88 protein-coding genes (2 of these 88 cut by a window edge) are annotated in these 115,343 nt (G+C 64.1%); 54 read left to right on the forward strand and 34 right to left on the reverse strand.

All coding sequences use genetic code 11. From position 1 onward, the window contains the following. From EA187_RS13790 to proB, 3 genes are all read left to right on the forward strand, one after another. Nucleotides 1–948: the end of a vitamin B12-dependent ribonucleotide reductase gene (locus tag EA187_RS13790; RefSeq protein WP_127780644.1), read on the forward strand. Its footprint begins 2,007 nt before the window's first position; the window shows 948 of its 2,955 coding nt (coding positions 2,008–2,955); the start codon falls outside the window, past its left edge; its stop codon occupies nt 946–948. Nucleotides 949–1,093: 145 nt separating this feature from the next. Further along, complete coding sequence (locus EA187_RS13795) at nt 1,094–2,029, forward strand: hypothetical protein (RefSeq protein ID WP_127780645.1); 936 nt, start codon at nt 1,094–1,096, stop codon at nt 2,027–2,029. A gap of 4 nt (nt 2,030–2,033) precedes the next feature. Next, nucleotides 2,034–3,173, forward strand: a complete 1,140-nt coding sequence (proB, locus tag EA187_RS13800; protein ID WP_164856275.1) for a glutamate 5-kinase — start codon at nt 2,034–2,036, stop codon at nt 3,171–3,173. A 13-nt stretch (nt 3,174–3,186) separates the two neighbouring features. Here the strand turns inward: proB and EA187_RS13805 are convergent, their stop codons facing one another. From EA187_RS13805 to EA187_RS13815, 3 genes are all read right to left on the reverse strand, one after another. Continuing rightward, nucleotides 3,187–3,564 (reverse strand): hypothetical protein, encoded by a 378-nt coding sequence (locus EA187_RS13805; RefSeq protein WP_115606988.1) that lies wholly within the window; start codon nt 3,562–3,564, stop codon nt 3,187–3,189. Between the two features lie 104 nt (nt 3,565–3,668). After that, nucleotides 3,669–3,914 (reverse strand): hypothetical protein, encoded by a 246-nt coding sequence (locus EA187_RS13810; RefSeq protein WP_115606986.1) that lies wholly within the window; start codon nt 3,912–3,914, stop codon nt 3,669–3,671. A gap of 124 nt (nt 3,915–4,038) precedes the next feature. Beyond that, complete coding sequence (locus EA187_RS13815) at nt 4,039–4,404, reverse strand: TraR/DksA family transcriptional regulator (protein WP_115607201.1); 366 nt, start codon at nt 4,402–4,404, stop codon at nt 4,039–4,041. A gap of 485 nt (nt 4,405–4,889) precedes the next feature. Between EA187_RS13815 and pilM the strand changes: the two genes are divergently transcribed. The 6 genes from pilM to EA187_RS13845 all read left to right on the forward strand — a co-directional run bounded on the left by pilM (nt 4,890) and on the right by EA187_RS13845 (nt 12,429). Next, nucleotides 4,890–5,957, forward strand: a complete 1,068-nt coding sequence (gene pilM, locus EA187_RS13820; protein WP_206524362.1) for a type IV pilus assembly protein PilM — start codon at nt 4,890–4,892, stop codon at nt 5,955–5,957. Continuing rightward, entirely contained in the window at nt 5,954–6,622 is a 669-nt protein-coding gene (locus EA187_RS13825; RefSeq protein WP_115606985.1) for a PilN domain-containing protein, read from the forward strand. Before pilM ends, EA187_RS13825 begins: the two co-directional genes overlap by 4 nt. Nucleotides 6,623–6,656: 34 nt before the next feature. Next, nucleotides 6,657–7,235, forward strand: coding sequence for a type IV pilus inner membrane component PilO (locus tag EA187_RS13830; RefSeq protein ID WP_115606983.1), 579 nt, complete (start codon nt 6,657–6,659; stop codon nt 7,233–7,235). Nucleotides 7,236–7,298: 63 nt separating this feature from the next. Beyond that, nucleotides 7,299–8,093: a pilus assembly protein PilP gene (locus EA187_RS13835; protein WP_241250203.1), complete on the forward strand. Its 795-nt coding sequence runs from the start codon at nt 7,299–7,301 to the stop codon at nt 8,091–8,093. 101 nt (nt 8,094–8,194) lie between these two features. Next, a complete protein-coding gene (pilQ, locus tag EA187_RS13840) occupies nt 8,195–11,593 on the forward strand; it encodes a type IV pilus secretin PilQ (protein ID WP_164856276.1) in 3,399 nt (1,132 codons plus the stop codon). A gap of 113 nt (nt 11,594–11,706) precedes the next feature. Continuing rightward, nucleotides 11,707–12,429: a hypothetical protein gene (locus tag EA187_RS13845; protein WP_115606978.1), complete on the forward strand. Its 723-nt coding sequence runs from the start codon at nt 11,707–11,709 to the stop codon at nt 12,427–12,429. 609 nt (nt 12,430–13,038) lie between these two features. On the opposite strand, the gene EA187_RS13850 is transcribed toward EA187_RS13845, so the two are convergent. After that, nucleotides 13,039–14,832 (reverse strand): AMP-dependent synthetase/ligase, encoded by a 1,794-nt coding sequence (locus tag EA187_RS13850; protein ID WP_127780648.1) that lies wholly within the window; start codon nt 14,830–14,832, stop codon nt 13,039–13,041. Nucleotides 14,833–15,057: 225 nt separating this feature from the next. Here EA187_RS13850 and epmA point away from each other — a divergent pair, with 225 nt between their 5' ends. From epmA to EA187_RS13870, 4 genes are all read left to right on the forward strand, one after another. Continuing rightward, nucleotides 15,058–16,335, forward strand: coding sequence for an EF-P lysine aminoacylase EpmA (epmA, locus tag EA187_RS13855; RefSeq protein ID WP_127780649.1), 1,278 nt, complete (start codon nt 15,058–15,060; stop codon nt 16,333–16,335). 255 nt (nt 16,336–16,590) lie between these two features. Further along, entirely contained in the window at nt 16,591–18,234 is a 1,644-nt protein-coding gene (locus EA187_RS13860; RefSeq protein ID WP_127780650.1) for a lysine--tRNA ligase, read from the forward strand. Next, nucleotides 18,203–20,005, forward strand: a complete 1,803-nt coding sequence (locus EA187_RS13865) for a DUF6178 family protein (protein WP_115606971.1) — start codon at nt 18,203–18,205, stop codon at nt 20,003–20,005. The genes EA187_RS13860 and EA187_RS13865 overlap by 32 nt, the downstream gene beginning before the upstream one ends. Nucleotides 20,006–20,284: 279 nt before the next feature. Beyond that, complete coding sequence (locus tag EA187_RS13870) at nt 20,285–22,015, forward strand: carboxypeptidase regulatory-like domain-containing protein (RefSeq protein WP_127780651.1); 1,731 nt, start codon at nt 20,285–20,287, stop codon at nt 22,013–22,015. Nucleotides 22,016–22,104: 89 nt separating this feature from the next. On the opposite strand, the gene EA187_RS13875 is transcribed toward EA187_RS13870, so the two are convergent. Genes EA187_RS13875 through EA187_RS13885 form a run of 3 tightly spaced genes read right to left on the reverse strand, consistent with a single transcriptional unit; the run spans nt 22,105 to nt 24,682 of the window. Next, entirely contained in the window at nt 22,105–23,253 is a 1,149-nt protein-coding gene (locus EA187_RS13875; protein ID WP_127780652.1) for a hypothetical protein, read from the reverse strand. Continuing rightward, complete coding sequence (locus EA187_RS13880) at nt 23,243–23,524, reverse strand: hypothetical protein (protein WP_127780653.1); 282 nt, start codon at nt 23,522–23,524, stop codon at nt 23,243–23,245. The genes EA187_RS13875 and EA187_RS13880 overlap by 11 nt, the downstream gene beginning before the upstream one ends. Before the next feature lie 48 nt (nt 23,525–23,572). Further along, a complete protein-coding gene (locus tag EA187_RS13885; RefSeq protein ID WP_115606965.1) occupies nt 23,573–24,682 on the reverse strand; it encodes a hypothetical protein in 1,110 nt (369 codons plus the stop codon). A gap of 308 nt (nt 24,683–24,990) precedes the next feature. Between EA187_RS13885 and EA187_RS13890 the strand changes: the two genes are divergently transcribed. The 3 genes from EA187_RS13890 (at nt 24,991) to EA187_RS13900 (ending at nt 31,767) form a co-directional block, all read left to right on the forward strand. Continuing rightward, on the forward strand, nt 24,991–25,695 hold the full coding sequence (locus EA187_RS13890; RefSeq protein WP_115606963.1) for a hypothetical protein: 705 nt from the start codon (nt 24,991–24,993) through the stop codon (nt 25,693–25,695). A 110-nt stretch (nt 25,696–25,805) separates the two neighbouring features. Next, nucleotides 25,806–27,860, forward strand: coding sequence for an IgGFc-binding protein (locus tag EA187_RS13895; protein WP_127780654.1), 2,055 nt, complete (start codon nt 25,806–25,808; stop codon nt 27,858–27,860). Between the two features lie 160 nt (nt 27,861–28,020). Next, nucleotides 28,021–31,767, forward strand: a complete 3,747-nt coding sequence (locus tag EA187_RS13900) for a protein kinase domain-containing protein (protein ID WP_115606960.1) — start codon at nt 28,021–28,023, stop codon at nt 31,765–31,767. A gap of 49 nt (nt 31,768–31,816) precedes the next feature. Here the strand turns inward: EA187_RS13900 and EA187_RS13905 are convergent, their stop codons facing one another. Continuing rightward, nucleotides 31,817–32,239: a hypothetical protein gene (locus EA187_RS13905; RefSeq protein ID WP_115606958.1), complete on the reverse strand. Its 423-nt coding sequence runs from the start codon at nt 32,237–32,239 to the stop codon at nt 31,817–31,819. Nucleotides 32,240–32,643: 404 nt separating this feature from the next. Between EA187_RS13905 and EA187_RS13910 the strand changes: the two genes are divergently transcribed. Continuing rightward, complete coding sequence (locus EA187_RS13910) at nt 32,644–33,780, forward strand: hypothetical protein (protein ID WP_127780655.1); 1,137 nt, start codon at nt 32,644–32,646, stop codon at nt 33,778–33,780. A gap of 107 nt (nt 33,781–33,887) precedes the next feature. Here the strand turns inward: EA187_RS13910 and EA187_RS13915 are convergent, their stop codons facing one another. Continuing rightward, on the reverse strand, nt 33,888–34,703 hold the full coding sequence (locus tag EA187_RS13915) for a DUF547 domain-containing protein (protein WP_127780656.1): 816 nt from the start codon (nt 34,701–34,703) through the stop codon (nt 33,888–33,890). Between the two features lie 64 nt (nt 34,704–34,767). Beyond that, on the reverse strand, nt 34,768–35,979 hold the full coding sequence (locus EA187_RS13920) for a D-alanyl-D-alanine carboxypeptidase family protein (protein WP_164856277.1): 1,212 nt from the start codon (nt 35,977–35,979) through the stop codon (nt 34,768–34,770). Nucleotides 35,980–36,056: 77 nt separating this feature from the next. Between EA187_RS13920 and EA187_RS13925 the strand changes: the two genes are divergently transcribed. Continuing rightward, the gene (locus EA187_RS13925) at nt 36,057–37,094 is read left to right on the forward strand and encodes a retropepsin-like aspartic protease family protein (protein ID WP_127780658.1); all 1,038 of its coding nucleotides are present in this window, start codon (nt 36,057–36,059) and stop codon (nt 37,092–37,094) included. A gap of 15 nt (nt 37,095–37,109) precedes the next feature. Here EA187_RS13925 and EA187_RS13930 read toward each other — a convergent pair whose 3' ends face one another. Further along, nucleotides 37,110–37,850 carry a cold-shock protein gene (locus EA187_RS13930; protein ID WP_115606949.1) on the reverse strand — a complete coding sequence of 247 codons (741 nt, stop codon included), beginning with the start codon at nt 37,848–37,850 and terminating at the stop codon, nt 37,110–37,112. Between the two features lie 375 nt (nt 37,851–38,225). On the opposite strand from EA187_RS13930, the gene EA187_RS13935 reads away from it, so the two are divergent. From EA187_RS13935 to EA187_RS13960, 6 genes are all read left to right on the forward strand, one after another. Continuing rightward, nucleotides 38,226–38,669 (forward strand): hypothetical protein, encoded by a 444-nt coding sequence (locus EA187_RS13935; protein ID WP_127780659.1) that lies wholly within the window; start codon nt 38,226–38,228, stop codon nt 38,667–38,669. Beyond that, a complete protein-coding gene (locus EA187_RS13940; RefSeq protein WP_115606945.1) occupies nt 38,666–39,418 on the forward strand; it encodes a MotA/TolQ/ExbB proton channel family protein in 753 nt (250 codons plus the stop codon). The genes EA187_RS13935 and EA187_RS13940 overlap by 4 nt, the downstream gene beginning before the upstream one ends. 121 nt (nt 39,419–39,539) lie before the next feature. After that, entirely contained in the window at nt 39,540–39,977 is a 438-nt protein-coding gene (locus tag EA187_RS13945) for an ExbD/TolR family protein (protein WP_164856278.1), read from the forward strand. 241 nt (nt 39,978–40,218) lie between these two features. Further along, on the forward strand, nt 40,219–40,725 hold the full coding sequence (locus EA187_RS13950; protein ID WP_127780661.1) for a septum formation initiator family protein: 507 nt from the start codon (nt 40,219–40,221) through the stop codon (nt 40,723–40,725). A gap of 50 nt (nt 40,726–40,775) precedes the next feature. Further along, on the forward strand, nt 40,776–42,944 hold the full coding sequence (locus EA187_RS13955; protein ID WP_164856279.1) for a diguanylate cyclase: 2,169 nt from the start codon (nt 40,776–40,778) through the stop codon (nt 42,942–42,944). Nucleotides 42,945–43,056: 112 nt separating this feature from the next. Further along, nucleotides 43,057–44,427 carry a PhoH family protein gene (locus tag EA187_RS13960; RefSeq protein ID WP_127780663.1) on the forward strand — a complete coding sequence of 457 codons (1,371 nt, stop codon included), beginning with the start codon at nt 43,057–43,059 and terminating at the stop codon, nt 44,425–44,427. Nucleotides 44,428–44,759: 332 nt separating this feature from the next. Here EA187_RS13960 and EA187_RS13965 read toward each other — a convergent pair whose 3' ends face one another. Further along, a complete protein-coding gene (locus tag EA187_RS13965; protein ID WP_127780664.1) occupies nt 44,760–47,969 on the reverse strand; it encodes a dickkopf-related protein in 3,210 nt (1,069 codons plus the stop codon). Between the two features lie 463 nt (nt 47,970–48,432). Further along, the gene (locus EA187_RS13970; RefSeq protein WP_127780665.1) at nt 48,433–49,488 is read right to left on the reverse strand and encodes a Leu/Phe/Val dehydrogenase; all 1,056 of its coding nucleotides are present in this window, start codon (nt 49,486–49,488) and stop codon (nt 48,433–48,435) included. 402 nt (nt 49,489–49,890) lie between these two features. Here EA187_RS13970 and EA187_RS13975 point away from each other — a divergent pair, with 402 nt between their 5' ends. Together EA187_RS13975 and EA187_RS13980 are read left to right on the forward strand one after the other, a co-directional pair. Beyond that, nucleotides 49,891–51,507, forward strand: a complete 1,617-nt coding sequence (locus EA187_RS13975; protein ID WP_127780666.1) for an SUMF1/EgtB/PvdO family nonheme iron enzyme — start codon at nt 49,891–49,893, stop codon at nt 51,505–51,507. Nucleotides 51,508–51,858: 351 nt separating this feature from the next. Then, nucleotides 51,859–54,468, forward strand: coding sequence for a bifunctional aspartate kinase/diaminopimelate decarboxylase (locus tag EA187_RS13980; protein WP_127780667.1), 2,610 nt, complete (start codon nt 51,859–51,861; stop codon nt 54,466–54,468). Nucleotides 54,469–54,489: 21 nt separating this feature from the next. Here EA187_RS13980 and EA187_RS13985 read toward each other — a convergent pair whose 3' ends face one another. Further along, nucleotides 54,490–55,974: a cation:proton antiporter gene (locus tag EA187_RS13985; protein ID WP_127780668.1), complete on the reverse strand. Its 1,485-nt coding sequence runs from the start codon at nt 55,972–55,974 to the stop codon at nt 54,490–54,492. A gap of 247 nt (nt 55,975–56,221) precedes the next feature. Here EA187_RS13985 and EA187_RS13990 point away from each other — a divergent pair, with 247 nt between their 5' ends. The 3 genes from EA187_RS13990 (at nt 56,222) to EA187_RS14000 (ending at nt 59,702) form a co-directional block, all read left to right on the forward strand. Continuing rightward, nucleotides 56,222–56,917 carry a succinate dehydrogenase cytochrome b subunit gene (locus tag EA187_RS13990; RefSeq protein ID WP_127780669.1) on the forward strand — a complete coding sequence of 232 codons (696 nt, stop codon included), beginning with the start codon at nt 56,222–56,224 and terminating at the stop codon, nt 56,915–56,917. Between the two features lies 1 nt (nt 56,918). After that, nucleotides 56,919–58,841, forward strand: a complete 1,923-nt coding sequence (locus EA187_RS13995) for a fumarate reductase/succinate dehydrogenase flavoprotein subunit (protein WP_127780670.1) — start codon at nt 56,919–56,921, stop codon at nt 58,839–58,841. A gap of 102 nt (nt 58,842–58,943) precedes the next feature. Further along, entirely contained in the window at nt 58,944–59,702 is a 759-nt protein-coding gene (locus EA187_RS14000; protein ID WP_241250201.1) for a succinate dehydrogenase/fumarate reductase iron-sulfur subunit, read from the forward strand. Between the two features lie 173 nt (nt 59,703–59,875). On the opposite strand, the gene EA187_RS14005 is transcribed toward EA187_RS14000, so the two are convergent. The 3 genes from EA187_RS14005 to EA187_RS14015 form a co-directional block, all read right to left on the reverse strand. Further along, nucleotides 59,876–60,853, reverse strand: a complete 978-nt coding sequence (locus EA187_RS14005; protein ID WP_127780671.1) for a mevalonate kinase family protein — start codon at nt 60,851–60,853, stop codon at nt 59,876–59,878. 136 nt (nt 60,854–60,989) lie between these two features. Beyond that, nucleotides 60,990–63,305, reverse strand: coding sequence for an ATP-dependent Clp protease ATP-binding subunit ClpA (clpA, locus tag EA187_RS14010; protein ID WP_115606923.1), 2,316 nt, complete (start codon nt 63,303–63,305; stop codon nt 60,990–60,992). A gap of 122 nt (nt 63,306–63,427) precedes the next feature. After that, a complete protein-coding gene (locus EA187_RS14015; RefSeq protein WP_115606921.1) occupies nt 63,428–63,754 on the reverse strand; it encodes an ATP-dependent Clp protease adaptor ClpS in 327 nt (108 codons plus the stop codon). A gap of 296 nt (nt 63,755–64,050) precedes the next feature. Here EA187_RS14015 and pdxH point away from each other — a divergent pair, with 296 nt between their 5' ends. From pdxH to EA187_RS14030, 3 genes are all read left to right on the forward strand, one after another. Then, nucleotides 64,051–64,656, forward strand: coding sequence for a pyridoxamine 5'-phosphate oxidase (gene pdxH / locus EA187_RS14020; protein WP_127780672.1), 606 nt, complete (start codon nt 64,051–64,053; stop codon nt 64,654–64,656). A gap of 160 nt (nt 64,657–64,816) precedes the next feature. Next, the gene (locus EA187_RS14025) at nt 64,817–65,890 is read left to right on the forward strand and encodes a hypothetical protein (RefSeq protein ID WP_127780673.1); all 1,074 of its coding nucleotides are present in this window, start codon (nt 64,817–64,819) and stop codon (nt 65,888–65,890) included. Nucleotides 65,891–66,162: 272 nt separating this feature from the next. Continuing rightward, nucleotides 66,163–67,425: a thiolase C-terminal domain-containing protein gene (locus EA187_RS14030; RefSeq protein WP_115606916.1), complete on the forward strand. Its 1,263-nt coding sequence runs from the start codon at nt 66,163–66,165 to the stop codon at nt 67,423–67,425. 114 nt (nt 67,426–67,539) lie between these two features. On the opposite strand, the gene EA187_RS14035 is transcribed toward EA187_RS14030, so the two are convergent. Beyond that, complete coding sequence (locus EA187_RS14035) at nt 67,540–68,301, reverse strand: phosphocholine cytidylyltransferase family protein (protein ID WP_127780674.1); 762 nt, start codon at nt 68,299–68,301, stop codon at nt 67,540–67,542. A 118-nt stretch (nt 68,302–68,419) separates the two neighbouring features. On the opposite strand from EA187_RS14035, the gene EA187_RS14040 reads away from it, so the two are divergent. The 6 genes from EA187_RS14040 to EA187_RS14065 all read left to right on the forward strand — a co-directional run bounded on the left by EA187_RS14040 (nt 68,420) and on the right by EA187_RS14065 (nt 74,446). Continuing rightward, entirely contained in the window at nt 68,420–69,094 is a 675-nt protein-coding gene (locus EA187_RS14040; protein WP_115606912.1) for a hypothetical protein, read from the forward strand. Nucleotides 69,095–69,311: 217 nt separating this feature from the next. Then, on the forward strand, nt 69,312–70,700 hold the full coding sequence (locus tag EA187_RS14045; protein ID WP_164856280.1) for a response regulator: 1,389 nt from the start codon (nt 69,312–69,314) through the stop codon (nt 70,698–70,700). 123 nt (nt 70,701–70,823) lie between these two features. Next, nucleotides 70,824–71,243, forward strand: a complete 420-nt coding sequence (locus tag EA187_RS14050; protein WP_115606909.1) for a hypothetical protein — start codon at nt 70,824–70,826, stop codon at nt 71,241–71,243. Between the two features lie 4 nt (nt 71,244–71,247). Continuing rightward, nucleotides 71,248–71,709 (forward strand): hypothetical protein, encoded by a 462-nt coding sequence (locus tag EA187_RS14055; protein WP_127780676.1) that lies wholly within the window; start codon nt 71,248–71,250, stop codon nt 71,707–71,709. A 120-nt stretch (nt 71,710–71,829) separates the two neighbouring features. After that, the gene (locus tag EA187_RS14060; RefSeq protein ID WP_115606905.1) at nt 71,830–73,581 is read left to right on the forward strand and encodes a TldD/PmbA family protein; all 1,752 of its coding nucleotides are present in this window, start codon (nt 71,830–71,832) and stop codon (nt 73,579–73,581) included. Between the two features lie 88 nt (nt 73,582–73,669). Further along, nucleotides 73,670–74,446, forward strand: a complete 777-nt coding sequence (locus EA187_RS14065; RefSeq protein ID WP_115606904.1) for a phenylalanine 4-monooxygenase — start codon at nt 73,670–73,672, stop codon at nt 74,444–74,446. A 91-nt stretch (nt 74,447–74,537) separates the two neighbouring features. Here the strand turns inward: EA187_RS14065 and EA187_RS14070 are convergent, their stop codons facing one another. Both EA187_RS14070 and EA187_RS14075 read right to left on the reverse strand, forming a co-directional pair. Continuing rightward, a complete protein-coding gene (locus tag EA187_RS14070; RefSeq protein WP_127780677.1) occupies nt 74,538–75,272 on the reverse strand; it encodes a DUF2270 domain-containing protein in 735 nt (244 codons plus the stop codon). 133 nt (nt 75,273–75,405) lie between these two features. Further along, nucleotides 75,406–75,780 carry a cupredoxin domain-containing protein gene (locus EA187_RS14075; RefSeq protein ID WP_164856281.1) on the reverse strand — a complete coding sequence of 125 codons (375 nt, stop codon included), beginning with the start codon at nt 75,778–75,780 and terminating at the stop codon, nt 75,406–75,408. Between the two features lie 246 nt (nt 75,781–76,026). On the opposite strand from EA187_RS14075, the gene EA187_RS14080 reads away from it, so the two are divergent. Continuing rightward, nucleotides 76,027–78,882, forward strand: coding sequence for a bifunctional serine/threonine-protein kinase/formylglycine-generating enzyme family protein (locus EA187_RS14080; RefSeq protein WP_127780678.1), 2,856 nt, complete (start codon nt 76,027–76,029; stop codon nt 78,880–78,882). On the opposite strand, the gene EA187_RS14085 is transcribed toward EA187_RS14080, so the two are convergent. After that, a complete protein-coding gene (locus EA187_RS14085; protein ID WP_127780679.1) occupies nt 78,867–80,429 on the reverse strand; it encodes a YifB family Mg chelatase-like AAA ATPase in 1,563 nt (520 codons plus the stop codon). The genes EA187_RS14080 and EA187_RS14085 overlap by 16 nt on opposite strands. A gap of 380 nt (nt 80,430–80,809) precedes the next feature. Here EA187_RS14085 and EA187_RS14090 point away from each other — a divergent pair, with 380 nt between their 5' ends. The 4 genes from EA187_RS14090 to EA187_RS14105 are packed head-to-tail and all read left to right on the forward strand — an operon-like array spanning nt 80,810 to nt 85,645. After that, entirely contained in the window at nt 80,810–81,772 is a 963-nt protein-coding gene (locus tag EA187_RS14090; RefSeq protein WP_127780680.1) for a TadE/TadG family type IV pilus assembly protein, read from the forward strand. Between the two features lie 8 nt (nt 81,773–81,780). Further along, entirely contained in the window at nt 81,781–83,628 is a 1,848-nt protein-coding gene (locus EA187_RS14095; RefSeq protein ID WP_206524363.1) for a pilus assembly protein TadG-related protein, read from the forward strand. Beyond that, nucleotides 83,625–84,569, forward strand: a complete 945-nt coding sequence (locus EA187_RS14100) for a TadE/TadG family type IV pilus assembly protein (protein WP_127780682.1) — start codon at nt 83,625–83,627, stop codon at nt 84,567–84,569. The genes EA187_RS14095 and EA187_RS14100 overlap by 4 nt, the downstream gene beginning before the upstream one ends. 35 nt (nt 84,570–84,604) lie before the next feature. Next, on the forward strand, nt 84,605–85,645 hold the full coding sequence (locus tag EA187_RS14105; protein WP_127780683.1) for a hypothetical protein: 1,041 nt from the start codon (nt 84,605–84,607) through the stop codon (nt 85,643–85,645). A gap of 18 nt (nt 85,646–85,663) precedes the next feature. Here the strand turns inward: EA187_RS14105 and EA187_RS14110 are convergent, their stop codons facing one another. Next, nucleotides 85,664–86,647, reverse strand: a complete 984-nt coding sequence (locus tag EA187_RS14110; protein ID WP_127780684.1) for a glutathione S-transferase family protein — start codon at nt 86,645–86,647, stop codon at nt 85,664–85,666. 327 nt (nt 86,648–86,974) lie between these two features. Here EA187_RS14110 and EA187_RS14115 point away from each other — a divergent pair, with 327 nt between their 5' ends. From EA187_RS14115 to EA187_RS14125, 3 genes are all read left to right on the forward strand, one after another. Next, entirely contained in the window at nt 86,975–87,928 is a 954-nt protein-coding gene (locus tag EA187_RS14115) for a MerR family transcriptional regulator (RefSeq protein WP_127780685.1), read from the forward strand. 43 nt (nt 87,929–87,971) lie between these two features. Continuing rightward, on the forward strand, nt 87,972–89,474 hold the full coding sequence (locus tag EA187_RS14120; RefSeq protein ID WP_127780686.1) for a hypothetical protein: 1,503 nt from the start codon (nt 87,972–87,974) through the stop codon (nt 89,472–89,474). 220 nt (nt 89,475–89,694) lie between these two features. Beyond that, nucleotides 89,695–90,609 carry a hypothetical protein gene (locus EA187_RS14125; RefSeq protein WP_127780687.1) on the forward strand — a complete coding sequence of 305 codons (915 nt, stop codon included), beginning with the start codon at nt 89,695–89,697 and terminating at the stop codon, nt 90,607–90,609. A gap of 42 nt (nt 90,610–90,651) precedes the next feature. Here the strand turns inward: EA187_RS14125 and EA187_RS14130 are convergent, their stop codons facing one another. The 4 genes from EA187_RS14130 to EA187_RS14145 form a co-directional block, all read right to left on the reverse strand. After that, on the reverse strand, nt 90,652–91,677 hold the full coding sequence (locus EA187_RS14130) for an XdhC family protein (RefSeq protein WP_127780688.1): 1,026 nt from the start codon (nt 91,675–91,677) through the stop codon (nt 90,652–90,654). 50 nt (nt 91,678–91,727) lie between these two features. Beyond that, nucleotides 91,728–94,046 (reverse strand): xanthine dehydrogenase molybdopterin binding subunit, encoded by a 2,319-nt coding sequence (locus EA187_RS14135; protein WP_127780689.1) that lies wholly within the window; start codon nt 94,044–94,046, stop codon nt 91,728–91,730. Between the two features lie 85 nt (nt 94,047–94,131). Continuing rightward, nucleotides 94,132–95,589 (reverse strand): FAD binding domain-containing protein, encoded by a 1,458-nt coding sequence (locus EA187_RS14140; protein WP_164856282.1) that lies wholly within the window; start codon nt 95,587–95,589, stop codon nt 94,132–94,134. Nucleotides 95,590–95,763: 174 nt separating this feature from the next. Then, nucleotides 95,764–96,678, reverse strand: coding sequence for a hypothetical protein (locus EA187_RS14145; protein WP_127780691.1), 915 nt, complete (start codon nt 96,676–96,678; stop codon nt 95,764–95,766). A 506-nt stretch (nt 96,679–97,184) separates the two neighbouring features. On the opposite strand from EA187_RS14145, the gene EA187_RS14150 reads away from it, so the two are divergent. From EA187_RS14150 to murA, 3 genes are all read left to right on the forward strand, one after another. Then, a complete protein-coding gene (locus EA187_RS14150; protein WP_127780692.1) occupies nt 97,185–97,868 on the forward strand; it encodes a hypothetical protein in 684 nt (227 codons plus the stop codon). 116 nt (nt 97,869–97,984) lie between these two features. Next, complete coding sequence (locus EA187_RS14155) at nt 97,985–99,322, forward strand: HD domain-containing protein (RefSeq protein WP_164856283.1); 1,338 nt, start codon at nt 97,985–97,987, stop codon at nt 99,320–99,322. A 194-nt stretch (nt 99,323–99,516) separates the two neighbouring features. Then, nucleotides 99,517–100,809, forward strand: coding sequence for a UDP-N-acetylglucosamine 1-carboxyvinyltransferase (murA, locus tag EA187_RS14160; protein WP_164856286.1), 1,293 nt, complete (start codon nt 99,517–99,519; stop codon nt 100,807–100,809). A 398-nt stretch (nt 100,810–101,207) separates the two neighbouring features. Here murA and lipB read toward each other — a convergent pair whose 3' ends face one another. The 3 genes from lipB to EA187_RS14175 form a co-directional block, all read right to left on the reverse strand. Further along, nucleotides 101,208–101,918 (reverse strand): lipoyl(octanoyl) transferase LipB, encoded by a 711-nt coding sequence (gene lipB / locus EA187_RS14165; protein ID WP_127780695.1) that lies wholly within the window; start codon nt 101,916–101,918, stop codon nt 101,208–101,210. Then, nucleotides 101,915–103,396: an HTH domain-containing protein gene (locus EA187_RS14170; RefSeq protein ID WP_127780696.1), complete on the reverse strand. Its 1,482-nt coding sequence runs from the start codon at nt 103,394–103,396 to the stop codon at nt 101,915–101,917. Before EA187_RS14170 ends, lipB begins: the two co-directional genes overlap by 4 nt. Before the next feature lie 561 nt (nt 103,397–103,957). Then, on the reverse strand, nt 103,958–104,260 hold the full coding sequence (locus EA187_RS14175; protein ID WP_115606864.1) for a type B 50S ribosomal protein L31: 303 nt from the start codon (nt 104,258–104,260) through the stop codon (nt 103,958–103,960). A 786-nt stretch (nt 104,261–105,046) separates the two neighbouring features. Between EA187_RS14175 and EA187_RS14180 the strand changes: the two genes are divergently transcribed. Together EA187_RS14180 and EA187_RS14185 are read left to right on the forward strand one after the other, a co-directional pair. After that, nucleotides 105,047–106,051, forward strand: coding sequence for an HAD family hydrolase (locus EA187_RS14180; RefSeq protein ID WP_127780697.1), 1,005 nt, complete (start codon nt 105,047–105,049; stop codon nt 106,049–106,051). After that, nucleotides 106,048–107,067, forward strand: coding sequence for an L-threonylcarbamoyladenylate synthase (locus EA187_RS14185; RefSeq protein WP_206524370.1), 1,020 nt, complete (start codon nt 106,048–106,050; stop codon nt 107,065–107,067). Before EA187_RS14180 ends, EA187_RS14185 begins: the two co-directional genes overlap by 4 nt. Nucleotides 107,068–107,089: 22 nt before the next feature. Here the strand turns inward: EA187_RS14185 and EA187_RS14190 are convergent, their stop codons facing one another. The 5 genes from EA187_RS14190 to EA187_RS14210 form a co-directional block, all read right to left on the reverse strand. Further along, a complete protein-coding gene (locus EA187_RS14190) occupies nt 107,090–107,386 on the reverse strand; it encodes a hypothetical protein (protein ID WP_115606861.1) in 297 nt (98 codons plus the stop codon). Nucleotides 107,387–107,545: 159 nt separating this feature from the next. Then, nucleotides 107,546–108,391, reverse strand: coding sequence for a S1C family serine protease (locus EA187_RS14195; RefSeq protein WP_127780698.1), 846 nt, complete (start codon nt 108,389–108,391; stop codon nt 107,546–107,548). Between the two features lie 267 nt (nt 108,392–108,658). Continuing rightward, complete coding sequence (locus EA187_RS14200; protein WP_115606858.1) at nt 108,659–109,018, reverse strand: DUF1844 domain-containing protein; 360 nt, start codon at nt 109,016–109,018, stop codon at nt 108,659–108,661. 78 nt (nt 109,019–109,096) lie between these two features. Continuing rightward, complete coding sequence (locus tag EA187_RS14205; RefSeq protein WP_115606856.1) at nt 109,097–109,279, reverse strand: hypothetical protein; 183 nt, start codon at nt 109,277–109,279, stop codon at nt 109,097–109,099. Nucleotides 109,280–109,472: 193 nt separating this feature from the next. Then, on the reverse strand, nt 109,473–110,108 hold the full coding sequence (locus EA187_RS14210; protein ID WP_115606855.1) for a tetratricopeptide repeat protein: 636 nt from the start codon (nt 110,106–110,108) through the stop codon (nt 109,473–109,475). Nucleotides 110,109–110,260: 152 nt separating this feature from the next. Here EA187_RS14210 and EA187_RS14215 point away from each other — a divergent pair, with 152 nt between their 5' ends. From EA187_RS14215 to EA187_RS14225, 3 genes are all read left to right on the forward strand, one after another. Continuing rightward, nucleotides 110,261–111,640 (forward strand): MBL fold metallo-hydrolase, encoded by a 1,380-nt coding sequence (locus EA187_RS14215; protein ID WP_127780699.1) that lies wholly within the window; start codon nt 110,261–110,263, stop codon nt 111,638–111,640. A 243-nt stretch (nt 111,641–111,883) separates the two neighbouring features. Next, the gene (pruA, locus tag EA187_RS14220; protein WP_127780700.1) at nt 111,884–114,859 is read left to right on the forward strand and encodes an L-glutamate gamma-semialdehyde dehydrogenase; all 2,976 of its coding nucleotides are present in this window, start codon (nt 111,884–111,886) and stop codon (nt 114,857–114,859) included. Nucleotides 114,860–115,010: 151 nt separating this feature from the next. Beyond that, nucleotides 115,011–115,343 carry the 5' portion of a hypothetical protein gene (locus tag EA187_RS14225; RefSeq protein WP_127780701.1) on the forward strand. It continues 297 nt past the right edge of the window, so the window shows 333 of its 630 coding nt (coding positions 1–333); the start codon lies at nt 115,011–115,013; the stop codon falls past the right edge of the window.

The raw sequence follows: 115,343 nt of genomic DNA on the forward strand, positions 1-115,343 counted from the left end.
CAACCCTTCCTCTCCGGCGCGATCTCCAAGACGGTGAACCTGCCCCACGAGGCTTCTGTCGAAGACATCGCCGACTGCTACCTGGAGTCCTGGAAGTTGGGGCTTAAGGCGGTCGCCATCTACCGCGACGGCTGCAAGCGCACCCAGCCCCTCTCCACGAAGCTCGACGATTCGGCGAAGACGTCCGAGACGAGCTCGCCGGTGGCTCAGCCCGTCCCCGCGGCTGCTGCGCAGCCGGTCTGGGGGTCCACGGAGAGCCGTCGCCGACTTCCCGACGAGCGCCCCTCGATCACCCACAAGTTCTCGATCGCCGGTCACGAGGGCTACATCACCGTCGGCATGTACGAAGATGGTCAGCCCGGCGAGCTCTTCATTGTGATGAGCAAAGAAGGCTCGGTGGTCAGCGGTCTGATGGACAGTTTTGCCACCTCCATCTCGCTGGGCCTGCAGTACGGGGTGCCCTTGCAGGTGATGGTCGATAAGTTCAGCCACACCCGCTTTGAGCCCAGCGGCATCACCGCCAATCCGAAGATTCGTTTTGCGAAGTCGGTCACCGACTACATCTTCCGCTGGCTGGCCGATAAGTTTCTGGGTGACGCCGAGCGCGACCTCTACCTGACCAAGAACGCTACCGAGGCCTGGCGCCCCGGCGAGCCTCAGGTCAGCGAAGAGAGCACGAAGATCGTCTTCGATGGTGGCCAGACTGAGAGCGAGGACGAGAGCGCCAGCGTTGAAAGTGCCGAAAGCGCTTCCGATGAGAAGGGCGAAGATTTTGCCTCGGCCCGCGATGGCGAGGTGCTCTTTGATGCGATCACCGGCAAGAAGACCTCCAGCGTGTACACGCTGCAGGCCGACGCGCCGCCATGCTCGGAGTGCGGCAGCATCATGGTTCGCTCCGGTGCCTGCTATAAGTGTCAGAACTGCGGCTCGACCAGTGGTTGCAGCTAAGGTCTGACGAGCAAGGGGTCGGGGGGAGTCCCCCGGCCGCTTAAGCCGCCCCGCGTCAGCGCGGGGCGGCTTTTTTTGTGGGCGTGACGTTGTTAGGCTGCGCATAATGAGCGCGCGATCGGTACGTACAAGGGCGGCGGGGTGTGTGGCAGGGATGCTGCTGGTAGGCACGCTCGGAGCGTGGGGCTGGCACCTGTGGGGAGGTGTGCGGGGCGGGCTCCCCGAGGTGCTCACCGCTCAGCCCGGGCGCGCCGGTAAAATCGGCACGCTGCGCGCGCTGGAGGTCGGAGCGCAGGCGCGCCGGGTGGCCCGGGAGGTCGCCGCGCCGCGTCTGGCCGCCTGCGATCCGGGGTGGATGCCCGGCGAGCCGGTGGCGTTGGCGTCTACGCTGACGTTGCGCGCGAGCCAGGGAAAACTGGAGCGGCGATGGGAGGAGACGTTGAGCTATCGGGAAGACGCTGCCGGTCGTGGCGAGCTTACGATCGATGCGACCTCCGCCGACGTGCTCGATGTGCCGCTGACCCACTCCCGGCGCTGGACATGGACGCCCGGGGAGGCTCTGGAATGGGTGGGGCCGTCGAGTGCAGTGGAGCATCCCGTGACAAGTCCCGCGCTGGCCCGCGCGCGTCAGGACGCTCACGGGAAGCTGGAGTCGTTGATGCGCACACTGGCGGAGGGCTGGGCACCGACCTCCGAGTCGACGCTCACGCCGCAGCAAGGCGCCGGGTATCGGTGCGGGCAGCGCGCGGCCTTGCCCGGGGAGGACTGGGCCTCACTGCTACGGGCGCGCGCTGACTTGCGTACGGCCTCGGTCGATGTGGAGCGCCGCGGCGAGGCGCGCTGCCAGATCTTGCGCGCGAGCTTGAGCCTTGCTCAAGGCGGCGAGCTTGAGCTCGGGCTTGAAACATGCACCCGGGCGGGACCTGAGCAGGTGAGCATTGAGGCTCCTGAGCGACGAACTTCGCTTGACGTTCTCAACGGTCAGCGCGAGCTTCGCCGTGTTGAAACGTGGTTTCGAGAGCGCATCGCCGCCGGCGAGCTGGAGGCTGGCCCCGGGCTGGCCGTTGAGAATGAGGAGTAAGAGGATGTCGAAACGCTCAAGGATCGCTCGGGCGGGCCATGTGGTTGTCAAGATCGGCAGCGCGATCTTTATGCGCGAGGGCGGCCGTGTCGACCGACGCACCTTCGCGGCGCTGGTCGACGACCTCGATCGTCTGATGAGCGCCGGGGTGCGTGTCACCGTCGTGACCTCAGGGGCGGTCGCGCTGGGGCGACAGGCCCTGGGCGTGACTCCGGGGCCCTGTGCGGTGGCCGAACTCCAGGCATTTGCTGCGCTGGGGCAGTCGCGCCTGATGCAGATGTGGGAGGCGGAGTTTGGCCACTACGACCGCCACGTGGCCCAGGTGCTGCTCGGGCGTCAGGATATGGCCGATCGCGGGCGCTACCTCAACGCTCGCAGCGCGCTGGAGACGCTGCATGCCTTCGGCGCGGTGCCGATCATCAACGAGAATGACACGGTTGCCACCGAGGAGCTCACCTTCGGCGACAACGACCAGCTCGCCGCCATGTGCGCCGCGCTGCTGGGGGCGGATCTCCTGGTGCTGCTCTCCGATGTGGCGGGGCTCCTGGAGGTTGTGGAGGGTGACGATGGCACACGCAGCTTCGGCGAGCGGGTCGAGGAGATCGCGCTTGATGATCCGCGCGTAGACCAGTGGGCCGGACCGCCGGCCTCGGGGGTGGGGCGGGGCGGGATGGTCTCCAAGATCATGGCCGCACGTATCGCCGCGCGCGCCGATACCCCGACGGTGATCGCGCCGGGCAAGCGCCCCGGTGTGCTGGCGGCTCTGTGGGCGGAAGAGCCGGTGGGAACCTTCTTTGATCCGGGGCAGGGCGGGGCGGTGCGTGCTCGCAAACGCTGGATTGACCACGGTGCGCGAGCCGAAGGTCGGATTTTCTGCGACGCGGGCGCCATGCGTGCAGTGCGCGAGCGTGGCGCAAGTCTGCTGCCCATCGGTGTGACGAAGGTGGAGGGGAACTTCGAGTCGGGGAGCCTGGTGGAGCTCATCGGCCCCGAAGACGAGGAGAGCTTTGCCCGCGGGCTTGTCTCCTACAGCGCCGCTCAGATCCGCGCGATCGCCGGGCTGCGCTCCGAAGCGATTGAGGAGGCGATTGGTTCCACGGCGATCGACGCGATCGTGCATCGCGACAATCTGGTGCTGACCTGAGCGGCCCGCTTGCTCAGAGGCCGAGCAGTGAGCGGATCATATCCGGGCCGAGGTAGAGCATCACCACGGTGGAGGCCATGATGATCAACATCAAAAAGGGATTGATGAAGTTCTCCACCCGCACCTTATCGGCGGCGACGACCTCCCCCTCGACTTTGATCTCGCAATAGGGGCGAAACCCGATCACCGACACCAGCTCGGCCTCGATATGGTGAAGATCGCCGTCTTCGTCCTCATAGATCGCTTCGAGCAGCGGGCGAAGCCGGGGGCCACCGCGACCGTCGAGCTTCTGGTCATCAAGCCAGAGCTCGTACTGAGGCGCCAGGTAGAGCCAGCGAAGCGTCCAGTCGCCGGTAACTTTAAGGGTGTGGTCGCGCCATTGAACTTCCATCGGGGGCTCCGTCAGAGGAGGGCAATCGTAGCGAGCATGCAGCGATGCCACCCAGTGTAGCGAGCTGGACGCGGCGGGAAAAGCAGGACGGCTCCGGCCAGAGCTTAGATGGCGGGCGATTCCTGAGCGATCTGTGAGGCGCCGACCAGGATGAACTTTTTGTGCACGCGCAGGGCGTAGGCGCAATTCTCGGCGATGGACTGCTCGGTGTAAGGCTCTTCGCGGCAGTCGAGCACATCGGTCCAGCCGGCGACGTGGTCGGGGAAGTACACATCCAGGCCGGTGCTCTCCACCGGGCCAACCTGGACGGCGGATTTGGCGTCGTAAAGATAAAGGGGCTGCTTTTCCATCGGTGACATCCAGTGTGGAACAAAGCCGGCCTCCGGACCGCAGGTCGGGAGGCCGGCTCTCGTAATCAAGGGAATCGATCGCGTATCAGAACCCCCACGCAAGCTGCGCGGAGCCTGGCGTGTCTTATTCGGAGTAGAGCTTCTCGCGGCGCTCCTGCTCTTCTTTGCAGGCAATGCACATGGTGGTGACCGGGCGAGCGCGCAGACGCTGAATGGAGATATCGTCGCCGCAGACCACGCATTCGCCAAACTCGCCCTGATTGATGCGCTCAATGGCCAGGTCGATCTTGTCGATGAGGTAGCGCTCGCGACCCCGCAGGCGAAGACTCAGGCTCTGATCGGTCAGCGCGCTGGCCAGATCGGCCTCATCGGCCATATCGTCTTTGGAGAGCTCGATCTCGTGTTTGATGGTATTGGCGGCTTTATGAAGGAGGCGCTTTTTCTCATCGTTGAGAAGCTGCCGGAATTCCTCGATATGTTCAGGACTCATGGCAAAACCCACACGCTGTCTCGGCCTACAGGCCGAAGGATTAGAGATGGTTGCGGCGGCATAAGCCTCTGGATGAGCGCCAAACGTAAGCACCGTAAAGCGATCTACCCAGCGACCCTCGAGCGTGGTGCCGGCTCCCCAGGGAATGGCGACCCGATTCGACGCCACCCAAAAGAGCCTGCGAAGTGTATTCAAAACCCCGCAGAGTTCAAGGGGGCTATCGCCCGCGCCGGAGCCCCCCAACAACGCGACCCCGCTAAGTTCATCCCGGGTAAGAAAAAAACTTTCCAGCATGCCAACCCGGGGTACAATCGCCGCAGCACGAACGCCTCATAGTTCTGGGCACCTCTCGCCACCGCCGTGCGTTGTCGGGAGAAGGGGATCGCCCGTACAGACCTCGGGGCCTGAAGTTGACACTGTTTTTGCGAGCGTGGCACGATGCGAGCGAATTTCTTCGAGTACAGCTTTAAGTAAGGAGCAGTCACATGGCGATGGCCAATGGACGGAACTGCATCGGTCTCGACATCGGTTCGAGCTCGGTCAAGCTGTGCGTCCTTAAAAGCACAAAACGCGGTCTGAGCTTGCAGGCTTTTGATTACGCGCAGCTCCCGCCGGAGACGATCGTCGACGGCGCGCTGATGAACTCGACGGTCGTCGCCGACGCCATCGTGGAGCTTCTGAGGCGCAACAAGATTCGGCATAAAGAGTGCGCGTTGAGCGTCTCGGGCAACACGGTCATCGTCAAAAAGATCCGTCTGCCGCTGATGACCCAGGAGGAGCTCGAAGAGTCGATTCAGTGGGAGGCCGAGCAGCATATCGCCTTCAATATCCAGGACGTCTTCATCGGCTTTGAGGTCGTCGCGCCCAAGACCGATCAGGGGCAGATGGATGTGGTGCTGGTCGCGGCCAAGAAAGACATGATCAACGACTATGTGGCCGTCTGCCACGACGGGGGCGTGGAGCCGCTGGTGGTCGATGTCGATGCGTTTGCGCTGCAGAATATGTACGAGGTCAACTACGGCTTCCACCGCGGTGAGACGGTGGTGCTGCTCGATATCGGAAACTCGGTGGTGACGATGAACGTGGTCACCGACGGGATCACGATGTTCACCCGCGATCTCTCGATCGGCGGCAGCGACATCACCGAGGAGATCCAGCGCCAGCTCAACATCACCTACCAGGAAGCCGAACTCTATAAGATGGGTGGAAGCCCCGGGATGAGCTCGGATGCGGTTCTGCCTCAGGAGGTCGAGAGCATCATCCAGGAGAAGGCCGAAGATATGGCGCATGAGATTCAGCGCTCGCTGGACTTCTATGCGGCCACCGCCGCCGACTCCAGGATCGACAAGATTGTGGTCAGTGGAGGCACCGCCGCGATCCCCTCGCTGGTACGAACCATCGGGCGGATCAGCGGCGTGCCCACCGAGCTGGCCAACCCCTTTCGCAACGTCTCCTACGACGAGCGGCAGTTTACCCCGGACCAGATCCAGCGTTGGGCACCGATTGCGGCGGTCAGCGTGGGTCTGGCACTGCGGAGGATTAACGAGAGATGATTCGCGTAAACCTCTTACCGATAAAGCAAGCTCGTCGCCGTTCTGCCGGTCGCACCCAGCTCTTGCTCTTCGCCGGGCTGCTGATCGCCGAGTTGGCCATCCTCTTTGTGTTCTACCTGGTGGAATCCGAGAAGTTGAGCACCCGCGAGAGCGAGGTGACCGGATTGCAGCGGGAGGTCACCGCTCTGGAGAGTGAAGTTGCGGACGCCCGCACCCTGGAGAAGGAGGCCGAGGCGCTCAACGCCCAGCTCGCCGTACTCAACAACCTGGAAGCCCAGCGTATCGGCCCGGTGCGCATGCTCGATGAGATCCAGGCGATGCTCAGCCCTCCGCGCAACGAAGAGGAGCGCGTGGCTCAGCTTCGCAAGGACTGGAACGTAGAGTGGGATACCCGCCGGCTCTGGGTTGAGAGTTTCTCGGAGGGCGAGGGTGCCTTTGAACTCGAAGGGATGGCTGGCTCGGCCGATGACGTCGCGGAATTTTTGCAGCGCATGACCACCGCGCGCCACTTCGCCAATGTGCAGCTTGAGTACGTGGAGACGGCCTCAGGCGGCGGGCGCAGCGCCAGCGGTCAGGTTCGCATGGTGAACTTCCGCATCTTCGGCGAGCTGAGTTATCTCGGTTATGCCTCCGCCTCGGAAGCTGACGCCGAGCAGGGTAGCTGAGCACCCTACCCGTTGAATTCGCCACTGGAGGGCGATGACGATGAATGACGTGATCGACAGATTTAACGCCTACCCGCTGGGCCAGAAGGTGTTGGCGGTCTTTATCCTGATGATCGGGATCTTTGTGGGCTTCCTCACGCTGATCTACCGGCCGATGCAGGATGAGATCGCCGCGGCTGAGACGCAGCGCAGTGAGTTGCAGCGGGAGCTGGGCCGCCTCAAAGAGATCAGCGAGAGCCGCGCCGAGGTGGTCGCCCGCCTCAACGATCTGGAGCGCCAGCTGCACATCGCCCGCGAGAAGCTTCCGGTCTCCGCAGAGATCCCCAGCCTGCTGCAGCGCATCCATAACCAGGCCAAGACCGCAGGCCTGGAGATCAACCGCTTCCGACGAAACGAAGACGTCGCCAGCGAGGACTTCATCGAGATTCCGGTGGAGATGGAGCTGGTCGGATCCTTCGATGAGGTCGCCAACTTCTTTTACTTCGTGGGTCGGATGACGCGAATCGTCAACGTCAAGGACATCAACGTCAGCCGGCAAGCCAGCGGACTGGTCGCCGATGGTCAGCTTGAGGTGAGCGCCAAAGCAACGACCTACCGCTGGAAAGCCAACTAAGCGCCGAGCGTCCGAGACGAGCCCACCTCCATGAGGGTGGGACGCTGAGATAAGGTGAGCAGGATGATTGAGCTTTTGAACAGATCGCGCCGCAGAGCGGCCAGGCCCTCCGGCCGGCGCCTGTGGATCATCGCGGCGCTGATCGCGATCAGCGCCCCCTCGATGGTCGCCTGCGGCGGAGATGATACCGCCACCGGGGTTCCGCCGGAGCTTCTGGAGCGGCGCAAAAAGCGCGCCGAGCGCCAGAAGCAGGCCGAGGAGAGCCCGGCGGCAGAGGCCGATCTTCAGGTCGCCGCCTTTGACCCGGCAGAAGAGTATCAGCGGCCTGATTATCCGGTGCGCCGCAACCCCTTCCAGCCCGATCTGGACGTGATGCAGCCGGAGCCAGCCGCGATTGATGACTCGGTGCGTCCGCTGGAGCCGCTCGAAGAGTTCCCGCTGAGCTCGCTCAATCTGGTGGCGGTCATCAGCGAGACGGCCGTGCCCCGGGCGATGTTCGTCGATCCCAACGGGCTTGGTCATTTTGTGAAAGAAGGCGATCGCATCGGCCGCAACAGCGGCGTGGTGCGCGTGATTCGAGATAATGAGGTGGAGATCCGCGAGGGCGGCGCCGACGAGAGCGGCGCGGTGGTCACGGTGCGACTGCGCGATCAGCAACTGCGCGTGACCGAGAGCGGACTGACACCCGAGGAGCGTGAGGCGCTGCAGCGTCTGCTTGAGTCTGAAGAGGGTCGTGAAGCGATTGAGCGCTCCTATCGCGACATGGCCCCGGGTGCCTCGGCCACTGATTCGGCCAACGAGAGCGCATCTGACACGCGATTTCCGGGGCTCGCCCCGCCCTCACGGCGGCAACAATGAAGAGAAAAAACGTCGATGAACGACGGGGTGTGTTCGGTTGGAGCGCCCGCGCTTTTTGCCAGGAAGGCATCACCCACGCTGCAAGACGCAGGAGTCATGCTATGAGATGGAAGATACCGGTAGTGATGCTGTGCGCGACCCTGGGAATGGGCGCACCGGCAATGGCGCAAACCCCCGCGGCTACCGAGCAGTCCAGCGCACTTAACCAGGTCAGCGCGTTTACGGTGGAAGAGGGCGCCGACGGCACCTACATCCGTATCGCAGGCACCGAGGTGGCGACCTTCTCGGTCTTCAAGCTCGACGACCCGCCGCGCCTTTTTGTGGATCTCTCCAACAGTCGGCTCGCCGGTGAGGCATCGAGTGAGCGCGTCGACAACGGGGTGATCTCGCGGGTGGGGCTGATCGAATTTGAAGACAGCTTCCAGACTGTGGCTCGCCTTGTGATCGGCTTTGAGGAGAGCGCTCATTACGATGTGCGCACCGAGGGCAGCGATGTACTCGTCTTTGTCGACGGTGCCGGTCGCCGCGGGCAGAGCGGGGCGGCGGGGGTCGCCAATGCCGGCGCTTCGAAAGAGGAGCTGGAGCGCAGCCGTCAGGCCTACGAGCGTGCCAACGCCGAGCTCAGCCGCACCCAGACGCAGCTCAGCCTCGCTCAGCAGGAGCTGGCTCAGGCCCGCGCCCAGCGTGAGCAGGCCCGCGGCGAAGAGCGTGAGCGCCTGGAGCGCGAAGTCGCCAGCCGCACGCAGGCCCTGCAGCGCGCCCAGCAAGAGGCCAACGCCCGGCAGGCTGAAGCTCAGGCGCTGCGCGCTCAGCTCGCAGGCCTGGAAGCCGAGCGCGACCAGAGCCGCGAGCGCCTGGTCGCCGCCCAGCGTCGCGCCGAGCAGGCCGAGCAGGAGCGCCAGCAGGCCCTGAGCCTTGCCCGCGCCAAAGAAGAAGAGGGCGAGCGTGCCCGTCAGCGCGCCCGCGAGCTTGAGTCGCGCTTGACTCAGGCGGAGCAGACGCTGGCCAGCGTCAACGCCCAGCGTCAGGGAGCCCAGGGCCAGATCGGCACGCTGAGCGAGCGCGTCGATGAGGCCGAGCGTCGCCTGGCCGCCGAGCGCCATCAGCTTGAAGAAGCCCGTCGCCGCGAAGCGCAGCTGCAAGCGCAGATTGAGCAGCTGGGCAAATCGAGTTCGCAGGCCGACCGCGACGCCATCGCGCAGGTCGAGGCGGAGCGGGCGCGTCAGCGTGAGCTGCAGGCCCGCGCCCAGGCTGAAGTCGAGCGCGTGCAGCGCGAAGCGGCCGCCGCCGAGCGAGAACTTCGTGAACTTAATAGCGCCCTGACCCAGCGCGACGCCGAGATCGAGCGTCTGCGCCGCGACGTCGAGCAGGCCCAGCAGGCCCAGGCTCGCGAGGTTGCCAGCGCTCATGAAGCCGAACGTGCCCGTCTGCGGGCGCTCAACGAGGCTATTGCCCGTGAAGAGCAGCGCGTCGAGGCGATCGAGCAGGCCCGCCGCGCCGAGGAAGGTCGTCTGGAGAATCTTCAGGCGCGCCGCACTCAGGAAGAAGACGGCGTTGAAGCGATGCGCCAGGAGCGCGAGCGCATGGAGGCCGAGCTGGCCCAGGCCCGCCAGGCGCTCGCGAGCACCCGCGACGAACTCGCGCGTGCCGAGCAGGCCCGCCAGGCCTCGGAGCGAGAGCTTGAGCAGGTTGCGCGCGTCATTCCCGTCGATCCGAAGAACTCCAACGCGGTGCGCTCGGTGCGCCTTGAAACCGATGATGACGGTCACTCGCGTATCGTAGTTCAACTTGACCGGCCCGGTCAGGTGGAGACGACCCGCAGCCGTGATGGTCGCGCGGTGATGATCCTCAACGATGTGGCGCTTCCCGAGCATCTTGAGCGCACGCTGGCAGCCGACTCCCAGGGAGGCGCGGTGCGCTTTGTCTCCAGCTTTGTCGACGCTCGCACCAACACCGTGCGCATGGAGGCTGAACTCAACTCGGAGGCCCGCGCCCGCCTGAGCCAGAGCGGCAATGAGCTTGTCTGGGAGTTCGCTCCCGAGCAGGCTCAGCCCGCCCAACAGCTCGCCGCTGACACCGCTCCGCGCCGCGTGCAGGATGGTCAGAGCGTGACCTCGGCGCCTCCGCGTTACCCGCGCGTGGTCACCGACCCCTCGCAGGTGAGCTCGGTGCCCGGCATGAGCCGCAAGCGCATCACCATCGATCTTCGTAACGCCGATGTTCAGAACGTGCTGCGCCTGGTGGCCACCGAAGGCGGCGTCAACATCATCGCCGGCGACGGCGTGGAGGGCGTGGTCACGATGCGTCTTCGTAACGTTCCGCTCGACCAGGTCTTCTTGAATATCCTACAGGCCTTGCAGCTGGGCTTTGAGGTGCGCGGCAACGTCATTCGTGTTGCGCCTGCCTCGGTGCTCGCCGAAGAAGAAGCGGCGCGTGCAGAAGCCCGTACCCGTGCGCAGCGCGTGCAGCCGCTGGAGGTCTTCCTGCTGCCGGTGAACTACGCCACGGCCGACGAGCTCGTCAGCCAGGTGCAGGGCTTGCTCAGCCCGCGCGGCAGCGTCTCGGTTGATGCGCGCACCAACACGCTGATCATCAAAGATCTGCGCGAGAACCTCACCTCGATCCGCATGCTGGTCGAGACGCTCGACTCCCAGGTGCCGCAGGTTCTCATTGAGGCCCGCATCGTGGAGACCAGCGACACCTTCAGCCGCCAGATCGGTGTGCAGTGGGGCGGTGATATCGGTTTCTCCCAGGGCACCGGTAACCCCACCGGCTTGATCTTCCCCAACGTTCTCGGCCTGGCCGGTGGCGCGACCGACGGTCAGACCCCTGTGGCCGGGACCTCGTCCAACCCCAACTTCGCGGTGAACCTGCCCGCGCCGGTCGGTACCGGTGCCGGTGGTGCCATCGGCCTGACGATGGGCAGCGTGGGCGGTGCGGTGAACCTGAACCTGCGTCTCTCCGCGCTTGAGGAGGCCGGGCATGCCAAGATTGTCAGCGCCCCGCGCATCCTGACGATGGACAACAAGGAAGCGTCCATCTCCCAGGGCACCAGCATCCCGATCAGCGTGGTCGGTGCGGCCGGTGTGCAGACGGTCTTCGTCGACGCGACGCTCGAGTTGACGGTCACCCCGCACGTCACCCCCGACGGCAACATCCGCCTCTCCATTGATGCGACCAAGAACGAGCCCGACTTCCAGAACACCGGCGCCCGCGGTGACCCCACGATCATTCAGCGCCAGGCGACCACCGAGCTTCTGATTCCCGACGGCGACACCACTGTGATCGGCGGCATCTACACCCGCAACGCCGGCCATAGCGTCTCGGCGGTGCCCTTCCTGCATCGCATCCCGATTCTGGGCTTCTTCTTCAAGACCCAGTCCGAGAGCGAGCGCCGCTCGGAGCTCTTGATCTTCATCACCCCGCGCATCGTCAATCGCGCTGAGTCGCTGGGCGGCATGTCCGCCGGAAGCGTCTCCGGCGATGGATGGGAGGAATGATGATGGGGGATTGGTCCAACGCGACAGATTCTGCGAGAATGGGGCGAGGCCCCACTCAAGACACGCCACAGGTCGACCGCGCCAGATGCGCGACATCGACGAGGAGATGGATGATGAAGACTCCGATCAAGGTATTGAGCGCGAGCGCCCTGCTGGCCATGAGCCTGAGCGGGTGCGTGGAACAAGATGCCACGCTGCAACTCAAAGGCGGCGTGTTGGCGACCACCGGCGAGGGCGAGAACGCGTGCGTGATGCCTTCGGATTACGACTCGGTGGTTGTTTTCTCCTCCAGCGGGTTCATCGCCGGGCAGGAGCTTCGGGACTTCGGCCAGCCCCTGGTCGGCGACGAGTATGTGCCGGGCACGCGCAACGCGTTTCAACTCGGCGTGGCGTTTCTTAACCGCCTCCCTGACTCCCGCAACGTCGGGGCGACTGGTGGCGGCGGTTCCGGTGGCTTTGAGGGGCTTTACCTCGATCAAAACGCGATCACGGTTACCGGGGCTCGGGTCAACGTGCCGGCCGACCTCAATAAGTTCGCTGGCTTCGGCAGCGTTGATTTCCCGGAAGCACGGCGTGACTTCAGCGCCCTGGTGGAGAGCGGCGGCGGCTCGGTGGTCATGCGCGTCCCGCTGATTGAGGGAAGCACCGAGCTCGATGTGCTTAACGACTTTGTACTGTCGACAGCAGCAAATCAGATCACCTTCGTGTTTACGGTGCAGCTGGTTGGCGAGACCCTCTCGGGCAATGAGGTTACCTCCAATATCTACCAGTACCCGGTCACGATCTGTCCGAGCTGTAATGTAGGTACCTCCGGTGTGTGTGCGGTCGCCGAATAAAGCGAGGGCATGGGCTTCGCATCGATGATGCGTAGCACTCGACATCCTCAACCGAGGCTCCTGCGGGAGTCCTGGTCCACAAAAAAGCCCCCGGACGCGCAGCGTCCGGGGGCTTTTTTTTGTGCGGCGCCTTCCTCGCGTTCTGTGCTCGCCTCAACATCTTCTGTGTACGCCTTCCGGTACTCCTGGCTCGCCCACGTTGCCTGAGTGCGACAGATGTTGAAACACGTTGCTGGAGCGTTCCGGAAGTTGAAAAGGGATGCGCGTGAGCAGGCAGCGTCGAAGTTGAAAAGGGATGCGCGTGAGCAGGCCGCTTCGTTTGCAGGCCCTGCCTATAGCAGCGTTTCGGTAAGAGCAGGCCTTCGACACAAAGCCACCTTCTACCTGCGGTACGCATTGCCTGAACGTTTTATGGCTCTCCATCCCTGGGAGAGCCGCGGATGACGGGTGGGGAGCACAACGCGTCGACCATCAAAAAGCCCCCGCTGACCCTGGGTCAGCGGGGGCTTTTTGATGCAGGCATGAACCCGACCTCGGGAGTCGGCTCATGCCTGAGATAGCTCGCCGCGCGGCATCTTCGCCCCGCACAACGCTCACTCCGGGTACATGTTACGCCGCAGCGGTCTTATCGTCGTTGTAGAGGTTGTTGATCATGTCGCCGTAGCGCGCCATGACCACCCGACGCTTCACGCTGAGCTTGGGCGTGAGCATGTCGTTATCCGCACTGAACTCCTCTTCGATCAGAGCAAAGCGCTTGGGACGCTCATAACCCTTGAGCGAGGCGCTGACCCGATCGATCTCTTTCTGGTAGAGCTCCTTGACCTTCGGATGGGTCAGAAGCTCATCGCGGGGCACACCGTTTTTGTCGGCCCAGTTGCTAAGGTTCTCCAGGTCCACCACGATCAACGCCACGTTGTAGGCCTTGTTGGTGCCTTCGACCATGACCTGGTTGACGTAGGGCGAGAGCTTGAGCTGCTCCTCGATGGGGCCGGGCACCACGTACTTGCCGTTCTCCAGCTTGTACTGCTCTTTGACGCGGCCCAGAATCCAGACGAAGCCATCTTCGTCCACGCGGCCGAGGTCGCCGGTGTGGAAGGTGCCGTCCTCGTCGAGCACCTTGGCAGTCTGCTCGGGGAGGTTGTGGTAGCCCTGCATCACGTTGGGCCCCTTCACGCAGATCTCACCGGTGCCGGAGGGGTAACCCTCAACATCGGCGATGGTGATCGCCACGCCCGGGATGGGCCGGCCGACGCTGCCGATCTTGCGATTGGCAGGGGAGTTGCAGGTGGCAATCGGTGAGGTCTCGGTCAGGCCGTAGCCCTCGTAGACGGTGATGTTGAGGTTGTCGATGAAGCGGGCCACCTCGGGGCTGAGCGCCGCACCGCCGCTGAACGCGTACTTAAGACGGCCGCCGAAGCGCGCGCGCACCTTCGAGAAGACCAGCTTGTCGTAGAACTTGTTCATCATCGCGGTCAGACCGCCCGACTCACCCCGTTCGCGCATCCCCCGCAGCGCCTCGGAGTTGGCCATGCCCTGGGTGAAAAGCATCTGCTTGATGCCACCCTCGGCCTCCATCTTCTGCTGCACGCCGTTGTAGATGCGGTTGAAGATCCGCGGCACGGCAAAGAGAAGGGTGGGGCGAACCTCCGAGAGGTTCTCGATGATGGTGTTGACGTTCTCGGCGATGCCCAGCGCCGCGCCCATCGAGAGCAGGCAGTGCAGCTCCACGACCTGGCCAAAACTATGGGCCCAGGGAAGGAAGGAGAGGCTGACATCGTCGGGGCCAATCTCCAGAAGCTGATGCACGCCGTTGACGTTGCTCATGATGTTCTTGTGGCTGAGCAGCACGCCTTTGGGGTCACCGGTGGTCCCGGAGGTGTAGATGAACCCGCAGACATCGTCTTCGTCGGGGTGAACGACCGCCGCCGGGGTCTTCGCGCCGTGGTCGAGAAGTGTCTGGTAGCTGTCTTCGGAGTCGCGGGGGCCGTCGAAGTAGATCACGCGTTCCAGCGAGTCGAGCTCATCGATCAGCGGCTTGACCTGATCGTAGATCACCTGGTTGGCCACCAGCGCGACCTTCGCGCCGCTGTCGCGCAGGATGTAGGTCCAGTCCTTGACCAGCTGGGCCTCGTACATCGGGCAGTAGCGCGCGCCCAGGCTGTAGGTGGCGTAAGCACCGACGGCCCATTCCACGCGGTTGTTGGCGATGACCGCAACGGTGTCGCCTTTCTGCACGCCCATATCCGCCAGCGCACCGCGGAACTGCTCGACCTGCACGCCGAACTCACCGTAGCTCGTCCATTTGTAGCTTCCGCCGGTCTTGGTACCGAAGAGCGGAGACGACTTATACGTCGCGACGCTATGCTCCAAAATCTCGACGAGGTTCTTAAACTCTTTGGCCATCGATCACTCCAATTTCGCAATACGCGTTAGCACTCGACGCTCATCCTGCCGTAGACATCTGAGCGTGCGTGGCCAATCTGGACCACGGCTTCCTTGACCATCACCATTCGACAAGCTGTTCTTAGCCCGCCAATCTAGCCGTCAATGCGGAGGTGCGCAAGGTGCCCTGAACCGGCTTTGGGCGTGGCTACATCGTGTCGATAACTCCAGCTGTGTGCGAGACTTATGTCCGATACCCAACGACTTGACCGACTCCCCGATCATGCCAGTGTTCAGACGCGAGGCAGGCTGGTGCAAACGGATCAGGGCTGGGAGCTGCGAAATCTTCACCGCCGCTACAGTCTTGTGTTTTTCAACGCTGCGGAGCCCGCTGCTTCGGAGCATCTGGCCCTGGTGGAGCTCGCCGGCCAGCGCGATGGCGAGCAGATCACGGTAGCATCATGGAGGGTCATCGCCCACGCCCAGACCGGCCCCACTCGCCTCACCGCTGACCGCACCACCGAGTTGGGCCGGGCCCTTGAGGCTCGCGCCAGGTTTAACCGGCAGGCTCGCCACTTCTTTGAGTTCCGCGACTTTCTGGAAGTCGAGACGCCGGCCTGGGTGCGCGCCCCGGGCACCGATGTGCATCTATCCCCGGTGGCGGCCACCGTGCATCTCGACGGCCCGCACCTTCCCCGAACGGGCTACCTGCATACCTCGCCAGAGTTCAGCATGAAGCGCCTTCTCTGCGAAGGCGCCGAGCGGATCTACCAACGTGCCAGAGTGTGGCGAGATGGCGAGGTGACCGCGCGACATAATCCCGAATTCAGTCTTCTGGAGTGGTACCGCGCCTGGGAGCCCCTGGATGCCATCATGGACGACGTCGAGCAGCTCGTCGCTCAGACGCTTCACGCCGGGAGTGCGCGTCCGCTCTTACGCCCGATTCCGCGCGTGACCATGCAGGAGGTTGTCAGGGAGGCCTGCGGCTTCGACATCCTGGACACCCTCACCCTGGAGCCGCTGCGCGAGACGGTTCATCGTCTCGATCTTCTCCCCCCGCATCTATGTGAGACGACGCATTGGGATGACCTTTTCTTTGCGCTGGTCGTTGAACATATCGATCCCTTTATCGCCACGATGGGGGCGGTCTTCGTCACCGAGTGGCCCGCACCGCTGGCGGTGCTGGCTCGCAAAAGTCCGCACGATGCGCGCACAGCCGAGCGCTTTGAGCTCTACGTCGACGGCGTGGAGCTGGCCAACGGCTTTGGCGAGCTAACCGACGCGCAGGAGCAACGCGCGCGTTTTGAGGAGGACAGCCGCGCGCGCAAGGCCCGCGGGTTGCCCTGCCTGCCGATGCCGGAGGCCTTTCTGGAGGCGTTGCGCTTTGGCATGCCTCCCTCCTCGGGGGTGGCGCTGGGAGTGGACCGGCTGCTGATGCTGCAGCTGGGCACCGCGTCGATCCGTGACGTGGCCCCCTTTGCGCTGTGGCGGACGGAGGCCGGCGAGCTTGTGGACTGGCCCTGACCCGTTCACCGGGGGGCAAAACGCATTGCCGTGGAATGCGCGGGGTGGGTGAAGCGCTCCCTGAAAGGTCGGTTCGTACCGGGAGTTTCGGGAGGCCGTTGATACCGCCATCACAGGCGCGTCAGGTGGCCTTACAGACCCGGTTGCATTGTCGAAATGGCCCCACTACAGTGCCGCCGCCGACGCCCCGGCGCGCGGCCTCCGTATCCTTATTTCCAGCACAATCTGGCTAACCCGTACCACCGAGAGCGCACCATGAGTGAGTTGCCCGAACACCTCAAAGCCTGGCCCTACCGCGAAGCCCACAAAATCGTGGAGCGCGTCGAGAAGACCAAATCCGGCGACGAGAAGGGCGATAAACCCACGCTCTTTGAGACGGGCTTTGGCCCCAGCGGCCTGCCACATATCGGCACCTTCGCCGAGGTCGCCCGCACCACCTGGGTACGCAAAGCCTACGAGCATCTCACCGGTCGCCCCACTCGCCTGGTGGCGTTTAGCGACGACCTCGACGGCCTACGAAAAGTTCCGCAGAACATGCCCAACCAGGAGCTCATCGCCGAGCACCTGGGCAAGCCGCTTTGTGATATCCCCGATCCTTTTGGCGAGGAAGATAGCTTCTCGGGCTACATGAACGCGCAGCTGCGCCGTTTTCTGGATTCGTTCGGCTTTGAGTACGACTTCGTCTCGTCCAACGAACAGTACCGCAGCGGCGCGTTTAACCCCGGCCTCACGCGCATCCTGGAGAAGTATGAGGAGGTGCGCGGTGTGATTACGCCCACGCTCAGCCAGGAGAAGCGCGCGGACTGGAGCCCCTTCTTTCCCATCTGTCGCAAGTGCGGCAAGGTCTACACCACCCGCATCACCGGCGTAAATCCTGACGCCGGCACCGTGTCCTACACCTGCGATAAGTCCTTCCGCGGCATTGAGTCCTGCGGCAATCAGGACACCGTCCCGGTCACCGATGGCAATGTCAAAGTCGGCTGGAAGGTCGACTGGGCGATGCGCTGGTATGTGCTCGGCGTCGACTACGAGATGTACGGCAAGGACCTCATTGAGTCTGCCGAACTCTCCGCGAAGATCGTGCGAGTGCTCGGCGGCGAGCCGCCGGCGGGCATGTTTTATGAGCTCTTTCTGGATGAGAACGGGGCGAAGATCTCCAAGAGCGTCGGCAGCGGTCTGACCATCGACGAGTGGCTGCAGTACGGCACGCTCGAGAGCCTGAGCTGGTTCATTTTTCAGAACCCCACCAAGGCCAAAAAGCTGCACTTCGACGTGATCCCCCGCTCCACCGACGACCACCTGCAGGCCCGCGCCGAGTTCGGTCGCGCCGATGAGGACGAGCGCATCAACAACCCGATCACCTTCATTGAGTACGATAAGATCGACGCCGGCCAGGATCTCGGCTTTGAGAGCGATCTGACCTACTCGATGATCCTCAACCTGGTGAGCGTGCTCAATACCGGCGACAAAGCGATCATCCGCGAGTACCTGCAGCGCTACGATGCCCACTCCGAGGCCGATGATGCTGTGATCGACGACATGATCGACCGCGCGGCCCGCTACTATCGGGACTTCATCGTTCCCACCAAAAAGTATGAGCTTCCGCCGGACGAGATGATGCCGAGTGTGCATCAGCTGCGCGAGTTTCTGGCCGGCTACGAGGGCAACGACGCTGAAGAGTTGCAGTCAGCCACCTACTCCGCCGGCAAAGATCAGGGGGTGGCACTGGGCAAGTGGTTTAAGACGATGTACCGCATGCTGCTCGGCCAGGATCGCGGCCCGCGCCTGGGCACCTTTATTCACCTCTACGGGGTCAAGGAGACCCTGGCGTTGATCGATGAGCGCATCGCGCAGAAAGAGGCCGAAGATGTCAGCGCTGACGGCGGCGATGACGCCTGAGCACGTCTCCACGCATCTCAAAGGGCGAATCATGAGCAACGATAAGATCGTCGAGTTGAACCCGCATCGTACAAGCCCGGGCATCGCCCGGGCGTTGATCGCCGGTCAGGACACTTCGCTTGGGCCGGGCAATCCCGTTGAGCAGATCCAGGCCATCCTCGATCGTCCCGATGCGGAAGCCTTCATTCCGAGCGTCAATCCGCACAGCCTCTTTCGGCTTATTAAAGAGGCGGGGTTTGATCAGGGCGTCGATCTGGTGCCTTACGCCAGCCCCGAGCAGATTCAGGTCATCATTGACCTGGACTGCTGGGAGGGCGACCACTTGAGCGGCCGCCGCATGGCCACCTGGATGGCGGTACTGGTGGCCGAGGCCGACGACGGGCGCTTAAAAAAGGTGATCCGCGAGCTCGATCCGGAGGTTATCGCGCTTTATTTCAAGGCGCATATCGAGGCCGTCGAGGTGCTCGATCCGGAGGAGGGCATCCCCGATCATCTCCCGGACCGGGTGGAGCTGAGCCCGGACAACGCCTACGCGCTCGTCTACACCGACGATGAAGACATCGCCGCGTTGATGCGCGCGCTGGTCAAACGTCTCTACGAGGTGGACCCGGCGATGGCCTGGACGCTTTTTGAGGCGGTGCGCTGGGAGCTGACCTCGCAGATGGAGGAGATGGCGCTGCAGTGGCGCACGAGCCGTCTGGAGGAGTTCGGTTATGTGGCGCGCACCGAGGCGCTGGCCGTCTACGGCTACCTGAACCCGGTGCGTTTTCGCGAGCGCTGGGAGAAGGGCGACATCGAGGCCAAGGTCCAGCTTGCTGCCCCCGAAACCTTTGATGTGCCGCGGGTGCTGGTGGAGAACCTCGATGAGCGCCTCTTCTTCTTCACGGTCGTCGATGCGCTTGAGGATGAGGCGCTCATCGAGCGCATCGCCGCCGAGCTGACCGCGCTCAACAACCGCACGATGATCGCCGACGGCATTGAGCCCGGCGAGATCGAGACGGGCAGGGAGGTGGTGCGTCGCACCGGAGGCTACCTGAGTCTGGGGCTGGAGTTTGTCTCCCGCACCGAGCTTGCGCGGGCGGAGCGGGTGATCCGCACGGTGCCGCTGCGACAGCTCTTTCAGGTGGGCTACTCGCTGGCACACAACCTCAAACTCAAAGCTGCGCAGCTTGAGCAGCGTCCCACGCTCACGCTCGTTGAAGATCTGCCCTACTCGCTGCTCAACCCCGATGAGGCCGCGCTCTTTGAGGGCCTGAGTGCGGTGCGGCCGACGTATGCCGCCGATCGTGCGACCTTTGATATCTTCCATACGCAGTCGCAGGTCGATCAGGCTGCGCTTCGCATCGGGATGCTGGCCTTTAAGCAGCTCTGGCTCTTCGGGGTGACGCGTCATCGGGTCGAAGATCTGGCCGCGCTCCTCTACAACGACAAGCTGGTCAATGAGGCCGACCAGGCCAGCTTCGATGTCTTCTTTGCGACCTCGCTGGCCACCCACCTGATCGCCGGGAAGCCCTGGGTGCGCGGGCTGACGGAAGCGGAGCTTCGCGAGCTTCCACAGAAACTCCGGCAGGCCCCCTGGGGTGACGATCCGATCGGATTTTTTGAGCCGGTGATCGGACCGATTCTGGTGGAGCTTCCGCCGGCGACCAGTGGATTGGCCACGCGCTGGCTGCGCGAGACACTGGCGCAGCTGGTCGATGAACTCGCTGAGGTCAGCGAGTTCATCGGCGCGGAGCCCTACACCGAGGTGTTGCTCGTGGCGGCCGAATAGTACGCCTGAGCTGGTGGTGTTGCGGCGTCGGTCTGCGGCGTTGAGAGTGTCTCGGGCTGCGAAGGCTTCGTCTGCGGTGTGCGCCTTGCTCTCAACGTTGCCGCCATTACCATCGGCTCGCGGTGTGGTAGGGCGGCCGAATCCGTGGTCCACAGGGGGGGGGACCGAGGCCGTCGTGCGAAAGTGGCACCGGCGGCCACAGGTGTGGTATGATGTGGGTGCAACCGCGACGTTCAGCCGGTCCACCCCGATCTTCGACCCCGCCTCAGGGAGAGGTTCATGCGCCAGATCCTCGTCGCCCTCATCGCTCTTTTTGTGCTGCTACCGACCTCGCAGGCCTTTGCCGATGAGCTCAGCGGACGGCTGGCCGACGGCTGGACGGACACCCCCATTGAGGGAGCCACAGTCGAAGTGCTGGGTTTGAACGTCCGGGTCACCACCGACTCCGAAGGACGCTGGGAGTTTGATCTTCCAGAAGGGGAGTACGAGCTTTCGATTGAGGCGCCGGTCTTCGGTGAGGTTCACGAGAGCCGCCTGGTCCACCAGCGCGTGCCGCAGGTGCGTCCGGCGCGCGCCTACGTCTACACCTCGGACTTCTATGATCGGGGCGTGCCGGCGGCGTCCTATCCGGTGGGGCTCCCCTCAACCTCGGGGCGCATCGACGACCCGGCCGGTCCGCTGGAGCTGTGGCGTCTCTGGGGAAGCGCTCCGGAGCTGGCCAGCGCGCTCTATGAGATCCCGGCTTCCCAGCCGCCGATCATTCGCGTGGGGCGGCGCGCCGACCACACCGGTGGTGATGGCTGCACGGACAGCTCCAACCCGATCGTGGCCATCGATGAGATGACGCTCGATGAGTACGTCAAAGGGGTGCTTCCCCCGGAGATTGGCGTCTTCCGTAGCCTGGCCGGTGCCAGCGAGGTGTATAAAGCCTTCGCCATCGCCGCGCGCAGCTACGGGCTCTACTTTGTGCTGCGCTACGGCCCGGGCAACCGCCGTGAGTTGGGGCGCTCGGTGCCGCCGCATAATTACTCCTGGTTTCATATCGACGATACGGCCTGCAACCAGCGCTACGACGATCAACGCCTCACGATTACCACCGACGCTGCCGAGGCGGTCTCCGAGCTGATCATGGTCAAGCGCGGCTCACCCACCACCCTCGACAAGTACGAATACGCGGCGAGTTGCGGCAAGCACGGCACTCGCCCGATGTATCAGAGCGCGCTTGTGGACGATAACGCCCCTACGAGTGCATGTGCGGGGAGCTGGTGCGGGCACAACAGCTGCGCGGCGCACGAAGACAATCCCAACGTCGCCGGCAGCGACCGCTGCCTGGTGCGAGGCATCTGCCAGTGGGGCGCGATCTCGTGGGCGGCCAGCGGCAAGACCTACACCTGGATGCTCGACCATTATCAGCCCAACACCGAGCTCCGAACGCTGGCCTCCGCTGGCAGTGACCCGGCCGTGCGACTGACCGGCTACGTGTATGAAGATCCTGAAGATAAAGTCGGCAGCGCCATCGCCGGTGCCACCGTGCGCTTGAGCGACGGCCAGCAGGATACCGCCGGGTCCAACGGTGCCTACAACTTTGATCGCGTGCTCCTCTCGGAGGGCGAGGTCACCATTGAGGCCAGCGCACCGGGGTATCATAGCGCCACGCTGGAGAAGACGCTGGAGGCCGGTGTCACCAACTGGGGAAGCATCCGCCTGGAGGTCGATCCGACCTGGGCGCCGGAGCCCAATCCTGAGCCCGAGCCCGAGCCCGAAGATCCGGTGGACGCCGGCGGTGACGCTCCCGACGTTGATGGGGCCGATGTCGGCGTGGATGACTCCGGGTTTGGCGACGGGGGCACCTCGGGGGATTCCTGGGCCGGCGGTGAGTCGCAGATGAGTGTGTTGAGCGCGTCCTCCGGCGTGGGCGGAGGCTGCCAGGCGGCGCCGGGCCTTCCGGCACCTCTTTTGCTCACGCTGATGCTCTTTTTGCTGGGCGTGCCGGGAGGTCGCCGGCGTTGAGTTTCGGCGCTACGACGCGAACTCGGTACCCGAAAGAAAAAGCCCCGGCCTGGTAGGCCGGGGCTTTTTTCATGAGGTCATGATGAGGTTCAATCTTCCGCGGTGAGCGCTTCGCTCAGGTTCACACGCAGCGCGCGGGCGCGGCGGATGCTCTCGAGCTCCTCATCGTCGAGCTCCTCATCACCGAAGATCGCCGCCCGTTCAGCAGCGCGCGCGCCCTGTGCCAGTGCAGAGAGGGCGGCCTGGCGGCGGCGCTCATCATCTTCTCCGAGCTCCACCCGGGAGTGCGAGCGCCCCGGCTCAAAGGTGCCATCGGGGCCGATGATGATCTGGGCATCGACCGCTCCCAGATCCAGAGTCTCAATGATGTCGCCCAGCCCGCCCAATTCGGGAGAGACGCGCAGGTAGAGCAGGGTGGTGTGGCTGGCGTCGTGGAGCGAGACGAGTTGCTCGCTGATCATGTCCACAAGTTCGGCCATCCCGACACCTCGGGCCACCGCCTCGGGGGCGTGGGTGTGGGTGAAGGGCTGAAGGTCGGGGAGCGTGAGCAGGTTGAGGGTGGAGGTGCGATGACGCAAGGAGGCGGCCAGCGCCACAGCAAGGCGCAGCGCGCTGGCCTGCTCCCCTGGCGAGGTGCCGGTCACCACCCGGGTGTCGGGAGCCTGGAGATGTCCCGTCATATCGAGGGTATGCAGGGGGCCGTACGCGCTGACGAGTTGCTCTCTTACACGTTGCCCCAGCGCACAGAAGAGCTTTGAGGGCGATGTTGCTTTCTCGCGGGTGTCGATGATGAGGTTGATGCCGCCGCGAGCCAGCGGCGCGATCAGGTCGAGCACGTCGACCCCCACGTCGATGCCTTCCCTTTTGCCTTCCAGCTCACTCATCGCCACGCGCTCCGGCCACAGGGGAGTGGTACCTTCGGCGCGAGGCAGAATATGCGTGGACGAAAGCTCCACGACGCCACCCGGACTCAGGCCCAGTGCGGCCTTTTGCCCGGTGGCTTCAAGGTTGATGCCGGGCGCGCACCACTCGGGCCACTGCGGCATCCATAACCGGGCGCGACGTCCTCCCGGATGGGCCACCACCACCGCATAAGCGGTGGGGTGGTCGGGGGTAATCAGCGCGACAGCTTCCCCGGGCGCGGCCAGAGCGTCGCCCATAAAGGCGAGCCAGGTTTCGCCATCGCGTTGTTGAAGTTGGGGTGTGGGGGGCTGGTAGTTCTCGATATCAGCTCGCATCGTCCACCTCTCGCGCAAAATCGATGGTCCAGCCAAACGTGGCGATGAGCTCTTCGGCCACAATCTCGAGCGCACCGAGGGTATCGTGGGTCATGGCGCCTACCTCCACAAAGTCGCGAAACGCCCCCTTATCGGGGGCGTCCCAGAAATGCGGACGAGCAAGCAGCACGACCTCAAGCCCGCGCACACTCGCACCCAGGGCTTCAAGCTCATCGCACAGGTGCTCAAGCTCCACTTTGCGCCGGTCGGCGCGCACCTTCCAGGTTGGCATCACGCTCCCGACGCTCAGAGAAAGTCAGGAAGATGAGGAGTGACGGACTTATTCGTCGTCTTCCTCAAGCTCTTCCATCAGCTCAGCGGCCAGATCTTCTTCGGTTGCCAGCTCGCCGCGTTCACGGCGCTCCAGGCGATCTTCGGCCCACTCACGCAGGCTCTTGGCCTTGTCGTCGAGTGCCTGACGCAAGAAGTCCAGGCCGAGGTATTTCTCACCGAGAATATAAGCGCGCTTGCGCACGGCAGTGTCGGGAAGATCGGCGGCCTTGCGAAGCAGCCCCAGTCGCGTCTCTTCGGGGATGTCCTGCCACTGCTCGTCGAGCAGGTCGAGCGCACCGCTGGCAACCTGGTCGCCGCCGTGGCCGCGCACGGTGTTGGGCTTGAGCAGGCGCTTGAGCAACTCCATGGAGTCTTTGCCCAGACGCGCCAGCCAGACCACCGAGAGGCGACGCACGCCACCGGGCAAAAAGCGAATGCTCAGGCGATCTTGCTCCGCGGCGCTCGTCTCAATGGGGTGCTGGTACTCGCCACGAGGGAAGGGAATGGCGTGCTCGACCACGATCTGGCAGACCTCGCGCTTGAGGCTCTTGTTGAGCGCGGTGAGCTGCATGAGATGATCGAAGATCACCCGGCCCTGATCGCCGATGGCCTCTTTGGCGGTAAGGATCATCAGCACAAGCTCGATCATTTGCTCGCGGCGGATCTGCGGATCGCGGAAGATCCCGTCGCAGGCCGGCATGATCAGCTCGGCGTCTTCCACGTAATTGTCGGTCAGGCGCGGAAGCCAGATAATCCCTTTGCGCAGCCCCAGGTAGTCGTCGTGGCTGAGCAGGCCGGCCTGGGCCAGCCAGGAGGTCAGTTGAAAGAGTCCCGGTCCGGGCTCCTGGCCCTGCTCCAGATGCATATTGATCTGCAGCACGGCATGACTGAGCTTCTCTTTGACGTGTGGCGAGATACCCTCGGCGGCGACCACTCGCTGGGCGAAAAGCCCCAGATAGTAAGGGTACTGAAGGTAGCGCCAGAGGCGTTCCTCGTTACCGGAGCCGCCGGGATAATCCGTGCTGCTGGAGAGCGCAGCGGTCGCCATTTCGATGAGGCGAGGAATCTCCTCGTCGGTGGCATCAAGGTGACGTTGAAGGAAAATCGTCGTGTTCAAGAGGCTTCCTGTCGGTTACGAGGTTGGGTGGCCGGGACCGGTGATGCGCTGCATGGACCGGTGACCCCGAACGTCTTTCGGGGGTACAACCCGAGCCTGGGGGCACTTATTCAGTGAGCTGGGGAGTGCAAGAGCGCCGTGGAAAACCGGGCCTTAAAGCTCGCTCGGATAGCACGCCTGAGTCGGACTGACAACACGGGCGACCTGGTCTAAGATTCCGCCCGGTCGCTTTGCATCCGATGGAAGATGCATCCAGGGGTGACTGTTCCCCTCGCGCCCGACAGGGTGTGAACTCGGCAGGAGACGTTATGGATCAGGATGAGAAATCGCAGGTGGACTCCGTTGAGGACGTCGATGTGGACGCCGCACTCGATGAACTGCGCGCCGAGGAGCATCGCCGCCTGCTGCGTACCACCGTGCTCACCCTGATCCTCGGCAGCGCGCTGGGCTTTGTGGCCTGGTGGATAGCGACCAACACCGACACGCTCCTGCAGTCCAACCTCCAGGTGGAAGCCGGCGAGCAAGAGGTGCTCGCGGTGACCAACGATCCGGTTTGTCGGGGGATCATCGACGAGGTCACCACATTCGCCGCCGATTATGAGGAGCGGGAGGCCTTCATCGAAGACAACGTTCTCGGTGATACGGAGGCCAACGTTGATCAGGTGCGCGAGACGGCCGCGGCATTTCGCTCGCGCCATCGCGAAGTCTCGGAGCAGGTCGAAGACGCCGTGTTGCGCGAGCGCGTCTTTCGCCGCCAGCTCAACGACTGGTTCGGCTTTATGGACAATGAATTCCGCATCTTAGAAGAGATGGCCGATCGCCGTCTCAAGGAACTGCGTGGCGAGGAACTCCCCGAGCCCGAAGGTGCCTGGGATGATATGCCCGGCCTTCGCGACCGGGTGCTGTTGACCATCGATGAGAACTTTCATGCCTTCCGCGTCTGGCATCAAGTGGGACTGCACCCCTGCGGCGCGGCACCGGAAGGTGTGACGCCCTGGGCGCCTGAAGGTTGAGGTCGGGCAGCCAGGGTGCAGCGCGCGCATGATCTGCGGGCGAACTTGCGCTAGGGTATCCACTCTTTTGGGATTCATTCTCTAACGCCTCGCCCTCCCGGATCGCTCCTATGTTCTTTTCCTCTCGTTTTGCTTCGTTCGCGCTGATGCTGCTCTGCGGCCTTGGGGTCGCTGCCTGCGACGATCAGGTCGATCCGGTGGAGGAGCCCGGCGATGCGGGTGATGTGCAGCCGGATGTGCCTCTGGAGTGCACCCCGGGTGAGGTGCTCGGTTGCCCCGGTCCCGACAGCGCCTCGCGCGAGATCTGCAATGAAGAGGGCACGGGCACGCTTCTTATGGAATGCGCGGGAACCTCGGTATGTCGGGAGGGCGCGTGTGTAGAGGTGACCTGCCGGCCCAACACGCGCCGCTGCACCTCGGAGTCGCAACCGCAGGTCTGCCGCCCCGACGGTGACGACTACGCCTTTGAAGATGCCGAGAGCTGCGCGGAGGGCACCCGCTGCCAGCAGGGCGTCTGCCTGGATCGCTGCGGTCTGGCCGAGCAGTCCAACAGCTACATCGGTTGCGAATACTGGGCGGTGGAGCTTGAGAACTCCGAGCTTTACCAGACCGAGACGGGCACCATCACCGAAGCTGAGGATGAGCGCGCGCCCTTCGCCGTGGTGCTCGCCAACACCGATCCCAACATCACCGCGCGCATCTCGGTGTGGGCCTCGCCAGATACTCACGCCGAGTTTGTGAGCTCGCGGGAAGTCATTCCCTCCCGGGAGTTCCCGGGAGACGATCGCGTCACCGTCTACTCCGAGGTGGTGGGGGCCGACGGCCAGCGCATCGGCCAGCCCTTGAGCGGTGCGGTTGATGCGGTGGAGCTCCCGCCCAACAGCACGATGACGGTGCTTTTGCCCAACCGCACCATTCCTCGGCGCACCACCTCCATCACACCCTTTGCGTATCGCGTCGTCTCCACAGAGCCGGTGGTCGCCTACCAGTTCAATCCCTTCTGCTGCAATTATAGCTACACCAACGACGCCAGCCTGCTCCTTCCTCGCGGCGCGCTCACCGAGAACTACATGTACCTGGGGCAAACGGTGTGGGCCGGCAACTCCACCGCACGCCTTCCTGTACCCCGGCCGGCCACCCTGAGCGTGGTCGCGCTGGAGGACGACACGGACGTGACCGTGCAGCTGCGTGCGCCGAGCGACTCGGAGAAGACCTTCGACGATCTGATCTTCGCCCCCTCGGATCTCGCGCGCATCAACGGCCCTGATGAGGTCGGTCGCATCACCTTCAGGCTGCAGCCTTTCGAGGTCTTTAACCTGGGCAGCCGGGGCATCCAGCCCGTCGAAGACATCAGTGGCGCGCGCATCACCGCGTCAAAGCCCGTCTCGGTGTTCAGCGGACACAGCTGCACCAACGTGCCCTTTGACCGCTCCGCCTGCGATCATCTCGAGTCCCAGCTTTTCCCGCTGGAGACCTGGGGCACCATCTTCATCGCCTCGCCACTCAAACTTCGTAACCCCGAGCCCCCCTCGGGCTCGCGCGAGGGCACCTACTGGAAGTTTGTGGCCAGCGAGAACAACACGGTGATTCAGACCGGCATCGCGCTCAACCCGCCGGCCGCGTTGCCTCCCGGTGGCGAGGCGGTGCCGAGCTGTGCGTCGTTCTCCGACAATCCGAGTGCGGGTCGTTTTGTGCTCGACGCCGGCGAGAGCTGTGAGTTTGGCACCCGCCACATGTTCCGGGTTCTGGCCAGTGCACCCATTGCCATCGGGGCCTTCTTAAGCGGGCAAAACACCGTCTACGATCAGGTTAACTGGAACGACCGCGCCGGTGATCCGAGCTTCTTCTTGCTTCCGCCGGAAGAGCAGTACCGCACCGATTATTCGTTTCTGGCACCGCCGACCTACTTCCAGAGCTACGCGATGGTGACGATGGCGCCGGGCTTTCCGATCACCCTCAATGGCGAAGAACTCGATCCGATGGACTTCGACGCCGAGCTCATCGAGGACGGCTCGCGCATGCGCGCGCACATCCCGCTGGAGCCGGGGCCCTATACGCTTGAGTCGCTCGTGCCGATGGGGCTTGTGGTCTACGGCTACGATAATTACGTCTCCTACGCCTTCACCGGCGGGTTAAACCTGACCAAACTCAATGTGTTGGACTGAGGCGCATACACCTCGGCCGTGGGGGGGCCTCTCTGTGACGCCGGGGTCACATCTTCGCGCGATGGTGAGGAGGGGCATCATCGGGTTTGACCCCGGGCGCGCTTCGCGATAGACGGCGCTCGCCAGAACCCCCCCGGTGTTTTTCAGGACAGTAGCCGCCATGTATTCCGACGATCCGCAACATTCGACCGCTCCGCCGATCGTCGATGGGCGCTACCGCCTCGACGCCCTGCTCAGTGAGGGAGGTGTCGGCACGATCTGGCGCGCGCAAGACCTGGTGGGCCGCCGACCGGTGGCGCTGAAGTTGCTCAAGCCGGAGGTGGCCACCCTGCCGCACCTTCGCCGACGCTTCTCGCGCGAGGCGCGTGCCGCCAGCCGCCTGATGCATCCCAATGTGGCCGCGGTCCATGATCACGGGGTGGATGCCGACGGGCGGATGTTCATCGCTATGGAGCTTCTGGAGGGCCTGGTCGTCACCGATCTGATCCGCCAGGGGCTTTCCCTCGCGCTGATTCTGGAGCTGGCCGACCAACTTCTGGCGGGTCTTGCCCACGCACACGCCCGCGGGGTGATTCACCGCGATTTGAAGCCATCGAACCTGATGGTGGTCAACGCCTCGATCCCCGACAGCCTGGGAACGCTGAAGTTGGTGGACTTCGGGATCGCGACGGTGCTTACCGACGCCGATCCGCGCGAGACCGCCCACGGGGAAGTGGTGGGCACGCCGCGCTACATGAGCCCGGAGCAGGCCAGCGGAGAGCGCTCGCTCACGCCTCGTACCGACCTCTACAACGTGGGGCTGATCCTCTACGAGCTGATCTGCGGAAGGCCGCCCTTCGGTGAGGAGAAAGGTCTGGCGGTGATGGCGATGCACGTGCATGAGCCTGTACCACCGATGATCGCGCGCCAGGGCCTGCACCTTCCCGTGGCGCTGGAGGCTTTTGTATCGCGGGCGCTGGCGAAGTCACCGGCGCGGCGCTGGCCCTCGGCCGGCGAGATGCGCGTGCAGCTCAAAGCGCTCCAGGTCGAACTCGCCGCCGATGCGCGGATTTTTCTTGTGCCCGACGCTCTGCCTCACGCGAACGCCGGTACCCAGCCCGATCGGCAGCCCACGGTTGAGGAGAGTATCGTGGGGCGGCGTCGCCTCAATCCGGTCCCCCGGGCTCCCGAAGAGGCCGGCGCGGTGCCAGGGCGCGACTCGCTGGCTGCCCGACGCCAGGCCGATCTTCAGGCGCTCAACGCCGGGGTAGCCGGCCTGCAGCAGATTCCTTTTGTGGGCCGCCCCCGCGAGCGGCAACATCTTCAAGAGATCGCCCACTCGGTGCGCAGTGAGCAGCGCGGCCGCATCGTGCTTCTGGAGGGCGAGGCCGGCGTCGGCAAGACGCGTCTGACGATGTGGCTCAAGGAGCAGGTGGAGGAGCAGGGCCAGCTTCATGGCCACATCGGTGCCTTTACCCGCGGCGGTACCGAGGGGCTTCGCGGCCTGCAGGAGGTGCTCGACAGCGTCTTCGGCACCCGCGGGCAGTCTCGCGCCGAGGTGCAGACTCGCGTCGACGCCTGGCTCACCCGGTGGGGCCATGATGACGGCATCGACGCGCGGATCCTGGCCGATTTCATGCGCCCGGCCGGAAGTCAGAGTGCGGTGCGGGAGGCCCCGGTGGCGCCCACCACGCTCTTTGCCACGATCCTGCGCGTGTTGGAGCGGGTGGCCACTCGCCGTCCGCGCTTGATCATCCTCGATGACGTGCACTGGGCGGGCCGGGAGCTGGGCGACTTTTTGGACTTTCTGGCCGTGGAGCTTCGCCACCGCGCGATACCCCTGATGGTCATGGCCACCGTCCGCTCCGAAGACCTCGGAGAGAACCCTGCGCTGGAGCGTCGCCTCACCGCGCTGAGCCGTTACGTGGGAGAGACGGTCGAGCGCATCAATCTGGGGCGCCTCAATGAGGACAGCAGCTATGAGCTGATTCGCCTGGTGTTGCCGGTCGATGAGGCGCTCACTCGCCTGATCTATGAGCGCTCCGGGGGCAACCCCCTGCACCTGGTTCTTCTGCTGCGTTACCTGCGCGACGAGGGGCTGATTCGTCCCGATGGGGAGCGCTGGGCCACGGCCGATGTCGACGCGGTGCGTGAGGCGGTGCCGCCGAGCCTGGGCGATCTTTTTGAGGTTCGCCTCCAGCAGATTGAGGCCCGCTACAACCGTCAGAATAAGCTCGGTGAGCTCCTGCAGCGCGCGGCGATCGCCGGACCTCGATTTACCTACGAGGTGCTGCGCGAGATGATCGAGGGGGAGGCGGATGCCGAGCGTCTGCGCTTCTTTGATGAAGATCTCGATCACCTGCTCAGCGAGGGCATTCTCATCGAGAGCCACGGGCGGCGCGAAGACTGGTACGCCTTTAGTCACGGACTTTTGCGCGACTACTTCCTGCGGCAGATCGGCGGGGCGTTTCGGGCGCGCAGGTTGCATCGGCTGGCCGCAGAGGCCCGCGAGACGGTCTACGGGGAGCGGGCCGGGGCGCACGCCGCCGAGATCGCCTCGCACTGGCATGCCGCCCGTGATCTGGAGCGCGCGCTGACCTGGTACATTCGTGCCGGCCGCACAGCCTCCCGCGCCGCGATGCTTCGCCAGGCGGCGGTGGCCTTCGAGGCCGCGCTCGCCATTATGGACGAGCTCTTGGGGGTGGACGCCGAGCATGGCGAACCCCCGAACTTCGCCCGCCTCAATGCCCGCGCTCAGGAGCTGGGCTGGAGTGGTACCGATTACGTCGATATCTTGATGCGCCTGGGCGATCTTCTGGAAGGTTTCGGTGAGTTCCCCGAGGCCGAGGCCTGCTACCGGCGTGTGGTGCGCCTGGTGGGCTCCTGTACCTCGCCGGTTCCCGACGCGCTCATCGCACTGGCCGGCTCCTGGCTGGGCCTGGGGCATGTCGCCTGGCAGCGCGGTGACTTCGAGGCCGCTCGTTGGGCCTTTAATCGTGTGCGTGACGAGGTCGCCACGCTCCCCGAGCTGGCATCGATGCGCGATAATGCTACGCGCGGACTGGCCCGGGTGGCCTGGCACCGGGCTGATTACCGGCTGGCCGTTGAGCTGGCTACCGAGGCGCTGCACAGCGCCGAGGGCCGTGGCGACGACGCCGGCGTGGCGCAGTCGCTCTGGATTCTGGGCGAAGTCGCCAGAATTCAAGGAGAGGGTGAGGACGCACGCGAGTATTACGGCCGCTCCATGGCGTTGAGCCAGGTCAGCGATCAGCCCTCGGAGGTGGCTCGCAACCTGCTCAGCCTGGCGCAGCTGGCCCGCTTCCAGAAGAACTTCGACCAGGCCGAGGAACTCTACCAGCGCGCCCTGCGTCGCTACGAGGCCCTGGGCGACCGCCGCGGCGCGGGCCAGTGCTACAACGGCCTCGGTGACGTGGCCCGCTTCCGCGACAGCTACGATGCGGCACGGCGTTTCTATGAGCGCGCACTGGCCACCTACCAGAGCATCGGCGCGGAGCTCGATGTGGCGCTCGTCTACACCAACCTGGGGCTCACCTCGATCGCGCTCAACGATTACCCGGCGGCGGAAGACTTCTTATGTGCCGCGCGCGAACGCGTGGCCGATGAGGAGTACCCCTATTTGCAGGCCGGCATCGAGTACAACCTGGCGCTGGTGCGCGCGCTGCGCGGCGAAGACGATGATACCGAGACGCTGCATCGGGTGCTGGAGCTCTCGGCGCGCTTTCCCATCCCCGATCTCGACTACGCTCAGCCGCTGGAGCGTCTTGCCCGGCTGCGAGCCGACGCCGGCCACCCCGACGAGGCCCGCGCGCTCTGGTTGCGTGCACGCGACATCTACCGAGAGCTCGAGCTTGAGGGGGACCTGGCCCGCGTCAACGCCCAGATCGACGAACGCGCCCCGACCGAATGAGGCCGGGACGCGTTTGTGTGTCGTTCTAAGTTGTTGAGATTGTTGCTTTTTATTCGTCGGGGAGCTGGCCGAGGATCCGACGCACCCCGGTGACCGCGCGGTACATCCCGACGTGGCGGTAGACCCCGGGCTGGCCCACGATGGTCAGGAAGAGCGGCTCGCCATCGACCTCAAAGCTCTTCACATGGATGGCGTCGGCTTCAATGCCCGGCACAAAGTGCGGCATCCGCGCCAGAATTCGCTCGCGGTGGCCCTTCTCGGTGCTGCGGCAGAGCAGGGGGGCGTAGGCCGCCAGAATATCGGACTCGGCGCTGTCGCCAGCCTGCGCAATCACCAGCCCGCGGCTGTCGCCCAGGGTGAAGTTGCGCAGCTGCTCGCGCTCAAAGATGTGCTCCAGCTGCAGCGTCAGCGCAGTGATGGTCTGCGTGCTGCGCTTGCGACGGCGTTCCAGGTTGACAGGCAATGCGCTCATGATCCGCTCCTTGGATGGTGCCGCCCGGCGTCTGGCCCTCATCCATGGGGGCGGCTGCGCAACTGATGGCGGCGGTTCCTCGTGATAGCGTTCGCACGGTGACTGGCTCCCGGGCTGCCATCCTTGCAGCCGATGCACGGAACCCATGTCGCAGTCGCTCATCCTTGAGCAACCCGGCCGTCAGGCGCGGGACAACGTCCCTTGCCGCAACTCGCCGTGGAACACCGTCAGGCTACGGTAGCCCCGCCGGGCGTCAAAAAAATTGATGGGTGAGGGCTTTATCTGCACTGGAATGTTCCTTGCAGCGTTGAGGGGGGCGTGCAAATGTTGTCGCTTCGGTGTATGAGACAGCCTTAAGGCCCCTGCGCCGACAAAATCATAACGACCCACCTGAGAGATAGACGATGGCCCCGAACTCCAGAGCGCTCGCCAGCACCACCGCGGCCGCGCTGATCCTCTTCAGCGCTCCGGCTTTCGCCCAGACCGCCGCGACCACCTCCGGGACCGTGGACCAGACGGATCCGGTCGAAGTCAACGAAGCTGAAGAGCTCGCTGCAGAGGTCGATGAGAACATTGATGATGAGCTCGACGATCTTCTCGGCGAAGAAGAAGACGACAAGCCCTGGTCGCTGGGAGCTTCGCTGAGCTTCTCGGTGGGGCAGGGCACGTTTGTGAGCCTGGCCAATGACTCGCAATGGGCCGACCAGGTGGGCGACGGCAGCCGTGCCTACGATCGCGTCAGCATGCGTTTTGGCGTCAGCGGAAGTTATCAGGTTCAGGACTTTAGCTTCTCCGGTAGCCTGGGCTTCAGTCAGGGACTTACGGCCAACAACGGCATGAACGGCTCTTATGAGACGCGCCTGGGCGACCTCGGGCTGAGCGCAGGCTGGAAGGGCTGGAGCTTTGAGTCGACCGGGATCTCGCTTCGCCCCTCGCTCTCGGTGGCCCTTCCGACCGGCCGCACCTCGCGGGTCTCCACGATGTTGCTCTCGACCTCGGTCGGGCTGAGCCTCTCCAAGACCTTCTTCAAGCGTCTGACCCTGGGCGCTTCGCTCGGCGGCTCGCGCACCTTCCACCGCTACACCTCGCCGGTCATGGATATCGATGACGTCGGCGAAGCCAACGCCATCTACCGCTACGACGGCAGTGAGGCCGTTGAGCCGGGGCGCTTCGCCGTCGCTGGCATCAACACGCCCTACTCGCTGAGCACCGGCCTGAGCGCGAGCATGAAGTTTCCGCATAAACTCTCGCTCTCCGTCGGTTACTCGCTGAGCACCGCTTGGTCCTACCGGGTCAATGAAGCCGATGAGTTCAGCTCCCAGTACGAGTGCCGTGGTATTCGATGCGCCGGTCAGGGCGCGTCGGGCTCGGTATCGCTGAGCTACCCGATCACCGACTGGCTCGGTGCCAGCCTGAGCGCGCGCACCTTCGGCGGCCCGCGCACCCCCGATCAGCGCTCGCTGGTCTTCCCCTTCTGGAACTTCAACGGGGCGGCGACCAACCAGAGCTCCATCGGCCTGGGCTTCAACGGCAGCTACTGAGCCTGCGCAGGCTTCGCCCTGGTGAAGGGCGAGGTGCCGCAACACATAAGACCGCCGCCCGGTGTGATGGGGCGGCGGTCTTTTTTTGTGCCCGGGCGAGGCGCATTTTACGGAGCGTTGAGCGCCCAGTCGTAGTCCATAAAGACGACGTCCACCTCCGGGGCGTTCTCATCCTGAAGGCGCGCGCGGATGGCCTCGGAGGTGTAGATCTCCACATAGTCCGCACGTTCGCCGGTGCTCCCCCGGTAGGCGGGGTTTGTGAAGTCGCCGCCGTACCAGTCCATGATTTTGGTCAGGTAGAGCGTGTCGCCCTCAATGCGTGCGAACTTCGTATCGCTCAAGGTGGCGCGGGTGCGGGCGTCGAGCTGGGCATCAATCTCTGCGCCGGTGTAGGCGCTCTCGGCCAGATGCGGACAACTTCGGGCGGCGCAGTTCACCGCAAAATGAATGCGCGGATCTTCATAGAGAGGGCGAATCAGCCCGTGCTCGATCGCATCGAGGCTCAGCATGTAGCCGGCCACCTCGCAGCGGGGCTGGCCCCAGGGATCGTTGATGTCTCGGATGGAATCGATCGGCAGGTTGTCGACGATCAGTCGTAGCGTGCAGGCGTTGTAGGCGTTGATGAGCATCGCCAGCTGCTCATCCTCGTTCAACGCCGTGGCATCGGCCCGGGCCAGAGCGGTGAGGTAGGCGTCGAGGTCGGCGCGCTCTTCGCGGATTCCCTGGTAGTCGACGTGGCCTGCTTCAGCGTTGACATGTTCGCTTAAGAGCGCGTCGAGGGCGCTGTGGTCGAAGCTCTGGTCACCGGAGCGCTGACCTGTACGAAGTTCGTCGACAAGAGGGCTGTCGATGAGCTCAGCGCCAGGAGCGCTGCACGCGCTGATCAGTAAGGCGGCGAGCAGGGCAGGGCGGCGAAAGGACATCTCAACCTCGTGAGGACGGGGGCGACTTCGGCGGCGATGCCAGCAGTTTTAAACGCATCGCGGCTTAAGGCAACGACTCCGGCGGGCGGGGCACCGTGATGTGGAAGAGGTAATCGCGCCAGTGGTCGCGCATATGCGTGAAGTAGGGCGAGTGGCGGGTACCCCAGCGGCGCTCCAGCCGACTCCAGAGGTCGTGGAGCACCGGTTCAAAAAGGTGTTTTCGCTCCAGCAGATGCTCCCAGATGGCCTGCGCGATGGGATAGTATGACCAGTGCCAACGCTCCTCCATATGCGCAAATTGTTGCTCGGAGTGGTCGGGTCCGAAGGGCTGAAAGAAACCGTAGTCGAGCGCCTGACCATCGAGCCAGAGCCAGGCCTCAAAGAGCTGCGCGCCTTCCTCAAAAAGACGCGGATTGAGCCCCAGGATATCGAACTCCGTGCCCCAGTGATGGCGCGAGAGAGCCGGGGCGGCGCTGGCCAGCAGGATCTCCTGCTCGCGCTCATCGGGGCTGAGTTCCTCAAACCAGCAACGCTTATGACGCTCGTTCTCCGGCTTCCAGGTATGACCCGGGGTCAGCCCGCAGCGCCCGGCGGCGCGCTCCGAGATCTTGTTAAAAGAGCGGCCCGTAAAGCGCATCTTTCGGTACCAGATGAAGCTCTGAGAGCCCATATCTCGGTAGTCGGAGCGCAGCAGCGTGCCAAGGATCTGCGCGATGAAGCGCGGGTAGCGTTGCAGGTGTGCGGCCAACTCGGCTTGCGTGGCGAAACGTCCGCCGAAGCTTCCGCGCAGGCTCAGTACGATGCGAAAGCCGTGGTCGGGTTCGGCGCTCGCGAACACCATCGCCTCAATCAGGCAGCGAAGTTGGGTGCTGGCCTCGGTGAGCGCAGCGCGGGGGGGGCGACGCTCGCCAAGGATCCATTGCTCCAGAGCGTCGGGGTGGGTCAAGGAGAGCAGGCGCACCGCCTCGGCCCAGCGCGCCTTACGTTCGGCGAGGTGGGAGGGCTGGTGCAGATCCAGACAACGCTGCGTTGCATGAAGTTCGAGTGCGTTGAGAAGATCATCGGGCTCCCAACCCTCCGCGTTGCTGCGCGCCACCAGCATCTTTGCCCGCGGACTGAGCCCCGACCACGTGGCAAGCTGTAGCGCCTGTCGGCTGACCTCCAGGCCCACCGAGTGCGCCTCGGTTCGGGTTTTGATACGATGCGACTGCCCGTCGTACTCCTGCTGCGAGGCGCTGGCGTCGCGCACAAGAAGGCTGCCGACCAGCAGTAGCATCGCCGCTAGAATCCCCCGCCAACCTTGTCTAAAGTGCGCGCTATTCATCCGGCGTTGCCTAACACAGCGAGCGAAACGTGTCGAATCTTCGAACCCTGATGCTGGCGCTCACCCTGAGTGCCCTGGTGGTGGCGGGTGCCACCGCTCCGGCGCTCGCCCAACATGAGGTGGAAGGCGATGGGGCGCGCGCAGAAGGGGCTTCGGCCGCAGATGCGTCGGCCGAGTCCACAGGCGCGAGTGATGAGAGCGGGGAGCAAGGGACCTCGGGGGGGATCGTGATCGAAGGGGTAGCGCAACCTCGCGGCGTTATTGAGTTACCCGGGCTCGGCGATGATGCGCAGGGTGGCGAGGCGGCTCAGCCTGCGACGCTGGTGATTGAGCGCGGTGGAGCTGGCGTGGGTGGTCGCGACTCTCGGACGATTCGACTTTCCTTTGAACGCAACGGTTCGTCGGTGCTCATTCCGGCAAAAGTAGGGCGCATCGACGTATACTTTGTGCTCGATACCGGCGCGAGCTACACCACGCTGACCTCCGAGGTTGCCCGTCAGGCCCGCATCACCCCCGACGCCAGCTCGCCCACCACGCTGATGCAGACCGCCGGCGGGGTGCGCCAGGCGCACTTCGGGATGATGAGCTCGCTCCAGCTGAATCAAACCACGATGCGCAACGTGACCTACACGCTCTGCGATGCCTGCGGCTTTGGCACCTACCACGATCGCCCGGTGGTGGGCTTGCTGGGGCTCAACGTCTTGCAGCGTTTTGAGATGAATCTGGACTCGGCCGCCGGGGTTGTGGAGCTGACGCCCAACCCGAACTTTCGGGATCAAAGCGTCGATATGCGCCCCTGGCTCACCTATCAGGTCAAGCCTGTGCAGGTGCCCGTGGAACGGCGCCCTGTGCCGCGTCTGGCCGTGGAGGTGCGAAATACCTCGGCGCAACAGGCGGAGCGTGTGGTGGTGGAGTTTCGCTGCCACCTTCAGGATGGCAGTGTGGAGCACGTGCGAACGCCCCCCACCACGGTGCCCGCAAAGTCGGTGGTGGACACCGAGCTTATCCGAAGCGTCCCGGCCTGCCGGGGATGGCAGGCCGACGTGGTGGAAGGCTTCTGGCGCTAAGCGAGCATCGCAGGCTCAGTGGCTGTTGGCCGCAACATCATCGGGCAACGCCACATTGATGGCCTTGGGATACTTCTTGCCGTCATTACCGCCGTACTGAAAATCGACCGGAATCACCTCGCCGGGCACGTAGGCCGGCAGACGTGCCCGCAGGTCGTCGTCGACGACGTTGGCGATATGGAAGAAGAACTTGCGCTCATCGTCGGTCTGAATAAAGCCAAAGCCCTTGTCGGTGAAGTAGGCGATGACTCGGCCCCCGAGGTCCTGACCGATGTCGAGCTCATCGTCGAAGGACATGCGCTGAAGGCGCTCGACGTTCTCTTCCAGATCAAAGAAGTGGAAGGAGCAATCCTCGTTGATGCGAATGCCGATGGCCTTGACCTGGGCGTAGCGACGATCAAAGAGGAAGGAGAGGCAGGCTCCAAAGGCCACAAGCAACCCGCCGGAACTCAGCGAGGTGTCGGCCAGCTCCACGTAGAGGGCTTTGAGCACGATTCCGCGGCGCGCGGCCTGCAGAAAGTCCTGCTGCTCCTCCAGGTTGTCGATCGAACCGGTGACATGCACGCCCAGGTTGACATGGGCGTGGACATCCTCAAATCCGGTGATCATAAAGTCGAGGAGGTAGCGCTGCCGGAAGTTTTCGTCATGATCGACTCTGGCGCCGGCGCGCTCCGAATACTGGCGCAGCGCATCGGCCAGGTCGATGTTGGTCGGGTTGGTGGAGAGCTTGCTGGTCACTTCATCTCCGATCGCCATAGTATCACCTCACAGCAGCGTTCAATGCCTTCGCGCGTCGCGCCGGGGTTCGCGTCATGCCAGATGGCGATGAGCGAGGCGCTCTTAGAGAAGATAAACAGCTCAAAGGCGCTCGCCAGTTGTTTTCGACGGCGGCCGCACAGCGTACACACCTAATAAGAAGGGCGACAAGAAGATCATTCCCCTTTGTCAAGAAGCTGGCGATGACGCCCTGTTTTGAACGCCCCCCGGGCCGGACTCTTCCCGAGACGATCGGAATGCAGCGCGCCAGCCCGACGGTTTAAGGGCCTCGATGGCGCACCGCCGTGCCGGGCCTGGCGCCCGGGCGAGGAGCGGCTCGGCCCCGTGATGTATCTGCTATCAGGACCTCTCTCTATGACAGACCTTCAAGTTCATGATGACGGCACGGGCCACGGGCTGGCAGGGCTGGCCGAGGAGCACCGCGCCTACGTGCGCACCATCGACCAGCGCCTGGCAACGATCTATGGCCTGGGTGGCGTGCCCTTTTTTGGGGTGCTGGTGGCCTTGCCGATCCTCGCCGGGCTCTTTGGCTGGTGGACCTCGGCCGTGCTCTGGATCCCCGGGATCACCCTGGCGCTCCTCGTGCTCTACATCGGTCGAAAGGCGATCTATGAGCGGCGCGATCGGATGCGCGAGCAGGTCGACACCTACGGCGACACCAACGGGGTTTCCATGGCGGGTATCGCCGAGTATTTTCAGGCCGAGGGCGAGTACAGCTTCTTTGTCGCGCTCTATAAAGATACGGGCGCACCCGCGCTGGACGCGGGCGACAGGGCCAGGCCGGGGGCCAGTCTATGAATGGTCTTCGTGATGTGCTGGAGGCGGCCGGGCCGATGCTCTACCCGGTGGTGCTGGTCTCGCTTGTGGGGGCGGCGCTCTTTTTTGAGCGCCTGGTAGCACTGCGCCGGGCGGCGGTCGCGCCGACCGGGCTGGCCGAAGGGGTGCTCAAAGCCGCGCAGGCTGAAGGAGAGGCTGAGGCGCAGCACGCTGCCCGCGCGATCTGCCAGGGCTCATCCAGCGCGGTGGGCGCAGTGCTCGGCGAGGGGTTGCGCTTTGCGGGAAGCTCCCGCGGAGAGATCCGCGAGGTGATGGAAGATCGCGGCCGACGCGAGCTCGCCCACCTCGAGCGTTTCGTGGGAGGCGTTGGCGCACTGGCAACCGTGGCACCCTTGCTGGGGCTGTTGGGAACGGTCACCGGCATGATCCGGGTCTTTCAGGCGGTGGTCGATGAGGCCACCCCGAAAGGCGTTGTCGACCCGACGTTGCTGGCCGGAGGCATCTGGGAGGCGCTGATCACCACGGCGGCCGGCCTGGCCGTGGCGATTCCCCTTTATCTTGGCTACCGCTACCTGCTCGGAAGGGTCGACCGCTGGGCCACCGAGTTGGAAGAGGCCGCCGCCGGTCTTCTCGACGTGCTCGCACCGCCGCCGGGCTCCAGAGCGCGCGGGCCGGGAAGCGATGCGCTTCGCGCATCGGAAGACGCTGCCGAACATGAAGGGACTTCGGCGGAGCGAGGCGCTGAGATTGCCTCCGGTGAGGTCGTATGAGGGTGTGTCTCGTGGCGTTTCGTTATGTTTTTCAGGGGGTTGGCGTTGTGCGCTTGCGCGGCGCGCTGCGTTGCTCGAAGGGCGAGGGGCTCGGGATGAGGAGCGTCGGGGGGACGGAGCGATGAATTTTCGATCTGCCCGAAAAGGTCGCCGCCGCGTGGAGGCGACCCTGGAGCTGACACCGCTGATCGATGTGATCTTCCTGCTGCTCATCTTCTTTGTGATGACCACCGCCCCGCAGAGCTCGCCACTGGAGCGCATCGGTGTTGATCTTCCCCAGGCGGCAAGCGGCGCTGCGCTTGATGAGGCCGAGGCCGAGCGCGTGGTGCTGCGCGTCTCCGCGGAGGGCGCCGTCTTTGAGGAGCGCGACGATGGGGAGCGCGTGGCGGTGGATGCGCCCCTGGCGTTTTTGCAGCAGGTCCACAGTGAGCGTCCCACCGCCACCGTCTGGCTCTTCGGCGATGAAGAGGCCGCCCATGGTTCGGTGATCCGCCTCCTTGATGCGGCGCGTGAGGTCGGCTTCAAGAAGGTACATATGGCGGTGCGACCCGCACACTAAGAAGGGTTTGGGTGACCGTGGGTCAGGTCGAAGTCTGACCCACGGTCACCCTGAGAGCCGCCCCGGGGTCAGGTCCGATCCCGGAGCGGCATGCGTTTATCATGCTGATCTATAAGGGGTATTTGGGAGGGCGGGGTGGGGGTGGACGTCTGTCCGGGCCTTTTCTTGCCGGGCATCGACGCGATGGTAATCTGGGGACCGAGAGCGCGCATGGACGCGCGCCAAGAGCAGAGGTTGCAGGATGCGCCTGGGAGTCATTCTTACATTTGCGGCGGTGGTCTGCGGGCTGGTGTACTTCGTGCTGACCAACCCCTCGGTGGAGCGCCTGGAGGTGCTTCGCGCCGAGCAAGCTCAGCTCCAGGAGCAGAACGAGCGGCTCGCGGAGAAGAACCGCAAGCTGGAGCGCGAGATTGTGGCGCTGCGCGAAGACCCGCGCCTGACCGAGCGCCGGGCACGCGAGCGTGTGGGACTTGCGCGCCCCGATGAGGTGATCTTTCAGTTCGAGGGGCCCGAAGAGACGCAGCGCGTGCAGGTTCGGCTGCGTGTGGATGAGCAAGGCACCGCCGAGCTCGCCGGTCGTCCCGTGGCCGTAGGTGAGCTTGGCGGGGCGTTGCGGGAGCTTCGTCAGGAGATGCCCCATTCGGAGCTGGTGGTGTGGATCTCCGAGGAGGTCGGGCCGCTGCTTCACCAACAAATCATCGACGTGGTCGACGCCTCACCGATGGCACCGGCGAGGATCGAAGAGTAGGTATGCGCGCGCCAGGGCCGGCGTGCTGCTCAAGGCTAAGGAGGCCGACGATGAGCAACCGAACAATGACACGACGACGCCCGAAGAAGGCCGGAGGCCAGGGCTGGGTGGTGGTGAGCGCGCTGTTGCTGGCGGGCTACGCACTGGGCGTGCTCGGGCATGGTGCGCTTTTCGGGGCGCTCAACGCCTTCGGTGTCATCGCCTCACTGGCGCTGGCCGCCGGGCTGTGGTTCGGCGGGAGGCGGGAGGGCGCCGCCGAGCTTGCGACCTGTCTGAGCGGCCTGGCTGCCGTGCTGATGCTCTCGCGTCTGGCCGCCGGGGTAGGGGTGGATCTTTTTGCGCTCGTGGTGCTGACGTTGGCGGCCCTCGCTGCGACGCGCTCCAGCCGCGCGGTGGCGTGGAGCCTGGGGGCCGCGTTGAGCGTCGAGCTGACCAGCGCGCTGATGGGCACCGCCGATCCCCACACGCTCCGACCGGCCCTGGTCGAGGGGTTGGGCGAGGTCAGTCTCATACCCCTTCTGGTACGCACGGCGTTGATGGTCGCCGCCGTTGCGCTCTGCTGGAAGGCCGTCGGTCGCCACACCCAGCGCGGTCGAAAGCGCGTTGAGGTCGAGCTCAGTGAGGCTCGCGAGCAGATGCTCCAGGAGGCCCGCGAGTTTCGTCTGATTCATGCCGGCAGGGGCCAGGACGCCGTCGACCGGCGCCAGGCCGAGGAGCTGATTGTGCGCGGGGCGGTCGACGCGGTGCACCACACCATCTTCGTGACCCTGGAGCTTGTGAAGACCGCGCTCAAAGCCCACACCGTGGTGCTCCTGTGGTTTGACGTGCGCAATGAGCGCCTGCGCATCAAGGAGCTCGTCAGCGAGAGCGACGCGCTGGTCGACGGTGCCATCGACCCGGCCGGTGGTGTGCTCGGCGGGCTGACCCGCCAGCGCGAAACTCTGGCGCTTAAGGCGCTTCGCCCCGGATTCCGCGGGCTTGCCTACTACCGCCATCCTCAGGATGTCACCGAGTTTCTGGGGGTACCGGTCATCGAGAAGGGGCATCTGCGCGGGGTGCTCTGCGTTGATCGTTGTGCTGAGCGGGCCTTTGAGGACGAAGAGATCCGGGTTGTGGAGGACGCCGCATCTTATGTGATGCGCGCGGTTGAGAATGAGCGCGTGGTGGCCACGATTGAACGGGCACGCTTTGAGGTCAGCCGTTTCTTTGAGGCCAGCCGCAAGCTCAACGGGGTTCTCACCCCGGATCAGGTCTACGAGGTCGCTCTGGAGAGCGTGGCCCAGATTGTGGCCTTTGATTTCGCGGCGATCACTCTTTTTGACGAGGAGGAGGATCGCCACCATGTCGCCCGTGTCAGCGGTGAGGGCATGACGAGCCAGGGAGGTTGGGACCAGGTGAGCTTTGCGTCGAACCAGGGCCTTGTGTCGATGGTGGTGAGCAACCGCCACTACCTGCCTTTTGGCGGCCATCTTCGCGATCCGGACGCAGTGGTCTTCGGGCCGGGGCAGTCGGCGCGCGATCTTCGCAGCCTCATCGTGCTGCCGCTCATCGTCCAGGATCAAGCCGTCGGTACGCTGGTGATCGGGCACCGCGAGGCCAACCAGTTTGCCTCGGAGCGACGCGAAATGCTCGAAGTGATCGCCAACCAGGTCGCCGTCACCCTCCAAAACGCACGCCTCTACGAGCGCATGGAGGAGATGGCCAGCATCGACGCCCTCACGCGCCTCCCCAACCGCCGCACCTTCCAGACTCGCCTCAGCGAAGCGATGGCGCGTCACAAGCGCTCGCGTCGCACCTTTGCGGTCGTGCTCACCGACATCGACCACTTCAAGTCGGTCAATGATACCTACGGGCACCCCGTCGGTGACGAGGTTTTGCGCCATGTGGGCCGCGTCTTCCGCGAGGGGCTGCGCGAGGTCGATATGCCCGCGCGCTACGGCGGTGAGGAGTTCGTGCTGGTGCTGGAAGACACCGACATTGAAGGCGCGCGCCAGGTGGCCGACCGTCTGCGCGTGGCGATCAGCAAGCTGAGCTTTGAAACCGATAAGGGGCTTTTGCAGTGCACCATCAGCATGGGCATCGCGATGGGCCCGGCTGATACCGATCATGAGCACGCGCTGGTGGACCTGGCCGATCAGGCCCTCTACCATTCCAAGAAGAACGGTCGAAACCAGGTGACGGTCTACAGCGAGATGATCGCGAAGACGGCAGCGGCGTAAAGCACAGTGACGCGCGCTTTGCGCCCTCAGTCCGATGAGTGTTTCCAGGTTTCGACGTAGGCTTGATTCACCCGCTGTGTTGATGTGGACCTCCCTGACCTGCCGAGGAATCATGAAGAAAAACTTTGTCTTCGACACCAACGTCCTCCTTCACGACCCGCGCGCCATCTTTGGCTTTGAGGACAACACGGTCATCGTCCCGATCTATGTGATCGAAGAGATCGACACCTTTAAGCGCGATATGAGCGAGCTGGGGCGCAACGCGCGGGAGGTCAGCCGCATTCTTGATGACTACCGAAGTCGGGGCGATCTGGCCGAGGGCGTCGCGCTCGATGGCGGCGGTCTTCTCAAGGTCAGCTTCGATCTTCTTCAGGATGACTCCGTCAAGTTTCTGGATACCAACAAAACCGACAACCTCATCTTAAGCGTCGCCCTGGAGGTGCAGCGCCGCGAGCCGGAGGTGCCCTGCATCTTCGTCTCCAAAGACGTGAACCTGCGGGTGCGCGCCAACATCCTGGGCCTGGCCGCCGAGAAGTACGAAGAGCAAGACGTCGTCTCGGTGCAGGAACTCTACAGCGGGTCCAGCGAGCTGGAGGTGCCCAACGACTGGATCGATGCGATTCATGAGCGGGGCGCGCTTGAAGTCAGCGTTGAGGAGCTCGCCGAACACCGCGCCGACTCGACTCGTCGGCGCGGCACACACTTCTACACCAACGAGTACCTCTGGCTTCGCGCCGCCGGGGGTCCGCAGAATACCCTGGGACGCGTCACGGTGAATGCGGAGTCTGGCGAGGTGACGATTCGCCCGCTGAGCAAAGCGCGCGATCATGTCTGGGGCATCCGCCCTCGCAACCGTGAGCAGGCTTTCGCGCTCGATGCGTTGCTCGACGATGACATCAAGGTCGTCACACTCATCGGGAAGGCGGGTACCGGGAAGACGCTTCTGGCGATCGCCGCCGGTCTTCAGAAAGTCACCGAGGAGCGCAGCCACCACAAGCTCCTGGTGAGCCGACCGGTGATCCCAATGGGGCGCGATCTGGGCTATCTTCCGGGGACGGTCGAAGAGAAGCTCGACCCCTGGATGCGCCCGATCTTCGACAACGTTGAATACCTGATGGGCATCAGCCACACCGACCGCCGTTCGGGACGCGGGGCCGATGAGCTCCGCTCGATGGGGATCATCGAGATCGAGCCTCTGACCTACATTCGCGGCCGCTCGCTGCCCAACCTCTACATGATCGTCGACGAGGCTCAGAACCTCACCCCCCACGAAGTAAAAACGATTCTGACGCGGGTGGGTGAGGGGACCAAGATTGTGCTCACCGGCGACCCCTACCAGATTGACAACCCCTATGTGGACAGCGAGTCCAACGGGTTGAGCTACCTGGTTAACCGCTTCAAGGGGCAGTCGCTGGCCGGTACGGTCACCCTCTTTAAGGGCGAGCGCTCCGACCTGGCGGAGATGGCGGCGAATCTTTTGTAAGGATCCTGCTTCGGCGTCAGCGACGTGCTTTTCGGCGTGAAAAAGCCGGCCTTCGGGCCGGCTTTTTTTGTGCCAGCCGGAGCTCTGAACGCGTCGAAGCGAAAGGGGGGAAGAGGGCGTGTGGGGCGGGTTTTATGGGGACGTCGGCGGACCGTGGGTCAGCACACAGGATGACCCACGGTCGACGTTGCGGAGGGGGCGGGACGCGCGACCGCCGGACGGGTTGATGACCGCCCGGGACGTGGCACCAGGGTGGGTTGAAGCCGATGTGCAGGCATAAAAAACGCGCCCCCGAAGGGGCGCGTTTTTTAGCTCAGACCATCAGGCGATGATCAGGGCGCGCGGGTGATGTCGACCTGCAACTCGAAGGTACCGGTCGCGCCGAAGTCCACGCTGTCGACCATGATGAAGTAGGTCTTGTCGCTGTTCGCCTCGAAGGTCAGCGACTCGGTGCCAGCGCCGAAGGTCGCGTCGGAGCCGACCTGACATTCCAGGGTCGCAATCTCAGCGTTCGCGCAGTTGCCGGTGATCCAGAATGCACCGTCAAACTGACTGGTCATCGTGGCGGTCAGCTCGTCACCCACCATCATCGGAACGGCGAAGACAACCTCGCCACCGGCGCCGCGCCAGCCGGTGCAACTCGTACCACTGGCTTCGCTGTAAGGCGTGTAGGTGTTGCTGTAGCCACTCAGCGAGTCGGTGTAGGTGTAGGTGTCGGTCAACACTTCGAAGGGGCGAGAGCAGGTGTCGCCTTCGCGATCCAGGCAGTACGCCTCGACGTTTTCGGGATCCGATTCGTCGAGCGCGCAACCGAAGTCACACTCGATAAGCTCCTGGTTGCCACGCTCGTCGCAGATCTCGATGGTCATGCCAACATCCACGCAGGCCTGGGTGCTGAGCGTGTCGCAGGGGGTGTCGAAGAACTCGAACGACACTTCAAACGCATCGTTGGTGAGGTCGACGCCCTGGGAGTGGTCGAGGATCAAGTAGTAGGTGCCACCTTCTTTTGAGATGTAGTCAATCTCGCTGCCACTACCAACCGCCGAGGCGACGCAGGTCGTGTCAATGTCGCTGGATTCAGCGCAGCTCTCTACAAGGTACATCACCGGATCGCCGTTGGAGGTATCGGCGGCCTGGTAATTCACAACCACACCCTCGGTCGGGTCGAGCTGAATCTGATACACCGCATCGCGACCGCTGGTCGCATCACCATCGTAACAGTCGGCGGCATCGGTGAGCACGTAGTCGCGACCAAAGCGCACGGCACCCGTTTTACCGAAGACGTCGGTAATGGTGGTCGAGGCGTCGATCAGGAGCGAGGAGCTGCACACGTTGTTGGGACTCTGTGGCCCGCCACACTGGGTGCCTGCCGGGTTGCATGCGAAGGGGCAGGGCTGGGAGTCCACAACGCTATCACCGGTCTCCGAGCAGGTCTGGAACGCACCGTTGGCGCAGAAGGTGCTGTTCGGTGCGCAGGCGCCCTGGCGGGTGTTGAGGCTCAGGGTGAAGGCGCCGGTTTCGGTGGCGGTGGTACCGGCGTCGACGACCACGTAGTAGGTGCCAGCTACTTCGGCGAAGAACTCCACGTACTGATTTTCGGCGTCGCCATCGAGCATGCCCACTTCGCAGGCACCACTGATGGTGTCGAGACCGGGGCAGTTGTTCAAGACATAGATGCCAGCGTAGACGTCGGTGGTGAGCGTGGCTTCCAGGATGTCGTTGGCATTGAGTTCCACGGCGAAGACCGCGTCGCGACCGCCGGGAGCGGCGCCTTCAAAGCAGCTGCTCGGGGCGTTGAGCTTGTTGGTGATGTTGGCGAAGTCGCCCTCAAAGCTCGCGCCGGGGGCAAGCGTGATGGCGTCGATGCAGCGGTCACCGCGGGGGGTGCCGCAGGCGCCGTCCACGCAGCCGCCTTCGCAGCCGTAGAAGGTGGGGAAGTCGCCGTTGCAGATGCTCAGGGTGTCGGCGTCGAAGCAACCGAGCACGGAGCCGTTGTCCAGACCTGCACAGACGGGATCTTCGATGGCGACGTCGAGTACGAACTCGCCTTCAGCGTCGCCTTCCTCAACAGCCTGAACGGCGAGGATGAAGGTGTCGGACACGGCGGCGACGTAGGTGAGGGTCTCGGTGCTGGACGCGCCGGCAATATTGGTAGCGCGCTGGCAGTTGAGGTTGGTCTCATCTTCGGAGCCTTCCGGCTGGATGTCGGGGCATCCGCGGGAGATCCACATCGCCATGTCGGCTTCGGCAGCCAGGGTCGCGGTGATGCGCTGACCGGCGACCAGGTCCACCGAGAAGTAACCGGTACCGCCAACCAGGTCGTCCTGGCGGCTGCTGGAGGCGAAGTTGCACTGGTCGCCGTCGAGCGAGCCGCCGGAGCCGTAGCGCACCTGCGCGCCCACACCCAGGTCACTGACGGTGCTGGAGTAGGTCATGCCTTCGGCGGCAAGGTCCACCGCCGCGCTGCAGACGGAGTTGGGGGCTTCGGCACACTGGTCGGCTTCTGCACCGCAGCCGAAGGGGCAGAAGGGAAGCTGAGTGTAGGCGTTACCAAAGGCGTTGCAGACCTCGCGCTGGCCTTCGGCGCACTGGTAGGTGCCGGGCTCGCAGAGCGGCAGGCCGATGGAGAAGTCGAGGGTGGCCGGGTTGTCCAGCGTGCCCACGCCGGTGTCGGCGATGATGGTCAGGGTCACCGGCGCATCGGTATCATTGGTGTAGGCGGCTGCGCGCACGAACTGGTCTTCGCCACGGATGAAGTCGGTGGCGCTGGGCTCCACGCAGCTCTCGACGACGTCGACACATTCTTCGAGCAGGTAGATCGCGCCGTAGTCGACGGCCGAGGTCATCGAGACGGTGAGCTGTTCGCCGGGGGGCACCGTGGCGCTGAACGCGACGTCGGCACCCGAGGTGTTGAAGAGGCGGTTGATCGGTACGCAGGCTGATTCTTCGGAGGGCTGGTAGTAGTTGGAGAACTCGGTCCAGTCGATCTCGAAGGAGTCACCGTCGACGACTTCGTAGGCGTCGGCGCAGCTGTCGGCTTCGGGAAGGATGCAGCGAAGCTCGGTGCCGTCGCAGCCCTCGCGGCAGTTGATGCGGGCTTCCTGGGTGCCGTTGGCGTTGCAGACCACCAGGGTGTCGCCGTCGCAGGAGCGGGTGTCGGCTTCACACACGATGGTGGGGTCGACACAGCTCACGCTCAGGTTGGTGCGGTCGTAGACGCACTCTTCGTTTTCGGAGCACTCCGAGCAGAGATCGGCTTCGGGCTCGCAGCGGTTGGCGACGCAGAGGTTGCCTTCGAGGCAGTCGTTGACCGAGGTGCAGACCTCGGCGTTGACGCACTCGCGGGCGGCGGGGTCACAGACACCGGGCTGGCCAGCGCAGTTGAGAAGGGTGCAGATAAAGGTCTCACTGACGCAGCTGTCGTCGTAGCAGTAACGGCCCGCCGAACAGTCGTTGTCGTCGGAGCAGACGCCGGTTCCGCCACCGTCGGGATTCTCGCCGCACTCCTCGGTGTCGGGGTCACAGTCTACGTCAGGGCCCACATCGGGGTCCTCGCAGCTCTCTCCCTCGCACCCGGTATCGGGCCTGTCTGTGGGTTCATCGCCTGCGCCACAGGCGGTGGTTAAAGAGAACGCTAATGCCAAGCTGATTACCGCGAGGCGGTATCGCCACCAAATTGCCATGGCTTCCATCCTGATGTGGGATTGTCTGAGCGTGTCGTACTTTACGTTAGTTTCGGGGCGCTCGACGCGATGAGGCGCGAGCAAGAATCGAAGTCTGTGCGCCTGATGGTACCTGGGGCGCGGGGATAGGCTCCGAACAATGCGGTCAGAATTGGTTAATCGGGGGTAGACTGTCAAGTTGCTTCCGCCAGGCCTTGTGTTTCGGGGGCGTGAGGGAGCGTCTCGAAGCGCGGAGTAGGCGTTGGCGTGCAGAGGTAAAAGACGCCCGCCGGCCGGTGCCGGGGGCGTCTGGAGGTTTTGGGGGAGTGGTCTGCGGGGCGACTCAGCGCAGCGCTTTTCCGAAGATCTTTTCCTCGACGATGCGGTCTGCGATCACGTCGGTGGGAAGATCTTCAGAGCCGGCGCGGTCGAAGATGGCCAGCATCGTTTCATAGATCTCGGAGGTTTTGGCCAGGGCGCGCTCGCGATCGTAGCCGACGTACTCTTGAGCGACGTTGATGAGGCCGCCGGCGTTAATCGCGTAGTCGGGGGCGTAGAGAATGCCGCGGCGGTGGAGCTCTTCGCCGTGTCGATCTTCCAGGAGCTGGTTGTTCGCCGCACCGGCGACGATCGTGCACTGAAGCCCGGCAAGGGTGGTGTCGTTGATGGCACCGCCCAGGGCGCAGGGGGCGTAGATGTCGCAGTCGACAGCGTGAATGGCGTCGACGCTGACCGCGGTGGCACCCAGCTCGTTGACGCCGCGCTCAACGGCAGCCGGGTTGATGTCGGCGACGGTCAGGGTTGCACCGAGCTCATGAAGTTCGCGGGCCAGGCAAAAGCCCACCGCGCCCAGGCCCTGTACTGCGACGTGCACGCCTTCGAGGGAGTCGCGGCCGAGCTTGAACTTCACCGCCGCCTCAATGCCGCGGCGCACGCCGTAGGCGGTCACCGGAGAGGGGTCACCGGAGCTTCCGGCGTCCGGGTCGTAGCCAAGCACGTGGTCGGTGAAGCGGTGGGCGACGTTGATATCGTTGACGTTCGTGCCGCTGTCTTCGCAGGTGATATAGCGGCCGCCGAGCGAGTCGACAAAACGCCCGAACTCTTCAAAAAGGCGCTCGCGCTGCTCTTCGCTCAGGTGTTTCGGGCGCATGATCACGGCTTTGCCCCCGCCGTGGGGCAGGTTGCTGATGGCCGCCTTGTAGGTCATTCCACGACCCAGGCGCAGCGCGTCGCGGGTGGCTTCGGCGGTGGAGGGGTATTCGATGAAGCGGCATCCCCCGATGGCCGGACCTTGCTTCAGGTTATGAAGCGCCACAATGGCCTGAAGACCGGTGGCAGGGTCGGTTTTGAAAAGAACTTCGCCGAAGTTCAGAGAATTGGCGTATTCGAAAAGGTCCACGAGCTATCTCCTGAGGCGTTAGCGTAGCGAGAAGCGTGCGTTCGACATGAGCCAAGACTCCAGTCTCGACCCCCTGGTTCCGGGGCATTTATAGTGAGGGGGGATGGGGTTAGGCAAGGTCTGTCGTTGACGCGTAGCGTCACGATGAGAGGGGACTTTGGGGTGATGTTGGGCCCGGGTCTGTGGTGCGAGCGAGGCCGGTTCGTGCTATGCGGTGAGCCAGTGTGGATGCTGCATCTGCGGCATGGCGATCAACGTCTTCGGCGAAGCAAAGCCTGAATCCATACCGGCGTTCGGAACGTTGTCCGTGTCACGCTTTGTAGCGCATCCAGCCCCATCAACGTCTGCTCATTGTGGTGTGAAGGGGATTATGCTTGACCGGGGATCGGGGGGTGGGGAAAGTTGTCGCGTTCAATCATCAAAAGTCGCTGGCCAGTCTCAGACGCCGGCGCGCTGCGGGAGCGGGTGGAGATGACGACATCGGTGATCTGCACACAGTGTGGGGCGAGGAACCTGGCGACGCAGGCGGAATGCCGCAGATGTAAGGCGCCGCTTGGCGAGGAGGTTGTGGTCACGGCGACGGTGCGTGGCACGCCGACCTCGACGCTGCTTCAGGAGCGCTGGGCGGTGCTCGGTCTTGTCAGCCAGGCCGAAGGTGTGCGCTGGCAGGCCGGTCATGACGTGGAGCGGGGGCGTCCGGTGATGATCCAACTTCATCCGGGCGACCCGGGCGCGCTGCGTGAGGTGGAGGCACAGGCGCGCTCCTTTGCCGAACTCTCTCACTCGGGTCTTCTTGAGGTCCTGGGGGTGGTCCCCGGTGAGGAAGGCGTCTCAGTGGTGTTGGATTGGCCGCCGGGAGGGCGCCTTGACGAGCTTCTGGCGGCGCGCGAGCGCGTGCCCCTGTGGGTGGCGCTCGCGTTGATGCAGGATCTGCTTGAGGCGTTGCGCGCGATGCACGGTGCGGGCTATCGGCATGGACGGCTCGACGCCTCGCGGGTGCTGGTGCGGGAGCGCATCGACGGACGTCTGGGCGCGGCGCTTAGCGGTGTGTGGCTGGGGCCCAATGCGCCCGAGCTGGCCGAGGACTATCGCGCCCTTGCGCGCATCGTTGTACAGATGCTCGGGGTAACGGAGCAGGGGACTGAGGCTGATCTGGCCGGCCTGCTTCTGCGCGACGTCGGGGGACGAGCGGGGGAGGAGGTTTCCGTCGAGGTCGCCGGGCTTTTGGCCAGGATGTTGGCTCAGGATGCGGCCCATCGCCTGATCAACCCCCGCGAGATTCTGGCGCAGATCGATGCACTTTGTGGCTCGCTTCATGATGAGACGATGTGCGCGGTGGAGGCTGGCCCCTTCCTGCGCGGAAGTCGCGATGATGATCCGGCGGCGCGCCGCGAAGAGCTACCGATGAGCAGCGTGGAACTCTCGGCCTTTTACATCGACCGGGACCCGGTGAGCGCCGCGCAGTTTCATCGTTTCGCCACCGAAACCGGACTTACGCTTGATGAGGAGTGGTATCAGTTTAATGCCCCGCGTGGTGCCGGGGAGTTGCCGGTGGTGCACGTGACCTGGCGTGAGGCCTACGAGTACGCGCACTGGGCCGGCAAGCGACTGCCCACCGAGGCGGAGTGGGAAAAGGCCGCCCGTGGAACGGACGGGCGCACCTACCCCTGGGGGGATGCGCCTCCTAACGCCGGGCTGGCACTCTATGGTGAGAACCCCGCGCCCGGCGTCCCCGGTGAGCGCAGCGCCGGACGCAGCCCCTACGGCGTAGAAGATATGGCGGGTAACGTCTTTGAGTGGGTCGCCGACTGGTACGATGGCACCTACTACAATGAGGCTCCGCCGCGTGATCCGGGCGGCCCCAGGCGCGGCACGCGCAAGGTGCTGCGCGGGGGCTCCTTTGCCCACCCGGAGTTCGCACTTCGCTGCGCGACCCGCGGACGCTATGAGCCGGGGGAGCGTCGCGCGAACCACTCGTTTCGCTGCGTGTGGTCGCTTCGGGATCCGCAGCCCCGTTGAAATGAGGGAGCGTGAGGCTGCGTGCCGGACACACGGTGCGACTCGCCGACGCTCAAAAGGTTGCGAGATTTCAACCTGAAACGCGTTGCCCGGGGAAGCTGATGAGGTCGGTCGGTGGGACCGTGGGGCGGGTTTTCGCGCAAGGCAAGACGACCATGGGGCGGGATTTCGAATGGCGTCGCCATGGCCCTGCGAGGCAAGTCCGGGGCAGTGTGTTCGCGTTAAGTCGTGGGATTTCGCGTGCTTAATGAACCTCGGTGCTCGACACAAGGGGGCCGGGCGCGTATACCCCGGGGCGGCAAAACGCCCCTGAAACGAAATCGAAAACCACGGAAACGTGACGAGAGAACGATGACGACGAGCACCTCGTGGGTGGTCTTGAAGTTTGGCGGCACCAGTGTGTCGAGTCGGGAGCGCTGGGAGACGATCTTAAGCGTGGTTCGGGAGCGTCTGGATGAGGCGCCGGATCGCCGGGTGATGGTCGTCTGCTCCGCGCTCAGCGGGGTGACCAACCTGCTCGAAGAGGTGATTGCGCGTGCCCCCGAGGGCAATCATCATGATCTGCTCGAGCAGGTCGAGGCCCGCCACACCGAGTTGGCTGACACGCTGGGGGTGGACGCCAGCACCCTTCTCGAGGAGGAGCTCCTCACCCTGGCGCGACTCGCCCTGGGAGCCTCATTGGTCAAAGAAGTCAGTCCCCGGATTTATGCGCAGATCCTGGCGTTGGGAGAGCTGATGTCGACCCGGTTGGGGGCGGCCTTTATGGCCCGCCAGATGACGGAGAGCACCTGGGCCGACGCCCGCACCATGCTGCGCGCCGTCGAAGAGCCCAACGCCCCGCTGCGTCGCCGCTACATCTCGGCGGCCTGCGAGGGCGGGGTCGATGAGGTGCTGCAGGCGCGTCTGTCCGCCGATGCGGCGCGCGTGGTGATCACCCAGGGCTTCATCGCCGGCAATGATGCCGGGGAGACGGTGCTGCTGGGGCGTGGCGGCAGCGACACCTCGGCGGCGTATCTGGCTGCGCGCCTGCGCGCCGAGCGTCTGGAGATCTGGACGGATGTGCCCGGGATGTTCTCGGCCAATCCCCGTCAGGTACCCACCGCGCGGCTGCTGCGACGGCTGGACTATGCCGAGGCCCAGGAGCTGGCGACGATGGGCGCCCGGGTGCTGCATCCGCGCTGCCTGGCACCGGTGCGCGAACATAACATTCCACTGCATATTCGCTGCACGCCTTCACCGGAGCAGGATGGTACGGTGATCGCGGCTCAGGCCACCGGGCAAGGACCGCAGGTCAAGGCTGTGTCGGCCAAGTCCGGCGTCACCGTCATCTCGATGGAGACCCTGGGAATGTGGCAGCAGGTCGGGTTTCTGGCAGACGTCTTTGCGGTGTTTAAGTCGCACGGTCTCTCGATTGATATGGTGGCGACCTCGGAGGCCGAAGTCAGCGTGACGCTCGATCCGATGGCCAACGCGCTGGAGCCGGCCACGCTGGAGCGGCTGCATGCCGACCTCAACGAGCTGTGTCGCGCACGTGTGGTGGAGGGATGCGCGGTGGTCAGTCTGGTTGGCCGTCGGGTGCGTTCCATCCTCAGTCAGCTCGCCCCGGCGCTCAAGGTTTTTGAGGAACAGCAGATCTATCTCGTGTCGCAGTCGGCCAGCGACCTCAACCTGAGCTTTGTCGTCGATGAAGCGCAGGCTGAGCGCCTCGTCGGCAAACTCCATCAACTTCTCTTCGGGGAGCAGGGGCCGGACCAGGTCTTCGGAGCGAGCTGGGAAGAACTCAGCGGGCGAGTGCTGCCGCAGCTTCCTTTTGAGGACGCGTGGTGGCGAGAGCGCCGCACTGAACTTCTGAAGATCGCCGAAGGTGGCGCAGCTTACGCCTACAACCTCGATGTGGTTGAAGCGCAGGCCGATCGACTTAAGGCGATGGGGGCGGTCGACCGCGTCTTCTTTGCGATCAAGGCCAATCCTAACCCCGAGATCCTGCGTTCGCTGGAGGCGCGAGGTGTGGGCTTTGAGTGCGTCTCGCCAGGGGAGGTGGCGCATGTGCGAACGCTCTTTCCGAAGATTGCGCCCGGTCGCCTGCTCTTTACCCCGAACTTCGCGCCCCGCGAGGAGTACGCGTTGGGCTTTGAGGCCGGGGCGATGGTCACCCTCGACAACCTTCACCCGCTGGAGGCCTGGCCGGAGCTCTTTGAGGGGCGAGAGGTGCTTGTGCGCGTCGATCCCGGGCAGGGGGCCGGGCATCATCGCTATGTGCGCACTGCCGGCCCGAAGTCGAAGTTCGGTGTGAGCGTGGAGGAGCTTCCGCGTCTGTCTGAGCTCGCCGCGGCGGCCAACCTCAGGGTGGTGGGGCTGCACGCTCATGTGGGAAGCGGCGTGCGACGCGCGGGCACCTGGTCGTCGACGGCGGTGTTTCTGGAGCAATGTCGCGGGTTCTTCCCCGAGGTGCGCTGGCTCAACCTCGGCGGTGGACTCGGGGTGCCGGAGCGCGCCGGACAGCAGGCGCTCGATCTGCACGCGGTCAACGCGTCGCTGGAGGCCTTTAAGGCAGCGCACCCCGAGCTGGAGTTGTGGCTGGAGCCGGGGCGTTTTCTGGTCTCGGAGGCCGGCGTGCTGCTCGCGCGTGTCACGCAGCTGAAGACCAAGGGAGCCTACCACTACGTGGGCGTGGAGACGGGCATGAACACGCTGATTCGGCCGGCGCTCTACGGGGCGTATCACGCCATCGTCAACCTCACGCGCCACGCGCAGGCGCCCGAGATCGAGGCTGAGATCGTCGGCCCCATCTGTGAGAGCGGCGATGTGCTGGGACATGCGCGCTGGCTGCCGGTGTGTGAGGAGGGCGATGTGTTGCTGGTGGCCAACTGCGGCTCGTACGGTCGGGCCATGAGTTCGCGCTATAACCTGCGCGAGCCCGCCCGCGAGGTTGTGCTGGGCGCACCTGAGTCGGAGCAATGAGACTCAAAAAAGGGCAAACGCTCAATGAATACAGGCCGCCGGGCAGGTGCGTGGGAGGTTGCGCTGGAAGCGCAGATGATCTTCAAAGACCTCCTCACCCCAAACGCCCGCGCGCTCAAAGGGCCAGCTGAGCGGGGCGGCGCAGAGGTCGTCGATCACAAAGGGCTCCCCGCGCCAGGTGCCTTCGAGGTAGAAGGGACGCACTTCGTCTCTGCACCAGTTGCGGCGCATCTGGCGCACCTGGGTGGTGTTCCAGAGCTGGTCGAGGACCTTGTTTTCGTATTCGACGATGAAGCCGGGCTCGCGAAAGTAGACGCGGTCGACGCGAATGTACTCCTCGCGCAGCCGCCAGCGCTCGGGCATCACAAGGTGATTCCAGCAGCCCTGGTCGATGCGCAGGTTACTGACCATGGCAGCGGTATGTTGAAAGCGAAGCCCCAGGTAGGGGGTGAGCGCGTGGATGAGGTAGAGCGCCACAGCCAGGGTGGCCAGACGGCGTGCCGTCCGGGAGGTGGGTTGGCCCGCATGCGTCGTGCGCCAGAGATGGCGAGGTGAGAGGGGCGTGAGCGCCACCCAGATGAGAAGTCCCCATAGAAGTGCCTCCCGCGGAAGCATCGTCCAGTCGTCGGAGCCGCCGTGCATCCAGGTGGTGAGCGCCGTCATGGTCAGGGCGGCACCGATGATGAGGGGGCCAAAGCGCCGACCACGCTCGGCGAAGCTACGAAGATCCGCAGTGGTCAAAAAGGCGGCGTGACCGATGAGCATCACAAAGGCAAAGGCCGGCGCCATCGTCAGCGTCAGAGGGATATGAAAGAGCAGCGCGATCACAAGTGCCGCCTTGCGTCTCCCGGCCACATAGAGAAGGGCAATGCCCAGCTCGGCGGCGATGACCACGGCCGGTGCCAGCTCGCGAAGCAGCAAGCCGCCCGGGAGGTCGGTCAGACTCAGGTTCAGATAGCCTGCAAGCTTGTCGACGCCATAGGACGCGCAGCTCAGCGTAGGGTCGATGAAGTCGCGGTTGAGCTTATGAAATGCGCTCATCGCGTACACCGCCACGGTCAGCCCGCGGACAAAATGAAAGAATGCGTCGGTGAGTTCCGACTCGGACGTCGGCGTGGGTGTAGGGCTGAGCACGTCGGTATCGAAGGCGGCCGGATTGTGTGCGTCCGGGCGGCGCGCGGCGCGCCATCCTCCCAGAGCGCAGAGAAGCAGCGCGGCTGTCGCGATGAGCATCAGCAACAAGGATTGGTTGAGATGATCGCGCCCCATCAGAAGAGGCAGCGCTTTGCCCAGCGCACAACTCGCCCACGGGATAAGAGAGGGAGAAAAGGGTAGCGCGAGGATGCCCAGCAGGAAGAGGGCGTTGCCCGCGAGCCATTCGGGGATCCAGGCATCGGCCAGCCAGAGGTGGCAGAGCCCGGCGAGGCTAAAGAGCAGCGCCATCAAGCGAAAGGGAGGGCCCTGAGGGTGCCAGCTCAACACGATGTTCAAGGGGGTTTGAAACATGGCGGAAATACCCGCGTGACTCGGATGTTGGCCCCGGGGACGGAGATGTTCAGAGCAACCCGTGCGCTCGGAATTTGCCAGAGGTTGAGATGGCGCGCACGTTGGACTGGCGAAAGTCTTTCAAGGGCGCGTGAATCATGCTAAGGAACGCGCCAACACTGGCAGCGGGCTCATACCCCCTCATCGGTCGGTGGCGCGCAAGGTTTGCGCGGCGGAGGTGAACGGCCGAACCCTCGGAGTTGTTTCCATGATACCACTGAAAAAAGCCCTGAATTCGTCGATCGGGCGCAAGTTCGTCATGTCGATCTCAGGCATCGCGCTTGTGCTTTTTGTGATCGTGCACCTGCTTGGCAACCTGACTCTCTATGTGCCCGATGGCGGAGAGGCGTTTAACATTTACGCTTCGAAGTTCGAGCTGCTCGGGCCCTTTCTCTATGTGATTGAGATGGGGCTTCTGGGCGTGATCGCGTTGCACATCATCTGGGGTGTGACCACGACCGTGCGCAACAAGCGCGCTCGGGGCAACAATTACGACGCCGGGGGGGTAACCAAGGGCGGGCCGAGTAACCTCAACCCGGCTTCGCGCAACATGATCATCACGGGCTCGATCCTGGGCATCTTCCTGGTGGTGCACGTCTGGCACTTCCGCATTCAGAAGATGTTTATGGACGCCACGATGATCATCGATGGCAAGGAGCATACCGACCTCTACAGCCTGGTGGCGGGCTCGTTCCAGAACCCGCTGTGGGTGGCGTTCTACGTTGTTGCGATGCTCTTTCTGGGCTTCCACCTGCGTCACGGTTTCTGGAGCGCGTTCCAGTCGCTGGGTGCGATGAAGCCGCAGTGGTCGAAGGGCATCTACGCCGTGGGGCTTGCGATCGCGGTGGTGCTTGCGGTCGGGTTCCTGGGGATTCCGGTCTATCTGTACATTATTGGAGGTTGATATGACGACGTTAGACTCACGTGTTCCCGAAGGGCCCCTGGCCGAGAAGTGGAGCAAGCGGCTGCACGACATGAAGCTCGTGGCGCCGAACAACAAGCGCAAGCAAAAGGTCATCGTCGTCGGTACCGGTCTGGCCGGTGCGTCGGCCGCGGCCTCTCTTGGCGAGCTGGGCTACCATGTTGACGCGTTCTGCATCACCGATTCGCCGCGTCGTGCCCACTCGATCGCCGCGCAGGGCGGGATTAACGCCGCCAAGAACTACCCCAACGATGGCGACAGCGTCTGGCGGCTTTTCTACGACACGATCAAAGGTGGTGACTTCCGCAGCCGCGAGGCCAACGTGCATCGCCTGGCCGAGGTCAGTACGGCGATCATCGACCAGGCTGTGGCCCAGGGCGTGCCCTTTGCCCGCGACTACGGCGGAGAGCTGGCCAACCGCTCCTTCGGGGGCGCTCAGGTCTCGCGTACCTTTTACGCGCGCGGCCAGACCGGCCAGCAGCTTCTGCTGGGGGCCTATCAGGCGTTGATGCGCCAGGTCGACAACAAGACCGTCACGATGTACCCGCGCCGTGAAATGCTCGACCTTGTGGTGGTCGATGGTAAGGCGCGCGGCATCATTACGCGCAACCTTGTGACCGGTGAGCTTGAGCGTCATCAGGCGGACGCCGTGGTGCTCTGCACCGGTGGCTACGGCCGGGTCTACTTCCTGTCGACCAACGCCTTTAACTCCAACGGCACGGCTGCCTGGCGCTGCTATAAGCGGGGCGCGCACTTTGCCAACCCCTGCTACGTGCAGATTCACCCGACCTGCATTCCGCAGTCGGGCGACTACCAGTCGAAGCTCACGCTGATGAGTGAGAGTCTTCGTAACGACGGTCGCGTCTGGGTTCCCAAAGATAAAGCCGACGTCAAGACCCCTCCCAGCCAGATTCCCGACGAGCGTCGCGACTACTACCTGGAGCGCAAGTACCCGAGCTTCGGCAACCTGGTGCCGCGCGACGTGGCCTCGCGAAACGCCAAGTACGTCTGCGATGAAGGCCGTGGCGTGGGTGCCACCGGGCGCGCGGTCTATCTGGACTTCCGCGACGCGATCAAGAATCAGGGTCGCGACGCCATCGCCGATAAGTACGGCAACCTCTTCCACATGTACGAGAAGATCACTGGCGAGAACCCCTACGAGGTGCCGATGCGCATCTACCCGGCGGTGCACTACACCATGGGTGGATTGTGGGTCGATTACGAGCTGATGAGCACCATCCCCGGGCTCTTCGTGGCCGGGGAGGCCAACTTCTCTGACCACGGCGCCAACCGCCTGGGCGCAAGCGCACTGATGCAGGGTCTGGCCGATGGCTACTTCGTGGTGCCCTTCTCGGTGGGGAACTACCTGGCGCAGAACAAGGTTGAGGCGGTCAGCACCGACCACGCCGACTTCAAGCGCACCGAAGACGAAGTCACCGCGCACCTGCAGAAAATGCTCGACGTCGGCGCGAAGGGAAATCGTACGGTGATTGAGATCTACCGTGACCTTGGCGAGATCATGTACGACCAGGTCGGCATGAGCCGCACGCCCGAGGGGCTGAAAGAGGCCATCACCAAGATCAAGAAGCTGCAAAACGACTTCTGGACCGACGTGAAGATCCCCGGCAGCGGCGACGAGTTCAACAAGATGCTCGAAGTTGCCGGCCGACTGGCCGACTTCCTGGAGCTGGCCGAGCTGATGGCGCGCGACGCGCTCCACCGCGATGAGTCCTGCGGCGGGCACTTCCGCGAAGATCACCAGACGCCTGAGGGTGAAGCCCGTCGTGACGACGAGAACTTCTGCTACGTGGCGGCCTGGGCGTTCAAGGAGGCCGGAGAGCCCGAGCTGATCAAAGAGCCCCTTGAGTTTGAAAATGTGGAGCTGAGCACGCGCAGCTACAAATAAGTCGTCAGGCGGCAGAGCTCGCCAGCTCATTCGGCCTATGCGCCGAGGAGCTGGCCGGGCTGAAGGCCCATCAGCGCTGAAGATGCGCAGCAAGGAGTAACCATGCACGACGAGACGATGAACGTACACCTGAAGGTGTGGAGACAGGCTGGCCCTGAGAGTGAAGGGCGCTTTGAGTCGTACTCCACCGAGGTGAATCCCCATATGTCCTTTTTGGAGATGCTTGATGTGGTCAATGAAGACCTTATCAAGAAGGGGGAGATGCCCATTGAGTTTGATAACGACTGCCGCGAGGGCATCTGCGGCACCTGCGGGTGCGTGGTCAACGGCCAGGCCCACGGTCTGGAGCGGGGCACCACGGTGTGCCAGCTGCACATGCGCAGCTTCCGCGATGGCGAGACGATCGTCATTGAGCCCTGGCGCGCCGAGGCCTTCCCGGTGATTCGCGACCTGGTGGTCGATCGCGGCGCGTTCGACCGCATCATCGCTGCCGGTGGTTACGTGTCGGTTAACACCGGCCCGAAGCCGGACGCCAACGCTGTGAAGATCGGCAAAGATCTCTCCGACCGTGCTTTTGATGCGGCGGCTTGCATCGGGTGCGGCGCCTGCGTGGCAGCCTGCCCCAACGCCTCGGCCTCGCTCTTCACCGGTGCCAAGGTCACCCAGCTTGCGCTGATGCCGCAGGGCGCGCCCGAGCGTGGTCGTCGCGTGCGCGCGATGGTCGACCAGATGGATGCCGAAGGCTTTGGCAACTGCTCGAACATCGGGGAGTGCGAGGCGGCCTGCCCGAAGGAGATCTCGCTCGACAACATCGCGACGATGAAGCGTGAGTACCTGCGCGCGATGTTCACCGACCATTGATCGGGGTGCGCCGGGTGAGGGTTGATTTCATCCGGACGCGTGCTTGAACGAAAAAACCGCCGGCGTCAGCCGGCGGTTTTTTTTGTGTTCGGGAGCTGACCGTGGGACGCGAGAGGTTGAGTGCTGGCGCGGGTTTCAGGTGACCGTGGGTCAGGTTTTGGGCTGACCGTGGGTCAGTGAAGATCGAGTGTGATGGCGTCTGTAAAAAGGGCGCTCGGAGCGGGGTGGGAGCGGTGCCAGGCCACCAGCGAAAAATCGCCGCCGCCGGCGCCGGAGGGTTTGACGAGGGCCCCGAGGGTTCGGGCCTGCTCGCGAAGCCGGCGGTGGGCAGGCGTGGTGATCGGGAGGTCGCAGATGTCACCCAGGCGCTCCATCCCCTGGTCGGCCTGAGCGAGGGCATCGAGCCAGAGTGCGGTGTCATCGCTGAGGCAGGCGTCGAGAGCGCGCTCGGCCTGATGGCCGAGTGCTTGCAAGGTCGAGGCGACCGCCTCGAAGTCCTTATGCCATGCGGCTGTCAGCCCCTTGATAAATGAGACCGATGAGGCTGGTTCGCCGGTCCAGACCGCGGTGAGTTTGAGGTCGGAGGGAAGCTGAAGAGCGGGAAGGATGGCGGCGTCGGCGATGTGCGCCTCACCTTCGCGACCCTGAAGATCGCGGGGGAGGAGATCGACGGGGGCGGGCAGCGATGAGGTGGTCAGGCGATAGGCGATGGTGCCACCGAAGGCGCTCGAGGCCACGTCAGCGCCGCTGCCGCGGCCGCCCTGAAGTGCGCGATGGGCACGATGGGCGACGTCAAAGGTTTGGGCCGGCGAGAGGTGGGGGGCCAGCGCTTTGATGATGGCCACGGTGGAGGCGGCGGAGGAGCCCAGCCCGAGCTTCTGGCCGCCCTCGTAGAGGTCGCCTACGTCGAGGGTGAGCTCACGGAGAACGTCGGCATCGGTGGGTAGATGGAGCGCGGAGAGGGCGGCGCAGGGCAGGGCGAGTGAGGAGGAGAGGTCGGCGCCGACGACACGGTAGGCGTGCTGGCCCGGCGTGAGGCTGGCGGTGACGCGGCGCTTGGTGGCGTGAACGAGGGCGCGGGCGCCGCCGAGGACGGCGTATTCGCCGAAAAGAAAGAGTTTGGCGGGGGCCGATACAGCGGGCGCAGGCATGGACAGTCGTCGGGAGGGAGGTCTGTTGAAATGCCCGCGCCGCGCATCCGGCGAGGAGGTCGCTCGGAGCGCGGCGTGGGGTGAAGAGCGTCGTCAGAGTCGCCTGGTGAGGCGATGATGCGCGGACTTCGGGGTATCAGTCGCTCTCATTGGCCATGGCCTCTTCTGGCACGTTGTCGGGGAAGAACTCGAAGGCCAGCGCGTTGTCCTTGACGCCGATCTGAGCCTCCCCGCCTTCTTGCAACGCTCCGAAGAGGATCTCCTCGGCCAGGGGCTGCTTGATATGCTCCTGGATGATTCGGGCCAGGGGGCGGGCTCCCAGTTTTTCATCGTAGCCACGGCTGGCCAGCCAGGCGCGGGCGTCGTCGTCGAGGGTGACACGGACGTTGCGATCGCTGAGTTGGAACTCCAGCTCGTCGATGAACTTGTCGACCACGCGCATGATCACGCTCTGGGGCAGAGGCTTAAAGACGATGACTCCATCGAGGCGGTTTCGAAACTCGGGAGAGAAGGTCTTCTCCAGCGCTTTGCTGCTGCGCGAGAGGTCGAAGCGTTGGTTAAAGCCCACCACGTTCTGGACCATCTCATGGGCCCCGGCGTTGGAGGTCATGATCAAGATCACGTTGCGGAAGTCGGCTTCGCGGCCGTTATTGTCGGTGAGTTTGGCGTTATCCATCACCTGCAAGAGCACGTTGAAGATGTCGGGGTGGGCCTTTTCGATCTCGTCGAGCAGGAGCACCGCATGCGGTGTCTTGCGGATGGCCTCGGTGAGCAGGCCGCCCTGGTCATAGCCGACGTAGCCGGGAGGCGCGCCGATGAGGCGGCTGACGGCGTGGCGCTCCATGTATTCGCTCATGTCGAAGCGGATAAAGCCGATGCCCAGGGCCTGCGCCAGCTGCCGAGCAACCTCGGTCTTACCCACGCCGGTGGGGCCGGCGAAGACGAAGTTGCCCACGGGTTTGTCGGGGCGGGTAAGTCCGGCGCGGTTCATCTTGACGGCGGTGACCACCGCGTCGATGGCGTCGTCCTGACCGTAGACCGTCTCTTTGAGCGAGGCGCGCAGCTGATGGAGGCGATCCTTCTCGCTGCCCTGAACCTTGAGCTGGGGGATACGGGCGATCTTGGCGACGACATCTTCGATGTGGTCGGCGTCGATGGTGTTGGAGGCCAGCTCGGCGCGGCGGATGCGATGGCGCGCGCCGGCTTCATCGATCACGTCGATGGCCTTATCGGGCAGCGCGCGCTCGGTGATATGCTTGGCGGCCAGATCGGCGGCCATGTCGATGGCCTCATCGGTATAGACCACATCGTGGAAGGCCTCGTAATGGCGTTTGAGCCCGCGCAAGATCTCGCGGGTCTCCTCGATGGTGGGCTCGACGATGTCGATCTTCTGGAAGCGGCGGGCCAGGGCGCGATCGCGGTCAAAGCTCTTGCGGAACTCCTCGTGGGTGGTGGAGCCGATGCAGCGCAGAGAGCCGTCGCCCAGCGCCGGCTTGAGGATGTTGGAGGCGTCCATCGTTGAGCCGCTTGTGGCGCCGGCACCGACGATGGTGTGGATCTCGTCGATGAAAAGGATGGCGTTTTTGCGTTTTTGCAACGCCTTGATCACCGCCTTGAGGCGCTGCTCAAACTGGCCGCGGAATTTGGTGCCGGCCAGAAGGCCGCCCAGGTCCAGCGACCAGATCTCGGCGTCTTCGAGCACCGAGGGCACCTGGCCGTGGGCGATGCGCCGGGCCAGCCCCTCGGCCACCGCGGTTTTGCCCACGCCCGGGTCGCCGACGAAGACCGGGTTGTTTTTGCGGCGTCGGCAGAGAACCTGGACGGTGCGTTCGATCTCGGAATCGCGACCGATCAGCGGGTCGATGCGGCCCTTCTTCGCCCGCTCGACCAGGTTGGTGCAGTAGCTCTCCAGCGGGTTCTGGACCCCGTCGGTGTCTTCCTCCTCGTCGATGCGCGGAGAGGAGGCATCGTCCCAGTCGGGCTCCTCATCAAAGGAGTCGCCGCTGCGCTCGTCTTCGTCCAGGCGGCTGACGCCGTGGCTGATGTAGGAGACGACATCGAGGCGGCTGACATTCTGGTTTTCCAGAAAGAAGACCGCGTGGCTATCCGGCTCGCTGAAGAGGGCGACGAGCACGTTGCCGCCGTTGACCTCGGTCTGGCCGGAGGAGCGCACGTGCATGATCGCGCGTTGCATCACCCGCTGAAAGGCCACCGTCTGCACCGGCTCGGCGCTGATATCGGCCGGCAGGCGGTCGAGGTTCTCTTCGAGAAAGCCGTCGAGATCGCGTGTAAGCCGGTCCACATCGGCGCCCACATGGCGAAGGATGCGGCGGGTGGTCTCGTCGTAGCATAAGACGTAGAGCAGGTGCTCTAAGGTGAGGTACTCGTGGCGGCGCTGCTTGGCCTCACGGACCGCCGCGAAGAGGGCGATTTCGAGATCTTTTTGAATCATGACCTAAGGCTCCGGCGAGAGGACCGCAAAGGGGTAGAGGATGGTCTCTAAGGCGCAGCACACTCCGCCTTAATGATGATAAGGGACGGCTAAACACAGCGACAGCGTGGGCTTGGTAAAGGCTACTCCGGCTCCATGGTGACCATCAGCGGATGCCCCTGGCGTCGGGCCAGGGCGATGGTCGTCTCCAGCTTGGTCTCGGCAACCTCTCGGGGGTAGATGCCTGCGACGCCACTGCCGTGGTTGTGCACACGCAACATGATCTGGGCGCTCTCGGCGGGGCTTTTGTGAAAGACCTGTTCCAGAATCTCAACGACAAACTCCATGGTGGTGTAGTTGTCGTTATGAAAGATCACCTTGAAGAGCCGGGGTTTTTTGAGCCGGGTTTTCTTCTCGGTAACAACATCATGATCCCAATCGTGCTGACTCAATTGCTTACTCCCATGCATGCCAGGGTGTGCGCTGAGGGGCTAAAAACCTGGCGACAAAAGCCACAGCGGTCAGAAAGCTCATCAGGACACCTTCGGGTCGACGACGTCGCACGTCGTGTGCGCCACGTTCAGGATGCGCGAGCTGCGGGCGCACCGGGGCGGGTGTGAAGGTTCGTTTCCTCCCCGATCCTGTCTTGTCGTTGGCGTCGCTGGCCCTTACTTACAAAGCTAAGCGCCGTTGCCACGACTGAAAGGCCGGAGCGACCCTAAAGACGCACCTACTCGGCTGACCTAACCAGGTGGAGGTATCGATTATGCCGCAACAAGCTGTGCTGCCCTTTGACGACCCTTTTGAGTGGTTCGACGCCTGGTTTGACCAGGCCCGCCAGAGCACGATGATCGAGCCCACGGCGATGAGCCTGGCGACGGTTGACGCCGACGGGCAGCCTTCGCTGCGCATTGTGTTGCTCAAGGGAGTCGACCGCAAGGGCTTTGTCTTCTACACCAACCTGCAGAGCAGGAAGGGGCGCGAGCTGCTTGTTGAGCCGCGCTGCGCGCTGACCTTCTTCTGGCCTCAGCTCGGGCGCCAGGTGCGCGTGGAGGGTGTCGCGCAGGCGGTCGAAGACGCTGAGGCTGACGCCTACTTCGCCAGCCGCTCCCGGGAAAGCCAGCTGGGAGCCTGGGCTTCGCAGCAGAGCCGCGAGCTGGCCTCGCGCGCCGCGCTCGAAGCGGCACTCGCCGAGGTCACTGCCCGCTTTGAGGGCCAACCGGTGACTCGCCCCCCGCACTGGTCGGGGATGCGGGTGGTACCCACGCGCATCGAGTTCTGGCAGGCCGGAGACGCGCGCCTTCACGATCGCTGGGAGTTTGTGCGCGGCGAGCCCGAGATGCCCTTTGAATGCCACCGGCTCTTTCCTTAAGCGTCGGCGTCGGCGTTGACCCGAGCCCGGGGGGACGTTAGGTTTGGCGCGTTCTTCACCATGATGCCGCGCATGCTGCGTTCTCCCTCTTTGAGGCAGGATGTTGGCGACGCGGTGTGGACCTTGAACATACGAGAGCCGGGCAGCCCGGAGGGCGATGATGAGTCAGATGCAATCGAAGGGAAGTTACATGAAAGAAGCCGTCTCGCTTCTGGGCGCGACGGTGCCACTTCTGGGGCTGAATGCGGCGGTTTATGCCGGATTCTTTCTGGTGGCGGTGATCTGGTTTGCGATCTGGGGGGCGATCGCCTTCTTTGTGTCCAAGCTGGTGCCGATCGCCGGGGTGATCTGCGTCATCTTTGCGATGGGGGCCGGCGGATTTGCCTGGCGCATGGCGCGGCGCTACCTGCTCTACATGGTCAAGGGCGCGCATATCGCGGCGATGACCGAGGTGCTGCTGGGCCGAGATGTGCCCAAAGGCCCCGGCCAGATCCAGTACGCCCGCGACATTGTCACCACATACTTTAAAGACGTCTCGGTACTCTTCGGGCTCGACGCGTTGATCAATGGCACGGTCAAAGCGTTTACCAATACGTTCGTGCGCATCATCAACTTCATCCCGCTGCCCGGCGACTTCCGAAAGCTCATTCGCATCGTGCAGGGGATCATCAACCGCTCGCTCTCGTATGTGGACGAAGCGATCCTGAGTTATGCCATCGCGCAGCGTGAGGAGAACGTCTGGAACAGCGCGCGCCATGGCATCGTGCTCTACGGCCAGAGTTATAAGCCGATCCTCTTTACGACGCTCAAAGCCTGGCTTCTGGGCAAGGTCTTCGGGGGGATCTTCTTTATTATGATCATCGTGCCCGGCCTGTTCATCTCCAGCCTGCTGGGGCCGGAGTGGGAGTCGATCGCTTTTATGATCGCTCTGGTGCTGGCGGTGGTCGGCGGACGCCTGCTGGAGCTGGCGTTTTATGAGCCCTTCGCGCTGGCGTACACGATCGTGACCTACCACCGTGAGATCGCCGGCAAGCAGCCCGATCCGGAGTGGGACCGGAAGTTGCAGAGCGCCAGTGAGGCGTTCCGCAACCTCATCGGCAAGGCCAAAGAAGCCGGGCTTAAGGCTGGCGACCAGGTCTCGCTTCCCGCGCCGGCGCCTGCTACGGCGCCCGCCGGCATGCAGCAGCCCGCCGACCCGCAGAAGACCAACCCCCCGGGCGGCGCCAACTGGTGAGGTCCCAGAGGCCTTCTTTCAGCCTCAGTGCCGCCAGGCTGAGCTCGATTTTGAGCCTGCGAGAGCGCTGAGCGCACCAGGGGCATCAGCAAAGGGCGCGCGCGGAATGCGAGGCGCCCTTTGCCCGTTGTTAGGCCGCTTCGAGTGGTGTAACCCAGAGCCATCTTCAAACACGGCGCTCGGCTGCGGGCCGGCGCCGAACTTCGCGCCCATCCTTACCCTTGCGCGCCGCGCCGCCTCCCGTGGCCGCGGCGCTCAGCCCAGGAGATTGTATGAAACCCCTTAAGCGCATCTTTGTGGTCGGCGGTGAGCTGTCGACCTTTATCGGTAAAGGCCACCCGGACTTTGTGTGGAAGAAGCACCCGGACTTCGGCAAGCGCGAGAACCCCTCCCTGGAAGACTACCTGAGCCAGGCCATCAACGGCGCGCTGGAGAAGACGGGCGTGGACGCCGAAGCCATCGACCGCGGCTTTGTCGGTAACTTCGCCGGCGAGCTCTTCAACTCTCAGGGGCACCTGGGCGCGATGGCCGTGCGTGCCAATGAGAAGCTGGTGGGCAAGCCCTTTACCCGTCTGGAAGGCGCGTGCGCCTCCGGAGGCCTGGCGATCCTCTCGGCAATGGACGCGCTCCACGCCGGGAGCGACGTGGTCATGGCTGTGGGCGCTGAGGTTCAGACCACGGTCAGCGCCCGCGAAGGCGCCGGTTATCTGGCGCGCGCCTCGCACTGGGAGGAGGAGCGCTCCATCGATGAGTTTACCTTCCCGGCGATGTTTGCTCGCCGCGCCAAGCACTACAAAGAAGCGTTCGGCGTGACCGACGAAGACATCGCGCATGTCACGGTCAAAGCCTACGAGAACGCCAACAAGAACCCCAAAGCCCACATGAGCAAGGTGAGCTGGGATCTGGAGAGCGCCTCGACGCCCGGCGACCGCAACCCGGCGTTTCTGGGCAACGAGGAACTCAAGCCCCACCTCAAGGTCTCGGATTGCTCGCAGGTCAGCGACGGCGGCGCCGCGGTGATCCTGGCAACCGAAGAAGGTCTGAAAAAGCTGGGCAAGAAGCCCGAAGACTGCATCGAGGTGCTGGCGTACGCCCAGGCGACAAGCCCGCTGGGGCAGGTCAAAGATTATACCGTGCTTGACAACACGAAGATGGCCGCTGACCAGGTCTACGCCGACGCCGGGATCACCCCGGAGCAGGTGCAGGTTGCCGAGGTCCACGACTGCTTCGCGGTCACCGAGCTCCTGATGTACGAAGCGCTCGGCTTTGCCGAGAAGGGCAAAGGCGCCGAGCTCGCCCGCGCCGGGGAGACCGGCCTTACGGGCAAGATTCCGGTGAACACCGGCGGTGGTCTGCTGGCGTTCGGCCATCCGGTAGGTGCCACGGGCGTGAAGCAGCTTCTGGAGATCTACCGCCAGATGAAAGGGCAGTGCGGCGACTACCAGCTTGCTGAGCGCCCGGAGATCGGCCTGACGGCAAATATGGGCGGCGACGACCGCACGACGGTGTGCATCGCCCTTAAGGATGTGCGCTAAGACGGTGTTTTGATTGTCTGAAGATCAAAAAGCCCCGATGTCTCAGGACATCGGGGCTTTTTTGGCTCTGTCGATGCGAGCATCGCAGGTTGCCGTCCGCAGGTGGTGGCGAGCTCAGTGCTGGCGCGCGCGCCAGCCGGCGATCAGGCGCTCGGCGTGGGCGCGGGCGCCGGGGGTGTCGACGTCTTGCCAGAGGCGCGGGCCGATGTCCCAGAAGCCAAAGGTGGCGTCGGCGTGCAGCGCGCGCACCGCGTCAGAGGTGGAGCAGTCGCCGCGGCGCTCGCGGGCGTCGAGGAGTGCGTTGACAAAGCCTTTATCGCACCAGAAAAGCCCGGCATCGACCGCGTCAAAACGCGTGAGTTCTTTGCCGATGGCGAAGTCTCCGGCGTCCATCGCCAGCTTGGTGGCGTCGGGCATATCGAAGATCGTCTCAAGTTTGCGGTCGATCATCAGCGCGCCCTGCCAGGCTGAGGGCCGCTCGGCATCAAAGGTGCGCAGGTCGTCGAAGAGGGCGGGCTCAAAGAGGTGGTCGCTCATCGTAAGCCAGAAGGGGCCCGGCACCGCGGCGTCTCGGAGTGCGGCGGCGCCCACCAGCACCGAGGAGCCATTCTGGCCCTCATAATTCGGGTTGAAGGCGCAGTGAACGCGCATACCTTCGGGCAACTCAATGCTTTGAAGTGCGTTTTCCAGGCCCTGATGCGCATAGCCGGTGACGACGACCACATCCGTCACGCCCAGCTGATTCAGGCCGGCCAGGTGGTGGTCGATCATGGGTCGGCCGCCTACCTCCGCCAGCAGTTTGTAGCCCTCCTCGGCGTTGAGGCGGCTGCCAAAGCCTGCAGCTAGAATGACGGCGGCGCGGGTGGACTGGGGCATGGCGTACTCAACAGGCACAGGGAATCGTAAGAGGGGGCGGATTTGTTTTGCCAGCCGCAGGCGTTACTATGATGGCGAGTCGCGATCAACCCGACACATGACGATCCGAGAAGAGACTATGAACGAACAAACCCGAAAGCCTTCGCTCCTGGCGGAAGTCGCCCTGTGGTTTGCCGCCAGCGTCATGATGATCGGTGTGGGGGTGATGGGACTTCATGCCCTTATGAAGACGGAGGTCCCCGCGCCGGCCGCCGATCTGGGTTACGCGCTGGTGGCTGCGCTGCTTACCCTGACCTGGGGAAGCTGGGCGGCGTTGATCTGGAGCAAGCGGCGCCTGACACGAACCCTGATGGGGCTGAGCGTGCTGGTGCCGGGTCTTGGGATGGCGCTGGTGGGCTTCTGGGCCTTTGTCCATATGCCGGAACTCTTCAAGGTGTGGCGACCGGGCTTGCTGGTGATTGGCGTGCATGGGGTGGGGGCAGCGCTCTTTAGCGCGGTGATGCTGGGCCAGCCGGCGATGCGCGGACGGCGAGATGAGACCTCCGATCGGGCGCTTCGTGCCCGCGAGCTTGCCGCCGGATGGCTGCTCTATCCGCTCTTGACCTTTGGTTGCGGCGCGGCGATTGCGATGAGCGTGGTGGGGTGGACCAGCCTGGGCACCATCTCGGAGATGTTGACCAGTCCGGCGCGCTGGATCGCCGCGGCGATGGGGCTGACGATGGTTACCACGGTGATTCCCGCATCGGCGGCGATCCTGTGTCGACGTGTGGCGCGTGCGCTGCGCCTCACCTGAAGACAATCGCGGGGGCGGGGGCTTCCGGGGCATCGCGGGGGTGATTGCCACTGGCGGTCAGGGCTGAGGCCGCGTTATAGTGCTCGCCTTGCTGGCTTGATGTGGGGGAAGTTAGCCGAGGGGATCACAACGACGTTCAGCGCGAGAAGTCAGGCTTATGACGAGGACCATTCAGCGAACGCCAGTGGCATTACAGGGGGATGGACGAGGAAGCGGTTTGGGGCAAGAACCCACCGACCTTCAGCAGGACACCGGGGGAGAACGCGCCCCCTACAAAGTGCTCATCGTCGACGATGAGACCCATATCCTCAAAGCCGTCCAGCGCCTTTTTCTGGGGCAGGGCTACCAGGTGCTTACCGCGCCCAGCGGTGCCGATGCCGTGGAGCTCTTTCGCGAGCACGACATCGCGCTGATCATCAGCGATCAGCGTATGCCCGGCTTGAGCGGAGCCGCGTTGCTCAATTACGTGCGTAAGAAGTCACCCTATACGGTGCGTATTATGCTCACCGGCAACAACGATGTTGCCACGGCCATTGAGGCGATCAATCAGGGGGAGGTCTTTCGCTTTATCACCAAGCCCTGGGACCACGACGAGTTTTTGAAGATCGTCGGACTGGCGATTGAGCATCACGAGCTTTTGATCTCGAAGGTGCGCTACGAAGAGCATATTCGCAGTCAAAACAAGAAACTCAGCGTGCTTAACGCCGAGCTCAGCGATCTCAATGAAGACCTGGAGCGTCGCGTCGAGGAGCGTACCCGCGAGGTGGTCAGCCGTCAGGAGGAGATCGAGCACCTCTACCGCGAGCTGCAGGGGAGCTTCGATGCGACGATCAAAGCGCTGGTCTCCATTATGGAACTTGGCGAGGTGCACGTCATTGAGCACTGCCAGCGCACCGCCGAGCGCGTGCGCATGTTCTGTGAGCTGCTGGAGCTTCCCGAAGAGCAGTGCAAAGAGATCGAGCGGGCCACGCTCCTGCACTGGATAGGTCTTATCAACGCGCCGCCCCGGGTCTTTGAGAAGCCGGGAGAAGAGCTCGACGAAGAGGCCCGGGCCAGCTGGGAGTTTCATACGGTGCTCGGTCAGCAGGCGATTCACCATGTGCCCGCCCTGCGGGAGCCGGGGAGGATGATCCTGCATTACCTGCGTCGCCATGACGACCCGACCTTTGGTGCCGAACAGGTCGATCCGGCCACCGGTCAGGTGTACGGGGAGGCCTTTGTGCGCGGGTGTCAGATTCTGGGCATCTGCAGCACCTTTGAGCGCGTGCGTACTGGCCTTCGTGGCAGCGAGCGCAACGAGGTGGCCGGCGCGGTGGAGCGAGGTTTACGACTTCTCAAAGAGGGTGCGGCCGACGGTGCTTTTGACCCGGCGCTGGTGCGGCGTTTTGACGAGATGGTGGCCCGGGAGATGGCGACCGCGCGCACCCGTGAGGTCGTGGTGCGCTTTGATGAGCTTCGTCCGGGCATGGTGCTCGCGCGTCCACTTGAGACCGCGCAGGGCATCCCGGTGGCGCCCCGCGATATGATCATTACCGATGAGCTTATCGCGCGCCTGGGGCGTTTTCAGGAGTCCAACGGGCTCAATGAAATCAGGGTCTGGGGTTGAGCGCCGGCCTGCTACTTCGAGGTCTTGGCGAGGTCGGCTCCAGGAATGGTCCGGAGGGGGAAGCCGGTTGTGGCCATGCGGGCCGCCCGGCCCCCCTGTCAGCTCTGAGGAGGACTCGCCCCGATGGATTTGACCTTTAAGATCGTACGTCGCTTACTTCGCGACGACGATGTGGCCTTTAGCCGCAACCGCAATTTTGAGGCCTACCAGGATCCCCGGGTCAAGCGGGCGCTGCGTCTCTACCGGCATCTTCGCAGCCTGGAGCGCGATCTGCTTCGGCTGGGCCAGCCCGGTCAGGTGCGCCTGGAGGCGGTAGAGCGGCAGGGGGAGCAGGTGGTGGTGCGTCTGGAGTTTTTAGAGCAGCGCGGCAAGCGCGTCAGCTACCTGAGCGCCGAGGAGTGGGGGCTGCTCCTGGAAAGCGAGCGGGTCTGCGCTATACTGTCGGACCTATTGGAGAAGGCCCCCGCGGCGGTGCGCCGCGCGTTGGGACGCGAGCATCAAGGGCGTCCTGACACGGCGGAGGTCGACGATGCGACGAGGTGAAGTGATGCGATGGCAAGCAGTATGGATGGTGGCGGTGAGTCTGGCGTGGGTGTTGAGCGGTTGCGCGAGTGCACCCGGAGTGCCGGGGGCTGATCCGATGCCCCAGGGCCGCAGTTACTCCGGGCTGTGGTACTCCCAGCAGTTCGAACACATGTACCTGGAGCAGGTCGGCGATCGCGTCACCGGCGTCTACTCCTACGGAAGTGGCGGCACGATTGAGGGGGAACTCAACGGCAACCGCCTGCTCTTCGACTGGGAGGAGCCCGGCGACCGAAGCCAGGCCCGTGCGAGCATGCGTGGACAGGGCTACTTCCTGCTCGTGGACGACGCTTCGACGGTGCGACTCGAAGGGGAGTGGGGCTATGGCGAGGATCGCCGTGGCAAGGGCCCCTGGACCGCCGAGTACATCCGGGAACTCGAAGCGGATGACCCGGCCACCGTGCAGCATATTCGCCAGGTGCATTAAGACGCGGCGCCTCCCCGCTGGCGCGAGCACACCCGGATCGAGACCACCTCACGCCTGGCGAGAGGATGGTGACACAGCGCGCCCCCCAAAAGGGCGCCTCACACGTCAAAAAGGCAGTGCATGAGTGCAGGGTTGATGGGCAGGGTCAGCGGAAGGCTGCTGGCTGGAATGATGGTGGCGATGGTCGGCTGTGCGGCCGCTCCGACGGCGAGTGAGCCTGCCACCGTGGTGTTGACCGGCCCGAATGGCTCCGAGCGTGAGGAGGTTGTGAGCACGCTCAGCGCGGAGCTCGACCGCTCGATGGAACGGCTGCGACTCGACGATTATGAGGGCCCCTACTTTCTCTCCTACCAGCTCAAGGACGATGAGTCGGTGACCATCGGCGGCAAGTTTGGTGCGTTGACCACCGACTCGCACAGCCGCCAGCGCTATGCTTACGTCGAGAGCCGTGTGGGCTCCTACGGGTTTGATAACTTTGCCAACATCGACGCGGAGAGCTACCGCATGGCCAACTTCCGGGCCGACCGGGTGGTGCCGCTCGATGATGGCGATGCGCTTCGCGGCGCGCTCTGGTTGCTCACAGATGAGACGTACAAAAAGGCCTTGAGCGACTACCTGACCAAGCGCGGCGGCGCGGTCTACGAGGCTCAAGAAGAGGTCGAAGTTCCCAGCTTCTCGCGAGAAGACGCCGTGAGCCATCGCGGTCCGGCGAAGCCTCTGGAGCTTGATGAAGTAGCCTGGCGTGAGCAGGTTCGCCGCATCACCGGCGAGCTCAAGGAGCATACCTTTTTGCTCGACGCGAGCATGGAGGTCTCCGCGCAGCGTGTGGTGCGCTACCTGGTCAACAGCGAGGGCAGCGAGGTGGTCGATGAGCAGCGCCTCTACACCATTCAGGCTCAGGCGTATACCCGCGCCGATGACGGGATGTTGCTGGAGAATAGTCGACTTTTTTACGCCCGGGATCTTCATGCGCTGCCGAGCTGGGAGGTCGTGGAGTCGGCTGTGGCCGAGATGATCGAGGAGTTGCGCCTGCTGCGTGAGGCCGAGGTGATCGACCCCTATACCGGCCCGGCAATCCTCGCTCCAGAAGCTACCGGGGTGCTTTTTCATGAAGCGGTCGGCCATCGTCTGGAGGGCGAGCGCCAGCGTGATGAGCAGGAAGGACGTACGTTCCAGGGGCGCGTAGGCAAGGTTGTGCTGCCGGAGTTTATCTCCGTCTACGACGATCCGCTGCTCTCGGAGGTCGATGGCGTGCAACTCAACGGCTACTACACTCACGACGACGAGGGTGTACCGGCGCAGCGTGCCGAGCTGATTGAGGAGGGGGTGCTCAGGGGCTTCTTGATGAGCCGCACCCCCATTGAGGGCGTCGACAGCTCCAACGGTCACGGCCGCGCCCAGGGGGTGAATGTGCCTCGAGCGCGTATGGCCAACCTGGTGGTCGAGGCCACCGAAGAGGCTCAGGTAAGTTTTGAGGAGCTGCGCCAGCGGCTGCTCGATGAGGTGCGCCGTCAGGGCAAACCCTTCGGCCTGTTGATTCAAGATATCACCGGTGGCTCGACCAATACGCTTGGCTACGGCTATCAGGCGTTTAAAGGTGTACCGCGTATGATTTATCGCATCGATGCTGAGACCGGTGAGCAGGAGCTTGTGCGCGGGGTGGAGCTTGTGGGCACGCCGCTCTCAAGCATCAATAAGATTGTCGCCGCATCTCAGGAGACGGGGATCTTTAACGGGTATTGCGGTGCCGAGAGCGGCTATGTGCCGGTGTCCACCGTGGCGCCGGCGATTCTGACCACCGAGATCGAGCTCCAGCGCACCCAGCAGGCCCGCGAGCGCCGCCCGATCCTCTCGCCGCCCTGGGCCCCTTAAGATCCAGCGAAGTTGGGATAGGCGCGCCCCGGAGTTTTTGCGATAAGATCCAGATCACGTCGACACACTGCCAACACGAGGAGCCAACATGGAACGTGCAGCACAGGAGCAGGAGCTCGCCGGCCTTAAAATGGACGGTGCGGGGTTTATTTCGCACGAGGGCCGCACCTACAGCGAGGAGGAGAACGCGATCTGGAAGCTGCTCTGCGAGCGCCGCATGGCAAAGCTCCCCGATACCGCCTGCGAGGCCTGGCTGGAAGGGGTTGAGAAGTTGAAGATGCCGCTCGATCGCGTGCCCCTTTTCGATGAACTCAACGCCAATTTGCGCCCGCTTACCGGCTGGGAGCTGCGCGCAGTCAACGGGTTTATCCCCGCTGAGATGTTCTTTGGTTCGATGGGCAAACGGCAGTTCCCCTCGACCCTGGAGATCCGCCCGATGGATCGGTTGGAGTATCTTCAGGAGCCGGACATCTTTCACGATGTCTTCGGGCATGTTCCGATGCACACCGATCCGGTCTTTGCGGATTTTGTGCAGGAGTACGGTCAGCTTGTCACCGAGCTCGACGATCGCGACAAGTTCGACGCGATGGCGCGCCTGTGGTGGTACACGGTGGAGTTCGGCCTTGTGAAGGAGGCCGGTCAGGTCAAGCTCTACGGCTCGGGCTTGATGTCGTCATTCGGCGAGGCCGACAACGTCTTTGATGGCGGCCCGGAGATTCGGCCCTTTGATCTCGACGAGGTGATCTCGACGCCCTTCCGCATCGACATCTACCAGCCGATTTTCTGGGTGGCCGAAGGTTTTGATCAGTTGCGGGATTCGGTGCAGGAGTTGCGCCGCCGTTGGGCCGAAGAGCTGACGAACTGAGTGTTTTGAGTTGACCTGATGAGCGGGTCGGCGTGTGTGTGCGTAGAAAGCCCGGTCGATGCGGCCGGGCTTTTTTACGTCTGAAAGGCATTCAACTTTTGGGATCGTGCCGGTGAAAGTTCTCTTCTTCATCGAGCGCCATGCGTCGATGAAAGATCGGGAGGCGAAAGAGACGCTCAATCGGGGAGGGCAGCTGCTGCCAGGCCACCATCTGCTCGGAGGGGGCGCGCAGGGCGACGAAGACGACGATGAGTGTGAGTGAGACGACCATCGTCATTGTCATCGGGCCGCTGATGTAGCCGATGTGGGCGCGGCGCACGAAGTAGGCTGCGCTGGAGACCGGTGTCGGGTGAATAAAGAGCTTGAGACACCAGGTGCCCAGGGCGATGAGCTGGATGTAGCCGTAGTTTCGGCGCAGACGGTAGCCCAGCGCGTCGATCAGGCTGAGCTGGGGGTAGGAATGACCCAGGTCGTCAGCCAGCGATTTGAGCTCGCGTCGGGCGTGGTCGGGGGAGGGGCCGTGCCCGGGGGCAAGATTGGGAGCGATGAAGTAGCGATCCAGGCAGCGTATGCGTCGGCGCCACAAATCATAGAGCTGGTAGCGGCGGCTCTCCATGATCATCAGAAGGAAGTTCACCCCGATCAGGAGCAAGACGATGAAGTGAGGGGTGTCGGGCTGGGATAGGGTAAAGGAGAGCATCGCCGCGTTGGTGACGATCGCCCAGTTGGTTGTGGCGTCCAGACGCTGGCGCCACACGTCGGCGTGTATCACGCTGGCGCGGTAGAAGTGGACCATCACGGTGCGGTCCGGCGACTGGTCGTCCATGTCTCCCCCCGATCGAAGATGCGGATGCTGCCGATGTCGGATCGCCTGCGCGTAGCAGCGACAAATGCGATCAAAAAAAGCGCCCACCGCGCAGGCGGTGGGCGCTTTTCAAGCGCGTGCCTGGACTCGCAACTTACTCCACGATGACCGTCAGCTGCATGCGGTCATTGAAGCGGTTGGAGACGGCGAATTCGCCGGTGGTATTAAAGGTATAAGACCACTCCTGGTTGGCGTCGAGGTTCTGATCGACGTTGAGCGCGGCGATGTTGATGTTGTGGCGCTCCGGATCGCGGTTCTTAAAGGTAACCGTGGTGCCGGCCGGAACGGTGAGGCTGCTCGGGTTGTAGCGGAACTGGTAGAGCACCACCGAGCGGCTTTCCGGGGCGGTCGAGGACTGTGCTGCCGAGTCGTCGGGCACGGTATCGCCACCACCGCAGGCAGCGGTGAAGGCCATAAGGCTGACGAGCATGGCGATGGACATAGCTTTAGCGGCAAAACGGATGAACATGGAATTCCTCCTAAACATAGAGCCAGTTCAGATCACAGGACGCGACGACGCGTGAGGGTGTGCAAGTAGAAGTTCATCGCACGTCGACTACAGGTGGCAAAAGATACTTCTCACCTGCGGAAAGTCAATGGCGGGTGACGCAGGAGAACGTTTGGCGAAACGTTAAGCGCTGTTACCATCAGGTAGGTCGGAGAGGCCCGCGGGGCGAAGGTCGCCCGGGGGCACGCAAAGTCAAGAGGTTCACAGTTGGATTGGAAAGTACATCAACAGATCGCGCGGGTGGCGCTGGAGCGCAGGCTGGTTGATTTTGAAGCCGTGTCGCGCAGTCTCTATGACCTGGGGCGTCTGGCCGACGAGGGAAAGACGCCTACGGTCGAATACTGGGTAAGCCAGGGGTGGCTGGCACCCGAGGGGCTTGATGAGGTCTTGCGCAGCCTGGGCTATCAGGAGGGCTTGGAACGGGCTCAGACCGCGTTCGTGGAAGGCCGGGGGGAGGAGCGAACGACCCGTTTTCAGAAGAACGACGAGGTGGTGACCTCGCGCATCGAGGTCGGCCGCCGTGCGCCTACCCTCGGGGTGTCGCGTCGGGAGGTTGGCGCGCAGGCTGATGAGCCTCCCGAGGGACTGGGGCTGGAGACGAGCACGGAAGTCGCTGCTGACGCCACCCCCACGCTGCGTGCAGGCGTGGCAGCGGCCTGGGCCCGGCCCGGGTGGCGAAGTGGGGAAGAGACCGGGCGCCATTTCGCCTTTGAGCGCACGGAAGTCTATCAGCCGGCGTTGAGCGCTGGCGAGATGCTCAGCGGGCAGGCGCGCTACGAGTTGGGCGCGGCGCTGGGGGCGGGTGGTGGTGGCAGCGTGATCTCGGCGCATGATCGCGTGCTCGGGCGGGTGGTGGCGATGAAGATCGCACGGCCCTCGGCTCGTCATGACGCCCGCGCGGTGGCGCGTTTTCTGGCGGAAGCGCAGATCACAGGCCAACTCGAGCATCCCAACATCATGCCGATCTACGATGTGGGTGTGCTTGATGACGGGCGGGTTTATTACACCATGCGGCGAGTCAACCATCACTCTCTGGCCGAGGTGATCGCGGGCCTGCGCGCGCGCGACGAGGCGTACCTTCGCGAGTACTCGTGTCACCGTCTGCTGGGCATCCTCCAGCAGGCCGCGCAGGCCATTCATTACGCGCATGTCCGCGGGGTGGTGCACCGTGACCTGAAGCCCTCCAACATTATGCTTGGCGAGTATGGGGAGGTGCTGGTGATGGACTGGGGCATCGCTCATGTCAGCGGCAACCGGGTACACACCGACCTGGGACCAGAGGATGAGCCCGGCCAGGGGCAAACCCTGGGGACGCCCTCGTACATGTCGCCGGAGCAGGCTCAGGGGCGCCTTCATGAGGTTGATGCCCGCAGTGACGTCTACGGGCTGGGGGCCGTGCTCTATGAGATCCTCTCTCTGGAGGTGCCATATGATGGCGAGGACGCGCGCGCGACGATGTGGATGGTGGTTGAGGGCCTCCTTGTGCCGCCTTCAAAGCGAGCAGAGCCGTTGTGGACATTCAGCGAGGCGATTGAGGCGGTCTGCCTGCGGGCGATGTCGAGCGAACGCGAGGAGCGCTTCGCTTCGGCTCGCCAATTCTACGAGGCCCTCGATGAGGCCATCAGCGGGAGCGGTCCGGTGCAGGTGCAGAGTAGCGTGGAGCGCGGTCAGGTGCTGCTCAACACGTACCGTGAGGTACTCGCCAGTGCTGAAGAGCTGGCAGATGAGATCGACGGCATCAGCGGGCAGGTGGAGCCCTGGGAGTCGATTGAACGCAAACGCGCACTCTGGGAGCTCGAAGATCGACGCCTGCAACTTCAGCGTGAGAGCGCGCAGATCTTTGGTGAGGCTGTGGCCGCCTTCCAGGAGGTTCTTCATCTTCACCCGGAACAGCCTGAGGCGCGCTGCGGGATGGCTGAGCTCAGCTGGGAGCGTTATCGGGCCTCCCGTCAGCGCCAGGACATCGCTGGCATGGTTTACTACGAGGCGATGGTGCGGGAGCACGGTGGGGAGGCGTTCGCCGCGCGCTTTGCGCGTCATTGCGACGTGACGCTTACGACGCGACCGCCCGGTGCCGACATCACGCTCTTTCCGTGTCAGGAGATCGACCGACGGATGGTCGTTGCCGATGCTCGCCAGCTGGGACGATCGCCGGTGCACCTCGCCTCGCTGGAGGCCGGGAGTTACATGATTGTGGTGCAGCGCAGCGGATCGTCACCGGTGCGGGCGCCTCTTCATGTGGAAGTGGGCATGACGCGGGCCGAGTTTCGCGTGGATCTTCCCGCCGACCACGAAGTCGCTGCGGGCTTTGTCTATGTTGCCGGAGGGCCTTGCTCCCTCGGTGGTGATCCGGAGGCGTTTCATCCCTCTCCGGCGCGTCGGGTAGACGTCGCCTCGTTCTTTTGCGCGCGTCTCCCGGTGACCTTCCGCGAGTACCTGGAGTGGCTCGATGAGCTCAGCCAGAGCGATCTGGAACAGGCCCGACATCACGCTCCGAAGACCCGCGCCGACGATGGTGAGTTGGCGACTTTCGATGTCGCAACCGGACGCTGGACGCCTTCACCCATTCTTATTGAGGGGCCGATGCGCGATCGCTACGCCGAAGGGGGCGGGTATGAACTCGATCTTCCGGTCGTGGGCATCAGCGCCCATGACGCCCGGGCCTACTGCGCCTGGCGCGCTCAACGCGACGGCCGCCGCTACCGGTTGCTTCGTGAAGATGAATGGGAGAAGGCCGGTCGCGGTGTCGACGCACGCTTCTTTCCCTGGGGAAACCACTTCGACGCGACCTTCTGCAAAATGCGCTACTCTCGCCCCGAGTTCAGCCAGCCCGAGCCGGTGGGCTCTTTTCTCGATGATACCTCCCCCTACGGCGTGCGTGACCTCAGCGGCGGGGTTCAGGAGTGGTGCGAAGCCGGCCCGGAGGACGGCGACGACCGGGCGGTGCGTGGCGGCGGCTGGAATAGGGATCAGTGCGCGTGCCGCCTGGCCAGTCGCATGCGTGTTCTGGCCGATGCCCGCTCGGCGGGCATCGGATTTCGTCTGGCCTATGATGCCAGCTGAGCGTCGAGGGGCCGGTCCAGTGAGCGGTAGTGAATCGCCTCGGCCAGGTGCGCCTGGGTGATATCCCGTGCCTCGTCGAGGTCGGCGATGGTGCGGGCGACCTTGAGCATACGATCGCAACTTCGTGCGCTCAGTCCAAGGCGATCGACGACCCTGGCGAGCATCTCGTGGCAGTCATCGGTCAGGGCACAGTAGCGACGAAGCTGGTCTGGGCCCATCTGGCTGTTGGCGTGACGTCCGCAGCTGAGCAGGCGCTCGCGCTGACGGTTGCGCGCGCGCTGTACCCGCTGGCGGATCACCGAGGAGGGCTCCGAGGGGCGCGCGCGCCTGAGCTCCTCATAGGGCACCGCCGGGACCTCGATGTGGATGTCGATGCGATCGAGGAGCGGGCCGCTTAAGCGAGAGCGGTAGCGTTTGATCTCGTCGATGGAGCAGGAGCATCGTCGGGCGCTGTTGCCAAAATGGCCACAGCGACAGGGGTTCATGGCTGCCACCAGCATCACATCGGCCGGGTAGGTCAGGCTGAGCAGACTGCGGGTCAGAGTGACCTGACGGTTTTCCAGGGGCTGGCGCAGCGTCTCCAGGGAGTTGCGCCGGAACTCCGGGAGCTCATCGAGGAAGAGCACCCCGTTATGCGCCATACTCAGCTCTCCGGGGCGCGGGATGCCGGAGCCGCCGCCCACAAGCCCGACCTCACTGATGGTGTGGTGCGGGGCGCGAAAGGGGCGCTCCGAGATCCAGGGGGTCTGCGGAGGAAGTCGGCCGGTGACGCTGTAGATTTTGGTCGTCTCCAGCGCCTCTTCAAAGCTCATCTCAGGGAGGATTGTGGCCAGACGCCGGGCAAGCATGCTTTTTCCCGAGCCGGGGGGACCGATCATCAGGACGTTATGTGCGCCGGCGGCGGCGACCTCCAGGGCGCGCTTGGCCGGGAGCTGCCCGCTGACCTGTGAAAAGTCCACATCGCCCGCTCGTCGCAGTCCCGGTTGGGGCATCGGCTGGCGTTCAAAGGGGGCGGCCTCGTTGCGGGCCTGCATCAACGCCACGACCTCTGAGAGGTGCTCAAAGCCAAGCACCTCCACGCCTTCGACCACAGCGGCCTCAGCGGCGTTCTCCCGGGGGACCATCACCCCCTTCAGCCCCATGTCGCGGGCGAGGATCGCCATGGCCAGTGCCCCGCGAATCGGGCGCACACGTCCGTCGAGCGCGAGCTCCCCGGCGACCAGGTAGTCGGCAAGTCGCGGCGCGCTCGCCAGCGGGGGAAGCACCCCCTGGGCGCGAAGGATCGCAAGGGCGATCGGAAGATCAAAGGCGGTGCCATCTTTGCGGATGTTCGCCGGCGCGAGGTTCACGGTGACGCGCCGATCCACGGGAAACTCCAGGGTGAGGTTCTCAATGGCCGCCTGCACCCGCAGGCGGCTCTCCCGGATGGCGTTGTCCGGAAGCCCCACCAGGTGGAAGGCCGGAAGTCCTACAGCAAAGTCGATCTCGATATCGACCAGCGAGGCGTCGACGCCCAGCAAAGTCGCAGAATGCACGCGGGTGATCATGGTCATCTCCCAACAAGGAGCTCGAAGTCAGTGCCGGCTCTCTGAAACGTCGAGCCGGGGCGATAGCGCCTGGCGCCACGTCTGTTATCGAGCGCCTTGCCGCGATCTTGCGTGGGGAAAGGCGATTCGCCATCTGGCCACCGAAGAGTCGCTTCAGGGGCGTGAGGCATGGATTGACCATGGTGTGCCAGCTTGTCACAGCCCGGTCGGGCTATGGTGGCGAGTTGGGCGGAAAGTTGGCGAATTGGAAGGTGACCGGGCTTGTGGAACGCGCTTTGCACATCTGTCTGCGCATTGATGAGTCATGATTCCGGTGCTGCAGATGTGCGCCGTCAGTGTTTTCGATAAGAGAGGTCTGTGTGAATAGAGGTGATACCCAAATGCGCAGCGCTGCGCAGTGGGGCGCCCGTTTGACGCGGGGAGGCTTCCACCTGATCGGGGTGCTCCTGGTGTGCGGGCTGGTCTCGTGGATCGTGGCTGACGCGCCTCTGACGCTGCGCCTGGTCGCTGCCAGCTGGCAGCACGAGGGGGTTCCGAGGGCGGTCGCGCTGGGAGGGGCGATTCAGCTCGGGCTGTCGGCCTGTGTGTGGGCGCTTTTGATGATCGTGTGGGAGCTCTTTACCTCGGGTGGGGCGCGACGGGTAGCTCACACCTCGCAGCGCGCGCTTCGGGCGGCCCGGGGCACCGTGATCACCGAGACGCTGATCGTGATCCCGATTGTGCTGCTGCTGATCTTTGGTCTGGCGCAACTGGCGATCAACAACATCGCCGGGGTGCTCAATCAGGTGGCTTATTTTCAGGCCGCACGGACCGCCTGGGTGTGGGCCCCGGAGCCCGGGATCAGCGAGGCGGATCTCAAAGATCGCGCGCGCATCGCGGTGGCGCTGACCTTTACGCCGGTCGCTCCCGGCAATTACCAGACCACCGGATATTTTGGAGTTGGCGGTGATGGCGATCTCTCGGAGCGGGCGCTCGACGCCCGCGAGATCATGCGCGAGCGCTACTTCTCGATCGAAGATGCCATCATCGGGGCGCTTCCCCTGGAGCCCTCGGCCGATGCCAACAACACGTCTTTTGATCGCGCGCTGGACAGCTCGACCAACTACGCCACGCGCGCCACCCAGAAGTTCACCCACGCCTACCTGGCCACCGAGATCGAGGAGGTCATCAACACCGGCGGGGAGGTCGGGGTCAGCTACACCTATTATCTGCACCAGGCGATGCCGCTGGTGGGTGGGATTTTCGGGGAGACCCACACCGTGGGTACACGCAGTGCCAAATACATGGCTTTGAGCTACCGGGCGACGATGCCCGCGCAGCCTTATCGAGTGGGGCGTCCATGACGGAGACGATGACGATCGAAGAGGAACAGTCGGGAGGGCTATCGGCGCGACTTCGGCGCCTTCATCAGGAGCAGCGTGGAGCGCTGGCGCTGTTGTGCCTGGCCGGCTTGATGATCCTGTTGATGATGGGGCTCGTGGTCTACGACGCCACCGAGGTCGCCAACGAGAAGGTCCACGTGCAGGCGTCGGCTGACGCTTCAGCATACAGCCAGGCGGCAATCAACGCGCGCACCATGAACATGCTGGCCTTCGCCAACGTCGGCAAACGCGTCAACATCGGTATGGTCGCAGCCTATGAGACGGTCTACAGCTGGATGACCTGGATCACCGGGGTGGCCTGGGTCTTGACCATTGCGTGCGTGTTGATCGCGGCAATACCGGGAGCTCAGGCTGTCGCCAAACTCTGCGGAAAAATGGCAGAGGTCGCAGTCGGCGCGACGTGTGCCACGGCAAAGGAGGCCGGCGATTATTTGCGCCTGGATACCATTGTAGAGAACTTCTTCGGGCCCGAGCAGCGCGCCTTTAACAACTACCAGCAATACATGGCCGATGTGACGCCGTACTGGAGTTGGACCCAGGGGGTCTGGCGCGGATTTACCAACAACGCACCGCTGACCGTGGGTTATCCGGCACCCAAGAACGATGCCGACATCACCTTCCGTCAGCAGCTTCCAGTGCGCATTCCGGCCGAACATAGCTGGGACGGGCTCTGCGAGAAGGCCAATGAAGCCCCCCCGATCTTCGGAGACGGGTTTGAGCCGGGCAATATCATTGAGCAGGCTGACCGACGCTTTATGTTCGTTGACTTCCTGATCAAGAACGCGCTGAGTTCCGATGGCGAAGAAGATCCGGCAGGTGGCGTCGAGGGAGCCGGTGATGGCGGCAGCGGTGTGGGGGGAGGTGGCAACAGCCAGGGCGCCGGCCAGGGCCAGGAGTCGGCCTGCGACTCGCTCGAAGAGGAAGCGGCCAATGACCCCAACTCCACCTTTGAGCCGCCCCGTGAGGAGTGCGAGGTCGATGAGAACGGCAATGAGACCGATGATTGCGAGACGATTCCCGGCTCGTACACCGTCGACGGCCATACCATTGAGCTTGGCGAGGGGTGCATCCCCACCAGCGTGTTGGAGCAGCTCGACGAGGTTGACTGCACCCAGGGTGGCGCCACCATCAAGGCCGGCGCCTACGGGGCGACGTATCTGGCGGGCATGTTGGGGCTTTTGATCGACACCAGCGAAATCCCCTCCATTCTCAAGCGCCTTACCGTGATGCCTGACTCCTTTGTGGAGCGATGCAAAGACGGCACGCGCGACCGCTATCAGGGGGCCGGAGGGTTTCACGTCGACGGTCCGGCCTGGGAGCTTCAGACCGAGAACTGGCTGATGAACTCCTCGACGCTGATGTACGCCTACCGGCCCAACGCAGCGCGCAACGGCACCCACCGCGATCGCTATCAATTCATGGGAGAGGACTCCAGTCCGGGGGTTCTCAACTTCGCCAGCGAGGGCACCTGGGCTATCAGCCGCGGTGAGATCGCCTGGCAGGGCGATGATGAACCCTCGTTGTGGGAGTCGAAGTGGGCGGCGCGCGTGCGTCCGGTGGCGCTGGATGGCGAATGGGAGGCCTACGCCCAGATGCATCAGGATTTCTCCATCTGGAGAGGACTACGCGATATTCAAGGTGAGGTGCTCGCCACCTTGCTGATCGCTCACGGCGCCGACGCCACCGGAAGCAACCTCATTACCCACGGCTACTCGATCTCGCCGGGAAGCCTGGAGGCGCTGATCTTTGAGGCGCTTTCGACCCGGGCGGCCTTTGACGCGATGGAGCCCGAACGCATGGAGGGGGTTGTCAAATGAAGCGATATCTACGCCTTCGAAATCTGATGGAACGCTCCGGCCTTCATGTGTTTGAGCGCGATGAGCAGGGCGCGGCCCTCACCGAAGTGGTGATGTGTCTGCCCTTCTTCATCCTGGTCTTTGGCGGGTTGATGAACCTGGGGCTGGTCGGGCAGCAGAGTGTGGCCACTAAACATGTGGCCGCCCACGATATGTGGACGCAGGTCTACCATGAGGGGGCGAACAACGCGTTGCGCATGAGCCCGCGTACCCAGCTTCCGGAGCTCGACAATCTGGGCTCGGTGCAGGGGATTGCGGCTCTGGGCGGCGATATCGCCGCGATGGCTTCAGGGCATTGGGGCGAGGCCTGGTTTCATACGGAGTTGGCCCCGGTGCTGACCCTGGGACAGATCGACTACGACTCGCATTCGCATGAGGCGGCTCGTCGGCTGCAGCAGCATATGAAGCCGCCTCATCAGATGACCGGCCATATCCTGGGCGGTACCGATGAGGGGCGTCGTCCGGTGCTCGCGCAGATCGCCACAAATGATAACCTCATCGACGACAACCTCATCAACCCGGGCGGAAATATGCTGCAGTGGCTGCTCACTTCGGTGCTGCAGTTCAGCGGCGGGGTGCCGGGAGCCTTTGCTGCGATTCGCTACGGTGACCAGGATGGCATGGCTTCCCATCAGGTCTCTCTCTATGGCGGCCGCCTCACCCCTACGTTCAGCGCGCGCTACTCCGCGATGCTTTCCCCCCACCCCACGCGTTCCGGCGAGGAGGGAGGCACCAGCGGCGAGGAGGTCTTTGACCTCAATGATCCTCGCGGGCAGTGGGGGCTTTATTACGTCGCGGCCCAGACGACCAATAACTACCGTTGGGTCTACAACATGATGAACGTGCAGTTCGATGAGGACGAGACGCAGTCGACGGCCACGCGCTACGAGGCGGGTCAATGAGCGCAGCGAGCAAAAGCCGCAATGAGGAGGGGTGTATGGGAGCGTCGAATCGCCTGGAAGGGAAAGCACCCTGGTGGGTCGATCTTTTGAAGGTGGGAGCCGCCGGTGCGACCATTGCGTTGATCGCCCTGCTGGTGGTCGTGCTCGATGGTCCGCGCGCCGAGGTTCAGCCCGCCCAGGCTGACATCTGGGATGTGTTTTTGAGCCAGAGCAACAAACATGAGAACTTCATGCGCGCGTTGCAGAAGGAGGGGATGTCGGCGCCGCGGGAGTACGACTACAACGGCAACCGCGTCTACTTCTCCCACGCCACGACCTCAGAGAGCCCGCGGGAGGTGCTGGAGCGCTTTCAGCGTGCGTTTGTGCGCGAGGGGGTCAACAAGATGGCGCATCACACCGTACGCGAGCCGGTGCCGGTGGGGGATACCCACGATGGCGAGACCTTCATGCAGGCGATGGCCGGCGCTGACGAGCTCTTCAGCGGGGGGCTGATCCCGGTGGAGAACACGCGGAACTACATGGCGATGGTCGGCGCAGAGACAAAGAAAGGAGCGGCCGACTGGAAGGAGGCCATCGTCGAGATGCAGGGGGGAGCGAAGACCCCTGAAGACACCGTGCGGGCGCTGCGTTACGTCGACGCCTGGCGTGAAGAAGGCTCGTTGAAGACAACGATTACCGCAGTATGGAGTGACCAGGCCCTGGATCTGGCGAAGTTCCGCAACCACGCGCCCGGGAGCGTTCACCCCTTCGAATATAAGGTGCCGGTCTGCACCGGGTGCACGCGCGTCTCGCGTATCAGTGGCACTGAAGGTGAGGCGGGCACGCATGCCATCCTCTACCGAAGCCCCAACTCCATCAACGCCACCCTGGGGTTCTATGAGCGTGAGATGTCTCGTTACGGCTGGAAGCTGGAGCCGGTGATGCGCGGACTTGCAGCGATGCAACGCGAGCGCAGCGCGCCCTACGAGGTCTCCCAGGTGCGCTCCTACAGCGGCGATGGGCACACACTGACCCTGATCGTCTACCGCGACAGCTACGACGGACAGACCTACGTCAGCATGCAGAGCGCGCTCTGAGTCGGGGGCTTTTGCTGATCAACCTCGCGTTGCCAACGCACCCACAAGACGGTCGCGATCATGGGCTGCCAGGTGGTGGAGCATCGGGCCTCTGGGGACGACCCGGGTCGGGTTGATCATGTCGTGGCTGTAATAATAGTGCTGCTGAATATGATCGATGTGGCAGGTCTCGGCGACCCCGGGCATCTGGTAGATCTCCAGAAGGTAGTTCCAGAGGTTGGGTAGCTCGTAGACGTGGTTGAGGTTGCACTTAAAGTGGCCGTAGTAGACCGGGTCAAAGCGCAGGAGCGTGGGGAACATGCAGAGGTCCGCCTCGCTGAAGGTGTCGCCGGCCAGGTAGCGATGCTCCCCCAGGTGCTTCTCCCAGCGCCCCAGGGCCTCAAAAAGCTCGCCCAGGGCCTCCTCGTAGGCCTCCTGAGTGGTGGCAAATCCGCAGCGGTAGACTCCGTTGTTGATCGGCTCGTAGATCGCGTCGATGCGCTCGTCGATCACCCCCTGCAGCGCCTGCGGGGCCAGGTCAATAGAGGTCGTGCCCAGGGGGGCGAAGACCGTGGAGAGCATCCGGATGATCTCGCGCGACTCGTTGTTGACGATCGTGCGTTCCTTCGTATCCCAGAGCACCGGTACGGTGACCCGACCGGAGTAGTTCGCGTCGGCCCTGCTGTAGACCTCGCGCAGAAACTCGTTGTCATGGAGGCGATCACCGGTGGTGTTTGGGAAATCGGTATCAAAGCTCCACCCCTCGTCGAGCATGTGGGGGTGAACGACCGAGACATCGATCACGTCTTCAAGCCCAAGCAGCGCGCGGGCCATCAGCGTGCGGTGGGCCCAGGGGCAGGCGTAGGAGACGTAGAGGTGGTAGCGACCGGCTTCGGGCACAAAACGCGCGCCGGGCTCATCGACCACCTGAAAGCGGAAGGTGGTGGGATCGCGCTGGAAATGACCCTCGTTATCCCGAACCCAGGTGTCACTACGCCAGACGCCGTCAACCATGATGCCCATCGGGGGCTCCTTGTGAAAAACTCTGTGGAAAGCTCGGGTGCGCGCCTGCGTTCGCTGCGCCGGGTCGGCACACCCACGACCTTGTGCTGGCCTGGACTTAAACACCCGGTAGCGAGGCGACAAGGTGATGAGGAGAAAAGCAGTCATCGGGCTGGCATGGGCAGTCAGGGTGACGAGGTTGAGCGCGTCGGAGGGCGCCAGGCGCGGGTTCTTGCCTCTCGAACGATGAATGTTCAAAAGCTATTCACATTTGCGATTGCGTGCTCACGTTCGGTATGAGAGGGGTTCATTATATGTTCATCACGACCTACGCGAGTTGACCGTCCCATGAGCACAGAGGAAGAAGCTACACTAAATATCGGCGCGCTCTCCATGGCAACCGGCGTGCCTGTGGAGACGATTCGAACCTGGGAGCGTCGTTATGGCTTTCCGCAGTCGCGTCGAAACGAGGCCGGCCACCGCATCTATGATCTGGAGACGATCGAGCACCTTCGCCTGATCACGTCGGTGCTGGCAGTCGGCTACCGTCCTTCTCAGCTGCAGGGGAGAAGCCGCGAGGAACTCGAAGAGCTTCTGGAGCACAGCGGCAGCGACGAGGAGTCCGATGACGCGAACGCGGCCGAGAAGGCCTCACGCGCCGGCGGTGAGTCGCTGCGTTCGGCGGAGAGCGAGGGCTGGCTGGAGCGCTGGCTCGACGCGGTGGGGCAGCTCGATCGCGAGCGTCTTGAGGGGCAGATGCGGCTGGACTGGAGCCGCATGAACGCACTTGGCTTCGTCGAAGAGCGCGTGGGGCCTTTTCTGGTGGCGCTGGGCGAGGGCTGGGCATCGGGGCGACTCAGTGTGCTTCATGAGCATTTCGCCAGCGAATGCGTGCGGGATTTTCTCGCGGCCGCCTGGCGCCCCCTCAGCGATATGGCGCGCGGAAACAAGGTGATCCTGGCCACCTTGAGTGGTGAGCAGCACTGTCTGGGGCTTCATATGGCCGCGCTGATCGCGGCGGTGGCCAACCAGCGCGTGGTGTTCATCGGCGCGAACTCCCCTGTGGAAGATATCGCGGCTGCCGCGCAGCAATCGGGCGCCCACGGCATCGCGCTGAGCATGTCGCAGTACGCCAACCCGGCGGCCTCCCGCGCGTTTTTAGAGACGCTGCGCGAGCTCACCGATCCCAAACTCGATATCGTCGTCGGTGGCAGCGGCGCCCCTGATGATATCAACGGGGTACAGAAGTTGGACGGCTTTGAAGATTATTACGAGTTCTTCCAGACGTGGCAGCGCCGCTGAGGTTGACGCTCGAACACCTGCGCAACGCGCACGGAGTCGATGGTTGAAGCGGGTGCGCGTGTCGGGACGCGGGGGCTTTGCGGCCTCCCTGGTTCTTGGTCTGATAGCATTGGGGGCAACGCCGGCGGCGGCCTCACCGCTCTGGGAGCTTGTGGGCGCGACATCGTCGCTTCATCCGCATAGCGCCTCGACGTTTTCAAGCTCGGCTTCGGCGACTTACTTCAACCCGGCATTGCTGGTCGGGCAGGCGCGTCATGGTGAGATGGGGGTGTTCGGGCTTGCAGGGAGGCTGCGCATCGATCTTAACGCGCGTCCTGCCGGCGCCGATATTGGCGAGGAGGTCTATCAGGCCCGGGAGCTCGATGAGAACGGCCAGCGTCGCCCGCTGAGCACGCGCCCCTTTGCCACGGACGACATCCCGGCGTCTCGCGGCAGCGCCAACTCCGATGTGGAACACCTCTATCTGACCCTGGGTGCCAGCCTGCCGATCCTCGATGAGGATCGGCTGACGGTCGGCTTCTACGCCACGCTGGCCACCGATGGCTTCGCCTCGCAGGTCCCTTTCTACAGCGATGAGCGCGAGCAGTATTTTTCAAACTCCCTGTATTTTGAGCGTTTTAACGATCGCCTGGTCGGAAGCCACTTTGCGCTGGCGCTGGCCAGTCGCCCGTTGAGCTGGCTGAGTGTGGGCGTGGGCGCAACGATGGTGCAGGACGCCGCGAGTGAAAACGCGATCTTTTTGCCCGACGCCCTCGACCAGTCTGAGAGTCGGATCAACTCCCGGGTGCAGGTCAACGCCCGGCTGGCACCTTATGGCGGGCTGCGAGCGCAGGTAGGCGAATCGATCGCCGCGGCGCTCAGCGTGCATGCCGAAAGTTATAGTGAGGTGGAAGGAGAGAGCCGGTTGCGTTTCTGGAACTTTCCCTCGGCCTACCCTGAAGGGGAAGACGCGGTCGTGCAGCGCTTTCGCTTTGTCTACGACTACGAGCCCTGGCGTGCGACCGCCGGCGCTTCGCTCACCCACACGCTGAACCCCAAAACCGAGCTCCGGCTGGCCGCCCAGCTCCACTACGCCCACTGGTCACGCTATCTGGACCGTCACGCGGAGCGCCCCGCGCTCGCCTGGCGCAACACGTTCAGCCCCGCCCTGGCAGCCGGCCTGACCCGCGGGCGCTCCGAGCTCGGCCTGGATCTGAAATGGGCACCCAGCCCGGTCCCCGATCAAAAGGGCCGCTCCAACTACGTCGACAACGACCGCCTCGTCGTCGGCGGCGGCTACGCCTGGCGTTTCGAGGGCGGCGACGCGATGCCCTCCATCGAGCTCGGCGCCCAGCTTCAGGCCCACTGGCTGCTCGCTCGCCAGACCACCAAAGACCCGTCGAGCGAGGAGCCCGTGATTGACGAATTCCCCGACGCGGTCGACTCCCGCTCCGGCGAGCCTGTCGAGGGCTCGCGGGGCCTTCAGACGAACAACCCGGGCTACCCGGGCTTTGAGGCCGCCGGCTGGCTCGGCGGCGCAACTGTCTTTGTTCGGGCGTATTTCTAACGCGTAGCGTCGGTTGCGAGGCTCGTTCGATAAGGCGCCCGGGCATATCAAAGGCTGCCCTGCGCCGGATCGAGGTCCGGGGTTATGAGGCTGGCGTGGCGCGTTCGGAGCGCGTACGTTTTGCGCGACCATCCCGAGCTTGATGTGTGTATGGACTGAGAGTGCCGCGATCGTGCCCATCTGTGGCGAGGTCGCGAAACGCCGTAGAAGGAGCTGTATCATGAACGCGAAGTTAACCTGTTGGATGCTGGTCGTGGCGCTGAGCGCCTCTCTCTTCGCCTGTGGTGATGACTCGTCGCCTCGCCGCGGCAACGGGGGCGATGAAGATACGGGCGTTGAGAGCGACGCCGGCGACGCCGGTGACGCGCCCGACGCCGATGACGCGCCCGACGCCGATGAGCCGGATGGGGCCGATGAGCCCGACGTCGCCGATGAGCCCGATGCCAGCGTGGAGCCGGTGGAGGTGGATATCAACGGGGTCTGGGCGGCTAAAATGGTGACCTCGGGCATCGCCGAGACGCCGATTGGCGAGTCGCAGAGCGATACGGTGTCGGTCTTGCGCATGGAAATCAGCAGCGATGGCCAGAACCTCACCGTAGTCACCGAAACCTGCGACGTCACCATTGAGAGCGATGCCGTCGGAGCTTCACCGGTGATCCCCGATGCGCTGGTCAACTCCCTGCCGATCACCGAGCGCGGTGGCACCTTTGTGGACGGCAACCTCGTGCTGCCCACCCTCTATGAAGTGCGCGGCGCACAGAACTTCGATGATCTGCGCAACGATCCACTGCCCGAAGATGCCGAAGATCCGCGCGTCTACGATCAGGATGGCGACGGTAACCCCGGGATCACCGTCTCGGTGGAGGGGGTGATCAGCGGCGATATCTACCTGGTGCAGCGCTTCTCCAACGCGCTGGTAGGCTCCCAGACCGACGATGGTCGGATTGAGGGCCGGGTGACCTGGAGCGATGAGCAATCGGTCCTGGGGTCTTCCAACGAGTTTCTGGAGACCCTTCAGCCGCAGTCCGAGCCGAACTCCGACCCTGACGCGAGCTATTTTGAGATGGTGTCGGTGGAGAGCACGGCCGACTGCGCGACGATCGCCTCGCAGAGCGGCTCGCTCTTCACGCGCTGAGTCAGGTTCAGGCGTCGGCGCTTGAGGGGAAGGCGCCGACGCTTAAGGGGAGGGCGCGGCGGTGAAGGGGAAGAGGCGCTCGCGTTCCTGCAAGATCTCGGCGGCGACGCTGATCGCGATCTCTTCGGGGGTGTTGCTGGTCATCTTCAAGCCGATGGGCGCGTAGAGGCGGGCGATGGCGTCTTCGCCGATGCCCGCTTCGCCAAGCGCGCTGCGGATGCGGGCCAGCTTGGCCGGCGCGCCCATCACGCCGATGTAGGGAAAGGGGCCCTTGGTTTCTTCGAGACGCGTGACACCGAGGAGCCCGCGGATGTCCGAGTCGACATCCGCGCTCATCACCACCACATGCGTCCACTCCGGCTGCCGAATCAGCGCCCCGGCATCCGCGTAGTCCTCGACCACGATCTTATGGGCGGCGAAGGCGTTTTGCTGCAGGGTGAACACGTCGGCGCGGGTGTCGAAAATCGTCACCGTGTAGCCCAGCCCGGCCATCACCCGGGAGAGCGCCAGCCCGCAGTGGCCGCCGCCGATGATGGCGACGCGCTTCCAGTTTAAGAGTTGCGCACGCAGCAGAACCGTGGCGTGCGTGGGGCGCTCAAAGCGAAGCGGTGGGAGCTCGGGCGGCGTAGTCTCATCGAGGCGAAGTCCCTCCGGGCCAACCTCCACCCACCCGGGTTCATCCGACTCCATGAGTTCCAGAATACGCCGAACGACCAACGCCTGAGCCGGCCCAACGATGTACGACATATTGGTCTGCTGGCCGGCGCAAAAAAGCCCGGAGCGCTCCCCACGGGTGGCTTTGCGTCGATGCTCCAGCTCGCGCACCTCCAGCCGCACGCCCTCCTGCGGCGTCCAGCTCGTTAGCTGCGCCACAGCCCGCTGGATCAGCTCGGCCTCCATCACGCCACCGCCAATGGTGCCCCAACTCTCACCGCTCCCCACCACCGCCAGGCTCGCCCCGGTGGTCCCCGGCGAGTGGCGGCTATGCCAGGCGACGTGCGTCAGGTGCACGGGCTGGCCGGCCTCCAACGAGCCCAGCACGTATCGCCACAATGAGAGGTCCAGCACAGAGAATCCTTCCAGGTCCAGCGCTTAAAGGCGGTCGCTTACCGTCAAAATTATTCGCCGGCGGCAGCGGGGGCGGCGGTGGAGGGCGTCTCCCAGAGCGTGCGCAGGCGCTGGTGATGCAGCTGCAACATCACCTTCTCCGGGGTCATCGGCGCGTTGAAGTGCAGCTCGGCGTCGGGGGCGGCCGCGCGCAGCGCCGCGCGCAACGCAAAGAAGGTGCCGATGCCGTACATCAAGGGCGGCTCGCCAACGGCCTTCGAGCCAAAGGGGCCCACCGGGTTGTCGGCGTCTTCGAGCATGCGCACCTCAATGTCTTCGGGCAGAGCGTCGCCGTCGGGAACCTTGTAGGTGGAGAGGGCAAACGAGCTGAGGCGGCCATCTTCGGCGAAGGCGAGCTCTTCGAGGGTCATCCAGCCGATGCCCTGGGCCAGTCCGCCCTCGATCTGGCCGAGGTCGACGTTCGCGTTGATGGTGCGCCCCAGGTCGTGAACCAGGCGCACCCGGTCCACGGTGTAGGTGCCGCGCAACAGGTCGATGGTCACCTCGGTCCAGGCCGTCCCGAAGACGTGGTAGGCAAAGGGCCGGCCCGTCTCACGCTGCTTATCAAACCAGACGTTGGGCGTGGCAAAGAAGGCGTGCGCCGAGAGCGCCACGCGCGAGAGGTAGGCCTGGCTGACCACCTTCTCCCAGGTCCACTCGGTGAGCTCACCGCGGTAGTAGACCCGCTCGTCTTCAAAGGTGATGTTCTCGGCATCCTGCACGCCGAGCTCGCGGGCCAGCAGCTCGCGAAAACGCCCCAGCAGCTCGTCGGCCGCCAGGATCGTGGCGCTGCCGTTGAGGTCGGTGGTGGCGCTGGCCGCGCTGGGCGACATGTTGGCGATGCGCGTGGTGTTGGTCGTCTCCACCTTGATGCGCTCCGGGCTGATGTGCAGCGCACGCGCTGCAATGCCCACGAGCTTTGAGCTCAAGCCCTGGCCCATCTCCACGCCCCCGGTCGAGAGGCTTACGCTGCCGTCGGTGTACACGTGCATCAGCGCGGAGGCCTGGTTGAGGAAGGTCGCCGTAAACGAGATGCCAAAGCAGATGGGCATCGCCGCCAGGCCTTTTTTGGTGGCGGTGTTTTTGGCGTTGTAGGCGTCGATGTCCTTCTGCCAGGCGGCGACCTCGAAGCCTTCTTCAGCCTCCTCCCAGGTGCGCACAGCGCGGGCGCGCTCGGCCTGCTGGCCGTAGGGGAAGCTCTCACCTTCTTGAATGAGGTTTTTCTTCTGAATCTCGGCGCGGTCGATGCCCATCACCTCGGCGGCGTGTGCGATGGCGCTCTCGATCACAAACATGCCCTGCGGCCCCCCGAACCCACGGAACGCCGTGTTCGGCGGCAGGTTCGTGCGGCAGCTCGCCGCATACGCCCGCACGTTGGGGATGAAGTAGCTGTTGGTGGAGTGAAAGAGCGTGCGCTCGAGCACCGCCAGCGAGAGGTCGGTCTTGGCGCCGGAGTTCTGGAAGTGTTTGACCTCGAAGGCCTGGATGTTGCCGTCCTTGCTCAGCCCGATTTTGTAGTCGGCGCTGTAGGGGTGGCGCTTGCCGGTCATGCGCAGGTCGTCGAGGCGGTGGAGCACAAGCTGGGTGGGGCGCCCGGTCTTGTGGGCGGCCAGCGCCGCCAGACAGGCCCAGGAGGTGGCCTGATCTTCTTTGCCGCCAAAGCCGCCGCCCAGGCGAATCACGTCCACTTCCACCCGGTGGGTGGGGAGCCCCAGGATGCGCGCGCAGGCCTTCTGCACCGCGTAGGGGCTCTGGGTCGACGAGTACACCCGGAGGCGATCGCCCTCGGTGGGCACGGCGCGGGCGCGCTGCGTCTCCAGGTAGAGGTGCTCCTGACCGCCGACGTCGCTGCGCCCTTCGACCACGACGTCGCACTCGGCAAAGGCCGCCGCGGTGTCGCCCATCGCAAAGGTGCGCGGGGTCCCCAGGATGTGGCCGGCCTCATGCGCCACGCGCGGGCAGGTGATGACCTCAAGCGCTTCGATGTCCGCCTCGATCAGCGTGAGCGCGTGGCGCGCGTCTTCGTCGCTTTCTGCGACGACCATCGCCATGGGATGGCCGTGATACTCGACCACGTCGGTGGCTAGCAGGGGCTCATCCGGAAGCACCGGGCCGATCTGATTCTCACCCGGCACGTCCTCGCCGGTGTAGATGGCCACGACCCCCGGGGCCTTTCGCGCTTTGTCCAGGTGCAGCGCTTTGACGCGGCCGTGGGCGACTGGCGAGCCGTAGATGGCGGCGTGAAGCATGCCGGCCGGCGGCGCCACGTCGTCGACGTAGAGGGAGGTCCCGCGGGTATGAAGCTCAGCGTCGAGGTGTTTTTCGGTCATGGTGTCGGCTCCGGGAGCGCGTTTTGATGCTTCAACGATCCAGAGAGGATCAAAATTTGGGATTTTAAAGGCCGGGAAGCCTGCGTCAGATGGCCAGCATGGCGTCGAGGCTCACCCGCTCGGGCGCGGCCTTGACCACGTGGGCCGTCAGAAGCTGCGTGGCGAGCAGACGTTTGTAGTCGGCGCTCCCGCGCACATCGGAGATGGGAGCGATCTCGGTGTGGGCGATGCGCAACGCCTCGCGCCAGAGGGCGTCGGTGAGCACCTCACCGGTCAAGAATGCGCCCGTCTTCTCCAGCCAGAGCGGGGTGGCGGCTACGCCGCCCAACGTCAGGCTGGCCTCCTCGACAACTCCATCATCGGAGAGGCGCAGCCTGGCGGCGCTGTTGACCGTGGCGATGTCCAGGCAGCGGCGCTTGGAGACTTTTTCAAAATAGACGCCGGTGCCCGCCGCCGGGATCTGCAGGCGCAGCTCGGTCATCACCTCCGAGGGATGCTTATCGAAGGTTTTGTAGCCCTTATAAAAACGTTTGAGCTCCACCTCGCGGGTCGTCTCACCGCGGGCAAACACCAGCGTGGTGTCGAGCGCGAGCATGATCGCCGTCATGTCGCCAATCGGCGAGGCGTTGATGATGTTGCCGGCGATGGTGGCGCGGTTGCGAAGGGGGAGGGAGGCGATCAGGTGCAGGTAGTCCTGAATCTGTGGGATGAACGCCACCACCTCGTCTGACGCGCCGAACTCCTCGAAGGTCGTGAGCGCGCCGATGTGCAGTGTGTCGCCTTGCCGGCGAATGCCCTTCATCTCGGGATGACGGTTGAGGATCTTGACCTGCGCCCGGGGCAGGAGCTCACCTTTTTGCACATAGAGGTCGGTGCCGCCGGCCACGAAGAAGTCGATGACGTCGGCGTCGTCGCGGGGCACCTCCTCCATCTCGCCAATGGCCTCCAGGCGTTTTGGCATTTCGGCAAAATACCCGGGCAGAAGACCGGCCTCCATCAAGGCGCTCAGGCGATCGTCAGCCTCCCAGATCGACGCCCACTGGCCGCCCGGCCCGAAGTTCTCGACCAGATCGAGGCTCGCGCGGTTGATCGCCGCATAACCCGTGCACCGGCAGAGGTTGCCGCTGAACGCGCGCTGAAAACCCTCCAACGTTGGCGTCTCGCGCGCGGCCATCATGTACCAGCACATCGAGACGATGAACCCCGGCGTGCAGAACCCGCACTGCGAGCCCACCCGATCGACCATCGCCTGCTGCACCGGGTTGAGCTTACCCGGCAAATTCAGCCCCTCGATCGACACCACATGCTTGCCGTGCATCTCACCCACCGGCGTCAAACAGCTCGTGACCGGCTGGTAGCGCATCACCCCCTCGACCACCTCGCCAATCAGAATGGAGCAGGCCCCGCAGTCGCCTTCCTTGCACCCCTCTTTGGTGCCCGTGAGCAGGCGGTCTTTGCGCAGGTAATCGAGCACCAGCATCCCGTCGGGGACGTCGGTGATGACGCGGCGGTCGTTCAGCCAGAATTCAACGTGGGTGGTCATGGGGGCCTCGATGGCTCGCTGGAACATAGGGAGTAGGGCGCGGGGCGCGTTCACGCGCCATTCGACTCAGAGGGGGCGGTGGTGTCAAGGGCGGCGGTTGGGGAAGGGGGCGAGCTTCGACATTCTTGGGCGATGCGAGTTTTAAGTTTGGGCAGAGTGTGCATTGAGATAGGTTTAATGTGACGGTGAGAGCGTGAGATGGATTGTTTGTTCCGAGTAGTGCGGAGAAAAAACAAAGGGGAGAGTGAATCTAGATACCTCGTCGCCACCCATGTTTTCAAAGTCTAAACCCGCGAGGGTGGTGGTGACGCAGTTGAGGAACTCGTCGACGTCGTCGGTAAGAGATTTTGATTCGATATAGTCTATACGTCCACTTGAGTGCAGGACTACGAAGCTGCGAATCGTAATGCCTTGAAGTGGATACCCTTCTGCTGAATCAAGCCGGGTTTCGTAGCAGGACTGCAGGGTGCTCTGTTCAGCACGAAGTGCTTGAACGACTTCCTCTCGCGTACGTGAGGTTTCGTCGTGATGGGGCTCCTGCTGATTATGTCGGGTTTCGGTAGACTCCCTACGGGCCGGTCCCGTTCCATATGTAACGACAGTATTGGGCGACGCGTCTTTTAGAGTGGTGGTGCCAAAGTCCGTCAAGGTAATTGCAAATTGAATGTATGTGGTTGGCGTCGCGTCGGGCTTGTTTGTCAGGCGCTGTCTCAGGTACGTTTCCATGCACTCTTGAACCTGACGCGTGTCCTCACGATGCCGCGATTTATAAATAAGTCCCGTGCGGTTGTTGTGCGCATCAAGCTGTACCCGAAACATAAACATCAAAGATGAGTCTTCGGTGTAGTCCGCCCTGTCGATCGTCTCCAGCCAGTCGTCAAAACATGCCTGCAGCGCGGGTTTATGGAACTCCAGGCTTCTTTGAGCGATGGCGCGAAGTTCCGGGTCTTCGTTGAGCGTGACTTTGCCCGGGGTTTCTTCGGATTTGGCGCCCTGGTTCGCGTCGGGTGCCGTCGCGCAGGCGGTGCTGAGCAGCAGCGCGAGGAGCAAAGCGAGGCGGTAGGTCGGAGCTGGGAGGTGGGGAGTCATCGCTGGCCTTTGAGAGGTGTCGGGCGCCAAAACGTGTGGATTGCGCATTCGACCCGGCAACCCAGGTGGAGTCAAGGGAGGATGGAGGTTTGAGCAGGTCGGGGAGGGCCGAAGGCAGCGCGAGCCAGGGTGGCCCTTCTGGCCACAGTAGATGAAGCCACCGTGTCCGCGAACGGGGAAGCAGGGGGTGGCACCCGGTGGGGAGGCGTTTGAGGACGTCGAGTTTTGGGAAGGCGGATGAAGGGACCGTGTTCGCGAACGGAGCAGCAGGGGGTGGCACCTGGTGGGGGGGCGTTCGCGTACAGAGGGGGAGGGGGTGAGGCCCCCGTTTGAGGTAGGGCGAGGCGGCCGGGGAGGGCGACCGTCGACATCGGCGGTGGATACAGGGGGGGTATCGCCTGCCTGAGGTGAGGGCGTGAAGCAGACGTTTTTCTTGCGATCTCGCCACATTGCCCGACCATGGTCACCGGTTCTCTCATCGAAAAAAACGGGCAGGTTGAGGCAGGATGAAGACAAGCGTGAAGGTGGTGATGATGGCCCTGATGCTGGGGCTGACCCTGGGGTTGAGCGGGTGCATGGTGGGTGGGTACCACCAGCGCATTGGCGGGAGCTTTGAGGAGGCGGGGCAGCCGCGGCAGGCCGAAGGGAGCATCAACGCGGTGGAGCTGGGGGTGGTGGCGGATTTTCGCTACGCGCGGCTGGGGATGCCTTTTGAGGGGCAGCAGCGCGAGTTTGTGGTCAGCGACGGGGAGAGCGAGGTCTCGGTAGAGGAGGTCGTGGAGCTGCGGGCGTTGCGGCTGGATGTGCCGCTGTGGAGTTTTCGCAACTTTAAGACGAAGTCGATGGGCTACCCGGGGTTGATGCCGCGGCGAGAGAGCCTGGAGTTGTGGGCGACGGGGAGCGTGGGGATTTCGCCGATTCCGACGCGGACGGTGGGGCTGGGGCTTGTGTTTTACCGCTTTGGATCGGTGGCGATTCGGGTGCACGGCGACTATGTGATGGTGCCTTACAGTGAGGATGTGCGGCGTATTGGCGGTGTGGACCGCTGGGAGGGGCACGCGCCGGGGTGGATGGCGGGGCTGGAGGTGACGGTGGCGGCTGGCGAGTACGCGCTGGAGCTCATCAAGTTTGTGCTCGACGTGGACAAGACGAGTCGAGAGCGCACCAAAGAATGGGCAGGGGCGCGCTGAGGGGGGGAGCCCGCAGGGCGGCGGGCTGAATGTTGGTGGAACAGGCGCTGTTGGTGCTATGACCCGAGAGGCCCGGCCGGTTGATGCCGGGAGCGTTTGTCCGATGTGGAGCACCTATGCGACCGAAGCTCTTTCGCGATCCGATTCATGACATCATCAGCCTGGACTTGAGCGATGAGGCCGAGAGCCTGCTCTTTGATCTGATGCGTACCTCAACGGTGCAGCGCCTGCGGCGCGTGAAGCAGCTGGGGCTGGCATCGCTGGTGTATCAGGGGGCGGAGCATAGCCGCTTTGCGCACTCGATGGGGGTGGCGCATATCGCGCGGCGGATGGTGGCGTCGCTGCCCATGGAGGTGGACACGCGCACGCGTCAGGAGGTCTTTGCGGCGGCGCTTCTGCACGATGTGGGGCATGGGCCTTTTAGCCACGCGATTGAGAAGGTCACGGGCGTAAACCACGAGCAGTTTACGCGCGAGGCGATCCTCGATGAGGAGGGGGAGGTTTTTCGGATACTGGCGGCAGTGGACCCGGAATTGCCACGCGACGTCGCGCGATATTTTGAGCCTCGGGAGGGGTTTGATCCGGGGCGGCAGGTGTTTCGCGACATCGTCAGCTCGCAGCTCGATGCCGACCGCCAGGACTACATTCTGCGCGACGGGCACGCCACCGGGGTGAAGATCGGCGTCTATGATTTTGAGCGGATCCTGGCCACGCTGAAGGTCTACGAGAGCAAGGGGGCTGGCGCGAAGACGGTGCGCAGGCTGGCGGTGAGCTACCGGGCGCGCGAGGCGGTGGAGGATTATCTGATCGCGCGTTTTCATATGTTCAAGCAGGTGTACCTGCATAAGACGGTGCGGGCGGCCGAGAAGATGCTCGAGGCGGTGCTGCGCCGGGCGGGTGAGCGCTACGCGGCCGGGGAGCGGTGGGGAGGGCTCGATGACCGGCATCCGCTCTTGAGGTTGCTCGGTGGCGAGGCGCTGAGCACCCGCGAGTATCTGCAGGTCGATGACACCGACGTGTGGATGATGCTCAAGGTGTGGCAGCGGGGCGATGATGAGGTGCTGGCCCGGCTGAGCGAGGGGCTCTTGAATCGGGAGCTCTATAAGACGGTGGATCTGCCGCCGGGCGACCCGGTGCTGGTGGCGCGCATCCTGGACCGCGCCGCCGAGGTGGCCCGCGAGCAGGGATTGAAGGTCGATTACGCGGTGCTTGTCGACCGCGCCCGCGACACACCCTATCGCCCCTACGATCCGAGTCACCCCCGGCTGAGCGCGCATATCCCGGTGGTGGAGCGCGACGGGGGAGTGGTGCCGATTGAGCAGGGCAGCGACTTTGTGCACCTGCTGGGTCGGGATACCTACAACACGGTGCGCCTCTGCGTGCCGGGGTCGGTGCGCCGCGTGTTGCTGGAGCGCGAGGTGGGGGCGCGGCGGCTGGTCGATGAGGTCGAGTGAGGATTTTTGTTCAGGTCGCTCGGTGTGACTCTTTCCTACGACAGGCGCCAGGAGCTCCCGGGGGCCGGCGGCGTTGAGCGATGCTCGCGGCATCTCCACCGGGGTGGTTGTGGCCATCGCGAGCGTCGTGGTACACCTGCGCGCGCCTTTTAGAGAGGCACCACAGGTCACGCAGACGTTTTGTAAAGGTCGAGATATCCATGGAAAAGTTCGTCATCGAAGGTGGTCGTAAGCTCTCGGGGAAAGTTCGTCCGGGAGGCAGCAAAAATGAAGCGTTGCCCTGTCTGGCGGCGACGCTGCTGAGCGACGAGCCGATCACGCTGCGCAACGTCCCGCGTATTCGCGACGTGGAGGTGATGCTGGAGGTGATGGCCGACCTGGGTGGCGAACACGAGTGGATCGAGGAGAACGTGGTTCGGGTGGTCAACAAGAATGTGAACCGCACCGACCTCAATCAGGAGCTGTGCCGCAAGGTGCGCGCCTCGATTCTCTTTGCGGGCAGCATGCTCGGGCGCAGCCAGCGCTGTGAGCTTCCGCCTCCCGGCGGTGACGTCATCGGGCGTCGTCGTCTCGATACGCACTTTCTGGCGCTGCGCGCGCTGGGGGCGACGATCGAATTCAACGAGGGGCGATTTACCTTTGAAGCCGACAAGCTGCACGGCGCCGAGATCTTTATGGACGAGGCCTCGGTGACGGCGACCGAGAACGCGGTCATGGCTGCGGCCCTGGCTCAGGGGACCACCGTGATTCGCAACGCCGCCTGCGAGCCCCACGTGCAGGGTCTTTGCCGCATGCTCGTGGCCATGGGCGCGCGCATCCAGGGGATCGGCACCAACATCCTCACCATCGAGGGCACCAAGGGGATGTGGGGCTGTGAGCACACCATCGGCCCGGATTACCTGGAGGTGGGATCGCTGGCCGGCCTGGCCGCGGTGACCGGAAGCGAGCTGACCATTGAAGGCGTGGTCCCCGACGATCTGCGGATGATTCGCCTGGTGTTTGAGAAGCTCGGCGTTAAGACCGAGCTCCGCGGCGAAGACCTCTTCGTGCCCGGCGACCAGGACCTGGTGATTCGCGACGATATGAACAACGCGATGGCCAAGGTGGACGACGCGCCCTGGCCGGCGTTCCCGACCGACCTGATGTCGATCGCGATCACGGTGGCCACCCAGAGCAAGGGCACCGTGCTCTTTTTCGAGAAGATGTTCGAAGGGCGGATGTTCTTCGTGGACTCGCTGATTGCGATGGGCGCCAAGATCGTCTTCTGCGACCCGCATCGCGTGGTGGTGGTCGGCGGCGGGGAGCTGATCGGCTCGACGCTGGAGTCGCCGGACGTGCGCGCGGGCATGGCGCTGCTGATCGCGGCGATGTGCGCCCGGGGCACGAGCACCATCTACAACGTGCGCCAGATCGACCGCGGCTATGAGCGCATCGATGAGAAGCTCAATGCTCTGGGAGCGAATATCAAACGCCTCCCCGTGGAGTGAGGCAGCTCGTCAGGACGAAGCCAGCGGTGTCGCTGCGTCGTCGCGGTAGCGCTGCTACAGCTTCATCCCTGCCTCCCTTGCTGGTCTTCGCCCGGAGTGGGGCAGCTCGTCAGGACGAAGCCAGCGGTGTCGCTGCGTCGTCGCGGTAGCGCTGCTACAGCTTCCTCCTGGCTCCTTGCTGGACTTCGCCCTGACGAGCTGCTTGAGGATTGGGTATAAAACAGCAGAAAACGAAAAAACGCCGCCCTTGTCGGGGCGGCGTTTTTTTGTTGCTCGGCGCAGCTCGTCAGAACGAAGCCAGCGGTGTCGCTGCGTCGTCGCGGTAGCGCTGCTACAGCTTCCTCCTGGCTCCTTGCTGGACTTCGCCCTGACGAGCTGCTTGTACACCTGGGTTTTGTTTAAAGAGTCATCGGGGGCGCGGCCTGCTCGGGGGGCGGGGGGGCCAGATCGAGGGGCTCAAACGCGCGGTCGAGAAAGGCTGCGAAGTGGGTGAGGAAGCGGTCGGTGAAGTCGTCGACGGTGCAGCCCGCGGGGGTGTCGAGGTGATCGAGGAGGCGAGTGACCGGGGCGTTGGGCATGCCGCAGGGCACAAAGAGGGAGAAGGGGATGAGGTCGTTGATGAGGTTGATCGCAGCGCCGTGGGTGGTGACACCGCCGGAGACGCGCATGCCGACGCTGGCGATCTTGCGGGGCGGGGTGGTGTGGGTCCACAGCCCGGGGTGGTCGGCGTCGTAGTCGGCGCCGACGTCGTACTCGGCCAGAGCGCTGGAGAGCGAGGCGGCCATCCCGCGGATGAGATCGACGACGCCGATACCCAGCTCGTCGAGGCGCACGATGGGGTAGACCACCAGCTGGCCGGGGCCGTGGTAGGTGGCTTCCCCGCCGCGATCGATTTTGAAGAATTGGGTGCCCCGGTCTCGGAGTTGGTCCAGGCCGAAGATATCTTCGGCCCGGCCGCGCTTGCCGAGCGTGACCACCGGCGGATGCTCCAGGCAGAGCAGGTAACCGGTGGCGTCGTGGGCTCGCCCCTCCTGCAGACGGCTGCGCAGCTCAAGCTGCCAGCTCAGCGCCTGACCGTAGGGGACGAGACCGGGGCGGATAAGCTTCATGCCGAGGCCAGGGCCTCGATGAAGGAGGTGTCGACCATGGTGATCGGCGTCTGGTAGGTGCGCACGCCGATGCCGTGCTTGATGAGCAGCTCGACGAAGGTGTCGCGGTCAATCAGCGTGATTGCAGCGAGTTTTTCTTCGCGGCTCTCTTTGACGGCGTCGGCGCTGATCTTGCCCAGGTGAATGATGACGCCTTCGGAGGCGGAGTAGTGGTGCAGGGTGCCCCGAAGGTCGGTCACGGCGCTGGCGGGGAGCTCCATGGAGCTGTCGCCGACGACCTGGATGCAGACGCGCACATCGGCCAGGCCCTGGCGCCAGTCGGAGGTGAAGAAGACATCACCTTCGGAGGAGCGCTTGGAGACCTTGATGTTGCGGTAGCCCAGACGCTCCATCAGCGTGAGCGCGAGGTGCTCGACGGCTTCGGCTTTGATGTCGGTGAGCGCCTGGCCGAGGTGGCTGACGGCGTCCTGACGGATCTCTTCGGCCAGGGTGAGGATCTGCTGCTCACGCTCGGTGGAGCTTGAGGAGAGGCCCCACTCGGTGAGACCCCAGCGCTCGCGGTCGTACTGGATGAAGAGGGGACGGTTGCCCTTCTGCTCGCGGATCTGGTTGTCGCCGGCGATGGCGGCCTGAACGGTGGCGGCCGGATCGTGGGTGTGGAAGCGGACCAGCTTGCGCTCGAAGATGGCGTCGGCCAGGTCTTTGACCTTCATCGGGCGGCGGTTGTTATCGTTGAGCACGGTCAGTGCGGCTTCGGCGATGGTGTCCATGCGCACCGGCCCCTCTTTGAGGTGACGGTTTACGGGACGGCCGGTGCGAGCGGGGCGACGGGTGTCGCGGCGCTCGGAGCGGCGGCCATCGTTGCGCTCACGGCGTCCGCCACGCTCGTTACGAGTCTTCTCGCGCTTGCTCGACGAGGACTTGCGACGGCTCGAGGAGGACTTGCGACGGCTCGAGGAGGACTTGCGACGGCTCGACGAGGATTTGCGACGGCTCGACGAGGACTTGCGACGGCCCGACGTCGAGGGGCTCTCTTCGCGGCTCTCTTCGCGAGCTTCGTTGGAGCGGTTGCGGCTGCCACGGCGGCGACGACGACGGCTGGAGGAGCGGCGTCGGCTCTGGCTCTCATCGTCGTCCGATTTGGCTTCGGCGGCGGGCTCTTCGGCCTTGCCGTTGGCTTTTTCAGCTCGGGCCGGGGCGGCCGGTTTGGCGCCGAGGGGGAGGCGCTCGTGGCCTTCGCTCTCAAGTTTTTTGATGTACTCGTCGCGCAGGGCGAAGACGCCCGGGCGCACGCTGACGACCGGCGAGCTGTCTTCCTTCTTCAGCTCCTGGTTGAGTCGCTCGCCCATGGTGACTTCGGGGGTGCGACCGACGTGGGAGAGAAGGTTCTCGTTGATGGCTGCTTCAGCGATCTTTTTGAAATGAAGTGGGCGTCCTGCGCGAAAAAGAACCTCAATGGCAGCTTCTGCAAAAGTCATGGGTGGTGCTCCTGTGTCGTGGAGACAACCGCCTGGCGTCGAAAGATGCGTCGGGGCCAGGGCCGCACAGAGCAGGTGAAGGCCGTGGCCCTAAAGGCGACAGCCGTGCTCGGGAGCGGATGGCGAGCGCGGTGAACCGAGCGAGAGGTGTCCGCAAACAGGACAGATCTCCCGATCGTTTCACGGCCAGCTTCGCCGGAGGCCCGTGATGGGTATGTGCGACGCGTGGTTGTGAGGCCAAGCGGAGGAGTCTCAAGTCTGAGTAGAGATGTCGTACGGCGAGTGGTGGCGGGCTGAGGGGCCTAAAAAGGACCCGCAGCGAGGCCAGACACGTTGCGCCTGGATATCTCCAAAAGGTTTTGGGGCGGTCGGTCTATTCCTGAGAATCCGACCGCAGGGAGACTCCCACCAGAAGGGGAGGAAGCATCCCGGTGACCAGGCATGAAAGATGGGCGCGGAGACGAGGGTTGACCAGCGCTGCGTGCTTTGGTCAGGCTCCCGGCGGGCGCCCCATCGATCAAAAAACCCCGGAGAAGCGAAGGCTTACCGGGGCTTTCAAGCTCAGGCCTCGTCGGTGGACTCGGCGTCGTCGCCGGCCTCGCCGCTGGCGCCCACTTTGGCCTCGTCGCGCGACATGTTGTAGCGCTTGAGGAAGCGGTCGACACGACCTTCGGTGTCCATCAGCTTCTGCTTACCGGTGTAGAAGGGGTGAGAGTAAGCGCTGATTTCAATCGGGACGACGAAGTGCTCGACACCATCGATCTCACGGGTTTCTTTGGAGGACATGGTGGAGCGGGTGATGATCTCGTGCTCGCCATCGACGAAGACCACCGGGTTGTACTGGGGATGGATATCGGACTTCATGGTGACTCCTTTAAGCTCAGGCCGCATACGAGGCGCTCTTCCGTTGAGCGTGTCGTCGCGTGAGGGCGGCCGGGGTGAACAAAGTTGCGAATCGTTGCTTCTCGCGGGCGGGCGCCTTCGGCGCGCGTGCGAGTGGAAATTTTGGGGTCTGGTGCGCGGGCCGGGCCTTGTTTTGAAGGTGAATCGGCACGGGCGCGCGTAAACCGGACCGAGCTTGTAGCGGAGTTTTTCCAGAATAACAAGCGCCTCACACCGCCAAACGTTGCCGAACGCCCCAGGACGACGCTGGCTGCGTCGTCTGGGATTCGCGGTAGTGTTGGCTACAGCTTCATCCCAGCCTCCTTGCCGAACGCCCCAGGACGACGCTGGCAGCGTCGCTGCGTCGTCGCGGTAGTGTTGGCTACAGCTTCATCCTTGCCGAACGCCCCAGGACGACGCTGGCAGCGTCGCTGCGTCGTCGCGGTAGCGTTGCTACAGCTTCCTCCTTGCTCCTTGCCGAGCGCCCCAGGACGACGCTGACGGCGTCGATAGGGATTCGCGGTAGCGCTGCTACAGCTTCACCCCTATCTCCTTGTCAGGCGCCGCCCTGGATGCGCTCGGGTTTTTTATTATGCGGAAGATGGGCTGTCGCTGCCCTGAATGCGATCGGGTTCTCTGGTTTGTGGCGCTGCGCGCGGGATCTTTTGGTGTGCGGAAATTTGGGGGAATGAAGAAGGAATGGACGTTGGGGGGAGAGTGTAGGAGAGTCCGGGAGAGGTTGGTCGGGACTTTGAGAGGAGCGTTGCGATGCGGGACGGCGGTGTGGAACGAGGATTTCCGGGGAGTTTTTCGGAGCCGATCGCCAGGCGGTTGGGGGACGTGATTGAGGGAGGGGCGGGGGAGGTTGCGGTCTTTGATTTCGATAACACGTGTATTGTGGGGGATATCGGGGAGTTGTTTTCGCATTATCTGATCGAGGCGATGGCGTATCGCTATGATCTGGAGGCGTTCTGGGACCTTGTGCATCCGGAGGAGGGGCGTGAGGAGTTGCGGGAGTTGAGTCTGGGCTTGCTGGGGGTTGAGGCGGCGCTGCGGGGGAAAGACCAGCGTTTTGAGCGCTATCTGGCGGAGATGGGGGCGCTCTACGGGCGGCGGCTGGAGAGGTTGGGGAAGCGTGCGTGTTATGAGTGGGCGGTGCGGCTGCATGTGGGACTGACGCCGGGGGAGATGGAGCGGTATACGGCGCAGGCAGTTGCGGCCGAGCTCGGGCGACCTTTGCGCGATGAGGTGCGGCGGACGGCGCGTGGCGAGGAGGTGCGGATCGCGCGGGGTGTCCGGGTGATTTCGGAGATCCGGGCGTTGATGCGGGCGTTGGAGCGGGGCGGGGTGGATGTCTGGGTGGTGTCGGCGACCAATATCTGGACGGTGCGGGTCTTTGCGGACCTTCTGGGGGTGCCCGCGGAGCGGGTCATCGGCAATCAGGTGGAGTTGGAGGGGGAGTGCTTGAGTTCTCGTACGGCGCCGCCGGTGCTCTTCCGGGAGGGGAAGGTGGAGGCCGTTGAGCAGGTGATCGGAAGGCAGCCGTTGCTGGCGGTGGGCGATGCGGATACCGACTTTGAGATGTTATGCCACGCGCGGCATGCGCTGGTGATCGATAAGGGCGATGCGTTGTTGCGGCGAGAGGGGCCCTCTCGGGGGTTTATGATGCAGTCGCGCGATGCGTTGAGTCTGGAGGCACCGCAGGTGGCCATGGAGACGTTGGGGGCGCGGGCGTTGGTCGGCGAGGATGTGGGGCAGGAGGTCGGGCGGTGAGTGAGGATGCAAAGGATGTGATGAAGGTCGTGCGTGTGTCGCGGGAGGAGCCGGAGCGAGAGCGCCTGGGGGAGGCGGGCGCGGCGCTGCGTCGTGGCGAGCTTGTGGCGTTTCCGACGGAGACGGTTTACGGGCTGGGGGCGAACGCGCTGGATGCGGACGCCATCGCGAAGATATATGCGGCGAAGGGGAGGCCGGCCAACAACCCGTTGATCGTGCATGTGGTCGATGAGGCGCAGGCGCGTGGGCTCGCGGCGCGTTGGCCTGAGGCGGCCGAACAGCTTGCCGCGGCGTTCTGGCCCGGGCCGCTGACGCTGGTGGTGGAGCGTGCTGAGGTGGTGCCCGAGACAGTGAGCGCGGGCATGGGGACGGTGGGCTTGAGGGTGCCGGCGCACCCGGTAGCCCGGATGCTTCTGGAGGTCGCCGGCGTGCCGGTGGCCGCTCCCAGCGCCAACCTTTACACGCAGACCTCCCCGACGCGGGCGGAGCACGTGGTCAAAAGTCTGGGGGCGCGCGTAGGCTGGGTGGTCGATGGGGGGGCGACCGATGTGGGGGTGGAGTCGACGGTCGTAAGTCTGGTGGGTGAGGTGCCGGTGCTCTTGAGGCCGGGAATGGTGAGCCTGGAGGCGTTGCGCGAGGTGGTGGGTGAGGTGCAACTCTGTGAGGAGATGCCGGAAGATGAGGCACCTCGGATGTCTCCGGGGCTTGCGCGCAAGCATTATGCGCCGGGGGTGCCGCTGAAGGTGATGGCTGGCGAGGCGTTGGAAGACGCTCTGGCCGAGCGACGGGCGGCAGGTGGCGAGGCTCGTGTGGGGTGTGTGGTGTACAGCGCGTTGCGTTGCGAGGGGGCGGTGGCGGTGGTGATGCCGCGTGATCCTCAGGGGTATGCGGCCGGGCTCTATGAGGCGCTCCACCGCCTGGATCGCCTGGGGTTGGAGGCGATCTGGGTGGAGGCCCCGCCTGAGCAGGAGGGCTGGGAGGCGGTGCAGGACAGGCTGGGGCGCGCGATAAGCTGAGCGGCTGCGGCAGCGGCGACGCCTACAGGCCGTGGCTGAGCGCCATGCCGATAAAGCCCAGGGTGGCGACCAGGCAGGCGATCATGGCGTTGCCGGCGAGCACGCCCAGGCGCTCGGCGCTGGTGAAGGCGTTGAGGCTCTCGGGTTCGGCGGCGAAGCTCAGGGCACTTGTGAGAGCGGCGGTCGACCAGGCGATGAAGAGGTAGACGCCAAAGGGAACGGCGGGCCCGATAATAAGCATGGAGGCGAAGAAGAGCAGCGGCGTGGCCACGAAGCTGGCCGCCAGGTAGTGCGGAAAGCGAGAAGGCTGTGCGTTCATCATCATCCTCCACAGACGTGCCGCCTGACGCCGGACAAAAGGATGTGGCGCGCGGCTAAAATCCCGGTGAAATCAACCCCTTACAAACCTGTGAACGCTGGCGTTCATTCCAAGGGGGGCACCGATGGGATCGCTGAGGTAGGGCGTGGAAGGGGGTCGCTAGTCGGGCTGAGGGGCGGGCGTGAGGGTGAGCTCCAGCGTCTCGCTGCCGCGTTGGATGTTGACCGGCACCGGCTCGCCGACGCGCAAATTGGAGGCGACCCAGGAGAGCTGATTGGCGTTGGTGACCTCTTCTCCGGCGATGCGCATGACGATGTCGCCGGGTTGCAGGCCAGCGAGCTGGCCGGGGCTGCCCTCGATGATACGAACGATGAAGGCTCCGCCCGGGCCCAGGTCGAGCTCCGAGCGCAGTGCGTCGGGGACTTCGTTGACGTAGGCGCCGAGCCAGGCGCGTGAGACGCGTCCCTCTTCGATGAGTGCGGGGAGGATGGTCTTGACCATGTTGATGGGGATGGCAAAGCCCAGCCCCTGCCCCTGCGCGACGATGGCGGTGCAGATGCCTACGACCTCGCCGGCGATATTGAGAAGGGGGCCACCGGAGTTGCCCGGGTTGATGGAGGCGTCGGTCTGAATGAAGTCCTGGTAGCGGAGCTGGCCACCGGGGGGGATGACCTGCCGGCCGGTGGCGCTGGTGATGCCGGCGGTCACGGTGCTGGTCAGGCCCAGGGGGTTGCCGATGGCGATGACCCACTGGCCTACGAGCAGGGCGTCAGAGTCCGCGAGCGCAAGGGTAGGGAGGGCCTCGGCGTCGCGAAGTTGGAGGACGGCGATGTCGGTCTGAGGATCGGTGCCGACGATATCGGCTTCGAAGACACGGTCATCGAGCAAGCGCACTGCGATCTGGGTGGCGTCGCGCACGACGTGTTCGTTGGTGAGCACCAATCCCTTGCTGTCGAAGATAAAGCCGGAGCCCAGGCTCTGCTGCTCGCGCTCCGACGGGGCCATACCCGGGGGGAGCAAGGAGGAGCGAGGCCGCGGCGCGGTGGTGCGCGTGTAGATGTTGACGACCGCCGGGCGAGCGTCGCCGACAAGTGTGGAGAAGTCGGGGGGCAGGGCCGAGGGGGCGGCGCTGGCCTGGGGGGGGGGGCGCGGCCTCGCCGGGATCTGGCGAGGAGGGGGTGTCGGGGGAGGGCTGGCAGGCGCTGATAAAGAGCGCGGCCATCGTCGAAAGCGCGAGAAGCGAGCTCCGGCGTCGATATTCCCCCGCGCTGGTCACCCTTTAACCTCCACGTAGGCCAACTTCAGATCGTAGATGAGCGTGCGCAGCAGCTGCGACTCGTCATCTTCGAGGTTGCCGCGGGTTTTTTCGGCGAGCATCTGGAGGATGTGAATCACCTGGCGAGCGGCGTCGAGGTCGAGCTCCAGCTTGCCGGTTTCGGGGTTGGGGTACTTGCCCAGGTTGACCATGCAGCTTGTGCCGAGGCTGACAATGAAGCCGCCAAAGTCGATGTCGAGCGCTTCATCGGCCTGAGTCGAGGCGATGTGCACCCCGGTGTTACCCCCGAGCGGAGTGACGCGGGGTCCGGTTGTGGTCTCGGAGCCTTTGCCATTGCGATCATCGTGGTCGGCCATCACTGCCTCCGGCGCGGTGTTGCGGTGATCCCGGGAGCTGCGGCCCACCAGAGGTGGGAGCTCCCGGGAGAGAGAAGATCATTCCTGATGCTTTTTCTCGAGGACGTTCTCTTCAAAGTCGGCTTCGACGGTGGCGGCTTTCTCAGCGACGTCGGGGAGGTTGTCGAGGTAGGCCTGATGCTCGTCGTCGGAGATCTTGCCGTCGCGCAGGAAGCGGTCGAGGGTGCGGATGTCGTACTTACGGTCTTTGGAACGGGCCATGAAACAACTCCTGAAATCAACCAGGCTCAGGTGAGCAGCGGTCAAAAAGGGGGCCGGCCAGCGCGTTGCCAGGGGGGCTGGGAGGACCGGCCGAGACGGGGGTCGGGTTTATGCGCAAAACGCGCCACAGGGCACTATAGGCCCGAAGGGCCAGTTGGCAAGGCGGGTGTGGGTGGCGCAGAGGTGTCGCGGGTCAATGACGGGCCAGCGCGCGGTCGATACGCTCGCGCATCGGGGCGGAGACGCGGGGACGCTCGCTCTCGAGAAAGGAGCGAGCCTGCTCGACGCGGGCACCTTTTTGAAGGTCGATCAGCGCCATCTGGGTGCGGGCGGCGCGGTGGTAGGGGGAGTTTCCGCGCAGGGAGAGGTAGATCTGCATGGCGTCGTCAAACTTGCCCAGCTCAAACTTGACGTTGGCCAGGTTGAAATAGAGCTGCTGGGGGCCGGGGGAGCCCATGGCGTCGAGGGCCTGCTCCAGGGCGTGTTCGGCTTCGCGGTACTTTCCGAGCGCGCTGTAGATCAGCCCGAGCTTGCTGAGCATATCGGCCTGGGGGCCGAAGCGGCGCAGGTACCATTCTTTTCGGTAGGCCTGCAGAAGTTCACGATGCTTGCCGCGTTGGAAGTGTTGGGTGAAGGTGCGGTCGAAGTCTTCCCAGCGTCGTCGCGCATACCAGGGCATCAGGATGTAGACGATGGGAACCCAAAGCGAGAAGAGCCCCAGCACCCAGAGCGGGGCCCCCAGGCCGTAGTGGAGCACGGCCAGGATGAAGAGGGAGAGCGGGATCGCGCCGCGCTTCAGATCGATGTTAAGACGACCACCCGAGGTCATACACACTCCTGAGGAAGACCTGCATGGTGAGGCAGGTCAGACCCGGGAGAGAAACCCGGGTCGGGAAACGCAAAAGCGCGCCTGTGAGAATGGCAACGGCGAAGTCGCCGGTGTCCGGGCAGGCGCCACAGAACATGTCAGGCTAAACGCCGATGGTCCAGGACTCAAGCATAACGCCGAAGGGGCTGCGCTTCATTTCGTTGATGGGGGCGGGGGCGCGCGAGCCGAACCTGCATCTGGTGGGGCGTGGGGAGGGCCGCGGACTTCTGTTGGATTGCGGGCGAGTCGGGGGAGCCGCTGGCGAGGCTGCAAGGCTGCTGGAGAGTGCGGGGGAGGAGCCCGGGGCGGTGTGGGTGAGCCATGTGCATGCTGATCATATGGGGGCGTTGTCCGAGGTGGTGGCGCGCTGGCCGCGGGTGGATGTGTGGATGACGCGGCAGTCGCGTGAGCTTTTGCCCTTTGCGCTGATGAGTCAGGGGATGGCGCGGGAGCGGGCCGAGGCGATCGCGCTCAAGGTAAAGATTGCGCCCTGGCGGGTGGCAGTGGACGTGATGCCCGGGGTGAGGCTGACGGCGCTGGGGGCCGGGCATATGCCGGGGGCGGCGATGGCGCTGGTGGCGTTTGAGGGGCGCGGGGAGGATGGGGTGTCGGGTGAGGAGGACGTGGCGCGGGTGCTCTATACGGGGGACTTTTGCGCCCATGACCAGATGTGGGTGGGAGGCGCGGAGCTTCCGCGGATGGGCGCGGGGGCGCTCGACCTGCTGGTGATGGAGGCGACGCTGGCCACCGAGGCGAAGCTCGACAGGGTGGAGTATGAGGAGGAGGTGTTGCGCATCAAGGCGTTGATCTCGGAGCGCGGCGGTGCGGTACTGGCGGGGGCCTCGGCGCTGGGGGAGGGCGGGGAGCTCGCGTTGATGCTGGCGGAGGTCTGCCGGGGGCGGACGCCGGGGTTGATGGTCGACGCGTATATGCGGCCGGTGCTCGAGGCGATGCGTCGCGCCGGGGAGGGCGATGGGCCGCTGGCAGCAGGAGCGAGCGAGCGTGCGGCGCTTCTCGATGGGCTTCGCTACGGCTCGCGGCGCGAACTTCGCGCCCATCTGGAAGCCGGAGGCGTGGCGCTTGCTGTGGGCGATCAATTTCAGAAGAACACCACCGCCGGCGCCCTGCTGGCACGTTTGCGTGACGACCCCACCGCCACGCTGCTGGTGACCAACCGCGCCCATCCCTCAAGCCCGGCTGGCAAACTTCTGGCGCGTGCTCGCCAGAAGAGCGCTGAATCGTCGGCCTCTTCCGGTGCGTCGACGAAGGGCGGCACCTTAGAAAAGGGCGGCGCCCGGGTGGTGCACGCCTTGCTTCCCACCCACGCGCTTCGCTGGCAACTGCTCGCGGTCGCCGGCCAGCTCAACCCGGCGCAGATCGCGCTTGTTCATGCCCGCGACGGTGCGCGTTTTTCGCTCAAGCGCGCTCTTCAAAAAGCCGGCTTTGAGGGGGAGATTCACGTGGCGAAGTCCGGCGAGTGCCTGCCGCTCTGAATGATGCAATGCGTCAATAATAACGCGGGGTTGGGGTGATGCGCTGCGTCATGTTTTGTCACGCGAATGGGGTTGCCAAACCCCTGTGGGCGGACCATGTTTAGGCCGCGCCGGAGCGCCCCGCAATTCCCTCCCTATCCCCAGCCTTATCATTCCCGTCCGGCGCGTCCGATGCGTCCGGTGTGGCGCGTTCTGAGCGCCCCCGACGCGTATGTTCCCCTGACAACCTGCCCGGAGTTTGTGATGGCTCGAGTACGCGAGAAGGATGTTCTTGAACTGGGTCGCGAGGTCTTTAAGCGCATGAAGGGTCAGTCGCCTTCGGTGTTCCGCAAGGATTACTGGAGCGGCAAGATGATGGACTGGTCGATGAAGGATGAGGCCTTCAAGGTGGAGATGTTCCGCTTTGTCGACGTCTTTCCCACGCTCACCGACCACGTGCAGGTGGCCGAGCACCTTCAAGAGTATTTCTGTCGGCCGGAGCAGGATTTTCCGGCGAGTTTTCAGTGGGGGCTCTCGAAGGTCAAACCGGACAGTCGCATCGCGAAGATGGCCGCCGGGCAGATCGAAAAGCAGATCGTGGGCATGGCCGAGCGCTTTATCGCCGGACAGAATGCCACCGAGGCCATCCCCACCCTGGAGGCGATGTGGAAGGAGGGCCTGTGCTTTACGCTCGACCTTCTGGGGGAGTCGACGGTCAGTGAGGCCGAGGCCAACGATTATTTTGAGCGCTACGTGGAGATTATTGAGACGCTCAGTCAGCAGGCGCAGTCCTGGCCGGCCAATCCCACCCTGGAGCAGGCGAAGTTCGGGCGCGTGCCCCGGGTGAACGTCTCGGTAAAAATCTCATCGCTCTACAGCCAGCTCGATCCCATCGATCCGCTCGGCAGTGTGGATGCGGTCAAAGAGCGGTTGCGCCCGCTTTTCAGGCTGGCGGCGGAGCGCGGGGTCTTTATCAACCTGGATCTGGAGCAGTACCGCTACAAAGATCTGACCTACGCGGTGTTTAAGAGCCTTTTGGAAGAGCCGGAGTTTGTGGGTTTTGAGTACGCGGGAATCGTGGCCCAGGCGTATCTCCGCGATTGTGAGGACGACTTAAAGGCGCTGGCCAAGTGGGCCAAGCGCCGGGGCACCCCGGTGACGGTGCGTCTGGTGAAGGGGGCCTACTGGGACTACGAGACGATCCACGCCGAGCAGGAGGGCTGGCCCTGCCCGGTCTTCAAGAAGAAGTGGGAGACGGACCAGTCTTACGAGCGCTGCATCGAAGTGCTGCTGGACAACCACAAGGTGCTGCGCGCGGCGATCGCCTCGCATAACGTGCGCTCGATCGCCTATGCCATGGCCTACGCCGATGCGAGCCGTCTCGATAAGAGCCAGATCGAGTTTCAGATGCTCTACGGGATGGCCGAGCCGATGAAGGCCGCGGTGACCTCCATGGGCTACCGGCTGCGCGATTATGTGCCCATCGGCATGATGATCCCGGGGATGGCGTACCTTGTGCGGCGGCTTTTGGAGAATACCTCCAATGAGAGCTGGTTGCGGATGAGCTTTGTGGAGGGGGAGAGCATGGAGCGGCTGCTGGCAGCGCCGGCGTCGCCCGATGGCAAGCCCGCGCCGGGGCCCCAGCCCGAGATTGAGAGCCTGAACATCAAGGGGTTTCGAAACGAGCCTCTGCGCGACTTTGCCACCGCCCGCGATCGTGAGCGCATGGCGCAGGCCGTCGAGAAGGTGCGCGGGCAGTTTGGACGACGTTTTGATGTGATCGTGGCCAACCGGGTGCTGCCCACCACCGAGACCTTAAAGAGCCTCAACCCGGCTAACCCTCAGGAGGTCGTCGGGGAGGTGGGGAGCGCGAGTCTGAGCGATGCGGATGCGGCGCTGGTCGCGGCTAGCCAGGCGCAGAAAAGCTGGTCGAAGACGCCGGTGGAGGAGCGCACGCGCTGCGTGCTGGAGGTGGCGAGGCGGATGCGCGAGCGTCGTGATGAGCTTGCGGCCTGGATGGTCTGGGAGGTCGGAAAGACCTGGCGGGAGGCCGACGCCGATGTGTGTGAGGCCATCGATTTTTGCGACTATTACGCCCGCGAGATGATGGCGCTCGATACGCCCGAGCGCCTGGGCAAACTCCCTGGCGAGCTCAACGAACTGCAGTACATCCCGCGCGGGGTCACCGCGGTGATCTCGCCCTGGAACTTCCCGCTGGCGATCCTCACCGGGATGACGATGGCCGCAGCTGTCACCGGAAACGCCGTGATCATGAAGCCCGCCGAGCAGAGCTCGGTGATCGCCGCCCAGCTTATGGGCATCTGCCAGGAGTCGGGCTTCCCGGAGGGGGTGATTGGCTTTTTGCCGGGCCACGGGGAGGTCGTGGGCCAGGCGCTGGTGGAAGATGCGCGGGTGCATACCGTGGCGTTCACCGGCAGCATGGAGGTGGGCCTGAAGATCGTGGAGCAGGCCGCGAAGATGGCTCCCGGTCAGGCGCACGTCAAACATGTGGTCTGTGAGATGGGCGGCAAAAACGCCGTGATCGTCGATGCCGACGCCGACCTCGATGAGGCGGTCAGCGCGGTGGTGCAGTCGGCCTTCGGGTTCCAGGGCCAGAAATGCTCGGCGTGCAGCCGGGTGATCGTGCATCAGTCCTGCTACGACGCCTTTAAGGAGCGTCTGGTTGAGGCGGTCAAGAGCGTGATGCTGGGGCCGCCCTCGCATCCGGGCACCAAAATCGGGCCGGTGGTTGACGCCGAGGCCAAAGCGAAGATCGAAAGCTACATTGAGCTCGGTCGTCAGGAGGGGCACCTGCTCGTGCAGCGCGAGGTGCCCGGGGGCGGCGGTTATTATGTGGGCCCCACCGTGATTGAGGGGATTGCTCCCGAGCATCGCCTGGCCCGGGAGGAGATCTTCGGGCCGGTGCTCGCCATGATGCGCGCCGAGAGCTTTGATGAGGCGCTGGAGATGGCCAACAGCACCCGTTTTGCGCTGACCGGTGGGATCTTCAGCCGCAGCCCCTCGCATATCGCGCAGGCGCGTCGCGAGTTTGAGGTGGGCAACCTCTACATCAACCGCGGCATCACCGGCGCGCTGGTGTACCGCAACCCCTTCGGCGGCTTTAAGCTCTCAGGGGCCGGCACCAAGGCCGGCGGTCCGGACTATCTGCTGCACTTTATGACGCCACGGGTGGTGGTGGAGAACACGATGCGCCGCGGGTTTGCGCCCGAGATCGACTGAGCCTCGCGCCTTAAAAGGTTGAGGTGTGGGGCGGTCGTCGCTGACTTCGGGTCAGGGGCGGCCGCCCTATTTTTTTGCGCCCCGGTGTGCCGGTGGTAGATCGGGGGCGGAGCCGTTTTGTTCACCCACCTTAAACCACGGAGGGTCCACGTTGGGTGCCTTATCTGGAACGCTGTCTTACAAACTCTTCTATGTGCAGGGCGAGGTGCCGGAGAACTGGCAAGAACTCTACCTGCAGCAGATCCGCAAAAACGCCTTTAAGCCGCTTAAGCCCGAAGACGAAGAAGAAGTCTCCGAGGGTTGGGTGCCGGTGGAGCGTCCGCTGCAGATCAGCTTTGATCTGCATACCTTGCTCTTCGACCACTTCATCAATCTGGGATTTCGGCAGGATAAGTACGCCATCCCCAGTGCGCTGCTCAAAGCGCATGTGGAGGAGGCAGAGCGCGAGTACATGATCCAGAACGACAAGCAGCGCCTGAGCAAG

The sequence above is a fragment of the Lujinxingia sediminis genome, from assembly GCF_004005565.1.
Lineage (GTDB): Bacteria > Myxococcota_A > Bradymonadia > Bradymonadales > Bradymonadaceae > Lujinxingia > Lujinxingia sediminis.

Coding starts and splice junctions, on each gene's coding strand:
- EA187_RS13890 (WP_115606963.1), top strand. CDS start 24,991: ATGGATCAGGATGAGAAATCGCAGGTGGACTCCGTTGAGGACGTCGAT.
- EA187_RS14050 (WP_115606909.1), top strand. CDS start 70,824: ATGGATTTGACCTTTAAGATCGTACGTCGCTTACTTCGCGACGACGAT.
- EA187_RS13805 (WP_115606988.1), bottom strand. CDS start 3,564: ATGGAAGTTCAATGGCGCGACCACACCCTTAAAGTTACCGGCGACTGG.
- clpA (WP_115606923.1), bottom strand. CDS start 63,305: ATGATTCAAAAAGATCTCGAAATCGCCCTCTTCGCGGCGGTCCGTGAG.
- pruA (WP_127780700.1), top strand. CDS start 111,884: ATGGCTCGAGTACGCGAGAAGGATGTTCTTGAACTGGGTCGCGAGGTC.
- EA187_RS13865 (WP_115606971.1), top strand. CDS start 18,203: ATGTCAGCGCTGACGGCGGCGATGACGCCTGAGCACGTCTCCACGCAT.
- pilQ (WP_164856276.1), top strand. CDS start 8,195: ATGAGATGGAAGATACCGGTAGTGATGCTGTGCGCGACCCTGGGAATG.
- EA187_RS13915 (WP_127780656.1), bottom strand. CDS start 34,703: ATGTCCTTTCGCCGCCCTGCCCTGCTCGCCGCCTTACTGATCAGCGCG.
- EA187_RS13930 (WP_115606949.1), bottom strand. CDS start 37,850: ATGGCGATCGGAGATGAAGTGACCAGCAAGCTCTCCACCAACCCGACC.
- EA187_RS14125 (WP_127780687.1), top strand. CDS start 89,695: ATGAACGCGAAGTTAACCTGTTGGATGCTGGTCGTGGCGCTGAGCGCC.
- EA187_RS13920 (WP_164856277.1), bottom strand. CDS start 35,979: ATGCTACTGCTGGTCGGCAGCCTTCTTGTGCGCGACGCCAGCGCCTCG.
- EA187_RS13835 (WP_241250203.1), top strand. CDS start 7,299: ATGATTGAGCTTTTGAACAGATCGCGCCGCAGAGCGGCCAGGCCCTCC.
- EA187_RS13910 (WP_127780655.1), top strand. CDS start 32,644: ATGGCCCCGAACTCCAGAGCGCTCGCCAGCACCACCGCGGCCGCGCTG.
- EA187_RS14035 (WP_127780674.1), bottom strand. CDS start 68,301: ATGCCCCAGTCCACCCGCGCCGCCGTCATTCTAGCTGCAGGCTTTGGC.
- EA187_RS14060 (WP_115606905.1), top strand. CDS start 71,830: ATGAGTGCAGGGTTGATGGGCAGGGTCAGCGGAAGGCTGCTGGCTGGA.
- EA187_RS13990 (WP_127780669.1), top strand. CDS start 56,222: ATGATACCACTGAAAAAAGCCCTGAATTCGTCGATCGGGCGCAAGTTC.
- EA187_RS14170 (WP_127780696.1), bottom strand. CDS start 103,396: ATGACTTTTGCAGAAGCTGCCATTGAGGTTCTTTTTCGCGCAGGACGC.
- EA187_RS14070 (WP_127780677.1), bottom strand. CDS start 75,272: ATGGACGACCAGTCGCCGGACCGCACCGTGATGGTCCACTTCTACCGC.
- EA187_RS13900 (WP_115606960.1), top strand. CDS start 28,021: ATGTATTCCGACGATCCGCAACATTCGACCGCTCCGCCGATCGTCGAT.
- EA187_RS13870 (WP_127780651.1), top strand. CDS start 20,285: ATGCGCCAGATCCTCGTCGCCCTCATCGCTCTTTTTGTGCTGCTACCG.
- EA187_RS13905 (WP_115606958.1), bottom strand. CDS start 32,239: ATGAGCGCATTGCCTGTCAACCTGGAACGCCGTCGCAAGCGCAGCACG.
- EA187_RS13825 (WP_115606985.1), top strand. CDS start 5,954: ATGATTCGCGTAAACCTCTTACCGATAAAGCAAGCTCGTCGCCGTTCT.
- EA187_RS14055 (WP_127780676.1), top strand. CDS start 71,248: ATGCGATGGCAAGCAGTATGGATGGTGGCGGTGAGTCTGGCGTGGGTG.
- EA187_RS14210 (WP_115606855.1), bottom strand. CDS start 110,108: ATGACCTCGGGTGGTCGTCTTAACATCGATCTGAAGCGCGGCGCGATC.
- epmA (WP_127780649.1), top strand. CDS start 15,058: ATGTCCGATACCCAACGACTTGACCGACTCCCCGATCATGCCAGTGTT.
- EA187_RS13830 (WP_115606983.1), top strand. CDS start 6,657: ATGACGATGAATGACGTGATCGACAGATTTAACGCCTACCCGCTGGGC.
- EA187_RS13860 (WP_127780650.1), top strand. CDS start 16,591: ATGAGTGAGTTGCCCGAACACCTCAAAGCCTGGCCCTACCGCGAAGCC.
- EA187_RS14135 (WP_127780689.1), bottom strand. CDS start 94,046: ATGACCGAAAAACACCTCGACGCTGAGCTTCATACCCGCGGGACCTCC.
- EA187_RS13950 (WP_127780661.1), top strand. CDS start 40,219: ATGCGCCTGGGAGTCATTCTTACATTTGCGGCGGTGGTCTGCGGGCTG.
- pdxH (WP_127780672.1), top strand. CDS start 64,051: ATGCCGCAACAAGCTGTGCTGCCCTTTGACGACCCTTTTGAGTGGTTC.
- EA187_RS13955 (WP_164856279.1), top strand. CDS start 40,776: ATGAGCAACCGAACAATGACACGACGACGCCCGAAGAAGGCCGGAGGC.
- EA187_RS14100 (WP_127780682.1), top strand. CDS start 83,625: ATGAAGCGATATCTACGCCTTCGAAATCTGATGGAACGCTCCGGCCTT.
- EA187_RS14175 (WP_115606864.1), bottom strand. CDS start 104,260: ATGAAGTCCGATATCCATCCCCAGTACAACCCGGTGGTCTTCGTCGAT.
- EA187_RS14075 (WP_164856281.1), bottom strand. CDS start 75,780: ATGTTCATCCGTTTTGCCGCTAAAGCTATGTCCATCGCCATGCTCGTC.
- EA187_RS13815 (WP_115607201.1), bottom strand. CDS start 4,404: ATGAGTCCTGAACATATCGAGGAATTCCGGCAGCTTCTCAACGATGAG.
- EA187_RS14215 (WP_127780699.1), top strand. CDS start 110,261: ATGGTCCAGGACTCAAGCATAACGCCGAAGGGGCTGCGCTTCATTTCG.
- EA187_RS14015 (WP_115606921.1), bottom strand. CDS start 63,754: ATGCATGGGAGTAAGCAATTGAGTCAGCACGATTGGGATCATGATGTT.
- EA187_RS14145 (WP_127780691.1), bottom strand. CDS start 96,678: ATGACTCCCCACCTCCCAGCTCCGACCTACCGCCTCGCTTTGCTCCTC.
- EA187_RS14190 (WP_115606861.1), bottom strand. CDS start 107,386: ATGAACGCACAGCCTTCTCGCTTTCCGCACTACCTGGCGGCCAGCTTC.
- EA187_RS14110 (WP_127780684.1), bottom strand. CDS start 86,647: ATGGGCATCATGGTTGACGGCGTCTGGCGTAGTGACACCTGGGTTCGG.
- EA187_RS14000 (WP_241250201.1), top strand. CDS start 58,944: ATGCACGACGAGACGATGAACGTACACCTGAAGGTGTGGAGACAGGCT.
- EA187_RS13935 (WP_127780659.1), top strand. CDS start 38,226: ATGACAGACCTTCAAGTTCATGATGACGGCACGGGCCACGGGCTGGCA.
- EA187_RS14040 (WP_115606912.1), top strand. CDS start 68,420: ATGAACGAACAAACCCGAAAGCCTTCGCTCCTGGCGGAAGTCGCCCTG.
- EA187_RS13875 (WP_127780652.1), bottom strand. CDS start 23,253: ATGCGAGCTGATATCGAGAACTACCAGCCCCCCACACCCCAACTTCAA.
- EA187_RS13960 (WP_127780663.1), top strand. CDS start 43,057: ATGAAGAAAAACTTTGTCTTCGACACCAACGTCCTCCTTCACGACCCG.
- EA187_RS13945 (WP_164856278.1), top strand. CDS start 39,540: ATGAATTTTCGATCTGCCCGAAAAGGTCGCCGCCGCGTGGAGGCGACC.
- EA187_RS14195 (WP_127780698.1), bottom strand. CDS start 108,391: ATGGCCCCGTCGGAGCGCGAGCAGCAGAGCCTGGGCTCCGGCTTTATC.
- EA187_RS14030 (WP_115606916.1), top strand. CDS start 66,163: ATGAAACCCCTTAAGCGCATCTTTGTGGTCGGCGGTGAGCTGTCGACC.
- proB (WP_164856275.1), top strand. CDS start 2,034: ATGTCGAAACGCTCAAGGATCGCTCGGGCGGGCCATGTGGTTGTCAAG.
- EA187_RS13880 (WP_127780653.1), bottom strand. CDS start 23,524: ATGCCAACCTGGAAGGTGCGCGCCGACCGGCGCAAAGTGGAGCTTGAG.
- EA187_RS14205 (WP_115606856.1), bottom strand. CDS start 109,279: ATGGCCCGTTCCAAAGACCGTAAGTACGACATCCGCACCCTCGACCGC.
- EA187_RS13850 (WP_127780648.1), bottom strand. CDS start 14,832: ATGGCCAAAGAGTTTAAGAACCTCGTCGAGATTTTGGAGCATAGCGTC.
- EA187_RS13845 (WP_115606978.1), top strand. CDS start 11,707: ATGAAGACTCCGATCAAGGTATTGAGCGCGAGCGCCCTGCTGGCCATG.
- EA187_RS13810 (WP_115606986.1), bottom strand. CDS start 3,914: ATGGAAAAGCAGCCCCTTTATCTTTACGACGCCAAATCCGCCGTCCAG.
- EA187_RS14025 (WP_127780673.1), top strand. CDS start 64,817: ATGAGTCAGATGCAATCGAAGGGAAGTTACATGAAAGAAGCCGTCTCG.
- EA187_RS14090 (WP_127780680.1), top strand. CDS start 80,810: ATGCGCAGCGCTGCGCAGTGGGGCGCCCGTTTGACGCGGGGAGGCTTC.
- EA187_RS13895 (WP_127780654.1), top strand. CDS start 25,806: ATGTTCTTTTCCTCTCGTTTTGCTTCGTTCGCGCTGATGCTGCTCTGC.
- EA187_RS14105 (WP_127780683.1), top strand. CDS start 84,605: ATGGGAGCGTCGAATCGCCTGGAAGGGAAAGCACCCTGGTGGGTCGAT.
- EA187_RS13980 (WP_127780667.1), top strand. CDS start 51,859: ATGACGACGAGCACCTCGTGGGTGGTCTTGAAGTTTGGCGGCACCAGT.
- EA187_RS13995 (WP_127780670.1), top strand. CDS start 56,919: ATGACGACGTTAGACTCACGTGTTCCCGAAGGGCCCCTGGCCGAGAAG.
- EA187_RS14085 (WP_127780679.1), bottom strand. CDS start 80,429: ATGATCACCCGCGTGCATTCTGCGACTTTGCTGGGCGTCGACGCCTCG.
- EA187_RS14180 (WP_127780697.1), top strand. CDS start 105,047: ATGCGGGACGGCGGTGTGGAACGAGGATTTCCGGGGAGTTTTTCGGAG.
- EA187_RS13940 (WP_115606945.1), top strand. CDS start 38,666: ATGAATGGTCTTCGTGATGTGCTGGAGGCGGCCGGGCCGATGCTCTAC.
- EA187_RS13985 (WP_127780668.1), bottom strand. CDS start 55,974: ATGTTTCAAACCCCCTTGAACATCGTGTTGAGCTGGCACCCTCAGGGC.
- EA187_RS14140 (WP_164856282.1), bottom strand. CDS start 95,589: ATGACCACCCACGTTGAATTCTGGCTGAACGACCGCCGCGTCATCACC.
- EA187_RS14200 (WP_115606858.1), bottom strand. CDS start 109,018: ATGGCCGACCACGATGATCGCAATGGCAAAGGCTCCGAGACCACAACC.
- EA187_RS14065 (WP_115606904.1), top strand. CDS start 73,670: ATGGAACGTGCAGCACAGGAGCAGGAGCTCGCCGGCCTTAAAATGGAC.
- EA187_RS14150 (WP_127780692.1), top strand. CDS start 97,185: ATGAAGACAAGCGTGAAGGTGGTGATGATGGCCCTGATGCTGGGGCTG.
- pilM (WP_206524362.1), top strand. CDS start 4,890: ATGGCGATGGCCAATGGACGGAACTGCATCGGTCTCGACATCGGTTCG.
- EA187_RS14005 (WP_127780671.1), bottom strand. CDS start 60,853: ATGCCTGCGCCCGCTGTATCGGCCCCCGCCAAACTCTTTCTTTTCGGC.
- EA187_RS14095 (WP_206524363.1), top strand. CDS start 81,781: ATGACGATCGAAGAGGAACAGTCGGGAGGGCTATCGGCGCGACTTCGG.
- lipB (WP_127780695.1), bottom strand. CDS start 101,918: ATGAAGCTTATCCGCCCCGGTCTCGTCCCCTACGGTCAGGCGCTGAGC.
- EA187_RS14115 (WP_127780685.1), top strand. CDS start 86,975: ATGAGCACAGAGGAAGAAGCTACACTAAATATCGGCGCGCTCTCCATG.
- EA187_RS14155 (WP_164856283.1), top strand. CDS start 97,985: ATGCGACCGAAGCTCTTTCGCGATCCGATTCATGACATCATCAGCCTG.